The following is a 115,343-nucleotide window of genomic DNA, read 5'->3' on the forward strand; positions in this document are numbered from 1 at the left end:
TGACGATTATCACCATTTCAATATCATCGAGAAGAAGAACAACATTCGCTTAGATCGAGAACAAGTGGAAGGCTTTGAAGTCGATGAAGCTGCGATTGAAGCGTTAGCGGCGGTGGAAAAACCGATGGCTAAGCCTGAAGGTACAGGCAAGAAGAAACGCAAAAAACAATCGTTTATTCCAGAAGATGTTTGGTTGAGAAAATAGTCGAATAAAGCCAGGTAAGCGACAAGTAGCGACCTGAGAAAAACAAAGCCATCCGAGCCACTCGGGTGGCTTTTTTGTTTGGAGTGCTCTGCTTATTGATTTAGTCAGTTGTTGGCTCGAGGAAAGAAGGAATCGCCAGTATTTCATCGTTGATCCAGCGAAGAAGCATGTGTCCAAACTGCGTTGAGATATCCTCATCTGGGAAGTTCTCCATCAATTTCGCACCAATGTCATTTAACGTCTCACCAGCGCGCACATAACCAATGGCCTCAGACTCGATGGGTGAGAGGCTTCTAAAGTGCGGTGAATGGCCTTTTCGCCAAATCAAAACATCAACAGACTGTTGCAACGGTTCAACCGTCGGCGGTGTCCCGTCTTGATCGATGGCATGCCAGATATCGAGCGTATTGAAGTGGAGTGTAATGATGCTGAGCGTCGGCACCGCGCGAAGACTGCCATTTTCAGGATTGTCACTGGCAATATGCTGCAAGTGTTCCAATGTCATTATTGCACTGTCTGTGCCATCAAAGGCGCGACGTAATGTCCAATCTAAGTTGGCGAGCTCTGCTACCTCCAAATCAGCAGCGAGTTGCTCTGCCAAATATTGCGGAAACTCTTCGCCGTACAATCCAATGTTGTTGTAGACAGAGGTATGGCTTTGCACATAACTGGCAGCGAATTGATTAAACCAATCATCACCCAGATAAGTGACGGTATGCCCGAAGGTGTCTCTCAGTACGTCGATCAGCCTTACGCGGTAGGCATTGTGATAAATCGCCAAGCGTTCTTTAGAGGGTAAACGCTGTGCCGCTTGGTTTACCCAGCTTGCATCTGCGCAGTCATCATCCAATACGATGCGCTGAAAACTGTTTTGAATGGTTAACAGACTCATGCCACACCTTTTTCATTCAGTACGTTGTTGGCAATGGAACGGGCGGTATCTAACTCTTCAAGCAACTCTGCCAGCGGCGGAATATTATCATCACGTTCGACCATGGTTGGCGTATCACCAAAGCGTTTTAGGGCTTGTTCGTAAAGTGCCCATACGCCATGACAAACAGGGTGGTCGTGGGTATCAATTAAGTGATCGCCATTATCCAGATGACCCGCCAAATGGAACTGCTGAACACTGCCTACAGGAATGCCATTAAGGAAATCAGTTGAAGAGAAGCCGTGATTGAACGCACTGACATAGATATTATTAATGTCGAGTAACAGTTTGCAGCCGGTGGTTTGGCTTATCGCTGAAAGGAATTCCCATTCTGTCATTTCAGACGCGGTAAATTCGACGTAGCTGGACACATTTTCCAAAACGAGCGGGCGTTGCAAAACGTCCTGAGCTTGATGAATGTTACGAACGACGACATCTAATGCTTCTTGCGTGAAGGGCAGTGGCATCAAATCATGCAGCTTTCGACCATGAACGCCACTCCAGCATAGGTGATCAGACACCCACATAGGTTCAATGCGTTGTTCAAGGGTTTTAAGTTTGTTGAGGTATTCTTTATCCAGACCATTCACTGAACCAATGGACATGGACACGCCGTGCATGACCATGGGGTAATTGGCACGAATGCGGTCGAGCATGGCCAACGGCTTACCACCGTTGACCATGTAGTTGTCAGAAATGACTTCAAGCCAATCGACCGGTTGAGGCGCAGTCAGAAAATCGTTGTAATGCTGAGTGCGCAGTCCCAGACCGAAGCTTGATGTCATATCACTTCTCCAACCGATTACTTAATATCAGAGATTGTGCCGCCAGCATCTAGGCATTCTTTTGCTTTCATGCCTTTGAAGCCGTGTCCACCACACTGGTTTTGTCCCTTACACGCGTGCTCTGCCGTCTTACAATCAGAGTTACCTTTGCAAGAATGAATGCCATAGCAGTGAACTTTGTCGCCCGCGCCAATTGCAGCGCCCATGCTACCCACTGGTGCTTCCGCGGCAAATGCTGCGCTGGTGCTCATTGCTAGTGCCAAAGCTACAGAAGCAAAAGTGGCGCTTTTTTCAATCTTATCCATGTATATTTCTCCAATATATTTGTATGGATCGGTAGGCAATAGTGTGTTTTAAATGAATTAAATAGGAGTACTGCCACCTATGTTTTACCGTATGTTGAATCTCTATAAATAGAATGATTAAGGCTATTTCGAGTTCCTGAAAAAAGACCCATGGTGCTTGGTTTTTATTTCAATTAATTAAAGGTAAAATGACATTTAATTCTCAATGTATTGTTTTAAAATAAGAATTTTCTCGTATTAATTTCAAATATTGCATTCTCAATGATGCTTAATTCAATCAAGACCTTTGGGTTTTTAAAGTGAGAATAGAGTATTGAATACAAGGATAGGATACTTATTGAATATTTATAAATATCCTAACTGCCGATTGGCGTTATTTAGTGAAAGATGAATGCGTGAATGTATTTTCTTAGTAATAAGTGTGACATCAACAACTCACTGATTTACGCGCTATTTCTTGAAGCGCATTAAACGTCTCAAAACGTTGGTAATGAAGTGTTTGGGTCGCACCTTTTTGAGGGGTGAAGTGCGCGGTGAAGTTCGACATGTTTGCCATGGCAGCATGTATATCAGCGTGAATGCCAGCGGCGACGCTTCCTAGAATGGCAGAACCGAGCAAAACAGGTTCTTCCGTCGCTGGCGCGGTCACTTCACGGCCTGTGGTATCGGCTAACAGTTGACGCACAAAATCGCTTCTTCCTGCTCCTCCGCTTATCACAATACGTTCAATCTTCGCACCTGCTTGATCTTGTGCTTCGATGATTTGGCGAAGTCCATAACCAATGCCACAAAGACCGGCGACATAAAGTGCAATCAAGCTATTCAGTCCATTTTCTAACCCTAAGCCAGAGATCACTGCGCGCGTGTGCGGGTCGGCATGGGGCGCGCGATTGCCGAGAAATTCAGGAACGACATGTAGCCCCTTTGCGAGTGCGCCTGAATTTGATTCACCACCTAATCGCAGCTCGGCTTGTTCAATGAGCCATTCGACAAGAGATAGCCCAGATTGCGCGGCGTGTATCTCTGCCGTGGTTCTGTACGGGTGGAACGCCAACAATGCCTCTATGGCGGCGCCTGCGGCAGATTGACCGCCCTCGTTGAGCCAAAGCTGAGGCACCATGGCGGAATAGTAGGGGCCCCAAACGCCCGGAACAAATACAGGTTGTTGTGTCGAGGTCATGGTGCAAGATGATGTGCCAAACACATAAGCGAGGTTTGCGGTCGCGCCGCCGCCATTTTCAACGCCAATCGAGCCGATACCGCCTGCATGAGCGTCGATCAAACCCGCAGCGACGGGGGTTCCTTCACACAACCCAAGCGCTTGAGCCGCTTCTTTGCTGAGTCCGTTTCCTAAAGGCGTTCCTGCTGACACCACCTGAGTGCCAATACGTGTAAACCCCTCATCAGATAAGGCACTAAGCCCGATGGCGTCGAAATAGCTTTTGTCCCATGAATCCTCATGAGCCATGTAAGTCCATTTGCAAGTTAACGTGCAGACGGAGCGTGCCAAATCGCCCGTTGCACGCCACGTTAAGAAATCGGTTAAATCCATAAATTGCCATGCTTTTTCAAACACGTCAGGGCGATGTTCTTTCAGCCAAAGCAGCTTAGGGGTTTCCATTTCCGGTGAAATTCGACCGCCGACATAATCAAGCACGCGATGACCAATGCCATTGATGCGATCTGCTTGTTCCAGGGCGCGGTGATCCATCCACACCATGATATTGCGTTCAGGCAGGGAAGGGTCGCCAACAGGCAAAGGTTCACCGCCTTTGCCGAGCACCACTAACGAACACGTCGCGTCAAAGCCAATGCCGACAAGGTGTTCAGCAGCAATGCCCGAGGTAGATATTGCGCCGCGCACGGCGGTGACAACGGCTTGCCAAATGTCGTTGCTGGATTGCTCGACGATGTTGCCTTCATCTTTGAAAATCTGAATATCGCACTTATCTGTGCCGATCAAGTCGCCATCGGTAGAAAAAATGCCAGCACGTGCGCTGCCTGTGCCCACATCAATACCTAAAACGTATTGCGGAGTATGAGTTGATTCGGTCATGGTGTTAGCCTCCGCTCGCGCTACAAATCAACGCTGTTAGGCAAGATGACCATGTCTCGAACCACCACGCCGGGTGGTCGCGTCAACATGAATAAAACCGCCTCTGCGACTTCTCGTGGTTGCATGAGTGAGCCATTGGCTAAGGCTTCTTCCATCTTCTCTTTCGGCCAATCATCCAGTAATGCGGTGACCACTGGCCCTGGCAGCACCGCGCCCATGCGAATGCCGTGTTCAGACACCTGACGGCGCGTGGAATGCACGAACGCCTGAACCGCAAATTTCGAGGCGGTGTAAATCGGTTCCCACACAACAGGTACAACGCCAGCCACAGAACTGGTGAAAAGTATGTCACCAGATCTACGCGCTATCATCGCAGGCAAAACAGCACGAACGCTGCGAAATGCCGCATTGATATTGAGGTTAAGCACGCGATCCCATTCATCTGGGTCGCCTTCGGCAGCAGCACCGCCGACATAAGCGCCGGCGTTAGCATGGAAAATATCGAGATCGCCAACCAGTGCGTGAATGCTATCGCCCAGTGCAGAGACTTGGGCGTTATCAAATAAATCCACCACAAGCGGTATTGCGTTCTCGCCCAACTCTTCACAAAGGGCGTTGAGCCTGTCTTCTGCGCGATCAATCAGAACAACGCGCGCGCCTTGCTCAATTAAAATTGTTGCGCAAGCCAGACCAATTCCGGAGGCTGCGCCAGTAATAGCAGCGGTTTTTTTTACTAAAAGATTATTCATTTTCAATCCTTTTCTGACTCTGTTTCGGCGTTTAAGCGCGACCGTGGCTCGCACGGGATTTACGGGCGAGTGAGTCGACGATAACTGCAATGGCGAGTACCGCACCTGTGATCATGTAACGTAGGGATGAACTCAGATTGAGCAGGGTTAACCCGTTTGAAATCGCCATGATGACAAGCACGCCCAGCAAGGCTGACCATGCAGAACCACGACCACCAAACAACGATGTACCGCCGATGACCGCCGCCGCAATGGCATTCAGGTTGACATCGCCAGTGCCGGCTTGTTGGCTGGCAGATGCCAAGCGAGAAGCCGCGAACACGCCACCCAGTGCCGCAAAGGTTGAGCAGACGATAAACGCCGACATGCGAATTTGTTGCACCTTGATGCCTGAGCGCCTTGCCGCCTCTGCGTTTCCGCCCACCGCAAACATAGAGCGTCCCCACTTGGTGCGTGTGAGCGCGTAATCGAGGATCACCACAAACAACACGAACACACCAAACATCCATGGCACGCCTCGGCCAAGTTCGAGGTAAAACACGGCAAAGACCAAGCATACCGTCAGCACTGCCGCTTTGAGCAGCGGAACACTCATACCCGCCGATGACAGATTGGCGGCGACGCGGCTTTTGTTGTTGCGCAGCGCGCTAACAATGATCACCACACCCGGTGTTAATGCGACCAAATAGGAAAACCAACCCGGCATGATCATGATTTGACCAAAACGCACCAATGCAGAGGTGAAGGGCAGGTTGATCGAGCCTGTTGGCCCAAGAATATAAAGCTGGAAACCGAGCAGCGCGAGCAGGCCTGACAAAGTGGCAACAAAGCTCGGCATATCGAAACGATTTCGCAGAAAACTATAGATTGCGCCAACGGCTGCGCCCGTTAACAGCGAGGCGAAGATGGCAATCGGCAACGCAAAACCCGCGTTTACCCATAGTACGCCAATGAGCGCTGAGGATAATCCGCTCATCGAACCAATCGAGAGGTCGATTTCGCCCAGCAAGAGCACACAGACAACACCCAACGAAATCAATCCCACTGCGGCGGCATCAAACAGCAAATTGACCAAGTTGTTCGGGGCAATAAAGACCGGATTCAGCGAGGTGAACACAGCCGAAATCAACACAAGGCCGATAACAACAGGCAGCATGCCTAAGTCACCAGAGCGTACACGATCGATAAACCCGCGAAACGCACCCGCGATGCCACTGTCATAGCGGACACGAGAATCTGCACGGTCAAACTTGGGTAGCGGTGCATTGGACTGTTCATTGTTACTCATGAGATGTCCTCCCCAGCAGCGGCTATTTTGGCCTCACGACGGGAGACAGAGTTTTCACTTGCCCCTGTGATTGCCGCCACAAGTTCTTGATGAGATGTTTCTGCGGTGAAAACCCCATTGTTCTGACCAAGCCTTAACACGACGATGCGATCGGCGACGGCGCGAACATCATCCATGTTATGGGAAATCAAGATAACGCCGTGTCCACGCTCGCGAACACGTTCTATCAAGTTCAGCACTTCTGCCGTTTGTGCAACGCCCAATGCGGCGGTAGGTTCATCCAACATGATGATCTGAGGGTCTAGCAACAATGAACGGGCAATGGCGACGGTTTGTCGTTGGCCGCCAGACAACGAGGCGACAGGTTCGCGAACAGATGGAATACGCGCCGCTAACTCTTGCAACAGCGTCCATGCACGCACTTCCATTTGCACTTCGTCCATGCACCACGGAGACACTTCGTGCCCGAGAAAAAGGTTGGAAACCACATCGAGGTTTTCACACAGCGCCAAGTCCTGAAAAACCGTGGCAATGCCAAGCTCCAAGGCTTCACCAGGGGTGTCTAATGACACTTCTTTACCCAGATATTTGATGGTGCCTGAAGTGGGCTGGTGTACGCCCGCCAAGACTTTCACCAGTGTAGATTTGCCCGCGCCATTATCGCCAACCAAGGCGACGACTTCGCCAGCATGGACATCAAGGTCGATGTTTTCCAGCGCAGTAACCGCGCCAAATTGCTTGCATACGCCACTAAGGTTAAGGATTAACTCTCCGCGACTCGCGATTGAATGTGACTGCTCCATGCTCTTCTCCACCTAAGTAATGAGAGCGCGCCGCCAACGTTCTGGCGGCGGCATGTGTGATGATGAAAACGATGGTGTGATAAACGCTATGGCGTGATGCCAAGCTTCGCGCATGCGGTTGCATATTCTGCTGTGCAGACGGCACTTGGCGATTGAATGCCCGCATCAAAGATCTCTTGTTTGATGTTCGCTTGTGTCACAACAGCAGGGACAAACAATTGAGATGGTGTGTTGTAAAGCGACATTTCAGCCTTTGGCGTGTCGCCATTCAACAAGGTAACGGCGACTTCAGCAGCAGCGGCGGCAACAATTTCAGAGGGTTTTGAAATGGTGTTGTATTGGTCACCCGCGATAATCAATTGAAGTGCTGCGATGGTGGCATCGTTACCCGTTACAGGAGGAAGGGGGTTCACACCTGCGGCTTTCAGTGCGGCAATCGCGCCACCCCCTGTGCCGTCGTTAGCCGCGACAATACCCGTGATTTTGTCACCAAATCGCGTGATTTGACCCGCAGTCCATTCTTGCGCTTTTGGTGGTGCCCAATCTGGCGTATCAAATTCTGACAGGGTAACGTATGGCGATGCGTCTAGCGCACGGTCGATGCCATCACGGATTAAACCCGCAGCAGCATCAGTTGGTGAACCGTTGATTTGTAAAACACCAGCACCTTCAGGAACGCCGGATTGCTTAAGTTGCTCAACCAAAGATTGTGCAATAGCATAACCGATGCCTTCGTTGTCAAATGACACGTAGAAATCAGCCGGGTAATCGGGGATAGGGCGGTCGTATGCGATAACTTTGACGCCCTGAGATTTGGCGATTTGCACTAACGCCGCAGCAGCAGAAGAATCGACAGGATCGAGCACGATCACTTCAGCACCTTGCGCAATCACTGAGTTGAACTGTTGTTGTTGCAGCGCCACATCGGCGTTGCCGTTTTGATAAATGAGTTTGCAGTCGGGACAAAGTGCGTTCATCGCAGTTTTAAAGCCCGGCCAATCGTGTTCTTCATACCGGGTGGATGCTTGGTCTGGCATTAGGAAAGCCACAGTTTGAGCGATGGCAGCAGAAGCAAACAGGGTTGCTGCGACACTAGAAAGTGCGGCTATCTTAGTTAACTTGGTCATTTTATCCTCCGTAATGCTGAGTATGCGCAGGAGCTTTTTGAGGATGATTGCACAAACAATCACCGACTACTCTGAACTTCCTATTCGATTAATTAGCCCAGCGATTCCTTAACTAAGCGCTCAACTAAACGAGAAAGAAGATGTTTTCGAAGTACAAAACCTTCTGCACTGTCGATATTGAACGGCATCTCAACGGACATTGATAAGCTGCTCAATCGATTGTGCATCTTTGCACCATCGTTTAAACTGCGTCAACATCTTGTTAACAACTCAGTGTGAAATTTAACCATCATGGTTTGTTTTTCTCAGAGTTGAGCCGTTTTCTCACCTTACTGTGGCGAATAAGAACAGAATGAAAAAAGAGACGAAACGAACAACCATCTATGATTTAGCGACCCGCATAGGCGCTTCACCAAGTTCGGTAAGCTCAGTGTTGAATGGGACGTGGAAGAAGAGACGGATCAGTGCAAAGCTCGCCGAACGTGTGTTGCAGTTAGCAAAAGAAGAAGGCTATGCGGTGAACGCTCAAGCCAGCTTGCTGCGGCGTGAGCGATCAAACATTGTGGGTATGATTGTTCCGAAATACGACAATCGCTATTTCGGTGACATTGCCGAAAAATTTGAATCCATGGCGCGTTTGCGTGGGCTTATTCCTGTTGTTACCTGTACCCAACGAAGCCCTGACCTAGAGTTTGATGCTGCGCGCGAACTGGTTTCCTATCAAGCTGAATGCCTGATTTCAACGGGCGCGACTGACCCAGACCGTATCTCCGATTTTTGTCATGCGGCAGGCGTTCAATCCATCAATATGGATTTGCCCGGTAGCAAAACAGCGTCCGTGATTTCAGATAACTATGCGGGGGCGTTTGAGCTGACGCAGTTGATTTTGGATCGCTGTGAGCGAGAACTTGGTTGGGTTGGCCCACTGCGTTTTGTTGGTGGGCGACTTACCGATCACAACACGGCAGCGCGTCTTCAAGGTTTTCTCGCCGCGCAGCGCGAACGCGGTATTGCTGTGCCAGACGACTACGTGATGGCAGAGGGCTATTCCGCCAAGAAAGCAGAACAGCTGTTGGCAAACTTTCAACCCACAGGCGCGACGGGCTTGTTCGTCAATTCAACCATTTCTCTTGAAGGTGTGGTCAGTTGGCAAAGTGGCTTGCCGGACGGTGGCGCAATGATTCGCTACGGCTGTTTTGACTGGGACCCGTTCGGTTCATTTCTTCCTGGCAACGTAGGCATGGTAGAACAAGATGTCGAAACCATGCTCGCCAATGTGTTTAACCTGGTAGGTAAAACAGAATCAACGACAGAGCTGATTAAAGTGCCTTGTAAGCTGAGGGTGTTTGGTCCGTGAAACCATGCAAAGTCCTTTAGTCACTATCTTGTTTGACACTCACATATTCAACGGTGATATCTCAGTAAATAAACTGATTGAGGTCGGTTGCAATGGCTTTTGACCAAAGGGCTCTTAAATACTGTTCTGGGCTGTCTTTATACAATTTCCAGTTGTGATAAGAAAAATCGATGGCAACCCGCTCAGCCTCATCTTCCGGATCAGAAAATATGACCTTCATGTATTCAATCTGTTCGTTTGGGTTGTCGGCGATGGCGATGGAATATACCGCGGTTACAGATGTTAATAAAACACTCTTGGCATAATCAAAGCGGTCAATTTCAGCATACTGTTCATCAGACAACTCAGGATTGTTGGCGTCGTCGTAGGTTTCATAAGGCCGATGATGCTCGTCCCATGGGTAATCTTTATCTTCTGTTAAATGTAACATTGCAAGTTCTGCTATGCGTAGTTGCTTGTTAAGTTCTGAGAAATATTGAGTTGAATCAGTGGTCTGAGGCGTAGGTTCAGCACATGCAAATAATGGGAAGAAGAGTATTAAAAGGTATTTTTTCACGTCTGATGTCCTTATCTAGTCGCACTTATACATTTGCCTACCAAAAAATGGCCGTCAAACAAAGTGGTCATATAAGCACCGACTCAGAGAATGTTCAATAGCCATGGTTGGGACTAGCCATGGTTGGGACTAGCCATGGTTAGGACAGCCCTCCTGGAGTGATCTACGTTAATGGCGGTTTAGTGCATTTTTTATCGTGATCTTCATAAGAACCGATCAGTTTCCATGACGCAGGTTCTCTGTCGAAAGTGAGAGGTTGATATTTTCCGTTAACGGCTCTGGCTCGAATCGTATCAAGCCTGCAATCACGATCAGAGAACACGCCACAAGCTCTAAGTAGCTAATAGATTGACCAAGAAGCATCACACTGAAAAGTAATGCAAACACGATTTCAAATGTGCTAATCATTGTTGCTTTTTCTCCTCCGATAAGAAGGCTTCCTCTGACAAACAGGTATTGAGGAATGGCGGCAGAAAACACGCCTAACCCTAGCATAAGCCAGCTTTGTTCCGCGTTTACTGGCAGAACGATCGTCGGTTGTATCATCCCTACCAGCGGCACAATCACAATCATATGCCCAGCCATCGCAGCACTCATTCGTTCACCCACCTTCAGTGGACGCACTGGACGAGAGAAATAGTTAATCACCAAGGCATAAGACGCGGGCGCGACGAAGCAAAGTAAGACCTGCCCCACAGAGGCATTCGATGCTCCAAAAGAACCCTGCATCAATGACACCGCGAGACCAATGATCCCCGCAGCAATCATGCGATTTCGGGTAATGGCTTGGCCGAAACATAGCCAGCCGAGCAACATCGCGAATAAGGGGTACGTGTAGTAAATCATAATGACAGAGGTGGGAGATACCCAATGCAAGCTTTCAAGAAACGCCAGCATTCCTACTCCCGAACATGCCCCCACCGCCATACTTCTTAGATATTCGGACCGATTGTGTTTCATCGCCCCCAAATAGGGCAAAACGAATAACATGGGAATACCAAACCGAAACAATGCAACCACTTCAGGTGAAAACCCTTGTTGAAACAATAGCTGGGACAGCAACGGATTTAATCCAAACCCGATTGCCGCGCCAATCATCATCACTGTTCCCATGTCATCATTCCCATTATTCCCTTAGCGGTGAACGTTTATTCACCAAGACTCAATGGATCATAGCGATACTTCCGTCATATAATTAATGAAAATCACGCGTTATACATGAAGAACTCTCATCTATGCGATTGGACATTAAGCACTGGAAGCTATTGGAAGCCGTCGGGAAACATGGAAACTTAGGGCGCGCAGCAGAGGTCATTGGTGTTACGCAATCCGCCCTCAGTCACCGTCTTGCTGAGGCAGAGCGACGTTTAGGTAACCCCATCTTTGAACGAGATGGACGCAGATTACGACCCACACCAGCAGGGCATGCATTAATACAAGCAGCGCAAGTGCTGCTACCTGAATTGGCGCGTGCGGAAAAAGATTTTGAGCTGACAGCGCAAAACGCCAATCACCTCGTGAAAATAGGTATTGCGGCATACAGCGCTTACCATTGGGTTCCCGGTTTTTTAGCGTCTCTCCCCGTGAAACGCGAGAAGCTACAAGTCGACTTTGTTGCAGCAGCAACACGCGAAGCAGAAAACACATTGCTCACTGGCGCAACCGATTTGCTGATTTCCCCAGTGAATATCGACAACTCGGCGTTTTCATCCGTCCCATTGATTCAAGATGAACTCGTCCTCGTTACCCATCCTCAACATCCTTTCGCTGATAAGCCTTGGGTGATAGCACAAGACCTGTCAGACGTGGATTACCTCACCTACAGCCTTGATGCGTTGCCGGGGTTTGAGTACGAACGGTTTATCAAACCGTCCGGTATTCGTTTACGTCATATTCAGTCTGTCGAAATGACGGATGCCATTGTTGAAATGATCGCGGTTGACCTTGGGATCAGCATTCTTTCCAAATGGGCCATTACTCGATCTTTGAAGCAGGAACTGGTTGTTGCGGTGCCGTTAACGGAAAACGGGTTGCCGTTAACTTGGCATGTCTTAACCCGAAAATCAGACGCCAAGCACCCAGCCGTGCAATTAACGCTGAATGCGCTGTGTGAATGGTTTACTGCGAATTAGTTGCCTAGCTAGCTTTGGTTCATTTCTTGCTTGCAATGTCGGTTTGGTGAGCAAAATATGAAACCATGATCATCAATGCGTTAGGTTAGGGGAGGGCCAATCGTGGTCTTTGGTCACCACAGATTATAAAGGCACGCTTCCATTAAGAATTTGGCTTCTTATGCTTGCGAGAGCGTCTAGCACACCCGCTCGTCCGCCATGAGAGGCTTGGATGAGTTGCTCATTGAGCCACCGAACATATCGTCTTGTGTGGATCGTAGAGTGGATTTGGCCTGTGCTGACGTTGGGAACGCCGTACTCGGAAGCTAGCCATACGCCGTTTCTTTCTGAGTTAATACCGATATTGAACCGTTCAAGAATCTCTCTTGCTGGTCCTGCTTCTCGCATGCCTTTGGGGATCATGTGATGCGCGTGATGACCCGGCGGCCTTGTCGCCACTGTTCGTTCAAGGTTCGCTGCAAGCACGTCGGCATCAGAAAGAGATCGGGTTCTAGGGCGTGTGGTTGTGCCTGTTGCTCGCGTGCCTTCAGGGGCAACATCTGGTCTGCGATGAGTCGATTGCGCATCGGCAAATTCTTCCAAAATCTCAAGACGCCTCGCTTCATCAGGGGTTAAATTTTGGGGAGCGTCGGGTTCAGCGCTGCGTCTCGTGCGAGTAGACCCTGAGCCAGAAGATCTGGATGACGATCCTGCTTCTTCAGCCACTTCTCTCGCACCACGTGTACCGCTTCCAAGCTGGGCAGAATGGGCCGTCATCTGCATGCCTTGTTGAGCAAATGGCCCTAGTCGACCAAGATCTAATGCCATGCCACCACCGCCACTCATCGCTGCAGCCCCTCGGCCTGACGCAACCACCGCTTCAGCGGGAATAGGTGCTAACACTCTCGTTGCGCGAGCGGGGGCAGTGGTCGCTCCCGAGCCCATTGTCGCTAAAAAGATCTCAGCTTCGCCAAATAGCCGCCCAATGTAGCGTGCTTGCTCTTCCGGTGACGCGGACATAAAGGTGTTCAGAATTTGGCGTCTATTTCGCCAGAAGGTAGAAATGGTTTGGGGTAGCTCCCCAATACTGCGAATAAAGCCGACGGGGTCTCTTACCATATCGATAAATGATGTTGCCATGGCGACGCCAGCTTGTCCCATGCCATGAAAATACGCGAAAATTTGGTCTCTAATCTGGCCTTCGGACAAATCCGTCCAAAAGCTTTGTCCGAATGTGAGCTCCTCCGGAGGCTCAAAATCTCGATAACTGCGGCTGTGAGTACGAAGTAGTTGGCGAAAGCGACGCCATCTCGGTCCTTCCAGCTCACGAGAAACAGCGGTAACACCACTGCGGAATTTGTATCCACCAAATGCGCCCGCATAGTAATGGCGATTATCTAAAGCGCGTAAGAACAACTCAAAGCGATATTGTGACGAGGTGTAGCGTTCAATAATCACGAGAATTTGCGCTTCTTCTCCGTCGCTAACGTGTGTTTCTTGAACCAAATTCATGATGCGTTGAATATCACGACGCATCGTATCTGGATCTGGTGTTTCCAAGCGTCGTCTTCGTGCTCGACGTTCTGCGGGTGTCGGTTCAGGCTCAGGTTCTGACGTTGTCATTCTTGCCAGCGCTTGTGATGCCATGTCGAGGTTTTCTTGCAATGCTTGGCGATCAATCGATCCCTCTGGAAAGTTTTCGATATAAACGAGCATGGCTTCAAGCAACCTTTCGACGGTCTCCACATCCAGACCTTCAAAATCTGACATCAAAAGTTGCTGCGTTAAGGACTTGTCGAAAATGTCTGCACGAATGGTCGATGGCGCGCCTGATTGCCATTGGAGAACATGAGCCAGTTCATGCGCGAGCGTCATGTTGGGTTGAGTTTCTACTTTTGAACTCAACCAAACATGATCTTCAATGGCAAAGGCTTTTGCGCCTAGCGCGCGCGTCGCCAAATCAGCGGTGCTGTTTTGATGAATTCTCACTTTGCTCAAATCTCGTCCCATACGAGATTCAAAGAAACCCCTTGTCGTGTTGGGTATGGCAACGCCTCCTGATGTGAACGACGACAGATGACCGTTTTGCCGAGACGGATCGGGCGCTTCATCGCGGGGCATGCTGAATGACGGTGACATGCGCATCGTGTTCTCGGCAATGTGGTCAGCCTCTTTTTCATAGTCTGATGTCGATTGACGACCGCTGAACATGTTTGATGTTTCGGGAGTGGAAGGGGAGACCGAAGGCATCGCCCTGTGTTGGGTGATTGGCCGCTGCGTCGTTTTGATAGCGCGAGAATGTATAGATTGAGAAGAAACAGCGCGCGAAGACTGAGGGAGCATTAGGCTCCTTTGTGGCGATCCATGATCGCTGTGCGGTTCTGATTGTGTTTTTTGAGCAAAAATTGGCACCCAAATCGCCTATAAAGGAAATGGCTATTTAAGGATATGCCATGCACTAAAATGGCATGTCTTTTATGTGGGCTTTTGTGGTGTTGTGGTTGGGCGTTGCATCGATACAGAAAACAGAGATGCGGGCTTTGTCATTGCGTTTGATGATGGTTTACGGTTGAGTGCTACGAAAAAAATATCGACCAACCGTTAATGCCGGATGTTTAGGCGACGTCTTTGAGTCAGAAAATGCATAATAATGATCATAATATATTGATTTTATTATATTTTATATCTCAGTTCTTGCTAGCCACTCAAAGGCTCGTAGCGGTTAACAATATGCAGGCCTAACGCATTTTCTTGAACTTCTAACAGCATCAAATCGCCTTGATAATGTGCTGTCCAAATTCGTTTTGGTACCACCATTCTGAGAGTGCCAAACGATTCATGTTCCAAGTATAAAACGTGCGTTTGTCCTCTGCTGAATACGCTCGTACGCTTTTCAACTACGGGTACAATAACTTCAAATGGTTCACTTGTTGGCGTGTAGAAAGAAAGAGTTCCTACGAAAATAAGGGATAGGCATGCGTACAAGTGCGGTCGTTGTCTTCTAATAAAGTGCCTGTCATCATCAAATTTTGTATATATCTTTAATGGGTCTTTTCGTCGATACAAAAAAAAGCCAACGAAAAGCCCTGTACCAAATGTCGTCAATACAACCTCAAACCCATGAAATAGCCTGTTGTCTACAGTTAAGCCTATCCATACAGTAAGGACATACAGCGTTATAAATAAAAGTAATTTTAGATTATCAGACTGAATAGCCACTGACTTGATAGGCACACTTGAGTAGATGAGGATTAACGATTGAGTGTGATGAGAAGCATATGACCACCGCGTCCTTTGCCATGCAACCTATCTAAGCTAAAACAGCTACGACATGATCGCTTTGCTTCTAAAAAGCGTTTTTTTGCACGAAAGGCAAATATGCTTGTAGCGAGTGTCTTCATGTACCGTTAACGGCTGAAAAATAACTTTATCAGAACTACAACTGTAACATTTGGCATTTTCTGGGTCATCCGCTTTGCACTCCGGATGTTTTGACAAGTACTCTGAAAGTGTTGGCAGTTTTTGCCAATCTTCATCTTGCGGCTTAGAGTAAAGTACAAAGTAATAGAAGGCAGCTGCGCCAACTAAAGCAAGTATCGAAACACCAACATCCATTTTCTCTCCAAAATATCCAAAAACATAAGTGTCTATTTTTTAACACCTCTAAGCTTGGGGTTCTCTTTCGTGAATGTGGAAATGCGACGTAATGTAACTTTTCTGCTTAGGCTCGAAGCCCTCTTGCAAAATGAATGCGATGCTAGAGTAAGCGTTCAGAGGCGATGTGATTTTTTAGCGCCAACGCACTTTGTGGAAAAAGTAGTGACTATCGTCTCGCTATATCAATCCATACGCCTTGAGAACGATAATACCCACTGTACATGTGACAGCAGAAAGCACCGTGGTAAATGCAATCATGTTAGCTGCCAGTACGGCATTTCCACCCATTGAGCGCACCATGACATAGCTGGCTGCCGCGACGGGAGAGGCATTCATGAAGAATAAAATGCCCAACTCTATCCCCCTGAAGCCAACCAAATAGGCCCCCAAAGTGATGAGGATCGGCGCAACAATGAGTTTGTAGCTACTGGCAAACCACGAAGGTCCTTTCTCTTTTTTCATCAAGCTAAAATTAAGCGAGGCACCCGTACATAACAGTGCCAAAGGAAGCGTCATTTTCGCCAAGTAGTTTCCTGCATCAACCACCACGTCGGGCACGGGTATGGAAAGCATGTAAAATGCCATGCCAGAAAGAATCGAGATGATAAGCGGGTTTTTGGTCAGGGTGCGAAACATCAATTTCGCGGTTTGTGCCCCAGATGCTGCCCCTTTGGGTGAAAGGCAGATAACCGCTTGTACGTTATAGATAAATGTCGTGACCGCCACATACAAGGCTGCCAATGCGACGCCTTGCGAACCATACGCGTTCGCTACAAAAGCGATGCCGATGATACCGGTGTTGGCACGGTAACTACCTTGAATAATCACGCCTTGGTGGGGTGAGTCTTTGAAGATCAATTTGACCGAGAGATAGGCAAAGATAAAAAACAGGATGCTGGCGATAATGCCGTAGTTTACAAACCCACTTGCGGCAGAGAAATCGTGCTCAGAGACGACAATACTTAAAAACAGCATGGTCGGAAGGGTCACTTGAAAAACGAGCTTTGAACCGACTTCGATGAAGTTGTCGTTAATAAGGCCGATACGTTTGAATATCACCCCGAGTATCAGCATTAAGCAGATAGGGCCGGTGATAGATACCGAGAATTGCAATTGGTGTAGAGCGTCTCCCATGAGCGCATCCATAACGAAAGAAAAGGAAACCTTTTGTCATCATACAATGAAATCACACATTATTGGGAAGCAGTTCAACCTCCCTTAAGCAGGGAGGTTGAATTGATAAGCTAATGTGCAGCGTCAGCAGTCAACATGGCCGGAGGGCTTCGTTAAGTCGCCGAGTGAATTAAAGACCCGCTTTACACAAAGACAAAGTCATCCGCAGTGATATCAGACACATTGGTGTTTTTAAACAAGACATGCACGTAGTCATCAACGTATTCTCTCCCGCCAACCGAGTACGGACGGATCAGTTCTACTAGGGTGTCGCTGCCTTGCTGTGTGACGATGAAATCATCAAAATCAATTTTATCGGCATTGTAATGAGAGAAAAGTACTTTATCGATGCCAACTTCGAAATCGGAAATCGTATCCGTTTCTACGATGCTGAAATCAACCTGATCATCATCAACAACAAAGGTGTCCGCGCCTTGACCGCCTGTCAGCGTGTCGAAGCCAACGCCACCTTCAAGCCAGTCGTTTCCAGCTCCACCTTCTAGTGTGTCATTGCCTTTTCGGCCAATAAGGGTGTCATTGCCATCGCCCCCCACAATGTGATCGGCGCTGTTACGACCAATCAACGTGAAGTGAAATTGGCCACCATTGAGATCGGCGAGATTGATGTTTTCTAGCGTGAATGACGCTTGGCGAGAACCTTCTATCAGCACGTCACTGCCGACTTGTGAAAAGAAGTCGGTCACGCTATAGATCCCATCATCATCGAGGTGATGAAGACTCAAACTATCTAGCGCATGAGTGATTTCCACACTGTCTTTATCTATTTCAAAGTCAGTCACTGTATTGTGATATTGGCTATTTTGACTGCCATTTTTTTCATAGTCTCCGGCTTTAAACGTATCTTCACCTGAACCACCCGTGAGTATATTGTTGCCAATGTCTGCAACGAGCAGATCATCACCCGCGCCGCCGTCTAGTTGGTCGTTGCCGCCCTCGGCATAGAGTTTATCGTTACCCTCGTTACCGAATAGCGTGTCACTACCTCCTCCTCCCCAGAGTTGATCGTTACCGTTGCCACCAGAAACTGCGTCGTTGCCTGCGCCGCCATCGAGTGTGTCGTCACCGCCGTCACCTTCGATGATGTCGTTGCCTTTTTCTCCTGAAATTGTGTTATTTGCATCATCGCCAAGTAACGTTTCGTTTCCATTGTTGCCACGAATGACATAGGAAACTTGCTCGCTTTCAAACGAGGTAGCGTCGAAATTTTTCAGGACAACCTGGAAATATTCATTAAGTTCTAATACAGCTGCGGAGCCTACTTGCTTCGCGGTAATCATCGATAAATCAAAGCCGCTTAGATTGTAAGAGTTAAAGGAGATGGTCAATGTGTCTGTGCCAACGGTGAAATCTTCAATCTGCACAGTTTGAATATCAGTAGAGGTATCGGTGCTAGAAAAACGGATTTCTTGTCGTAGTTCGAAAGTGTCATTACCATCTCCACCCGCCAATATATCGTTACCGCCCCTGGACGTTAGGGTGTCATCACCCGCACCGCCATCGAAGTATTCAGCGTTATTCGTATTGTTACCGATTTTCTTTATGTTGATGGTGTCGTTGTTCGAAGCAGTAGAAAAGCGCCAGTAGCTATCGGCATAACTCTGCCAATCACCCAGTCTGTCTGAGTAGGTGTTTGCGCTCGTAAAAGCAAAATCTGAAGTACTGAGATCGGTCGCTTGGACCTTGTTTAGAATAATGGTCGAGCCATCTGACAGGGTTATACGTGTTGTGATGCCATGCTGCTCGATGATCAGATCGTCAATGCTGTTGGCGAGGCTTGTGTCGATGCTGATGGTATCGACACCTATTTCAAAATCAACAATGCGGTCATGACCAATGGAAGGGGTCTCATTAGGGATGACATCTTCGCTGCGTAAAATCGAATGCCCAAAATGAAATATATCTGCGCCGCTTCCGCCAATCAGAAGCTGGTCTTTGCCATTTCCTGACAAGTAATCGTCACCCGCGCCGCCGAAAAGACGTGTGCTGTCTGCAGTCGAGCCTTCGATAAGTAAAACGTCATCGCCTGTGCCACCTTGCAACGTGTCGTTTTTACCAAAGCTCACCAGCACATCATTACCGCTTCCGCCACTAACCAGGTCACCGCCAAAGCCTTCAACCCAATCATTGCCTGCGCCGCCAATGGCAACATCGGCAGTGTGTGCATTGGCGAAAATAATATCCTTGCCACCGGCACCGATGGCCAGTTCGCTGTCAATGATCGTATCGTCACCGGAAGCGCCATAAGCGCGATCATAGCCAGAGCCACCATCTAGCGAATTATTGCCATTCCCACCGAAGAGTGTGTCATCGCCTTGGTCGCCGAAGAGCGTGTCATTACCGTTTTGACCATTGAGCGTGTCGTCGCCTTCGTTACCATAAAGCTTATCGTTACCTTCGCCACCATATAGGGTATCATTTCCTACATTGGCAAGGAGGGTATCATCGCCATCACCGCCATTTAGGATGTCATTGCCAGCGCCGCCAGTGAGCTCGTCATCACCTGAATCCCCCTCAAGCTGGTCGTCTCCAGCATCGCCAGAGATCTCATCGTTGCCTTCACCGCCGGAAAGAAAATCGTCGCCAGCGCCACCATAAAGCTTGTCAATGCCATCTTCACCATGGAGCGTGTCATTGCCTCCGTCGCCATATAAGCGATCTGCACCGTCTCCGCCATGCAAGGTATCGTGGCCTTGTTCACCATACAAACTGTCATTGCCTTGGTCGCCGTAAAGCACATCGTTGTGCAGGCCACCGTAGAGATGATCAATTCCTAAACTGCCATAGAGCTCATCGTTTCCGCTCTCGCCATAGAGACGATTAAATCCATAGTAAGGGCCAGTAGGGGCGGTATCGGTCATGCCGTAGAGTTTGTCGTTACCATCACCACCGTACAGCGTATCAGAGCGCGAACCACCATGAAGCTCGTCATCGCCACCATGGCCATAGAGTGTGTCGTTGTAATCTAGCCCATAGATACGGTTATCGTTTTCATCGCCATGAAGGGTGTCGTTTCCATTGGTGCCAATAATGTCTGAAGCAGCACGGGTTGTTGAGGCCGCGTTAATGACGCCGTTCTGCTGCTCTTTGGGCGTCAGTGAGAGTGAATTTGGCTCAGATAGATCTTGATCGTTGATGTTCATACCTTTCTCCAAGTAATGTTTTCCGCGTGGTTTTGAATGCGTTTTTGCAACCGACGCGGACGTTGATCCTGAAAAAGTGGCTGATAATTGTTGTTTGCCACTGCATCAATTAGAAGCAAGGATGGGGATGAAATCTGTACTAACTATTAGACAGCCGCGGGTTAGCGCCACTTTGGTTCACAAAATAAAGTAAAAATGAGGCACATGGTGAGTAGGGTGCTTCAACGACATTGAGTGAGAGAGGTGTGGGCTTTGTTTTTTAGTTTGATGATGGTTAATGGTTAATGGTTAATGGTTAATGGTTGAGTGAGATGAGAGGCATATCGACCAATCGTTAATGCTGGATGTTTACGCGACGTCTGTGCGCTAGATAATGCAAAGTAGTGATGGTTGTGAGGTTTTGGTTTTCTTGGGGTGTATGTCCCGACTTCAACTGTGTGATCAGCCGTTCTCAATCCAGCCTCTGCAGTGTTCATAGGATTTCTGGGCTTGTTCATCGTATCTACACAGAAATGAGCAATGAACACAACGTGAAACGCAGTTGTAGCAAGGGGTTGCGTCGATACTGATGAGAGATGAACGGGGTTTAGTCATTAGTCATCAAAATGGTTGGCAATCAAACAATATGAAAAGGATATCGTTCAAAAGGCAACCATTCATATTTAATCAGTGTCTTTGAGCTTGAGGGCACTGAATGCATGCAATTGACAAAATTGTGTTTTTCTAAAGGTGCCTGTCCCCGCTATTCCCCGCTATTCCCTCTGCTATTATGTCCTTTGTTCGTTATGCGACTCGTTTATGTTACCCTGATAAGTATTCAAAAACGGCTGAGGTGGCTTCGTTTTTTATATACCTAGACCTTACTTTACCTACATAATAAGCTTGCTGAATTTGACTTTCAGTGGCGTCGAGAACGTGCTTTATCTGAGTGAATTCTAGGCTTTTTAAGGCGTCAATTAACCAGTTTGGAATGTCAAGGAAATCAACTGACTTTGATAACTGTTCATTTAATGCATTATTTATCACTGAGTCGTCAAAATCTGTAACTTTGGATTTAAGACTGTCGTAAGCAGGGTGGTTCTCTCCATACTCAGACATTCTTTTTATAGTCGTATTCTTAACAATAGGTAGGCCAGTGGCTGCAGGTACGTTTTCCAATGAAAGCACACAACCGACATTTACACTGTATCTGGTGCCTACTCTACTTCGTGTTGCCTTTACGGCATCTGTATGTAACGAAATAATTCCAGTATAACAAAGAAGATTTAAAGCTTTTTTAACGGTTTCAGGAGCATCTCTATGAATCCAAAAGAAGCGAGTTGTTTTCTTGTCTCCAGATATATAACTATCATTCTTTTCTTTAATGTCTGGCAACACATGCTCTTCAACAAAATCTCTACCCCAATCGATGAATTCAGTGAAACCAGAATACTTATTTGATAAAAGCGTATGCTCTTCCCAAATATCACTTTTATAGAATGATTTTATAATAGTATTCACATCTCTAGATGATATGGATGGTGCTTGCGTTAGAGTCTTTAATAGAGCTCTAGGGTTTCCATTTGCTGCATACGTCAATATGGAAAAGTTGCTCATATTTTTTGCTATCTTTCCAAGCAGGTTGCTATCGGCTTGCTTCTCAACGATACTCCTCATGTACTCTACATATCCAGCACTTGATACGTCTTTCTCTAAATATAAGAATGTTGCATCATGAATGGGCTGAAAATTATTTCCAAACGATGTGACTCCCGGATAGATTGCGGCATTGCAATTAATGTAAGGGCTGTTTATGTCCCTGTATAGATTAAAAAACTGCCTCTGCTGTGCAGGTCGCAAAATATGCGCAGCTTCATCAATGAAAAAATTTACTGACTCGATTTCTGCTTCTTCACATATATCTTCTACTGCGTTTTTAAAATCATCTATTGATGGTAAGCCTTGGGAGTCAATTGATTTTGATTTATCCTTCCATGTTTGTTCAAATTCATCAATTAATTTAGTTAGATATGCTTCTTCTTCATTTTCAGTTTTACCCCCCAGCAATGATACTGGTGTTGAGATACCAAGCTTCTTTATACTCCTTAAGAAAGCTGAACACATTTTTGCGAGCATCCATTGATAGAAGTCGTGTTCATCAGTTAGTTGTAGAACAGATCCTTCCGTAAAAGAAATATACACGGGTACAATGTTACTATTACTTATATCTCTTTTTAACTCAGCCTCAGCAACCCTTAGAAGGAAGGACTTTCCAACACCACGACTGCCTACTAATACAATCGGGGCATCTGATTTTAACCTCTCTATTATTTCTCTGTCCTCTTTTGTTTCAACAAAATAGTCCAAAATTTTAGTTGGTTTAATCGTTTCTGTTCGTATTTTAAAATCTGACATAGTTCTTCCTAACCATTATATAGAAGATTAAATTCTTCTATTCCACCAAGCTCATCTTTGATGTTGTCTTCAACTTGATCTAACTCTATACTATTAAATCCTTTAGAAAATCTAACCGTGAGTAAGAATACAGTTATAAATTTATTTGTTTCTACAAAATCTAACCACTTATTGAGCAATTGGTTATCAAAGCCTAATTTATCAGGCATATCTACTACCTTGTCAAAATTGCCATGAATATATTCAGAGGTTTCCCTGTATAATTTTGAAGAAAGAGTAATCATATGAGTCCCTTCTTCTTCTACCTCATTATAGAATGCTCGTATGAAAGTTCTTGAGAAAATTCCATTTTCTTTGTCTACAATGGAGCCCCAAGAAATATCTTTAAGGCCTAACTTCCAATGCCTAAGATAAAGCTCATTAGTCGACAGATAAACATATCTACAAACTTGTTCCAAAAAATACCGTTGAGCAGTGAATGCATACCTGTATTGTCCGTTTAACGCAGCTTGAAAGCTGAACTCGTACTCTTTGATGGCACTTATTAGAATTGTTGTATCTTCTTTATCTTTTAAAATCTCATGCCACACGTTCAAATCATCTACAAAATGAAATAATTCAGATATCTTAGGCGAGTTTTTAGATGAAAACGAAGCTTCGACAACTTTTGAAAACTCATTATTTAGTTGTATGAAGTGATTTTTACTGCCTTGAGCCATAATACTTCCACTATTTTATAATTTGTAAAGTAAGCAGCTTATTAGGGGCAACTTGTCATTTAGTCCAAATCTGGACGCCTACTAGTAAGCGTTCATCTGTACAAGTTTTCCGCCTAACTCTAAAGTATCATATGATTAGAGTTATAGGTTACGCTCAGAAATTTAGTGATCGGGCGGCCTGACCTAATAATGTGCTGTACTCAACTATAGGTATTACGCTGTTCATTCGAACAGCTACCATAACTGTGCATTTGCAGTATGGATAGTACAATAAATTACGCAACTTGATGCCTAAAAAATTCAGCTCCCCAACACACTTTCGATCGAAGCGACGGTTATTTAACCACCTACAAAAACGCCACGTAATCACGTGGCGTTTTGCTCTCTACTTTTCAGCTTTAGCGCTTAAACCGCTTCCACCTTCACCCTAAAGAAAATCGCATAGAACAGCGGGATAACCACCAAGGTCAGGATGGTCGCGAACAGCAGACCAAACATGATGGTGACAGCCATACTCTTGAAGAACGGGTCTACCAAGAGAGGGGCGACACCCAAAATGGTGGTCAATGCGCCCAGCAATACCGGCCTTGCGCGGCTGAGTGCGGCGTCGATAATTGCGTGGTAGGCGGTTTTCCCATCTTTGATTTCCACGTCGGCTTGGTCGACCAATACTATGGCGTTTTTCACCATCATCCCAATCAGGCTCAAGAAGCCGAGTATCGCCATAAACTCAAACGGCGTCTGGAAGATGATCAAACCGACCGTCACACCAATGATGGCGAGTGGTGCAGTTAACCAAATAACCAATGGCTGACGAATGGCATTGAACATGAAGATGACGGACAAAATCATCGCGGCAAAACCGTATGGCGCTGAAATCACCAAACCTTCGTTCGCGTCTTTTGATGCCTTGTATTCGCCGTACCATTTCAGGGTATAACCTGCGGGCAATTCGAGGGCTTCAATTTCCGTGCGAACCTTGTTGAACGCATCCGCCGTTAGCACGCCTGGGGCAGGGTCAGCTTGCACCAGAATGGTTGGGGTGCGGTCAATACGACGAAGCATGTCATCTTGGTACACCACATCGACCGATTCCACGACTTGACTAACAGGAATGAAACCGCCGACGGTGTGGCTAAATACTTCGGTGTTTTCAATCGCACGCTGATGGTTGCGTTCCGCATCCGGCGAGCGCACCACAATTGGGATCAAATCATTACCTTCGCGGTACACGCCAACATTGCGGCCTGATAAGGTCTGAGCAATCGCTTGGTTGATCTCTTGTGTCGTCAAGCCATAGCGCTGTGCTTCTTCTGCTGAATAAACAGGGCGGAGCACTGGCACTTGCTGACGCCAATCATCTTGCACGGCAATCAGGTTCGGATCGTTAAGCATGATGGCTTTGGCTTTTTCAGCCAGCTCACGCAACACGGCGCTGTCTGGGCCTTTGAAGCCGACTTCAATTTTCTTGCCGCCCCCGCGACCGAGCATGAACTTCCATACCTTGATAGACGCATCTGGGTATTTCACGGAAAGCGCGTGTTGCAGTTCACCTAACAATGGTGCGATTTTTTTGTAATCGTCGATGTCGATCAGCAATTGACCGTAGCTTGGGTTACGCGCTTCGGGTGCGTAGGTCAGCATGAAACGCAAACCACCGCCGCCAATGAAGCTAGAGATATTGGTGATGCCTTCTTTGGCTTGCACATCTTTTTCAATGTTCGCGACCAATGCTTCAGTGCGTTTGATGTCAGAGCCTTGTGGCAAGTAAACATCCACGACAAACTGCGCGCGTTGTGATTCTGGCATGAAGCCCGGTGGCACGAATTGCACACTCCACATGGCAGTGGCGAGTGTGCCGAACAGCATGAGTGAACTCAGTGCGCGGTGCGCCAATACCCACTGCAACAAACCTTTGTACGCGGTCACGACACGGCCCGGTTTTTGGTCGGGGTTTACAGCTTTTACTTTGAGGAAATCCAAGCAAAGCATCGGCGTGATAGTGACGGCAAACACCCAGCTTAGGAACATGGAATACAAGATCACCCAGAACAGGGAGCCCGCGTATTCGCCCATGTCCGACGGGGACAAACCAATCGCACTGAAGGCACAGATACCGACGACCGTACCGCCGAGCAGTGGCCATTTGGTGGCATTCACCACCTCTGACACGATGGTTTCACGGTCTTCATCTGGGTTTTGCTGGAAGCGAACCAGAATACCGTCGGTCACCACGATGGCGTTGTCCACCAACATGCCTAACGCGATGATCAGCGCACCGAGTGAAATACGCTGCATGGCGATGTCTTCAATCAGCATCACACACAGTGTACCCGCCACGGTGAGTAGCAAGACGAAGCCGATGATCACACCAGAACGCACGCCCATGAACAGCAGCAATACCACAAAGACGATGGCAACCGCGGCAATCAGGTTATCAATAAAGTTGGTGACAGAATCACGCACCGAGTCGGATTGCATGGAAATAACGTGCAGTTCCATGCCCAATGGACGTTGGTCATCCAACTCTGCAATGCGCGCTTTTACAGCATCGCCCATGTCGACAACGTTACCGCCGGTGACATTCGAGATACCAAAGCCAATCGCACGTTCACCGTTGTAGCGCATCAGCATGGATGCCGGTTCTTTGTAGCCGCGTGTGACGTCGGCAATGTCGCCCAAACGCAGCACGGTATTGTTGTTACCGACGGCGATTTGCAGGTTTTTCAAATCAGCGAACGAATCAATGCTTGAGCTTGGGATCACCGGAATACGCATGGCGTCGGTTTCGATGCTGCCTGCTACCGTTACCATGTTCTGCTTTTGCAGTACTTGGTAGACTTTCTCTGCAGATACCCCGAATTTCGCTAAACGTTCGCTGGAGATCTCAACAAAGATGGTTTCTTGTTGCTCGGCTAACGTGGCGGTTTTGGCGACGCCTGGTACCAGCACTAAGTCACGACGTAAGGTATCGACGTAATCTTGCAGCTGTTTGTCGGTAAACCCTTCGCCAGTGACAGCAAAGAAGAGGGCATATACGTCGGCGAAATCATCGTTGACGATAGAAGGGCCAGCACCGGGAGGGAGCTGTCGCTGCGCGTCTGAAATCTTACGGCGAAGTTTGTCCCACACCTGTTGTAAATCCGCCGCGCTGTTGGCGAATTCGAGTTTGATTTCGACCGTGACTTCGGACATGCCTTGCTTCGAGACGGATTTCACCTCTTTGAGTTCTTGAAGCGATTGCACCGCGCCTTCAATCACGTCCGTGACTTCGTCTGACACTTCTTGTGCGGTTGCACCCGAGTAAGCGGTGTTGATCACGGCCTGACGGATAACGAACTCGGGATCTTCAAAGCGCCCGAGCTTTAAGTAACTGATGTAGCCACCCAGCAGTACGAGGGCAATCAATACCCAAACACTGGTGCGTTTGGCGATGGTGATGCGTGCTAAGTCCATCGATTACGCTCCGCCATTGTTTTTGGTAGACGTGTTGTCGGTATAAGGACGCACTTCCAACCCTTCGCGAATGCTCGATACACCCGCGATCACCACACGCTCACCTTGCGCTAGGTGACTTTTCACCACGATGCGGTTTTTGCTTAATGCACCCACTTCGATAAAGCGTTTTTCGGCTTGGTTGTCGGCGTTGATCACCCACACGAATTGTTTGCCTTGGTTATCAGGAACAACCGCAGTCAGCGGCACCGTCAAAATCTGCGCTTGCTCGTGACCATCGCTCGCGTCAGCAGGGACAACTTTTACTGCCATACCCGGCAAAGCGCGGAAGCCTTTCAAATCATCAAAGCCCAAGACGACAGGGTAGGTTTGGGAAACAGGGTCGGCTTCGGTGGCGTAAGTACGCAAAACCAGCGGGAATTGTTGACCCGGAATGGCGGAAAGCTCGGCCATGGCTTTGGTTTGATTCAAGCCAGATAACATCACTTTATGAGGAATGTTGATCACGACTTCCAAATCACTCAAATCATGCAAAGCAACAATGGTTTCGTTGGCTTGAATTTGAACGTGGTTATCGACGAATTTACGACCAATGATGCCATCGAATGGAGCTTTCAACTCGGTGTATTCAAGTTGACGCGTGGCGTCATCGACGCGGTTTTTCGCTAAGTCGTAGCGCGTAGTAATGGCGTCCAAATCGCTTTTCGAAATGGCTTGGCTTTTGTCGAAAATCGCCTTCGCACGGCGGTATTCAACTTCGGTGTTTTTCAGTTCTAGCTTGGCAGATGCCAACGCGGTTTTTGCATCACGTGCATCGAGCATAGCCAGCACTTGGCCTTCTTTTACTTGGTCGCCTTCTTTCACGAACACATCGGTGAGACGGCCGCCAACACGAAACGCCAAATCGGCACGCTCTGCCGCACGGATCACGCCATTGAAACTCAGATCATCACTGGCACGCGCTGACACCAATTCGGTAAGGGCTGGTTTAATCACGGGTGCAGCAACTTGCTGAACCTCTTTCTCGCCACATCCACTCAATAGAAGTACAGACACCGCGATGCTCGCAGCGAGGGTATTGGCTTTGAATGTTGCCAATGCAGACTTTTTAGAAACCATGTTCACCTTTTTCTCCTTAGAAAGAAGGGTCAGGCGCGACCACTGTATGAAGGTTTTTGTGTTTGTTGGTGACTTCTGGTGCGTTCAAATGCCCGGAAGTAAACTCTGGAGTTTATTTTATGCATGTTTTCCGAAAAGGTAAACTCAAAAGTGTACTTTAATGATCGGCCTTGCTAAAGTTGTCGCATCGGTAAACGGAGAAATGTAATGACACGCTCTGAACAAAAACGTCTCGCCATCATCAGCGCGGCGAGAGAAGAATTTATTCAATATGGTTTTATCGCGGCAAACATGGACAGAGTCTGCACCTCGGCAGAAGTGTCGAAGCGCACGCTGTATCGCCATTTTGAGAGCAAAGAGGTGTTGTTTGAATCGGTGTTGACCATCATTCAAGAGTCTGTACAGGAAACAGCTAGCTATCCGTTTGACCCTGAAATCAGCGCGTATGAGCAACTAAAAGCCATTAGCCGAAAAGAAGTCGACATTCTCTATCACTCTTATGGCATTCCGCTGACACGCGTCATCTTGATCGAGTTTCTTCGCCAGCCTGACATGGCCCAAGCCATTATCACCAAGCTCTATAACGCCAAAGCACTAGCCGGGTGGTTTGCAGAAGGGTTGGAAGCGGGCAAGCTTAAAAACATGACCCCAGAGCTTTTCACTAACACCTATTCGAGCCTGTTCAACGGCATGTTCCTGTGGCCACAAGTTTTCGACATGCGTGCCATCCCAGAAGGGAAGGACATCGACGACAACATTGAGCACGTGGTGAAAGTGGTGCTGGGGGCGTGTGGGGTGGAGTAGAGGCAGAACTCTTTGAAAAGCAAGTCAGGCCAACCAAGTGTTTACACTCGAGTGATTTAGCGGGCTAAACAAAAACGCGTTAGTTTAAATCGACAGTGATGAAAATCTGATGGCTTTCGGCCTTCAGGTTTTTTTTTAGATAAAGATAGTTGTTCGTACAGTGTGTTAATTATATTTTCACCTTCTTTTCCATCACTGTTCTAATGGTATTTCATCATGTTTTATTTCATTTTGACATGTTATGTAACACTTTAAAGTTGGCCTGTTGTATTTATCGTAAATGTTAAATATATTCGCTAAAGATGTGTTTTTTTTGGCCGATTTCATTTAGGTGCAGTGCAATCTTTGAAGTCAGCGCAGAAATCTATAAGCGAGTTTTAAATCAATATGTTGTGGTGTAAATATAGCGCGCATTGAGGAACGCCTGTTAGCGCGGGGCTATATCTTACACGAGCTAAAGCTGGGTAGCTTACAGAATCAGGGTACAAAGCAGATACAGTTTGAACTTCGCCAGTGTTAGCGTCACTAAATAACGTTTTCACGCATTTTAAAATACTTGGCCAGCAATTTAACTTACCTTTTATTACGCTGGTTAAAGTTGATTATTTACTTCGTTATGGAATATATGGATGTATCCACATAATTATTTAAAGACTCTTTTATTACCGATTATTTTCACCCTGACAGCATGTGGTGAATCTGTCACTTTTTCCCCAGAAATAGGTGATGAAAAACGCTACTGGGCATATGCACATACCACTCGCGATGTGGCGACTAACCCCGAAACAGTGATGCTCAGTGAGAGTTTACTTCACTATAAAGTGGAACAAACGGGAGATGCTCTGAGCTTGCATGTTACTCCTGAGCACTTGCAATTTTCGACAGGGCATTCGGGTTTTTCAAGTGTCGATTCGTCCAAACGTAACCCGCAGATACAGAAAATATTTAGCGCTGGCTTTGATGTTTCGCTGAATTCGGAAAGCGGAGAACTGACCGACTTTACCGCAAGAAATAAAGACCAGTGGGAGTCGTTTGTTAAGCGGGGTGGTCAGATCTTGATGAACAGCTTGCAATCAACCATTAACGCGCCGGGGTTCATCCAATCCATTCCGGTGAAAGCTGGCAGCGAAGTGCAATTGACGGACTTTAAAGGCGTTCCTGTCACATTGACGGTTCAGAGTGTTTCTGAAAAAACGGTGTTTGCAACAATGTCTTCTAAAGGCACAGAGGCGTCTTCGGTAGAAAACAGCGTCTTGGGAAAACAGCTGTTTGGTCAAATCGAAATCAATCGATCTACCGGTTGGTTAGAAAAGATGCTTCTTGTGATGAATATTCCCGTAGAGGTTTATGGCAAAGCCAAAATGACGCAATTCGCTTTTGCTATGCATCCTGAAGATGAATCGGTAGGGACTTTCGCTGAGATTTTTTACAACACCTATTACGATGAAGAGCAGCATTGGTTTGATATTGTTCCATTGCCTGATGGTCAACCTTCAAACGAGATGCTGACTGCGGAGGACGTCCTACCTTATCCTCGCGGTATGCTGCTTGAAGAAGAGGCGGGTTTTCGCCTTGCGTACCCGACGGACGTAGCTAAACAGCAACAGATCGGGCGAATCGCATTTCGCGATGTTAGAGGTTATATCGACGGTCAACCTACCGACGTGAAATTTGCTGCACCGCTAGATCAACAATTCATTGATGAAGGGATGAATGTCTCAGCGCATATTCAGCCCTTGGGTTGGCAGATCGAGCGAGAGCTAAATGACCTGGAAACAGTTGCTGCCTTCGTTGATTACTACAACGTTTCGGAGACACGTTACAACGTACCGTGGACAGGCGGGAAAACACAAACATTCCAGTTGGGAGAGATAACGCTCACTGCCACTTTGGTTGCTGGGACACAAAATGAGTACCGACTTGAATATACCAATACTGTTAATAGCCGATTAGCGTTAACTGTCGGCGGACTTCAAGGTCAAATCAGCTTCCCATCAGATCCTAACCTCCCGTCGTGGTTGGCCCCGAGTTCAAAACAAATGCTTAGTTTCTTAGGAAATTCAGTTCTCCAACAGAATGTTATTGCAGTGAAGCTCTTTTCAGCACCCACTGAAGTGACCTTCATTGTGCATAGTCAAAGCGACGTACCGAGTTTTACACGTGAAGTGGTTTTTTGGGATCAAGCGTGGTTCTTGTCCAGTGCTGAAATGCCGCCTATGGGTATAGTGCCTTCAGATAGTTATTTGTTTGACGCGGAAGACCTGGCAACGTCAAGCGAGCAAGAATCAACGTTTGATTTTAATAATGACCTGCACATCGATACCGAATCTCCTCACAACGCGGTTGTTGCACTGCCTTATGTCTGGGAGAACGTGTGCCAATTTAGTATTGATAATACGCCGCACGTTAGCGGCCATCCTTTGGTATGGAAACCGCAACCGAAAACCAGTGATGACGTAGCGGGTGGGCCGACAAAGATTGAAGATAACACGACGGCGTATCAATTTACGACGCCAGATGGCATACGACGCTATTTCTATGACATGGAAGTTACAACGCGTTTATCGTGTGAAGGAACGCCGTCATGGGAAGAGATGGCGCTTGCCCCGAGTCCATTTCCTTGGCTGATTGATGTGAGTAAGGTAGTCGATTTTGACCCTCAGCAATCAGTGAAACAGTTCATCAGCGGATACCGAATTTACAATAAACATGGTGAACCTTTGTCACCCATCGATCGATATGGCAAAGCGCTGACTGCCGGCGATAGCCCGCTTTCAGAGGCTCTTTTTGATGGAACCTACATCAAAATGTCAGGCAAAATTTCTCGCATTGAGCACTTCAGTGTGGAGGGTGAGCCGTTAGAGAGAGTCTTCGTGACAATGTTCCCACCGCTGGCGAAAGGATAAGACGATGAAGTACTTATTAATCCGCATATTTGCCCTCGTTTCGTTATTAAGTGCGACAGTTACTTGGGCTGCCCCAGTTTGGCTTGATGTCGATTGGAATATTGTCAGTTCTGAGCCTGAAGCTAGCTATTATCTTGCTGAACCTTTGGCTGAACGAGATGGTGTGTGGCCTGTTAACGTCTACTTTCAGGGTGGGGAAATACTCAATTTTGAAGGGTCGTTTAACAGCGCTGATATCTCAACAGGGAAATCCGTCGGCGATTACAAAATTTTTCATGACAACGGCAACTTGCTGTCTACCGGCAGCCGGAACGAGAAAGGCCAGTATGAAGGGTTAACCCGTTTATATAACGAAGATGGCGTGTTAATTGAAGAAGCTGAGTTTGTTGCCGGCAAAAGGCACGGAATCAATCGAAGCTTCTTTCTAGATGGTAGCGTTGAAGAAGAATACACCAACCGAAACGGTAACAAAGAGGGTGAGAACATCCATTACTTTGAAGATGGAACGGTGTCACACCGTTTTCACTTCGTTGATGGAAAGTCAGATGGCCTTCAATTGTATTACTACCCAAATGGTGCGAAGAGTTACAGCGTCAACTACAAGATGGACAAAGTGCATGGTGAATACGCCAGTTTCTATAAAAACGGGCAAGTTTCGCATCGCGTCAATTATGTTGATGATAAGACAGAGGGGCTGGGCTACTCCTACAACGAGAATGGCTTCTTGTACCTAGAAACCCCATACAAGAGAGGGAAGAAACACGGTGTTGTCCGTGGGTGGCATATAGAAGGAAAGTTGCGCTTTGAGGAGCACTACCGCGATGGAAAACAACATGGCGCAGTGACTCACTATTATGAATCCGGCAACGTAAAACGCACCAACAACCTCGTTAAAGGATTACAAAGAGGCACACAGCGAACGTATTTCGACCAAGTTGATGCGGTGCAAGAAGAGTCCATTATCAACAATAACGGCAAAGTTAGGTCTAAAACGCGATTCAGTAAGGATGGCGAATTGACCTACGAGTATGTTGCCTCTTACCCCAACCAAAGAAAAATCAGTGATGAGAAGAAATATCGCGACGGTGTGCTGATTTCGCGTATTCAAACAAATGCTAAGAAGAAGTGGGAATTGGAAGAGCGCTTCGACAATGATGGGCAGCTAACACGCCGTTCAGAAGAAGTTAACGGGAAGCGAAACAAGGCTTTTATCCAATTGGATGTCTATACAGACAACATGGAAACGACCCATTACCAACATGGGGTCCGCCATGGCAAGCGCCTTGTTGTTTCGTCAACGGGTGAACCAGTCGAAAGTGGCACTTACCATCAAGGTAAGAAAAGCGGTACTTGGGTCATGCACTTCGATGGCACCGTCCGCACTGAGAACTACAACCGCAAAGGCCAATTGCATGGCGAATTGACTCAGGTGAACGCGGGTGGTCAGCGAACCACGTCGGAGCAGTACCTCAATGGTAAACGTCATGGCTTGACCGAAAACTATAACCACCACGGCATGTTGCTCGCAAAGGGTAACTATGTTGATGGCGAAAGAGACGGGCAATGGCAACATCAAGAAGACTATGAGTACGATGTTGTGCTTTGGTCCGGCAACTATCAACAAGGCAAGAAAACCGGGAAGTGGTACGCGCAATCAGCGGCAGGTTATGAGCTAGGCCGCGAGCAATACGACCTTCAAGGCCGCAAGCAAGGCACCTTCTATTACTTTGGCGAAAGCGGCGATATAAAACGCGTTGAACGTTATGTTGATGGTGAGTTGGATGGCGATGTCGATACCTATGGAACCGATGGCAGTATTTATCAGACACAAAGTTATGACATGGGTAAATATGTAAAGAGCAGTGATGAGGACGACGCGTCGTCATTCCTGTTTGGTGATGACAAATAGCCAAAGCTATAACCAAAGCTATAACCAAAGCTATGACCAAAGCTATGACCAAAGCAATATCTAGGCACCCAGAAGGGTGCCGATTCTTATTGAGACCTAATTTTATCAAAAAGCATTTAGCGAGGGATTGATGCGCTTTTTTACGCTATTCACACTCATGATTTGTTCATTATTGATGACGTCATCGGCTTTTGCGGAACGAATATTACTTGATGCTAGTTTAAAGCTGGTTACGGGTGATAAGAAAGCCAAGTACTACATGACGGATCCACTTACGGAGCAAGACGAAAAGTGGCCTGCGGTTGTCTATTTTGTTGAATACGACACTGTCTACTTTAAAGGTGGGTTTAACGCCAAAGAGCCCGCGAAAGCGAATGTCGTTGGGGACTATGAGTACTATACATGGCAGGGAGTTATTAAATTTAAGGGACACAAAAATAGCGAAGGCAAAGAACACGGATTGAAGCAGACATACTCTTCTGGCGATTTAAAAAAAGAACAACACTATGTGAACGGTGTTTTGAATGGGCCACAAAAAGTCTTCTATTCAAATGGGCATGTGTCTGAAGAATTTGAAATGTTGGATGGAAAACAGACGGGTGAAAGCATCAGCTATCAGCATGATGGTTCTGTCAGGTCTTTGACCACTTGGCTTGATGGAGAGACGCATGGGCCGATGTTTAACTACTACCCAAATGGCAATATCAATTACGAGATGAACTTTCAACATGGTCAGCGCCATGGAAAATACCGAGCGTACTATTTTGACGGTCAGCTAAAGAGTGAAGGTCAATCCGCGTTTAGTCAGTATGAGGGTGTGTTTAATCGGTATGACAAAGCCGGGAACAAAATTCAACAGCAAAACTACAAGGACAATGTAGAGCATGGCGTGACGCTGAATTGGTATGCCAACGGCCAATTGTCTTCTAAGCAACACTTTGTCGCTGGTGAACTACACGGCGCTTCCACTGAATATGACGAAGCCGGAAATACCGCTAAGATCTTCAATTATGCTAATGGCAAAGAAGTGGGTGAGCAGCGTGTGTTTCACAAGCAAAGCGATATGGTCGAGGTCATTTATGAATATAACGATGACAGCCGTTTAATCGCGAAAAAGGAATTTAACAAGCAAGGTGAGAAACTCTTCGACCTTTCTGTGAGCTTCAATGAAAACCACGAACGCATCAGTGATGAATTTCGATATCGACATGGTGTTGTCATTTCAAGGCGTCAAGAAGATGAAAGCAAGGCTTGGAAGCAAACTGAATTTTTTGACGAAGGTGAGTTAACCCATCGCACAGAAACCATTGATGGCGAATACCACAACCTCTACTTCACTCAGTTAGTGGATCATAAAGCGAGGAAGCAACACTATAAACACGGTGTTCCTCATGGCAAGTTTTCGGTGACGCAGTTTGGCGAAATCATCGAACAGGGTGAATATTTTGAGGGCGCGAAATACGGTTATTGGGAGCATGATTGGGATGGTAAGCGCGTCTTTAATTATAACAAGAAGGGCGAATACCATGGTGAAGTTAAAAAATACTACCGATTGGGTGGGGTAGATCGATTGGACACCTATGCCAACGGTATTCAACATGGCCCCTCAGAGTCATACATGGAAGACGGAACGCTTTGGTCGAAAGGCAACTTTGTGGACGGCAAGGAAGAGGGTAAATGGCAAACCATTATTCCTCGAAAGAGTAAGACAGCAATGTGGACGGGTTTTTATCGCTCAGGTGAGAAAGTGGGTATGTGGACAGGACAATATCCTGATGGGACTGATGCTGGCGAAGTGATGTTTGATAAATGACATCTGGTTTTCTTTGAAGCCTTAATAGGGCTTAACAAATTCTTGTGTGTTTGAAGCCCTCCAGTCTCGTGACCACCCAACTTAAACTCACCCGTACTGGTGGTTAGGTCAAAGGATGTATTGGCTTCAAGCCCAAACGACTCAAGTATGCGAATACCAGATAGTCCTCAATCAACCCATTTTTCACATCTAAGGACGTAGAGAAAACAGCTGAGTATTCACTGCCATCTAATCTCACATGGTCCACGGCACCAAAACAACTGATACGAGTAGGATCCGTATGATCAGAACCTTGAAACATAATGTCATCGAGCGTGTGTTTCATGGATTCTATGCTGGAAAAAAACTGACTATTTCCCGCCAAAAATCTTCGCTATGTTAGTCACTTCTGGGTAGTGACTCAGAACGCCACTATTTACCAGCACAAGTAAGGGTGCTCCTAGATTTCATCATCGCAAAATTGGGTAACGGGCCTGCACATTAGGATAACTTTCAGTCCAATAGCGTCAAACGAAACAGCGGTAAGATAACAGGATAGAAAGCGACCTAAAACGACACAGCATAAAATGAAAGACAACTACTTGGCTTCGCTTTCAACGCGTTCAATCTCTTTCCAAAGCTCTTCTGCTTCTGCGGTTATAAAAGCATAAGCATGCATATCGCCGTTACGCTGTGCTTGCATGGCGCGTTCTAAGGTTGCGTTGTAGCGCGTGCGTAGTTTCTTTGTTGGGTCTTTCTTGAATAGTGAAAACATAGGTACACCTTTCAATTACGTCATAACAGTGGCTACGTTTGCCAACGGTTACAAGATCACCATAAGATCAGTGTAGTCATGATATGCATCGCAATACGACGGTTTGATGAACGCAGCTGCTCAATATGGTAACGATGGTAAATGACATTTATCTTCGATAAATCGTGTTTTTCATCGTGACTTGGGTGTTTTAAACGACTAAATGCGCTTCATTGTTGTTGGTTCTTTACTTCTTTCGTCTGTCCCACTATTGTGCCTCAATCACTGTCGCCCCAAGTGAAAAGCATGTTTACGGGGTTATTCACGTACGAAGGTGGAATGAAGATACCGACAAGATTATTGCCATTGGTTGAGGATGGCATGGTTGATGAAGTGATTTCTCAGCTAATGAGTGGCAAAGAAGCTGACGTTTTTGTTGTTTCAAGCAACGGAAACATTTGCTGCGCCAAGGTGTATAAAGAGATCGATCAGCGTAGCTTCAAGAAAGCCGCCGCGTATCGTGAAGGACGCAAAGTCCGTGATAGTCGCCGTGAGAGGGCGATGTCTAAAGGCTCTAAATTTGGCCGAGAAGAAGCAGAAAAAGTGTGGCAAAACGCAGAAGTGGATGCGCTGTATGCACTGTCCGCAGCAGGTGTTCGTGTTCCTACGCCGTACGGTTGCATTGACGGCGTGCTATTGATGGAACTGGTCACTGATGACCAAGGCAGCGTTGCACCACGACTGAATGATGTCACCTTATCGAAAGAGCAAGCGTTGAGGGATCACGGTACCGTGATCCAAGATGTTGTTCGTATGCTTTGTGAAGGCATTATTCATGGTGATTTATCGGAATTTAATGTGCTGGTTGATCATCTTGGGCCTGTCATTATTGACTTGCCACAAGCGGTCGACGCATCAGCAAACAACAATGCTAAATGGATGCTAGAACGTGATGTGAATAACATGACGAACTATTATGGCCAATATGCGCCTGAGCTTATCGGTACGCAATATGCGAAAGAGATGTGGGCTTTGTATGAAGCTGGCGATCTCACGCCAAATACTGAGTTAACGGGTGTATATGAAGACGATGGCGAGGATGCTGACGTTGATGGTTTGATGGCCGAAATTAATGCTGTGATGGAAGAAGCGAGATTACGAAAAGAGCGTCGGCTGGAAGCGGAATCTGACCAAGAGTAATCTTCTTCTTCTCTGTTCTGAATATATAAAAGACCAGCTTTCGTGCTGGTCTTTTTTTGTGCTATTCAAAGCATGCCCTCGAAAACAATTTCTTTGCCTCCCGCCAATTTATCCTTGTTTGTTCCTTGTCTAGCCGTTGGTTACATTGATTGCGTCAGTTTGGTTATTTAAATAAATAAAAAGGATCACTATGAGTCAGGACAGCCGCGGTCTTAACTATTCAGGTTGCGACCAACAAGGAGTCGCATTATTCGAAGAAGCGTTCGCATGGATTTTAGATTATCAGCCGAATGCCATGCCTAAGATAGACGCGATATTGGAGCGCTACCCAGATTTTGTCATGGCGTGGGTTTTCAAAGGATATAGCATTGCGAGTGAAGGCCGGCATAGCGCGTTTAGCGGCATTCTCCCGATATTGGGCGAATTAAAACGGCTTTCGCGTGTTGCGAACGAGAGGGAGTTATTACATATCACCGCACTTTCACATTACCAAAAAGGACAAGTGAAAGAGGCCGTTGATGTGTGGTCTGACATTCTCAATCAGTGGCCGCTGGATTTAGTGGCGTTTAGACAGTCGACAGGCAACTTATTTTGGTTTGGAGAAGGACAGCGCTTGGTGGATACAGCGGCTAAGATCTCTCCGGCTTGGACAGAACAGACGTCAGGCTATGGCTATTTTGCAGGGGCATTTGGTTTCGCACTTGAAGAAGTGGGCCAGTATGACTTAGCTGAAAAATACGCACGAAAAGCGGTTGATCTTAATCCTTCCGATCTATGGGCCATACACGCAATGGCACATGTGTTTGAAATGAATGCTCGAACCGATGAAGGCATTGAGTGGATCACATCACGAGCGGAACAACTTCACCAACATAATGCGTTTGTAGGCCATGTTTGGTGGCACTTGGCCTTGTTTGAGCTTGAACTGGGACGGGTCGAAAACGTGCTGTCACTGTTCGATGAAAACATCTATCCCGAAGCATCAAATTTCTATCTCAGTGTGCAAAATGGCGCGTCACTTCTCAAGCGGTTGGAGTTTATTGGCGTCGATGTTGGTGATCGCTGGGAGCGCTTATACGAAGGTGTGAAAGAAGATATAGGCGATTACGTTTATCTGTTTACCGAACTGCACTCAGCGATGATCTTGGCTCGCAATGAAAAGCATGATGCCATTAAACAGTTGAATGATTCACTGAAAAGTGAGCGTCCTCTTCGATATAGCTATGAAGGTAACCTGGCCATTCAGTTGATTGCTGGCATTGAATCTTATGAAAAAGGAGAGTTTAAGCCGGCTGTTACTTCCATCAAACCGATACGTTATCGTTTGTCTGCGCTTGGGGGGAGCCATGCCCAGCAGGATATTATTGGGCAGTACCTGATTCATTCTGAACACTTACTAAAGCACCATTCTGCTGTAGCAGGACTGATGAAAGAGCGAGTATCCAAAAGAACACGTTGGGATTTGTCGACGGCTCGCTTTTTGGACAAAAACCAAGAAATAGATCGAATGTTAACGTCAGATAACAAGGAAGAAGCGTTTAAGGCATTACTTAGGAAAGTGATTTAAGGCGGACTAAGATCAAGCGCACAATCACTCAAGCACGTTAGACGAAAACAATGGATTAAGGTCAAAACATGGCAGTAACGGTTAATTTTCATAGCGACTTACTTTGCTTCTGGGGCTGGGTGGGGCAAGACTACAACGATAAGATCATGCACCTTTGGAGTCCTTCACAAGTTAACTGGGAGCACCATTGTTTGTCTTTATACGCCAACGTGCCTCAAAGAATGAGTACCATCGCGCCTGGTGATAGCGGTTATCTGAAATATGCTGAGATAACGGAAAGGGTTACCAGCCGTTTTGAAGGACTAGACGTTAATCCTGATTTGTGGCGCAAAGTTCGACCTTCCAGTTCTTTGATGCCTCATCAGGCCATCAAGGCCGTGAAGTTTGCGGCAGGAAATGATGAAGCGATTGAATTGGAGCGAGCGTTGCGCAAAGCCCTATTCCGTGATGCTAGGGATATTAGCCATTTTGGAGTATTGAAAGACATTCTGGAAGAGAACCACGTGGCAACGTCGGATGTGATGGAGTGCTTGTATAGTGGTCGAGCACTTGCCGATGTCTACGGCGATATCAAGACCGGAGAAGCAGAAAAAGTGCCGGGAAGCCCTGCCTGGGTCTTTGATCAGGGGAGATACCGATTTTTTGGCCAAGTTGATGTGGATTCACTGGCTTTTGCAATTAACTGTCTAGTGCAACGAGAGATGCGGTAGTTTGGCAGATAATTGTATTGGGCATGGCACTAACATCCCTTACCAAGCCCAATTTTCTTATTGTTAATCAGCACGCGCGTTTAGCGTGCTGTAACCCGCCCAAACTCTGGTCGCTGTTGTTACCCAACAGAGTGCACCAAACGTCCAAGCAATTTCCGCAAAATAGCTCGGGAACAGACAAAATAGAACTAAACACGCAATGGTTTCTGTGCCTTCAGTGAGCCCACCAATGTAATAAAGTGATTTGCTTTTATAAACGGGGTTTTCGATGTTTCGCTTGCTCGCCATGATGGCAAACGCCAGAAAGCTCGAACCTGTCCCCATAAACGAAAACACAAGAAAGGTGGCGGCGACGGCGTTTTGTTCAGGGTTTGCCAAGGCGAATGCAAACGGGATCATGGAATAAAACAGAAAATCGAGCGTGATATCAAGAAACCCGCCTGCATCGGTAATGCCTTGCCGACGAGCAAGTGCACCATCGAGCCCATCAAATATCCGGTTTAGTACAATAAACAAAAGCCCTAACCAATAATGCTCCATCGCAATAGCGGGGAGTGCAAGCATGCCGATCAGAAAGCCGGATACGGTCACCTGATTGGCGGTTAGGCCAATCTTGTCAGGCAGCTTGGCGGCTTGTTTGAGAGGCCAGCGAATAAGGGTAATGGCATAACGATCAAGCATGTTTTTGCTCCGGTCTAAGGACGCCAACGCGAGGGGATGATGTAGACGGTGCGTTTTCAGGCGCAACGGGCCAATTCAACAATGTGCTTTCCACGGGGACATCATCTTCATCGTGCGTCACCATCACGGCCGCGATGTTTCTGTTCTTGATTTGTTTAAACACGAAGGCGCGAAATGATTTTCGAAGCGGTTTGTCGAGTTTGCTGAAAGGCTCATCCAACAGGATCACTTTTGGGTGTGATAGTAGAGTACGCATTAGGCTGATTCTCGCGCGTTGACCGCCGGAAATCTGATCGGGCGCTTTGTAGGCAATATCTCCCAGTTCGATTTCTTCTAGCGTTGCGAGGGCGCGTTCTTTTTTCTCTGTGGCGCTCATGGTATCGGGTAAACCGAACGCCAAGTTCTGCCACACGCTAAGGTGCGGGAAAAGCAGATCATCTTGAAACAGAATACCGACGGCACGCTTTTCTGCGGGCAATGCCAAAATGCTTTTATCGTTAACACGAATATCGCCCTGACAACTGAATTCAGGCGAAAGATGACCTGCAACGGCGCTGAGTAACGTTGATTTACCGCAACCACTTGGGCCCATGATCGAGAGAATGTCGCCGTTCTCGACGTCAAACGACATGGCTTGAAGCAATGTGGATTGCTTAGATTTTATAGTCAGGTTTTGTACGGACAAACTCATGCATTGTGTCTCTTGTTTGTTCTTGCTTTGCAAGGCGACGACGAGGGTCGGCGAATCGGCTGGCAGCGAGTGCAAGGCCAAAAAATACCAGAGGTAGAAAGGCTTGGATTAAGCCATATACCGCGCTGATGCGGCGGTCTTGTCCACTGGCGAGGCTAACGGCCTCTGTGGTTAATGTGGTGATACGTCCTGCACCTAACAGTTGCGTCGGCAAATATTGGGAGAAACTGACGCTAAGACCGACGGCCCATGCTAGTAAAATGGCAGGCAGTACAATGGGTAGCTTCACTGCCCACCACGCTTTTGTGGCACTGTGACCTAAGCTTCTCGCCGTTTGTGTCAGACGTTGATCGAAAGAACGCCATGGGCCATCTAACGCTAAGTACACATACGGAAATGCAAAGAGAATATGTGCCCAAATAGTCGCGGGGACATGCCATTGCCCTGGCAACATATAAATCGCTATCTGAATACCGAACAGTATTGACAGTTGCGGGATCAGCATGGGAATGGCGATCACCAACTGCGGCACTGATTGATGGTATTTGTCTCGATACTCCAAACACCCTACTGCAAAAATCAGCGCGACGGTGGCAGAGACTAAGCCAAGGATCAGGCTGTTTGCCGCGAGTTCTAATAAGTTCGACGATTCTTGTTCCCAAAAGCGCGTGCTAAGACGTGTCGGCCAACTATCCGGAAAGCGCCAGCGCAATGCAAAAGACCACACCAACAAAATAGGGATCATCAAAAAGGGCAGTACCGCGACCAGCTTGAACAAATGTTTACCGGGAAGATGAAACATTTTGCTGCCGCTAAATTGCCAGTTTTGCCAGCCGCAAATCAATATGAACTCTAGCAGTCGATATATCGACAGTGTACCAAAGCACAATATAAACAGCGTAATCGCCCCTGCGGCTGCGCGGGGGAGTTCTAGTAGGTCAGGGTCATTGAACCACTGCCACACCAACACAGCGAACGTAGACGGTGAAGAAGGGCCAAGGATCATGGCAACATCAACCACCGACAAGCCGTAAGCCAGCACAGCGTAGATCGGGAAGCGCATTTTGGGTAGCCATTGAGGCAATACCACTTTTAGCCACGCTGCGCTTCGGTTGTAGCCTAAACTTTGCGACGCTGCGAGTAAGCGATCAACCTGCATTTGGCGTAGTACCGACAAGCTCATTAACAGCAAGAAGGGCGTCTCTTTTATCGCAAGGGCTATCACTAGCCCAATACCGTTGCTGTCTTGCACCAAGGACCATGTGTAGGGCGTTGTTTCTTGCGTAAACAGTGCGAAGAAACGAAATAACCAACCAGAAGGGGCGAAGGTGAGGGCAAAGCCAATGGCAAAAGCGACGTGGGGCATGGCAAGCAGAGGCGAGAGCCATTTTTCTATTCGGCTCCATCCTGATGTTCCCCAGCAACGCTGCAATATCAGAAAGGTAATCAGTACCGCTAACAAGGTAGCGGTTACGCCTGTAAAAAGCGTGAGTTGCAGGGCTTTTCCGCTACCCGGCCAAGCCATCATGGCATACCAGCCATCAAGATTGGGTTCGGTTAACCCTAAAACGGGAAGGTAGCTGGTGGCAGAAAGCAACACGCCACCCAGCCCCGGAATTAAGGGTAAACAACACACTGTCAGCGTCATCAGATACAGCAGACGTAACATGTCTACCCCTTACCAATTGATAATGTTTGGTACATTATCGTTACTGGCCGTAACGCTCAAGCCATGCTTTTTCTAGCGCGACTTGCCAGCTTGGGTGCGGTTCAGGCTGAGACTTGAACAGTGGCTTGCTGCCAACGCTGGTTAGCGAAACAACCGCTGGATCGCCCCAGATGTCACTGTTCGCTTTGCGAGACTGTGCTTCTTCACTCATCAAGAAGTTAATCGCAACCAGTGCGCCTTCTTTGGCATTGGCATTCCATGGAATACCCATAAAGTGAATGTTCGACAGTGCGCCGCTATCAAAGGCAAAGGTTTTTGCTGATGGCGCGAGGGTACCGTTTTTAACCGCCGTCTCTGCCGCGTTCGGGTTGAAGGTAATGGCTAACAGTAATTCACCATCATCAAGCAATTGCATGGTTTCTGTGCTGCCAGCAGGGAATTGTTTGCCATTTCTCCACGCAACCGCATGTAACTCATCCAAATACGCCCAAAGTGGCGCTGTGACGGTCCTAAACTGGGCTTCATCAACCGGTTGATAAAGCGGTGTAGTGTCAGTGGCTAACTCAAGCAGCGCGGCTTTTAAAAAGCTTGTACCGTGGAATTGCGGTGGCTTCGGGTAGGAGACTTTGCCAGGGTTAGCTTTCGCCAAACTGAGCATTTCCACAAATGATGTTGGTGGGTTCGCCAGTGTTTTCTCATCATGAATAAACACTAATTGACCCACACCCCATGGTGCTTCAAGGCCTTCTGTGGGTTCTGTGAAGTCTTCTTTTACAGGAAGCGATTTATCGACAATTCGCCAATTAGGAAGCTGCTCTGTAAACGGTCCAAACAACAGACCGTTTGCTTTCATAGATTTGAAGTTCTCACCGTTGAGCCAAACCATATCGACACTGCCGCCTTCGGTTTTACCTGCGGCTTTTTCTGCGACTAAGCGATTGACGGTTTCTGCTATGTCGGACACTTTAACATGTTGAATAGTGACACCGTAACGGCTTTCAAGCTCTTCATTTGCCCAGCGCAGGTAGGCATTGATTTCTTGGCTGCCACCCCAAGCATTAAAGTAAACCGTTTGCCCCATGGCATCTTTCTCAATCTGTTCCCAGTTAGACGGGTCAGCAGCCATGCTGACCGAACTAAAAGCGAGCGCACATGCAGTGACGATTGATGTAAAGTTCATTGTGCTTAATCTTCCTTTTTGATTGGTTGTGAGCCATTGTTTTTTGACTCATTACGCATCCAAGCGTGAAATTTCTCTACCCAAACAAGCAAACCCTGCGGCGCATTGTTTTGCTTCCAAACACCTGCCGTGTATTTCGTCGCTTCACTCATGGTTGGATAGGGGTGAACCGTACCAAGAATTTTATTCAAACCGAGGCCATGTCGCATCGCAAGGGTAAATTCTGCGAGCAAGTCCCCAGCATGTGAGCCGACAATGGTCGCGCCGAGAATCTTGTCTTTGCCTTTGGGGGTGATGACCTTAATAAAACCATGGTCTTCACCATCAGCAATGGCGCGATCCAAATCGTCAATGCCGTAGTGGGCAATCTCGTAGTCAATCCCTTGGGCAATGGCTTCTTTTTCATTAATACCAACACGTGCCACTTCGGGGGCGGTGTAGGTGGCGGCTGGCATGACAGAGTAATCGGCCTTAAATTTCTTAAAGTCACCGAACAGAGCATTCACTGCGGCATACCATGCTTGGTGACCCGCAGCGTGAGTCAGCTGGAATGGGCCTGCAACATCACCCACCGCAAAAATGTTGGGGTAATTGGTTTGCAGATAATCATTCACCTTGACGGTACCGCGCTCGGTAAGTTCAACACCGATGTCTTCAAGGCCAAAGCCTTTGGTATTTGCAACGCGACCAAGAGCGAGCATAACATGATCAAATTCAACGACGACTTCTTCTCCGTTCTTATCAAGATAAGCACGTTGCGTGTCGCCATCTTTCTCAAAGCGGGTCGCTTTGTGCCCAAGAAGAATATTTACACCATCTTCCGTTAGACCTTTAACGACTAACGCTGCGGCGTCCGCGTCTTCACGAATAAGCAGTTGGTCAGCCATTTCTACCAAGGTGACGTTCGAACCGAAGCGAGAGAAGCTTTGTGCCAGCTCCGCACCGATAGGTCCACCGCCGAGTACCAAGAGTTTCTTAGGCAGTTCTTGTAGCTCCCACACGTTATCAGAGGTCAAATAGTTCACCTCTTGTAAGCCTGGGATGCCCGGAACGAGAGGGCGAGCCCCCGTTGCGATAACAATGTTTCTTGTGGTCAAGCGTTCTCCGTTTACCTCTACTTCCCACGGAGAGAGGATTTTCGCTTCACCTTGAATACACTCCACACCAAGCTTTGAATAACGCTCTACGGAGTCATGAGGCTCGATATCAGCGATCACTTGATGTACTCGACCCATCACTTGTTTGAAATCGACCGTCGGCTCACCCGCATTCACCCCAAACTCTTTGGCGCGGTTGATTTCGTGCACAGAGTGTCCCGCGCGGATCAGGGCTTTGGATGGGACACAACCCGTGTTTAAACAGTCGCCGCCCATTTTGTGTTTTTCAATCAAGGTGACTTTGGCTTTCACTGCCGCGCCGATATAGGTCGTGACCAAACCGCCAGCACCCGCGCCAATGGCAATCAGGTTGCGGTCAAAGGTGACGGGCTTTTGCCATTTCGCGTACACACGGCGTTTTTGGATAAAGTTCATAATGACCTTTGCAATAATTGGGAATAAACCGAGCAGCACTAACGACAGCAACACACCGGGAGACACAATGCCGCTCAATGAATCAATTTGTGCCAATTGCGTACCGGCGTTGATGTAAACCGCTGTACCCGGCAACATGCCGATTTGGCTCACAACGTAAAACGTTAGCGTGCGGATTGGCGTTAAGCCCATCAGCAGGTTGATAATGAAAAACGGAAAGACAGGAATTAAACGAAGTGTCAGCAAGTAGAAAGGACCATCATTTTTGATGCCTTCGTTAATGGTCGAAAGCTTGTTGCCAAACTTGTTTTGAATAGAGTCTTTCAATAAGAAACGGCTTACCAAAAACGCGAGTGTTGCGCCAATCGAGCTGGCGAAAGAAACCAGCAGTAATGCCCACCAAAACCCAAACAAAGCCGCACCGAGTAGTGTTGCGATTGCGGCACCGGGAAGAGAAAGGGCAGTCATGGTGATATACACCAGGAAGTAAACCAAACTGGCTGTGAGGAAATTCTGTGAAATGGAGTCTTTCAATGCTTCATGCTGAGCTTTGGCATTGTCGAGTGTAAAAAGTGCACCCAGATCAAAAGCAAACCAAGTTACAAATATGGCGGCAATGACAAAGATAATGCTCAACTTCTGTTTGTTCATTTGAAATCCTTTCGTAATAACGTTGTTCAACACCGTCAGGAATGTTCGTACTCTGTGAAATTAGTCACTGTGTTAACTATGGCAAAAGTTTAAAACTGGATTAAGAAAAAACGTATTATCTCAATGAATTAATACAATTATTTACCGACTCTGTGACCCGACAAGCTTCTTGCGAAAATCGACAACACGTGACACACAAGTGTCCGGCCGTTCCGTAATTTTGCTTGGTGATAAAGACCTGAGGGCAGAGAAATTAATTACATGCTTCATCAAATTTTTCGATGCTAAGGGCATTTTTAGGTTGCTCGGCCAGAAGGGAGTGTACGGTAATTTGATGAATATTAATGATTTAACTTTAGGAATGGGTATGACGATAACGAATGCATGTTGGTGGAATTTTCGAGTTGTAGCGGTGATTTATTGTTGATTTAAAGAATGGCCGTCACGACAGTCTGAAAGGCGCAGTCGTAGGCGTGGAGAAACCACAAACTAGAGGCAGTACTTAGAATACTGAACAATAAGCAAAGACAAAGGAACAATGGCTAGGGTAGTTGCACCACCGATATGGTAGTTCCTGTGCCAATATCGCTGCGCGAAACTGTTCATTTTTAAACCCCATATAACAACGGTCGCGTTAATGCCAAAGAAGACAATGACCAAGATCGTTAAAAATGAAGGGGCAAACATACCCTGTTCAAGGGCTGCATAAAACGAGATCGGCAATAAGAAGCAAAAAAATACTGCCCACTTGAATCGTCTAGGCCATTTGCGAAAATGGTCTCGAAATATTCTGTCTATTTGATCGGGAAACGGCTTGCTGTAATGCATCTCATTGTTGCCATTCATCTATCTTGTCTTTTTGGCTTAGTTCAAATTTCGAACAATTGATAATCAACTGAGTGCATTTGTTGTCATCACTGTGACATATGTCACATTAATGGTGTTTTTGAGGTTTTTTGGCGGTTTAATACAGATCTGAAGAAATTTGAGTATTTTTGACTGAAAACATAGCTTGTCCCGCAGCCAATAAGCAATGGAACATGATGTTATTTTCGGTTTAGTGAACCTTATTGTCGTAAAAATGCAGTAGGAAGTGTCATGTTTTGACTGTGAATACAGTATGGAGTGCGATTAGGTTGGCGTTGATAGGGTACTGGTGACAATTAAAACTGAGAAAATGGATATCTAGACCAGTCAGAACAATCTCAAAAAAGAGTGTTGTACTGACTGGATGAAAGCTGGGTTTGAGGCGTTACTGGTGCAAGGTTTGCAAAAGTTCGTCACGGCGTTGAGGCGTAATCACTGACCAGTGTTTACCTTCTATCGCGCCTTCCAGTGCCCAAAGTAGTTCAAGGCTAAGCGTATCTTGGTGTGATTTCTGCAAAGCTCGATAAGCTTTCACGGCGCCCTGTGTTTGCAACTGTTCGACAGAATCGATACCTGCTTTTTTTAGCATTCGCTCTGTGGCGAGTCGCAAGTTTGGCAGATCTTTGATACGCGTTGGCGCCGCCGTCTTTTTTTCTTGCTGATCGTCTCTGGCAATGGTGAGTGCTGTCGTGGCATAGGCCATTAACTCGTCAGATTTTACCCACCAATTTTCAGGCACAGCATAGTATTTAGTCACAACAGGGAAGCCGCGTTTTTTGTAGACGTAAGGGCTCATCGCCAGATGTTTGAATTCAGCTTCATTCGTTTGACCAGCACGAAGGTGAAGCTGATCATTAACAACCAGTGCGAACATTGTCTCATCGCAAAATACACCAAACCCACCAAACATAGAGCGGGATTTGATTTTGCCAAGACATTCGAAGAACTTCAGTGTGTTTTTTAGCGTTGGTTTATCCATGTGACTAATTCTCAATCAATACGTTCCTGGATGAATGGTCAAGGAGCAACGTAGCAAAGCTAATTCAGAGAATTGTCAACGAACCAGAAATATCCGGTATGTGAATGCTAACGTCATCGGTAGCTCCGCTACCACCAACACATAAAATCAGTGTTGTGAGGCCGGAAGCTTTGCGTCCCACGCTTTCGCGATGGTTTGCCTTTTTCTTGACGGGTTTTAGCTTAACTGAATCGCATCATTTTGTCGTTATTGCTGGTCTCATAAAGTGTGATCTTGGTTCAGATAGAATCTTATTGATGTGATTGATAATATCCGGTTGTCTTTGTAATTGAAGTATTTTTGACCAAGATGACTACTTTATATCTGGGTTTAAGGGTAGCACTAGAAAACTAGGCAATTTACCCTTTAAGAGGTGAGTCGCAATAATGAGGTTGAGTCAGTCGGAAAACTTGCCAGTTAATAAAAAAGCCCAACCAAAAAAAAGTGGTCGGGCTTTTAGAGAAGTACCGCGAGAGCGTGTATTTTACTCGGCGTTAAGATTTTTCACCGAACTGCGAATGATGAGCTCTGGTTGCATAACAAAAATCTGCTGTTCGTTCTCTTTATTGGCGAGACGTTCCAATAATAGTTTGATTGCAGTTTTACCCAGTCGATTTTTCGGCTGATGAATTGTCGTCAACGGTGGTGAGAAAAATGCGGCTAGATCAATGTTATCGTAGCCAATAACAGAAATGTCGTTAGGAATGTCTAACCCGGCCTGACGGAAGGTACTGATTGCAGCCAGTGCCATGATGTCATTAAAGCAAAAAACAGCCGTTGGGCGGTCTTCTTGGGCCAATAATGCTTTTGCCGCTTCAACTGCGGAGTCACACTCAAAATCGGCTTCTACAATCCAGTTCGGATTTTCTTCAATGCCAGCTTCTGCCAACGCAGTTCTAAAGCCTGCCAAGCGCGTCTGACAGGTGAGTTTATCTAACTGACCTGAAATACAGCCGATTTTGGTATGGCCGTTGTCTACAAAGTACTTGGTCGCGATATAGCCACCGAGTTCGGCATTATCTTGAATGCAGTCGGTGTTGACATGTTGCGTGCCCCAATCCATCACAACCATCGGCAGATCTTTCTTTTTCTCTAATAGAATAAGAAGTTCTTCATTCAAGTCAGAGCACATCACCAACAGGCCATCTACGCGTTTTTCTGCCAACATGCGCAGGTAGTCGCGTTGCTTCGCTAAGTTACCTTCGGTGTTACACAAGATAAGCGTGTAGCCTTCTTTGTAGCAGTATTCTTCTACCCCATGTACAACTTCCGCAAAGAACGGATTGGTAGATTTGGTGACCAGCATGCCAATCGTGCGCGTTGAGTTACATTTCAAGCTGCGCGCAACTGCACTCGGTGCATAGTTTAAGTCGTCGACTGCGGCCCATACTTTCTTGGTTGTGTTTTCTGCGACAAAGCGTGTTTTATTGATCACGTGTGAAACGGTTGTCGTAGATACACCAGCCATGCGTGCGACATCTTTAATTGTTGCCATTGGGTAATCTTCTTATCGTTTTCATTAGCAGCTTGAGAAATAGAGGCTGCTCAACATGTTTACGCCGCTATGCTAAGCGGCGTAATGGATTCGTTCTTTCTATAGGCGGAGAGACGGACTCTCATCCCCTTGTCGTCGAGGTTTCATCGACACTGCCAGCAACTTGCTTTCCATCAAGTGTGGGAGAAGGGGGGAACGCTGCGGCGGCACTATGACGAGGCGTTTGTAATGTTACAGAAATTTCTCAATGCCAATCGCTTGCGTTCACAGTTTACTGGCTCATGACCGCGCCCGCAATTATTCAATTGAAGCGACTCGCGTAAGCTTGATGCGTATCAAGCTTGCGAAATAGCGGGTTTTTTCTGTTTTCCAAGCTCAAAAAAAGAAAAAACCGGGCTTGCCCGGCTTCATTTATCATAACCAAACACTTCAAGATGCTTGTTTAGCGAGAATTTGTTTGGGTATAGATAGGCACCTTTTTATTCGCCTTTAAGGAACAAAAGATCCAGTGTGATAAATGCAGTGAGCAATGCACCCGCGGCTTTATAAAAACCGAATTGATCAAACTGGTTTAGCGATTTTTGGAAACTACCTAGCCACGGCATGACCATGGTTTCCAAAAATACTTGCTGTTCTTGCATCATGGATTCTTGTTGGTCTTCTTCGGTTTCTTTGTTGGCAAGAATGACCAAGTTCCCTATGAAATCAAGCACAACCGCAAGATGGTCAAACGGTTCATTGAAATCTTTACGTTGAGCAATGCCGTACTTTTCCATCCATTGACCCATCTCTTGCGCGGGCTTATCGTTCAACAGACCGGTTTCACCAATATAAATAGACGCATAAGGCAATGCGCCTGTTTTTGGTGTACTGAGGAATAAACCACAGAAATCAGCGGCTAGCTCGAGTTGTGCATCTTCGCGGAGCTTTAGCGCGGCAAGCGCGTTGCGAAATTCAACGATCGGTGCTTTCAATTCCTCGGTCATGGCTAACGCGGAAAAATAGTTATCCATGTTGCTGCCGTGGTAATTATTCAAATCATCTTGCGTTAATTCACTGGCGAAAAGGGAAGACATCCACCAGTAAAATTCTGCACGTTGTTCGTTAATGGCAATAAATTCTTGCATTGTCATTCCGTTAGTTGAAAAAAAGCACTTTAAGTCTATCTAACATAGAGCAAAAAAGGGCAGCTAAGCTGCCCTTTTCTTCATACTGTCTCTTATGCGATATCCATCGCCGGGAACAGTGGGTTAACGCCGTCAACGTTGATTGGGCCGCTGAAGCCAGTAACAGCAGGTATGTTACCTGTGTGCTTCTCAATCTCAACCAGTGCTGTATGCGCAGAGGTTGCTTGCGCTAACTTAGAGGTGCCGATGTCTACAGTCAGTACGTTTGGATCGCCGTAAGTACAAAGTGTACCCGGCTTGCCGCCTTCAAGTGGCGCATACCAAGCACCTTCTTCAATACGACATACGCCAGCTTTATAGTCGTCAGTCACGACTGCGCCCGCAAGGACCTGACCACGTTCGTTGAATACACGAACCACATCACCAGAAACAATGCCACGTGCTTTTGCGTCAGCAGAGTTGATGTAGCAAGGCTCACGACCCGCGACTGCGTAAGTGTCACGGAACGCGTCTGACGAACACAATTGCGAGTGCAGACGGTAGTTAGGGTGACAGCTTTGCATGTGCAGCGGGTAGCTCTTTGACTTAGGACCGCCATGGCTACGCTCAACTTTTTCGAACCACATAGGGTGACCCTGACAGTCGTCGTAACCCATGTCTGCGATTGTCTTACAGTAGATTTCGATCAGACCTGATGCTGTGCCCAGTGGCTCAAGATCAGGTTCATTACGGAATGCTTGGTGACGAACCCACTCGGTACCTTGAGGGAAGGCAATAAATTGTTCTTCTTCCCAGAATTTAACGAAGTTAGGCATGCGAACGCCAATACCACGGCCTTGCAGACGTGCACCGTTATAGATCTCTTCGATCCATTCCATTTTGGTTTTGCCGCCAGTGAACGCTTCTTCGCGATCAAAACGGGTGCACAGCTCGCGGAAGATATCGAAATCGTCTTTCGCTTCAAACATTGGCTCTACGATTTGTTTCATCGCAATAATGCCTTTGTTCGAGTGGTTACCGAATGACTCGATGTCGTTACGTTCGTAAGTTGTCGTTGCAGGCAGAACGATATCAGCAAAACGGCAGCTCGCAGTCCACTGATGGTCAATAGACACGTAGGTTTCCAAGTTACGCCATGCCTTGATCATTCGGTTACGATCTTGGTGCTGGTGGAACAGGTTACTACCACAAGAAATGGCCATCTTGATGTGCGGGAATTTGACTTTTTGACCATTGAAATCAATGGTATCGCCTGGGTTTTCAAGGCAGTCAACAATGCGCGCAATCGGGATGAAACTTGAGTAACCGTTGTAGCTACCGTTGTGGATAGGTTCAACGCCTGTTACTGAGTTGAAGCCAGACATTAGCGGGCCAGCTGAAGTCACGGTACCTGCATCGTTATAGTGCCAGCCGAAACCGAAACCACCACCAGGTAGACCAATTTGTCCCAGCATTGCCGACACAACGACGATCATCCATGCATATTGCTCACCGTGCTGCATGCGCTGCAAACACCAACCCGCCATGATCTGTGTACGACCACTTGCCATGATGCGCGCGAGTTCGCGGATTTCATCAGCTTGAATGCCACAGATTTTCTCTGCCCATTCTGGGGTTTTCGCCACGCCGTCTTTCTCACCCAATAGGTAAGGCAGGAACTTGTCGAAACCTGTGGTGTAGTCAGCCAAGAACTGCTCATCGTGCAGCTTCTCGGTATACAGGGTGTGCGCTATTGCTAACATCAGAGGCACGTCAGTTTGTGGGTTAACCGCAATCTGCTTGCCACCGAAGTATTTGTATGAAGAGGTTTTCACAGGGTCAACGTGGATAACGTTGATTTCGCCTGCTTTCACTTTTTCAGCCAGTTGCTGGTAGTAACCGTAAACGCTGTGGTCTGGGATCTGCCAGCCAACTTGCAGGTTCTTAACCGGGTCATTGCCCCAGATCACGATAGTTTTCGCGTTTTCCAGAACGACAGGCCACGATGTTTGCTGCTCGTAAACTTCCATTGCGCCAGCAACGTAAGGTAGAACAACTTGCGCCGAACCCGTTGAGTAGTCACCCATTTTCGCTAAGAAGGTGCCATGCAGGCCAATACCACGGTGCATCATGGTGCCCGCAACGTTCAGTTTACCGACTGATTGCCAGCCAGTATTACCCGCGTACAGTGCGCTAGGGCCATAGGTGTTCTGAACACGCTCAAGCTCATGATGGAAGAAATCAAGAGCCTGAGACCATGGCACACGGACGAAACGGTTGTCACCGCGTTGTGTCGTGTCTGATTTCCAGCCGTGCTTCAGCCAATCGATGCGTACCATTGGGTACTTCACGCGAGAAGGGTTGTAGACCACTTCGCGAACCGCGTTAAGCATTGCGGTTGGGTGTGGGTCGTGCTCAAACGGTACGGTGTCAATCCAGATGCCGTTTTCTACTTTGGCGCGGAATGCACCCCAGTGAGAACCGTGTATCACGTCGCCAGTGAACGTGGTTTTTACGTCAGTTGCGGCCATTGCTGAACGCGGTGCTAATAGGCTACCGCCGATAACAGCACCCGCACTGGCGGTTAACATGCCAGAGAGAAAACGACGGCGGGTAATGCCTTGTAGTTTTTCAGTCGCCATGTAGGAATCCTTATTCTTTAAAAGTTGGTTGGACAGGTGTCAAAACACCTGTCCATTATTTGTTCTTGATTACGGACTTGTTCGCGGACAGTCCTTACCGATTAGTGCGCGCCAGCACCGCCGGTGTCGCTACCGTGGTTCTGCAGATATTTCAGCAGAGTACGCTCTTCGGTTTTGCTCAAGCGGTAATACGCGCTCATCGCTTTCAGGCTCGAAATCCAGCCATTCGCTGTGAAGTGGCCTGGTGCTGGTGCTGCGTGGCAAGAGTTACAAGAAGAGGAGTACATTTCAGATGCATAGTCCCAAACAGGATCAATGCTCTCTAACATGCCGTCTTTGGTGATGTAGGCATTCACCGCAACTTGCTTCCAAGCAATATTGGTTGCTGCATCAACTTCTTCTGAAATCACGGTTTCAGTCGTTTTCACGTCACCACGAATGGTCGCTTTGAATACACGTTTACCCATGTACTCGGTCATGACGCGGCCTTTACCGTTGGTTTCGATCCAACCTTGAATGCGCACTTTCAGCATGTCGCCTTCTTCGCCAACGACATCAACTTCAGAAGCAGGCAGCAGTTGACCTTCCACTTTGCCATTGGCATCGGCGGTGGCGAACAGGCTCTTCTCTTCCAGCGAGTAAAGCTTCGTCGCACCAGCAGGGGCAATAGCAGAGGCTGCAAGTGTTTCGAATGTCTTACGGAAACCGCCTGCCATGTTTGGCAGTTCATGGGCAATACCCTTGTGACACTCAACACACGCCATGTTTTCTTTTGCAGCAGGGATCATCTCTTGCATCGCTTTAACCGATTGCTTGCTGTGATCCATTGCGTCGTAAGAGTGACAAGTCGTACAGGTTTTGTAGTTCTCGTCTGCCATGCGATCCCAGACTTTCTGGGCAAGTTCGAGGCGATGCTCTTCAAACTGTTCAGGGGTATCGATTTTGCCAGTGATAAAGTGGTGATATAGGTCTGTCACTGCGCCCATTTTACGCATGACTTTGCCGGCGAAATCTTTTGGCTGGTGGCAGTCAACACACTCAGCGCGAATACCTTTCGCATTGCTGAAATGGACAGATTGTTTATATTCTTCGTAGTTCTGCTGCATGGTGTGACATGACGTACAAAATTCCGTGGTAGAGAACACCTCAAAGGTTTTGTTCATCGTGACCACACCTGCGACCGCAATGACGGCACCGACCAGAACCAGCGCAATGATTGGATACTTGCGACTCGGCTTCATCAGCTTTTGCAATAGCTTTTTCATAAAAATGGATACACCCATAATGTTCTTGTAGTTAGTGATGGGCCATTCCCTGAAACGTGTTCGGAAACCCAGCCTGCGCACTTTATCTACGTGTTTTGATGCGTTATTTCGAGTGGCGCATAGTAACGATTGGATGTGAATATGGTTACGCACCAAAATGAACGGGTTTATTCGTATTATGAAAGGATGTGAACAGGCGGCTGAAAAGTGTAGTGATGCGAGTGTTATGTGCTTCTAAATCCGCTAAATATGCAGAATATGGTGGGTAACTCGCAAAAAATTAATCACCGACTGTTAATCCTGTGCTGATTGCGATCTAAAAAATATGCAACAACCATGAGATAAATCAATTTTAGGGTTACCTTTGCTGGTACAGTGCCGGCCTTCATGACGATTTGTGAACAGGGCTGCATTGAGTTATCACATACTGGTCGTAGATGACGAAGTGGTTACCCGCACTATGGTGGGCGGATACTTCGAAAAACAAGGATATAGTGTCAGTCAGGCCGCTGACGGCAAGGAAATGCATAAGATTATGAATGAACGGCACGTTGACCTTGTCCTTTTGGACATCAACTTGCCGGGTGAAGACGGATTGATGTTAACGCGAGATCTTCGTAGTAAATCCGATGTGGGCATTATTTTGATCACTGCGCGCACCGATAGCATCGATCGTATCGTCGGCCTAGAAATGGGCGCGGATGACTACTGCACCAAACCGTTAGAGCTCAGAGAGCTATTGGTACGGGTGAGGAATTTGCTTTGGCGTATATCTCGCAGCAATACTGCAATGCTTGTCGAGAGTTTGCCGCCAGAAAATGATAAAATCGTTAACTTCAGCGGTTGGACCTTCGACATTGAACGCCGTGCTCTCAGCAGAGAAGACGATACGGTCAAGTTAACCAAGGCCGAATATGAAATGCTGGTGGCGTTTACTGCTAACCCAAATCGGGTATTGAGCCGCGAGCGTATTTTGAACCTTATTAGCCATCGCGTTGATGCGCCGAACGACAGAACCGTTGATGTGCTGGTTCGGCGTCTAAGAAACAAAATAGAAGCAGAACCCAAGAAACCACAGTTGTTTATTACTGTGCATGGTGAAGGTTACATGTTCGCAGGGCGATAAACGTCTCTGCGATCCGAGAGAGCTATGAATTACATTCCCTTTGAAGAATACAAACGTAAGTGGATTTTCACTCATCAGTCGATGCCTGTTGCGGAAGAAGACTACGCGGAAATTAAACCGATGACGGAAGCGCGTGGCGCGCAACTGTGGCGAGATTTCGTGAGCACCGAGAGCCCAACCCCCGATCATTTTGGCAAAGGCGATTGGGCGGCGACACAAAGTGTGTGGGAAAGCAGCGTGAACTGGCAGGCACCATGGGAAGATGAAGCGGAACTCCCTGAAGAGTTTCTTGCGCATTTCCCTTGGGAAGACAATGTGGTGGTTTATTTTTGCTATGAAAAAAATAACGTCATCGAAACGCGCTGGAGTGTGTTTAAGAAATATTGGAAGAACTTCCTGTTCTACGATGACAAACCCTTGTTGATTGGACGTAAGAATAAACAAGTGGCGATGTTTGAACAAAATGGCATTGTGAAACTTGGTAACAGACCTTAGTTGCTAGTCAGCTTTTCCCATTTACACATTGTCTATGTCGACTGTTGTTACTGTGACAGAAAACACAGGTGAATGTAGATGAATAGCGGTGCTTAGAAGTGCATAGCGCTAAACAGAAAAAAGCAGAAGCAACGAGGCTTCTGCTTTTTTTGTGCTTAGCATCTTGGTGAGCGACAAATAGAGTGGTCAGGGAAGCGGTTTAAAGCGTAATAATTTCATTCCCAGATAGTTCGCCGCGCTCGAAATACGCCAAGTTCGACAACGTGGTTTCTGCAATATTACCCAAGGCCTCTTCCGTTAAAAAAGCTTGATGTCCCGTAAAAAGCACATTGTGGCAGGCAGAGAGACGCCGAAAGATATCATCCTGAATCACGTCATTCGACTTGTCTTCAAAAAACAGATCCTGTTCATTTTCGTACACATCTATGCCTAGAAAACCAATTCTTCGGCTTTTCAATGCGTCAATGGCGTCTTTAGAGTTCAATAACCCCCCGCGGCTTGTGTTAATGATCATCACACCATCGCGCATTCTTTCAAACGCGGCCTGGTCAAGCATGTGATAGTTTTCATCGGTTAACGGGCAGTGCAAGGTAATCACATCTGCTGCGTTATAGAGTTCATCCAATGACACGTATTCTGCACCCAGAGCGATAGCTTTTGGGTTTTCAAAGGGATCATGAACCAAGAGTTTCATGCCCAGTCCTCTGAGAATGCGCAATGTCGCTATGCCGATTTTTCCTGTGCCTATTACGCCAACGGTACGGTTGTGAAAGTTGAAGCCAGTGAGCCCTTCAAGGTTAAAGTTAGCATCACGTGTGCGTTGATAGGCGCGATGAATATGCCGATTAAGGCTTAACATCAGCCCCACCGTATGCTCGGCGATAGATTCTGGGGAATACGCGGGTACACGGACAACTTGTAAGCCGAGCGCTTTAGCTGCTGTAAGGTCGACTTTATCAAAACCTGCACACCGCATCGCAATCACTTTCACGCCATGTTTAACCAGTTCCTCCAATATCTCCGCGTTTAAGTCGTCGTTGACGAATGCGCAAATGGCCTCAAACCCCGCGAGAAGTTGTGCTGTTTGAGTGGTCAACCTGAAATCAAAATAACTGATCTCGTGATGGAAGTTTTCGTTCCATGTGTCGAAAGACTGCTTGTCGTAAGATTTGGTGCTAAAAACGGCCACCCTCATGGTTGGACTCTCTCTTTGCTATTGTGATGTGCTATTTAAAAACCATGGCTGACTCGCGACATTCGTTCAATGCCCGATAATGGGATTTCACTCAATTAGTGCCCAGTTTGTCTTTCACATTTAAATTGCCTTTTGGCGTGAAACTTGCAATTGTTTTTGACATTGCCACAGGCTAAAAACGAATAAGAAAAGGGACTTAGCATGAAGAGGGTACTTGGGGTCGTAACGATATTGTTGGTGTTGAGTGGTTGCTCTTACGTGCCAACATATGGCGTGCACGGAAAGTTGTTATCGACAGAGCAACAAATTGTTGACTGCCAATACGAAACGGCACTCGATACGTTGCAGCGATTTACCGTGGTGGGCAGTTCGAAAGAAAAAGCGCGGGCATTTGAGTTCATGGGTGTGGTGTATCAAGAAAAAATGGATTTAGAAGCTTTCAACCATACTGTCGACCGTTATTTGTTTAACTCGGTAGGGCGTGGCGAGGATCGTGCTGTTGTTATTCAAAACTGGAATGAAACGCGACGATATATTCGTGAAAAGCGCGTTTATGTACTTGGGCAAGCCGAATGCGCGACCAATTTTGTGACATCGGGCTGATACCAAGATCTCATTTATCTGTGATCTTGTTTCCACCCTTTAATGTGGATCGCATTTTTAATGCATCTCACTAATAGATAAAGGAACTTTATTAATTACCTCACAGTTTTCTTATTCATCAAGTACTAAATTAGTCCTGCGTTCAAAATCAGTCAGTAATGCTGGCCGCCACTTATAGACTGATTTTCAACCACAACGACTTTCATTTCTTTCTGGTTTGGTTGTATAAACTGAAGGAAATAAATGAGAGGGCGGAACTCTAAATCCGCCAGTAAAAACACGAGGAAAACCAGTGTCGGTATTGGCCTATTGACGCTGGTTTTTTTCATTTCTGCCGTTTGTGATTTTCCGAAGCTGAAGCCAAAGAAAAAGCGGCAATGATCAGCCGCTTTTTTGCTCAGATTATCCGATTACGAATTGCGATAGGGCTTACCTGCTTTTTCCATCACACCCGCATACTCTTTGAAGATCTCGACCACGCGTTTGTTACGTGGGCTGGTTTCTGCAACTTCGTCCCAGAACTTGTAAGCTTCAACTTCCACTTGGCGCCACTCTTCATCTGGAATGGTGGTTAGCTGCATTTTAGTGCCTTGGGTTCTAAGCTTGGCTTCGCCGCCCCAGTACCAATGCTGACGATAGTAGTGGGATGTATCCATCATCATATTGAATAATACTTTCAGGTGTTCTGGCAGGGCGTCCCAACGCTCCGAGTTGGCAAAGAACGAGCCGCACCATGCCCCGGAAATATTGTTGGTTAAGAAGTAGTTAGTCACATCTGCCCAGCCGACGGTGTAATCTTCTGTAATGCCTGACCATGCAATGCCGTCCAGTTCGCCTGTTTGTACGGCAACTTCTACGTCTTCCCATGGCAGAGTGACGGGAATAACACCGAAGCGTGACAGGAATCGGCCTGCGGTTGGGAAGGTGAAAATACGTTTACCTTTCAAATCCGCCAGACTGTTAATGGGTTCAACAGTGGCAAAGTGGCAGGGGTCCCAAGAGCCGGCACTTAGCCACGTGACACCTTTCACTTCGTCATAAGCTTCTTTCCAGATCTCCTTTAAACCGTACTCTTCAAAAAGCACAGGCACATCGAGGCTGTATCTTGTTGCGAAGGGGAAATACCCACCAAACACGGCAATGTCCACGGGTGCAGCGATTGAGTCATCGTCACTTTGTACAGCGTCGATGGTTCCTCTTTGCATTGCGCGGAACAACTCACCCGTTGGGACAAGCTGGTCGGCGAAATACAACTCGATCACCATCTCGCCATTGGCTGCAAGGTTAAAGGCATCAACAGCGGGTTTGATTACGTGTTCTGCTAGTGCTGGCCCAGCATAGGTTTGCAAACGCCAACGAATAGGTTCTTTGGCGGAAACTACGGCAGGTGCGCCCAATATTGCCGTTGCACTGCCCGCACTAACTATCCCTGCTTTCTTCAAAAAATCGCGTCTATTGCTCATAGCGGTGTCCTTTTCACGTCTAAGTTAGATGTTGCGTTTTTAGGTCTTACATTCTTGCTTGTCTCACTTTTGAGTTTAGAACTGGTTTCAATTATCGGCTGTAATGCCATTCAGGAAGCCACAATGCGACCTGAGGGAAAATCATCACAATGGCTAACGCGCACATCATGATGATGACAAAGGGAATGATGGAGCGATAAATATCAGTGAGCGACACCTCTGGAGGCGCCATTGCTCGCATCAGGAAGAGGTTGTAGCCAAATGGCGGCGTCATGTAGGCAATCTGACAAGTGATGGTGTAAAGCACGCCATACCAAATCAAATCGAAGCCGAGTAGTTTCACCAGAGGCACGTATAGCGGCGCGACAATCACCAGCATGGCGGTGTCATCAAGGAATGTACCCATGATGAGATAAGAAAGTTGCATCAAGATAAGAATTTCCCAAGGCGTTAAACCCAGTCTCTCAACGAACAAACCTTCTATTGCTTTGACTGCACCAAGGCCATCAAACACGGCACCAAAACACAGCGCGGCGAGAATAATCCACATGAACATGCAGCTAATGGCGAGGGTTTTGCGCAGGGTATTTTCTATCACTTCTTTCGTCATGCGACGCTTGATAATGGCCGCGACCGTCGCCGATAACGCACCAACCGCAGAGCTTTCCACCAAGCTGGTGACGCCCATGAGAAAGAGGCCAGTCATGGAGAAGAAAATAGCCAGCGGCAACACACCTGCGCGCAGTAATTTAAGTTTCTCTGCCATGGGTACATTGCGTTCTTCTTCTGAAAGCGCAGGACCAAGTTGGGGTTGAAGCTTGCAGCGGATAACGATGTACAACACGAACATGGCGGCCATGAGTAAACCTGGGAACACGCCTGCCAGCCAAAGCTGCCCAACAGGTTGTCGCGCGATCATGCCATATAGCACGAGTACCACGCTTGGGGGAACGAGTATCCCAAGAGAGCTACCAGCTTGAATAACCCCTGTGACCATGATCTTGTCATAGCCTCGCCGAAGCAGCTCGGGAAGGGCGATACTGGCACCGATGGCCATGCCCGCCACACTTAGGCCATTCATGGCGGAAATGGCGACCATCAACAAAATGGTGCCGATAGCTAGCCCACCATGGATGGGGCCCATCCAAACATGGAACATTTTGTACAAATCTTCTGCGATACCAGACTCGGACAGCATGTAGCCCATATAGATAAATAGCGGCAATGTGAGCAGCGGATACCACTTCATCAGTTTCATTGCGGCGCCAAAAGCGATTTCAGACCCGCCATCTCCCCACAGAAATAATGCGGCGATTACCGCGACAGAGCCGATGGCGGCAAACACGCGTTGACCTGTTAGCAGCATCAGCATCATGGAAGAAAACATCAGCAGTGCGATTAATTCATAGCTCATTGCGCGTCTCCTTCTGCGGATCTACGGGCGGATCGAGAGGGGCGCGCAGTTTGGCGATGTCTTTGAGCATGACGGCGGTGGCCTGCAAGATCATAAGGAAGATACTCACGCACATAGTGATTTTGATGGGGGACATATAAGGACGCCATGCAGAGTAGCTGCGTTCGCTATATTCCAACGCATACGAGGTGCTGGAAATGCCCCCGTAGAGTAATACGCCAAGATAGAAGAGAAGGAAAAACACGGTGACACAATCCACCAAGGTTTTAGTGCGAGGCGACCAGCTTCCATAGAGTAAATCCATACGAACATGGCTATTGAGCTGCATGGAGTAAGGGCCACCCAGCATGTAGTAAGCCACCATGACAAACTGTGCCATTTCGAGTGTCCACAGAGATGGGAAAAAGAAGGTTTTGGTGACAGACGAATACACGAGAATGCCGAGCATCAGAAAAATGAGATACATGGCGAATCGACCGACATAGTAGTTAATCGATTCTACAAATCTCACATAAGCCGCCAATGGTGAGGGAAGGTACGCCAGTGTGTCATCGGCTTCTTCGCGGGTAGAGTCCATGAATCATGTCCTTATGATTATCACTCGCTACTGGGTTAGTTTTTTGCTGCTTGATGCAAAAAATTCAATAGCCATCGGGTGACGTTTTCGCTGTCCGACGTTTGGGTCAGTGATGCTTGACCGTTATCGATGACAGCTTCGGGAATGCGATCGCGCCTTGCTTCCATTAAATCGAAGGAGTAGGCACGGCTGAATTCAGGGTGTCCTTGAATGGCAAGAAAGTGGTTGTCCACGGTGAACATACCGATGGGACAAAATTCACTTCCTGCTAGGTTTTTACCTTTGTCTGGCAGAGTGACGACCTGGTCTTGATGGCTGACCACCAAGGAAAAATCGTTGCCGTCTGAATCAATCCAATCTTGTTTTGTATTGAGTTGACTGGTGGCAATACCGACGCCCCAACCCCGTTCAGAACGTGCGACTTCGCCGCCCAATGCTCTGGCCATCATTTGATGACCAAAACAAATTCCCACCGTTGGCTTTCCTTGCGTAAAAAGGGTGCGAACAAAGGCCTCAAAGGTTTTGATCCACGGTAAGTCGTCATAAACGCTATAGCGACTGCCGGAAATAATGTAGCCATCGCAGTCATCAATGTTTTTCGGATAATTTCCATCGATGACGCGATAAAATTGCAGCGATAAACTCGGGTCCGCACGCAGCAAAATGGCGGCAAACATATCGGGATAATTGTTATGTACTGGCTGAAGTTCAGCCTTTACATCGTCACAGAGTAAAATGCCAACCTGCATAAATCCTCGCTATACGCCATTTCCGTTCACAGCATCTGAGAACAACTGGCTGTATTGCGTGGCGGTAAATGAAATGGGGTTGCCGCCCGCTGAAGGATCATGCAATGCCATGCTTCCGACCAACTCGGCGTCTTCATCTGAGAGGCCAATCTCTGCCAATGTGTGAGGAATACCCACAGATTTTCTCAATGCCAGTACCCAATTCAGCACAGTGTCTGTGCCGGATTCTTGTATATCGAGATCAAGGTAGCGAGCCAGTCGTGTCATTTTTTCTTCGATTTGTTCGCGATTGGCATTGAGCACATAGGGCATCAAAATGGCGTTCAGCAAACCATGGTGACTGTTATATAGCGCGCCAAGACTGTGGGCGATGGCGTGCATCGCACCCAGACCTTTTTGAAAGGCCGTCGCTCCCATGCTTGATGCCACTAACATTTGGGTCCGGGCTTCTATATCTGCGCCATTTTCGACGGCTATCGGCAAAAAGTTTTTGACCAAGCGAATGCCTTCAATCGCAATCCCTTCTGCCATTGGGTGATAGAACGGCGAGCACAAGCCTTCAAGATTGTGAGAGAGGGCGTCCATTCCAGTAGCTGCAGTAATATGTGCAGGCAGACCAACCGTCAGTGTTGGATCCAGAATCACCTGTTGTGGGACCATGGCGGGATGGAAAATGATAATTTTTCTCTTCTCCTGCTCATTGGTGATGACGGACGCGCGGCCGACTTCTGAGCCAGTGCCTGCAGTGGTAGGAATTGCGACCACTGGCGCAATTCTTTCTTCGTTAGCGAGCATCCAGTTATCGCCCACGTCTTCAAAATCCCACAATGAGCGTGATTGCTGCGCAGACAGCGCAATCGCTTTAGCGCAATCGAGTGCGGAACCACCACCAAAGGCGATCACGCCGTCATGATTTCCTGCAATGAATGCGCGATTTCCATCTTCAACATTTTGGCCGGTTGGGTTGCCTTGAATGTCGCTAAACAATGTGGCCTCAAAGCCTGATTGCTGACAAAGCGTCATCACTTGTTTTGTCATGGGCAGGGCGGCAATGCCGGGATCGGTGACCAGCAGTGGTCTGCGCATTCCCGCCTTCTGACAGGCGTCCGGCAGATTTTCTAACGCGCCTTCACCAACCACCATGGCGGTTGGGTAATTCCAAGATGAAATGCTCATGGTTTGCTCCTAAACGCGCTTGAAGTGAAAAGATTTTGGCCGAGTCAGTTGCTCGAAGCCTATTTGCGAGAGTGTGCAGCCACGTCCGCTGTTTTTTACGCCAACCCAAGCCAATGCGGGGTCAAGGTAATCACAGCGATTTAAAAATACGGTGCCAGCATCAACGCGATCTGCCCATTGCTCGCCTTGCGCTTCGTCTTGGGTAAAAATTGCCGCCGTTAAGCCAAATTCACTGTCATTCATTAAGCGAATTGCTTCGTCGTCGGTTTTAACTTTCTGTATACCAAGCACGGGGCCGAAGGTTTCTTCAGTCATGACACGCATGGAATGATCAACGTTGATTAACAACTGAGGCGCAAGATAGGGCGTACCCAATTGGTCAGCAGGGAAGTCGGCTGCATCAATCAGTCCTTTCGCGCCTTGGGCAATGGCTTCGGCTGTTTGTCCGCGCACAAAATCTGCGGATGCTGTTCTGACGAGTGGACCTAAGTTGGTTTTCGGGTCATCGGGACGACCAAGTTGGTATTGTTTGACCAGATCAATGGATTGGCTGACGACATCGTCATAAACACTTTCATGAACGTACAAGCGCTCCATGCCACAGCATGATTGGCCTGAATTAAAGAAAGCGCCATCAATCACGGTGTCTACCGCATTTTTGATATCGGCGTCGTGACGAATATATGCAGGGTCTTTGCCACCCAACTCTAGGCCAGTACTGATAAATCGACCGGCAACCGCACGCTCAACCACCTTGCCGCCCGGCACTGAGCCAGTAAATGCAATGTGTCGAATGCTTTCTTGTTGCATAACGGTTTCGGTATCTGCGTGGGAGAGATGCAAATATTGGAAGACACCTTCGGGAATGCCTGCTTCTATAAACGCGGCGACCATACGTTCTGCGCACAGTGGTGTTTGTGCAGAATGCTTGAGAACAACGGTATTGCCCGCTAGCAACGCAGGTACAATTGCATTCACCGCGGTGAGATAGGGATAATTCCAAGGCGCAATCACGAAGACGGTGCCAAGTGGAACGCGCTTGATGTAGCGACGAAACCCTTGTTTTTCTGGGAGCATGATCGGTGCAAGCGCTTCTGGCGCAATCTTGATCATGTGTGTGGCGCGTTCTTCAAAGCCGGCCACTTCGCCCTTGGTGTAGGCAATGGGACGTCCCATCATCCAGCTCACTTCTTCTGCAATCGCATCTTGGTTAGCCACAAAGCACGCCACGGCTTTTTGACAAATGGCTTGTCTTGCTTCTAGTGGTAATGATTGCCAGTGCGTTTGCGCCGTTTGCGCTTTGTCTAAAGTATCGTTGATCTGCGCCGAATTCGCGTAAGGGCGTTCGACATATACACTGCCATCAACCGGTGTGATTGTTTGAAAACGTTCCATGTTTAGCACCTAGATAATTTCGAAATAACGGTCTAATTCCCAATCTGTCACGTGTTTGCGGAACTCTCTTTCTTCCCATTCTCGTGAGGCAGCAAAGTGTTCAACAAAGGCTTCTCCTAGCATGGATTTGGCGGCATCTGAGTGTTTGAATGACTGCGCTGCTTCCCAAAGCGTACGAGGGAGCTGAAGTTCCTGTGGATGCGTCATTTCATACGCATTACCGATGATGCGGTCATAAGGTTCGAGTTTGTGTTCAATGCCATACAGACCGGAGGCCAGCGCTGCAGCGAGTGCGAGGTAAGGGTTCGCGTCTGCTGCGCCTAGACGATATTCAATGCGCTGAGATTTTTCAGAACCAGGAATAACACGTAGTGACGTGGTGCGGTTTTCAACGCCCCAGGTTGCATCGGTCGGTGCCCAAAAGCCGGGGATCATGCGTGAATAGCTGTTAATCGAAGGTGCAATCATGCACAAAAACTGTGGCATGAGGCGCTGCTGTCCTGCCAAAAAGTGGCGCTGGATATCACTCATGTTCAGTTCAGCATCGGGCGCATAGAACGCGTTTTTCCCACTGGTTTTGTCTCGCAGCGAAATGTGAATGTGACCGCTTTGACCGGGGTAATCGTTACTCCACTTCGCCATAAAGGTCGCCATCATGTCGTTTTTCTGCGCGAGCACCTTCATGTAGGTTTTGAACAACGCCGCTTTGTCGGCTGCATTGAGTGCGGAGTCATAGGCGAGCGCCGCTTCGATCACGCCAGGGCCTGTTTCTGAGTGAATGCCTTCAATGGGGAAATCCATGGATTCACTCATGGCGAGAATGGCTTTATACAAACCGGAATAGGTTGAATTACGAATCATTGAATAGCCGAACCAATCGGGCGTGATGGTTTTGAGGTTTCGGAAACCTTTCTCACGCACTGACTGAGGCGTTTCATCGAAGATAAAGAATTCGTATTCGAGCGCAGCGTAGGCGTCAAAGCCCATTGCTTCGGCTTTATCGAGTACGCGTCTGAGGGTTGCTCGTGGGCACACGGCTTCAGCCGCGCCTGAAAATTCTGCGATAAACAACACCATGCCGTCTTCATCGAGCACTTCACGGCAGGTTTCAGGCAAGATCCGTGCAGGGGCATCAGGATAGCCTGTGTGCCAGCCTGTGAATTTCACGTTGTCATAAAGCTGGTCTTTAACATCCCAGCCTAAAACCACATCACAAAAAGCAAAGCCGCCGTCTAAAGATGAGAAGAATTTCTCTTTCGACATGTACTTACCGCGCATGACGCCATCGTTATCGAAAAGTCCCACTTTGACATGAGTGAGTTTTCTCTCTTCGACGATGTGCTTTGCGTCAGCGATTGTTTTTACTTCGCGCGCTTCCATTCCCGCTCCTATTTTTGCCAATATCATGCTGCCGAACGGCTCGATAAACGCTGTTTCGTTACTGAATCCAACTTATGGCTTACTGATCAACGATAGTAGACGCGGCCAGAACCACGGGCTTTACCTTCAGAGTCTGGCGTTCGGTAACGGACTAATGAAATTAAGGTAGGAGAGGATGCAAAGAAACTGCCACAACAATCACGTTAAGTAAGGCAGCACTATAAGCAACACTAATAGTAGGTCGTGGCGTTAGACGGTTGAGTATCGACCAATGCGGATTTTCCCATCCAGCCATGGGTGATCTTGTCGAATTTTGGCTAAGTAGTGCTGGCGAAGTATTTTGCAGCTGTCATTCGCCAATGTTTCTGGAAGATTACCCAATTCGTTTCTACGAGCAATTAAAGTCAGGTATCTGAAAAATGTGTCTTTTTCAGGTAATGGTAAGCACGTGATTTGCTGTCGGAATAGCTCGCCTTGCATCAAACACAATGGGGTAGTGAGCGCCCAACCAAGACCTTGCGCTACGGCGGATAAAACCGCATAAGTATTGTCTAGTTGCATACGGTCGGGAGCGTCTAACCCCTGTTGATGTAGGTAGGTTTCAATCGATTGACCAATAAGGCTTTGTTCGCTATAGCGAACCATGTCTAAATGTTTGCTCATGGCGGGTAATGAAGTACATAAATCGGGGAATCTTTCGTGAAACTGTCGAGGTATGACTAAAACGAAGGGTTCTTTGAGAATTTGGCAACGTCTGAGGTTATCTTGTTTTTCGAGCACATCATCAGAAATGATAATATCAATACTGCGACTCAGTAGCCCTTGCTGGTGGAGATGGGAGTAACCCGTCATCATGGTCCAGTTTTCAGTGTGCTTTTTAATGACCTCAATCAGCGGTTGTCCGACGGTCGCCGCGAGTGAATCAACCATGGCGATTCTGACCAAATGTAAGCTGTCGAAACTGCCTTTGGTGACTTCATGCTGCGTTTTGTAAGCTTGCTCTAAAAGATGCACGGACTGATCATAAAAGTAACGACCCGCGACAGTAAGCTCTATAGGGCGCACACTGCGATCAAGTAATTTTACCCCAAGGTTGGTTTCTAGGTTGGCCAATATCTGTGATACCGCCGATTGTGACATGTTGAGTTGAGACGCCGTTGCCGTCATGTTGCCGCTTTTTGCCGTAGTGACAAACACATCCAGTGCTTTTAGTTCAAATCCCAGTGGCTGCATCTTCACTTCTCCTGCGTGACTCATTCCTTGTCGTGCTGCTGGATATAAGCGTAGCAATCAAGGCGAAAGCTAGGTGTTTTTTCAGTGAGTTAGCTATCGCAAAAATGAAAAAGCCGCGCAAGGCGGCAATGTCGATTGGTCATTTATCAGTGTTTGAAAACGACGACAATATTAGCCAAGAATACGTCGCGTCATCGCCATCAGTTCTGGGTAGGCAAGCGTGCTTTGTTTGGCGATATCGCGCTGCTCATCGAGTACATCTTGTAAGATCGCTTTTGTTGTGAGCGGGTTAGCCAGTACCACGCGAAATACATGCGTAGAACGTCTATCAAGGTAGTTTGGTGTCAAGGTGGTGCGCGACACAAAATTCTGTCCCGCTTCGCGTTGTCGTTTTTGAATGAAAACCGTCAGATCGTTAAGTCGTTTATGAATGGCATCTTTTTGATCGGGTGTCGCAATAGCGAAAGCGCGGCGAACATCTTCTGGTACATAGCGATAAGTCAGCAAACACAGTTCGGGTTCACTGATCAGCTCAAAGTCAGGCTGCTCCGCAATCAGGTTGGCAAAGTAGTTCGCTTTCTCAACACTTTGGTCGATCAACAATTCATAACCTTGTCGGCCAATAATATTGAGGCTGGCAAATAGCAGCATGGCCATTCCGCCACGCGACCCTTCTAGCGTATGGCTGCCTAAATCTTTTGAGCCTTTGCGCAAGATGTAATCAGCATGGTGTTCAATGGCTGACACCAGTGAAGGGTCTTTGAATATCACCATGCCCGCGCCCATTGGCACGTACATTTGTTTGTGTGCATCAATGGTGACGGAGTCTGCGCGTTCAATGCCGTTTAACTTAGGGCGTTGATTGTTGGACAGCAAGCTCGCACCACCCCAAGCCGCATCAACATGAAAGTGCATACCTTCACGCTCGGCAATATCTGCCATGGCATTTAATGGGTCGATGTTGCCTGTTTCGGTTGTGCCTGCCACGCCAACCAGCGCGAAAGGTTTAATATTCTTCGCTTTCAGCGTTTCAACGGTTTCTTCCAATTTGTCGATACGAATGCGGTTGTGCTCGTCTGTTGGCACTGCGATCAGTGATTCGCGACCGATACCCAACACATCTGCAGATTTTTTCAGGGAGTAATGGCCGCGTTCTGACACGATAATGGCCAGATCGTCATAACCATAGTGCTTCATTGCACGGAAAAGACCTTCTTCCGCGACACCTTTGAAATCAGCGTTTGCTTTTAGGGCTTCGTTTCGGGCTACCCAAAGTGCTGTGATGTTGGCGATTGTACCGCCTGAACAAAATGCGCCTAACGAATGTTCGGCGCTGTGCATCCAATTGTCATAGAAAGGCTTGTCACGCTGATAAATAAGGTTATGCAGCATGCCTAGAACTTGGCGCTCTAACGGGGTAAATGCCTTTGACGTTTCAATTTTCACCGTGTTCTGATTGAGCGCAATCATGATCTTGGAGAGCGGCATCAGGAAGTAAGGGAGTGCTGATGTCATATGTCCAATAAAGCGAGGAGAAGACGTATGGACTGATTGCGCAACCAGTTTTTCCAGCAAAAACTCGGTGTGGTCTGACACGAATGAAGGTTGTTCAGGCACATTGGCATCACTGAAGTCTTTTTCTATTTCAGTCAGTGAGTAATCGGTAGCAATAATATGATCTTGCAAGAAACGGTTAAGATTTTGCGAGATTGCTTGCTCGATAGTGCCCAAGGTTGAATGGGGGGCTTCCGGCACAGTGAAAATGCGGTGAAGGCTCTTGAGTGACGCTTCTGCCTTCTTTTTCTCATTTACCATTTTGGGATGCTTACTTAAAAATTGATCTACTTGGGTTGCGCGATACTACATGACTGCGAAAACACGGCGAAACATATTATGAGTATGGCGTTGTATATTCTGGTGTCATTACACAGAAAAGGGAGTTCACATTGAACTGCCTTTTCTGTGGTACGTGATTAAGACTGCTTATCACATTGGGTTTCCGCCAGATTCTTCATCTCATTGTTGTAGCGTTCAAGCGGTACTTTGATTTCTTTCGGTTGGCTGAGCAAGTCCGCCAATGCAGAACGAAGGTCATAGTTACCTTGGTGAGCTTGTCCTTGACGGAATTCGAACACTTTTTTTGCAGCGTCTGCCAGCACACCGGATGAATTGCTCAATGTTTTGATGTCTTCTTGGGTCAAGTTCAACCAAGATTCCACAGGTGCATCAAAGTTAAGCTTGCTTGGATCATTCTCTACATAATAATCAAAGGCTTCATCATTTAACATGAAGTGGTTTCGGCGGCCTTCGAGGAACCAGTTTGCAACATCGTCTAGCTTGGGATCTTTCTTGATCGTCAGATCAACCAGACTCTCGTACCATGAAATCGAAGCGTTTACATAGTTATGATATTTCTGAGTAGCGCATAGAGGATCAATCTGATTGATGTCCTTGGCGACAGCAATTCCTGGAAGAAGAGTAGCTAAAAGAAGCAGGGCTGAACGACTCATATCGCAAATCCTTTTTAGTCGAAGGTAATAGCCGTGAAGAACGGCTTATTTTTATAATTGTCATGGTAATGGTATACCCAAACTTCCTCAAGGTGCATGTTTCATCGAGAAAATTTCAGGGCACACTCATTGAGCGACTTGGGTGACATTTTAAATAATATTATCCCCGTACACTGTCGCCATGCGTTTTCTTACCCGCTGAGTGGGTAGTAGTGGGAGTAGCAATGGCACTGTGTTCGCGTTTGTAACACCAGGTAGGATGCTTAAAGTTTGTCTGCTAACACTGCCGCGCGAATATGACGCATAGTTTCGTCGATATTAACTTCATCGTCATTGTAATAGCGTGAAATAACATCAAAAAGGGCGACTTGAGAGGCTCGGCCTATTGCCATGTTGTGTGACAAACTGGCGACCAAATTATCGGTCGCTGCTGCACGCAAAAATGCTTGCATGGCATCTTGTGCACAGGGGTCGAAACGGGTCATGTTGATATCAACACGCACAGGGATTGAACCTTTACTTAGGTTAAATTCCTCTTGAAAGTCGGGTTCTAGGATAAGCTTTGCCAACTCTTTCTGAGACGCTGTTTGTTGTGGGTCACTGCTTTTGAAAAACACAAAGCTGTCGATGTTAAAAGAAAACTGATTGGCAGTTCCGGGCGCGGGTATACACACAAAGTCTTTACCTGAGACTTTGTTGGCGGCGAGGAACTCTCCTTTGGCCCAGTCGCCCATCATCTGCATGGCAGCTTTCCCTTCGATGACCAGTGACGTGGTATCACTCCAATTTCTTCCGGGGCTATCAGCGTCGGTATATTGCTTCATTCGACGCAGCGTCAGCAATGTCTCGCGCATTTTTTCACCCGTGAGCAAGTCCGAATTGTGTTCACTAAATGCTTTGCGGAAATCATCAGTACCCATTATGGCCAAGGCAATGGATTCAAATAAGGTGGTTTCTTGCCAGGCTTCGCTTCCTAGCGCGAGTGGAATGAAGCCTGCTGCTTTGATTTTTTCAGCGGCAATAAAAAATTCATCCATTGATTGTGGTAATTCAGCGCCTGCTTGTGCAAACACGTCAGGATTCGCCCAAAGCCAATTGACGCGATGAATATTGAAAGGGGCAGCAACATAATGACCATCGACTTTCAGGTAGTCAGAGACGCGAGCGGGCACCAGTTCATTCCAACGCTGTTCTTCGGCCACATCATCAATGTTAACGAGAAAGCCTAGCTCTCCCCATTCTTGAATTTCGGGGCCTTTAATTTGTGCCACATCCGGTGGGTTGCCTGATAACGCCCGAGTGCGAAGTGTATTGATGGCGCTTTCTCCCGCACGACCTGCGACGGCGAAATCTTTCCACTTATGGCCTTTTTCTTTCATCATATCTTTTAGCGCGTTGACCGCCAGCGCTTCGCCACCACTTGTCCACCAGTGCAGCACTTCCACTTCGTTATTCGTCTTGGAGGGTAGACCGCTTATATCTGGGGTTTTATTGATATCTTCATGAGTGTCTGAGGCGACAGGGAAAGCGAGGCTCAGTGCGAGTATTAAAGGCAAGAATCTCATTGGTCTACCTTCGGGAACGCGATATCAATTTGAAGGCCGCCAGTGGCGCGGTTGGATAAGATAAGCTCTCCGCCATGCGCACGAATGATATTTTTAGCAATGCCCAAGCCAAGGCCTGTTCCATGAAGGTCTGTATGCAGCCGGAAATACGGGTCAAACACCTTTTTGAGAAACTCCTCGGGAATACCGGGGCCATTGTCGAGCAAGGTGATATCAAGTGACTTGTCATTGTCATGCACGTAGACGATGACTTCGTCGCCATATTTCACCCCGTTGTCGATAAGGTTAGTTAAACAGCGCTTAAATGCGAGCGGTTTGCAACTGAAAGGCAGCTTCTGTTCGCCACGAATAATGACGCGTTGGCGTTGTTGATTATGGATTTCAGCGATACTGGTGATGATTTTCAATACATCGATTTGGGAGACGTTTTCATGGATGTCGGTGTCTTTTACCGTTTGCAACGCACCTTTCACCATGATTTCGAGTTCATCCAAATCTTTATTGATTTTGGCGGCTTGCACTTCGTCATCTATCAGTTCAGCGCGCAGGCGAAGTCGGGTAATTGGCGTTTTTAAATCGTGTGAAATCGCGCCAAATAATTTCTCCCTGTCATGCATGTAGCGTTGCATGCGCTTTTGCATCAGGTTAAAGGCGCGAGTCACTGTGGTGATCTCACTGGCGCCTTCTTCTACCAGCTCAGGTTGTTCTATGTCTGTGCTTAAGCGGTTGGCGGCTTGCGCCAAACGTTTAAGAGGACGGGTCTGGTTGCGGATTAAAGTAAAAGTAAACACCAATAGTAGGGTGGTAATTGCAAACAAGAATACAATTTGGTCGGCGTTGACTAAGTCATTTCCTAACGTGATATATGGCGCTGGCAACACTGCGGCAATGTAGACCCACTGGTCTTTGGTTAGCTCGATTTGTACCACCAAAATTGGCGGATTCAGTGGCTCCAAGCTTAGGGTATGGTGGGCCCATGATTTAGGAAGATCGGAAAGCAGTAAGCTGTTATTTAGTACGCGGAGCGTTTCAGGACGAGAGAATTCAACATGAATGGCATCGACCTTTGGTAGCTCTTTTCGCAGCACCTCTTCAATTGTTTTCACCGCTTCGCGTTTAGCAAAACTTTCTTCGACAGGCACGATGTGGATTTCTTCCGTGTTAAATGAGACGAAGAAACGCGCCCCCCCCATATTTCGCAGCTGGTCGAGAGCAATATGGCGGTATTCAACCGGCAGAGATTGAAAGAATGTTGTCGTGGAGGCAAACATCTGCGCCATGCTTTCTGACGCGGATTTTAAGCCGTCGACTTCGCGTTGCTTCGATTGGGTATACCAGTAAAAACTGGCAATACTCTGCGCGAGGATGACGGACAGCACGGTTAAGATCAGCGTTCGTGAGAGCAGCGAACGCGGCCAGAAATATTGTTTAAGATTCATACGTGATATCTGCAACGAAAATGTATCCGTTGCCGCGCACCGTTTTTATGATCGTGGATTGACGGCCGTTGTCTTTCAGACGCTGGCGAAGACGACTGACTTGCACATCAATTCCTCGCTCTTGTGGTTGCGCTTCTCGGCCTCGCGTTGCGTTAGAAATCGCATTGCGATCCAACATAGTGTGCGGGTTTTCGATAAACAGCATCAGCAGTGCAAAATCGGCAGATGTCATTTCAACATCTTGGCCTGTGACCTGATGGTTGAGACGTTGAGTAACAGGGTCAAGTCGCCATTGCGCAAAGCGAATTGCTTTTGGCTTCGACATTGTTGTTTCTTGTAGCTGCTGTGTGCGGCGAAGCAAGGCGCGAATTCGCGCGATAAGTTGTCTAGGACTAAACGGCTTGGCAATGTAATCGTCCGCCCCGAGTTCTAGCCCAATGATCTGATCCATTTCATCGGATACCGCGGTGAGCATAATGATCGGGACACTGGAATCTTGACGAACGTATTTACACAGCGTAAAGCCGTCATCACCCGGTAGCATGACATCGAGAAGAATAAGGTCGGGGTACTGCACAGCAAGCTTGGCTTTCATTTCTTGTCCGTTTTGCGCCGTTGTGACGCTATAGCCGGATTTTGACAAGTATTCCTGAAGCAGTTCGCGGATTTCTAAATCGTCATCCACCACTAGGATCCGCTTCTGATTAACCATTGAAGGTGTACCTCTTATTCTTCTTCGTAAGCCACGTATTATCTTAGAGAATAAGGGGGAGTGCTAGCGCGAAACACGCAAATTAAGGAGTTAGTGACGAAACAAATTAGGCTTGATGAAGGACTGAACGGTGATGGGCTGTGAAAAAACCGCAGACTTTACGGGCAGATTTAATGGCTTGATGTCTAGCAAAAATCAGCTTTTGCCCATTTTTTAACCGACGTGAAAATATTTTTAACATTTTTTATTTCTGGTCATATTCGGCCTATTCGCAATATGCATCAGATCGCTCAAAATTACTGGTGATATTTCAATCAATTAAAACGCTTATTTTCAGTTGCCTCTTTTTGTTATCGCATTCCATAAATGAGACTCATATTGCATGGTTGGAACATCTGTCTATCAGGTCTAAATTCTGAATTAAGGTAAAAAAGATTGATGACTTTAGGTGATTTGAATGGCAGATGAGATTATTTACGGAACACAAGCTGACGACGTGATCGCAGGCTCTGCGCTCAACGATAAGATCTATGGTGGCTTGGGGGATGACGTGATCACTGCTGGTGGTGGTGACGACGTAGTGATGGGTAACGGCAGTGACACTGCGCCTTCCCCATCTGACATTCAGCTGTCTCACGCAGATGACAGCAGCCTATTCAGCATTCAAGGCGATGGACCCATCAAGCTTGAGTTAAGCAGTATGACTAGCTCGGCGGGGTTCAAAAGTAGCTTAGGGTACTACGTGCTCGACGAAAATGGGCTCGTACTTGAAGCACAAATTTTGGCAGATAATGTCAAAGAAGTATCAGGCGCTTCGGTGACAATCACACCTGCTTTAAACGCTGATGCTGTCGGTATGTTTCTCGTCCCTAATGGCTACAACGTTGGTTTTGACAACGGATCGGTCGAACTCGATCTTGTTTCTAGCCCCCCTCAAGTTATTCAAGATGGCGTTAGCGCCAATGTCTTTGTATCCAATTCAGAACTTAATGGCGATGGTGGAGACCACGAGCGATTTGATGGTGAAACATCGGGCTGGGAAGACTTATGGGGCTTAGGCGACCGCGATTATGATGATGTTCTGTTTGATGTTTCCGCTATCCAAGCGGTTGTTAGCACGGACAACGACACCATAAAAGCTGGCGAGGGTGATGACGTTGTTTATGGCGAAGAAGGCGATGATACGCTGCTTGGACAACGTGGTGATGATCTCCTGAACGGCGGTTCAGGTGATGACGTTCTCAAGGGCGGACGGGGAAGTGACGAATTACAAGGCGGCACGGGTGACGATCAACTCTTCGGTGGACGTGGCGCGGATAGCCTTTTTGGTGGTGACGGTAATGACACCTTAAATGGCGGTCGAGGTAACGATTTACTTCAAGGCGGCAATGGTGATGACACCTTGTCAGGTGGTAAAGGGCAAGATGAGATTTATGGCGCTCAAGGCGACGATATTCTGAATGGTGGCAATGGCGCAGATCGCCTGTTTGGCGGTGACGACAATGACACCGTAAGAGGCGGAAACGGCAATGACTACATCAAAGGTGATGCTGGCGATGATGCGTTGTTCGGTGGTAATGGCACAGATGAAATGAAAGGTGGCGACGGCAACGACACGCTGAACGGTGGCAGAGGCAGTGACGTTCTTTATGGCGACAATGCTGACAATGCTACCCGAGGCGATAACTTGCTCTTCAACGGTGACTTTGAAGCGTGGGGTGACGATGCCGGTGCGAAATGGGGCTTGTTCAATGATGAAGACGTTGCAGGTTGGAGTACGCCAGATAACGTTAAAATGGAACTGCAACAAGGCGGTTTCGGCGGTGGGCCATCTAATGACAACACCAACACGGTGATGGAGTTAGATACCAATAAGAACGCGACGGTGCAGCAGACGATCAATGTTGAATCCTTTGCTCAAAATGATGAAATCCCTCTTGAGCTGAGTTTCGATTACGCTAATCGCTACAAAGGCAGTGATACCGAAACGAGTCCTTTTTCTGTGACGATCACCGATCAAGGTGGCAATGTCATCTATAACCAATATTTTGATAATACGCAGTCAAATGCGAGCTTTGTGTCTTACGACGCCTTATTTGTCGTGCCAGTTGGCACAGAGAACATTACCGTTACGCTGCAAGGTGAAGGAAAATCGGACGGCTATGGCGCTCTTATCGACGGTATTTCGATTACTGAAATATACGAAACCGTCCAGGTCGATGGCATTGTTTATGAATTCACTGGCAATGCGGATGTTATCAATGGTGGTAATGGCAATGACCGTATTTTCGGCGAAACGGGTAATGACACTTTAAACGGCGGTCGCGGCTCGGATTACCTGAATGGTGGCATTGGGGATGATGTGCTTGCGGGTGGTCGTGGTAACGACGAATTGCAAGGCGGCGTCGGCAATGACGTACTCAAGGGTGGCCTAGGTGCTGATGCACTTTATGGCGGCGATGGTGAAGACACCTTGAATGGTGGCAAAGGTAAAGATGTGCTCCAAGGCGGTAATGGCGATGACATTGCCCGTGGAGGACAGGGCAACGACGAGGTTTACGGCGGTAGCGGCAATGACCAGCTATACGGTGGCCTCGGCGCTGACCGGCTCTTTGGTGGGGCTGACGATGATGCTATTTATGGCGGTAAAGGCAGCGATTACCTAAAAGGCGATGCGGGTGACGATACCTTAAACGGCGGCCGCGGCAACGATGAACTTAAAGGCGGCACGGGTAACGATGCGCTTTACGGCGGTGCTGGTAAAGATGTGCTTCGCGGTGAAGACGGTAACGACACGCTAAATGGTGGTCTTGGCAATGATGAATTGCAGGGCGGGATCGGTAGTGATGTGCTGAACGGCGGCTTAGGCGCTGATGCCCTTTATGGCGGCGATGGTGAAGACACCTTGAATGGTGGCAAAGGTAAAGATGTGCTCCAAAGCGGTAATGGCGATGACATTGCCCGTGGAGGACAGGGCAACGATGAGGTTTACGGCGGTAGCGGCAATGACCAGCTATACGGTGGCCTCGGCGCTGACCGGATCTTTGGTGGGGCTGACGATGATGCCATTAATGGCGGTAAAGGCAGTGATTACCTGAAAGGCGATGCTGGCGATGATGTGTTAAACGGTGGTCGTGGCAACGATGAATTGAAAGGTGGTACAGGCGACGATGCACTCTATGGCGGTTTAGGTAATGATCTACTGATTGGCGAATCCGGCGACGATATGCTTGTTGGCGGCAAAGGCGCAGATGAATTGGACGGCGGCGAAGGCAATGACACGTTAAACGGCGGTCGAGGCAATGACGTTATTCACGGTGATGAAGGCAACGATGTCTTGTTGGGTGGTCGTGGTAACGATGAACTCCAAGGCGGTGAAGGAAACGATACACTGAAAGGCGGCCTTGGTGCTGACAAGCTCTACGGCGCTGAAGGAAACGACAATATCTCCGGTGGAGAGGGTAACGACATTGCTTACGGTGGTGTTGGCAACGACATCGTCAAAGGTGGCAAAGGCGATGATACCTTGTCAGGCAGTGAAGGTGACGATGTTGTCTTTGGTGGTGATGGCAACGATAAATTGTCTGGCGCTAATGACAATGACACACTGGTCGGTGGTCGCGGTAATGACGATATTAATGGCGGTAGCGGTGACGACTTGATGCTAGGTGGTGACGGCAATGACGTTCTGTCTGGCAGCAGCGGCAGTGATATTGCTTATGGTGGTGAAGGAAACAACGCCATTCAGTTAGGCAGCGGCAATAACGTCGTCGCCTATGACGGCAAGGGTAATGATACGGTTGTCGATTTCAGTGCGAGAGATGACAAAATCGTTATACCTCGTTCAATTGGCATGCTGTCACTTGCAGCGCTTGGCTTGGCTCAAGATGGGGCGGATACCGTGCTTACCATTGGTGATTATTCGCTTCGACTGGAAAACGTCGATGTGGAAGACATCACTGAAAGTAATATCGAGTTTGTCAGCGATGAAGACTTTGCTGAGATGCTCAGTGTCGACAGTGTGCTTGCAGTTGAAGAGCAAGCTGTTGTCGCTCAGCTTGACGGCAGTTTCCTTGCAACAGGTAGTCTGCTGAGTGAAGACAATACGATTGGCCACTGGCATATTAAATCCATACAACTTGATAGCACCGTTTATGAAGTGTCAGATTCAACGGTCGTGATTCAAACTGAGCATGGTGAGTTGACTGTGTTTGGTAAAGACGACCCTCGTCACATTGAAGGTGAATACGCCTACCATCTCAATTCTAGTGCCGTAGCAGAAGAAGCGCTGGAGCACTTCGATCTGAAACTGGAAAACGATATTGGTGATATGACAGACGCGACCTTCGATATCGTGGCGGGAGAAGACGCAGACGATGTCCTCAATGACCTCGCATTTGACGCTGTCATCGACGGTACGGCTGGCAACAACTTACTGGTGGGTAACAGCGATGACAATGAGATTAATGGTTTTGCAGGTAACGATATAATTGATGGTGGCCTGGGCAACGACCTGATTTCGGGCGGAGCGGGATCTGACAGCATGTATGGTGGTGAAGGATCAGATACCTTCGTCTTCCTCAAACAAGATGGAGGTGAGGGGACTGTTGATGTCATCCAGGATTATTCGCCGTCTCTCGACCTGCTCGATTTCAGTGACTTACTCGATACCATCGAAAGCGAAGACCTCAGCAGTTACCTTGTTGCTTTGGAAAACAACGAGGAAAACGAAGCAACATTGTCTCTCGCATCGAACGGTGAAGATGTTGACCAACAAATCACCTTCAGCAATTTGTCGGTAGCTGATTTGGCTGATGCGTTCGACATGCCAGTGAATTCAACAGGACAAGATGTGATCAGTAATATGCTGGAAGAGAATAAGATCCTCATTAACAGCTTCTAGATGTGTCTGCTGAACAATAAAGTGTTCAGCGAGATAGTGACACAAATAAAAACCCCGGCGATGTCGCCGGGGTTTGTTTTTCTAAGTGGGGATTATTTGTCCGCTTTCATGGCGATACGAATGCACCATGCAGCGCCACCCCAAGTGATGCCAAAACCTATTAGCATCATAATGATTGCACCTGTTGTCATGCGTTAGCCTCCTGTGCTTCTGCTGAATTTTTAGCAGGCGAAGAAACGATATTGATGATGACACCAACAGCAATCAGTGCCGCCGTTAATCCCCAACCCAACATCAGTAGGTCGCTTTGTGCGTAACCGCCGTAACCTTCGTTGAACGTGTTCACAAGGTTTGTACCAACGATCCAAGCCAGCATCAGTGGGCTAACAAAGCGAACACACACTTCTAGCCATGCGCCAACAGAGAACTCAGATACCTTATTAACGTAAGCGCGGATGTCGGAGACTTTCACCAACCAGCCGATAATCACCAGCTCAATCAAGCAGCTCGCCAACAACGCCACGTTATTCATGAAGTAATCGACCAGATCCAGCAGCAATAGACCGCCGTTGGTTGCAAACGCCATGGAAATAACCGCACCGATACCACATACCGAAGAGGCTGCGACTTTACGACTAACATTTAGCTTATCGATGATGGCAGAGGTCACCGCCTCAATGATAGAGATGTGCGAGCTAAGACCCGCTACAACCAGCGCCAGGAAGAACACAGGGCCAAGGATGTAAGGAGCCGGTAACAGGTTAATCGCTTGTGGCAATGTCACGAACGCCAAACCAACACCACCGCTGACGACTTCGGTTACTGCTTTCCCTTGTTCCAAGGCCATGTAGCCAAGAATAGAGAAGATAAGTACACCCGCAAGGATGGAGAAACCACAGTTGATCAGAACAGTCATGAACGCATTGTTTGTGACGTCAGACTTCTTCGGCAGGTAGCTTGAGTACGCCAACATGATGGCGAAACCAACAGACAGTGTGAAGAAGATCTGGCCGTATGCTGCTGACCATACCTTAGTGTCAGTCAGTTTGCTGAAATCAGGCGTAAACAAGTAATTTAAGCCATCAACAGCACCCGGTAGGAAAGCAACGCGCAGTACAAGCAGCAGAACCATAACAAACAGTAAAGGCATCATGATCTTGCTAGCACGTTCGATACCGCCTTTCACGCCTGTGAATACAGCCGCAAAGGTGATCGCCCAAGCCAGTGCCATTGGCAAGGCAATGTGCAACTGCCAGTTACCTAAGTTACTTGGTGAGTTATCACCTAGCTTCAGATACTCACTGAAGAAGAAGGCATTGGTATCAGTGCCCCAGCTCTGATCGAATGCAAAGCCAACGTAAGACATTGCCCAACCGATAACCGCTACATAATACACCGCGATGGTGGCGGCAATACCGACTTGGAACCAACCTAACCATTCAAACTTGGTGTTTAGCTTTGAAAATACGACAGGTGCAGAACCGCGAAGTTTATGGCCAAGACCAAACTCCATGATCATAAAGGGAATACCAGCAGTCAGCATCGCAAAAAGGTAAGGAACAAAGAATGCGCCACCGCCGTTTTCATAAGCCATATACGGGAAACGCCAAATATTTCCCAATCCAATTGCAGAGCCCACTGCCGCAAGAATAAAGCCTGCGCGTGAACCCCATTGTTCTCTTTTCATAACGTCTCCTTGTTGTTGAGAACACCAGTCCTTTTTCCCCATGCAGTTGTTTGTTAACGCAAGTGGGAGGTGTTTTGCTTCATGATGCCATTGTGGTTTTTGGTGATTATTTTCCAGAGGCACCAAAAGCAGGTGTGTATCAACGATCTTGTGTTTGTCATCTATTCCCATCACTCAAGACAAAATAATCATCTATTGGTGAGGTTATTAGCAGACTAAGCATTGGTAATAGGTAAATCAATAGCGCATATCTTTTATGTTTGTGCTGTTATCGTCCTAATAATTCCGATTTGTCGGGGTAGGGTAGGTTGATTGCCGATGTAAATAAACCATTAGTAGTTTATTACACTGAAGTTGTGATGGGTGTTAGTGGAAAGTTGTTATTTGGTAAAGCGATTTGATTGGTCTTATTTTAACCAAAATTTGAGGTTTGGGTCGAAATTGTTGCTTAGCGCTTAAATAGTAAGCTTATCATCGTTATTTCTCTGGTTTTATCCAGAGGATAAAAATTTATGGTTAAAATTTAATCATCATAAACGTCTAAATAATAGCGTGAAAAATTGTAATTATTCAAAATTATTAACACTATGCGTGGTTAATGAAATGTTGCATCTATGGGGGTGTTTATACTCATTCCATATGTGCTTACAGTGCGTTTTTTTGTTGAATTTAGTCATAAATACAACGTAACTATGCATCCCGGCGAGTATTTCAAAACGTTTCATTAAGATGGCTGGCATAAAGCGAATTATACTGATTAGGCTAGGATATTAAGGGGTTTGCTTTGCGTCACAAATTGAAACAAATGATGCAAGAGAAGGACGATCTGAGATGGGGTTGTGAATATTCTGGCTTGCGCTGTTAAACTGCTTACATTATGAATGTGTAAATTGTGTGTTATCAGTTATTTTTGGCAAGGAGAAGCAGAATGGATATTAACTTGAAAATCGCACTCGCCACCGTCTTCGTTGCACTTGGCGGTATTCTCACTTTTGCTTCGGTAGCAATCGTGTTTTCATAGCGTTTCGTGCCATAAATTGATGGCTCTGTGCGAGTAGCCCTAGGTACAATGTGAGTACCTGATTAAACCTTCTTGTTAGAGGTGATTGTGCAGAGCTCCAAAGACAGTGATCCACAAACGTCTTTCCCGTCTTCATTGGACTACATTCGTACGCCCTCAACGCCGACAGATGGCCGAAAAAAACGTATAGCCCTTGTTGCTCAAGGCGGGGGTCAGCGTGGCATCTATACGGCGGGTGTTCTCGACAGCTTTCTCGATGCTGGCTTTGACCCTTTTGAAATCTATATCGGTACGTCCGCCGGTGCTTTGAACATCTCTTCTTATCTCACTCGACAGCGTGGCTTTGGCCATCGTTTCATCACCGAGTACACCACGCAAGATCGTTTCTTCAATCTACTTAAATATGTGCGAAGACAACAGTTCATGGATTTAGATTGGGCGCTCGAAATCATGGGGCCAACACACCCCAGTGGTTTAGCGTTCGAGAAAGCGAAGGCCGTGTTAGCAAATCGCTATGCCTATGCTTGTGTCACGAACACCAAAACGTTGGAGCCTGATTACTTTCATCTTTTTGAAGATGATTGGATAAGCGTATTAAAAGCCACTTGTGCTATTCCGATGCTTTACCCGTCTAGTGTTCAAATCAGTGATCAATATTATGTTGATGGCGGGGTCAGCGGGGCCATTCCGGCGAGAGAAGCGTTTAACCGTGGTGCAGATGTCATCGTGGTGATCAGAACGGAACCCGTTGCTCAAGATAGAACCCACATCAGCTCTACTTTCATTGAAAATATTCGGAGCCGAGTGGAGACTCGATTGCCTGAGTATCTGACTCGTCTCAGCATGGATGATCGGTTTGAGCGGTTATCTGAATTTCATCAGCAACTGTCTTTGCGTTTGGAAGAGGTCAAGCTGCGCTACAAAGAACATTCACATGAGCCACTTTGGGCGAAACTAAAAGAAATGATGCCGAAGAGTGCGCACAAAAACGGAGGAAGGTGGCTTTACGGCGGTGATGCCATCTATCGGTTACACGCCATGTCTGGGCAGAAAGTGAATAGCGATATGTTGGAAATGATGACCAAGCACTTTCATAGCTATCAAGATGCCATTCATTTTATGTCTAATCCTCCACATCGTGCCGAATTGATTCAGATCTGTCCGAGCACACCGCTTGCGAGTAGTGCCTTGTTAAGCAAGCCTTTTCAACTAGAGCATGACTATCAAGATGGGTTAGTTGCGGGGCGTCGTTTTATTGATGAATATGCGTTAACCCTCAATGATGTTTCCACGGTCACACGCTAAAGTAGAAAGATAAACAAAAAATTGTTGTGCGGATATCAAGGAAGATACGTTGACCGAATTTGAAAAAATGCAGCAGGGCAAACCTTATAGCCCTGCTGATACAGAGCTCACCCAATTTCGATATGCCTCACGCAGGCTTTGCCAGCAACTGAATAACATTGATCCCGCCGATGCCGATGCGCAAGACATGGTCGTCACTAAATTGTTTGCCATGCGCGGTAAAGGACTTGCTGTTGAAGCGCCTTTTACATGTACCTACGGCATGAATATCCACATCGGAAACAACGTCGCCATTGGGCCAAACTGTACCCTGATTGATAGTGGCCATATTGAAATAGGCAATAACGTATTGATTGGTCCCGGAGTCGGGATTTACTCCATTACACAAAGTTTACTCCCGCTTGATGTTCAAAATGGAGAGCATGAAATTTCATTGCCTATAATTATTGGTAACAACGTAGTGATTGGTGGTAACAGTGTTATCAAAGCGGGTGTCTCGATCGGTGAAGGGGTCGTGGTTGAGGCGGGTTCCGTGGTTGATGGCGATATTGAGCCTTTTGCCGTAGTCGCTGGCAATCCAGCCGCCGTTATTCGGCGCTTACGCTGAGATGTTGGCAGTGCTTGACACTTCTGTTACGATTGCTCGCCACACCATTTGAAGTGTTACATTATAACAATTCTAGGATGATGGTGTTGCAGTATAGGGCAGTACATATTCGGCTAACACCGAAAAAAACAGAGAATTACAGTCGATGGCAAAAATTAGAGCACGAGTCCCGTTGAATGTTGGTATTGGGAGCAATATTCCAGCAGAAATCCTGTCATTTGACGGTCTGAACTCGGATCAAGAGCACGTCGCGATAATCTTCAGTAGTGCTGATCAGCAGCAGATCGCACCTCTGGTCAGAATGCATTCCGAGTGTCTCACCGGCGATGTCTTTCATTCTTCACGCTGCGATTGTGGCGAACAACTTGAAGAAACCATCCAGAAAATGGGCGAGCAGGGCGGTATTTTGCTGTATCTCCGCCAAGAAGGTCGTGGCATTGGGCTTTACAATAAACTGGATGCGTATGAGCTACAAAGCCAAGGAATGAATACTTACGAAGCCAATAATCATCTTGGTTTTCCGGATGATCTTAGAAGCTTTGAAGATGCCGCTGACATGCTTAAAGCATTAGATACCACCACAGTGCGTCTGATCACTAACAACCCGAAAAAGATAAAAGAGATACAAGAATACGGTATCAATCTCGAAGCGGTTGTTGGCACGCAAGCCCATATAAAAGATGGCAATAAAAAATACCTCAAAGCGAAAATTTCACACGGTCACCACAAGTTGTCCATTGATTAAGCAACTCAATGACAATGACCGAATAGTGTATTGATAGAGCGGGTATATGAATTCGTTTGAATGAGCAGCGCATGGCGCTGCTTTTTTTATGTACAGAGTTTGATTGGATTCTACCCAACGCTATATTGCCCATCGCTGATAAAACAAACGCATTAGAAAAACTAATCCTTTCTATGATTTCTTATCGTGTATGAAACACGTTTTTTATGTTGTTTGATTCCGCTCTCACCACTACTATCTGCCAAAAATAAGCGTCGGCAACTGTATTTTCTGAATCCAAAAGTCACTTGGGTATCGCAATATCACTTCTCGAATCGCCGAATCGCCGAATCGCATTAAAGAAACTTGTTAATTTTTGCTTGTCACGGGGAGCGCTGGTGATGTCTGCGACAACGCCTATATCTAGAATTCTACTCATGATCATCATTTTGGCTGCGGTCGGACAGATGACACAAACCATGTACATTCCATCAATGGCCTTGATGGCAGACGACTTTCAAGTTTCGCCTGCCATGCTTCAAGCGGTAATGGCGTGTTACTTGATTCCCTATGGCCTATCTCAGTTTGTTTATGGGCCGTTGTCTGATCGTTTTGGTCGAAAACCTATTATCTTGACAGGTCTTGTCATTTATCTGGTTGGTACCGTTATTACATTGGCAGCGTCGTCGTTTGACATGTTCCTTTTGGGCAGTGTGATCCAAGGAGCGGGTATTGGCAGCGGCGGAGCCATGGCGCGCACGTTAACCCGAGATTGCTTCGAAGGCAGCCGTTTACATCGCGCAAATAGCTTGGTCAGTGTCGGGTTGATTTTCTCCCCACTGATTGCTCCTGTGTTGGGTGGCTTCTTGAGTGTCCACTTCCAGTGGCAAGCAAGTTATGTGTTCCTGTTTGTCTTGGCGGCAGTGGTGTATCTGATCATGTCCGTTTACTTTCAAGAGACTTTGCCGCCTGAAGCTCGTCGTCGTGATTCAGTGATCAAAAGCTATCACCATGTCATGAGTAATCGTCAGTTTCAGGGGTATCTAATTTGTCTGATCGCAGTGTTTTCGGGTATCTCGGTATTTGAAGCGGCAGCCGGTGTGATACTTGGCAGTACGCTAGCGCTGAGTGCAACCACAGTGAGTCTGTTGTTTGTCCTTCCTTTGCCTGGCTTTATGTTGGGTTCTTGGTTTTCGACCGTGATTGAAAGCCGCTGGTCGGCATCGAAATCTCTTTTACTGGGTTCAGTCATACTGCTACTTGGTGCGTTGATTGTATTTGTACCCGGTGTTAACGGTGTTATTACGATTGAAACCTTGATCGGTGGTGCGTTTGTGTACTTCATGGGCGCAGGTATCTTGTTTCCCGCAGCGACCACGGGTGCTGTGTCGCCGTTCCCTAGACATGCCGGCACAGCTGGAGCGGTGTTAGGTGGCGTGCAAAATATGGCGGCAGGCTTCTTCACACTGTTGGCGGCAAAAATGAACGTCAACGACCAGTTTTCACTGGGCGCAATTTTGCTGACCATGGCAGTGCTATCTGGCCTTGGGCTGCTACTGTGCCGCCGTCAAAAAATGGTGCCAGATTTGCCTGTCACTGCTTAACGGCCTGCTGCCTCGTCAAATTTACGTGCAATTCAGTTCGTGCTCGTGAGTACAAACGGCTCAGGCTAAAACACTAAAAAGCAGGGTATCCCTATGGGATTCCAGCTTTTTTTGTTTTTCGCGAGCGTTGCGTAAAAGTAACCACACAAACGAAGATGATTTTTTTGCATGAAATAATTGCGACGGAAATCAAATTCGGGCAGTCTGTACGCCCTGTAGCGGAGTCTGAGAGGAAAAGGAGGTCCATATTCACTCCCGCTGAGTTAATCAGATAGGCGGTAAACACGCAATGAATTCAAACAGACAGTCAGATTGGCTGGGTCACCCTCGCGGCTTGTTCCTTCTGTGCGGCACAGAATTGTGGGAACGTTTCTCTTTCTACGCCATGCGCGCCATTTTGGTGCTTTACCTCACTGATAAAACAATCAACGGCGGTCTCGGATGGACGACACAAGACGCGCTGAATCTCTATGGTATCTATACCGGTTTAGTTTACCTGACCCCTGTGTTGGGTGGATGGCTGGCGGATAACTTCCTCGGTCAGCGCCGCTCGATCATCATTGGTGGTGCACTGATGGCCATCGGGCAGTTCACACTGGCCTTGCCAAATAGCGTTATTGACCCATTTGAACTGCAAGCCTTTTATGTGGGTTTGGGCTTCTTGATTGTCGGGAACGGTTTATTTAAACCCAATATTTCAACCATGGTTGGTCAACTGTATGGGGAAGGAGATAACCGTCGAGACGGCGCGTTCACTATCTTCTACATGGGTATCAACTTGGGTTCGTTGCTGGCCGGGATCATTGCGGGAACAGCATCAATCCATTACGGATGGAAAGCAGGTTTTCTATGCGCAGGCGTAGGTATGCTGCTCTCTCTAGTTGTTCAATTGCTGTTTGCCAATCGTTTATTGGGCAAGATTGGCGTTGAACCTGCGGCAGTGGAACAGCGCCGCCAGTCTGGTTCAACACAAAAGCAACCGCTGACAAAAGTGGAACGTGATCGCCTTAAAGTCATCCTAGTAATGAGCTTGTTTGTGATCATTTTCTGGGCGGGATTTGAACAAGCGGGTGGTTTGATGAATATTTATTCTCAAGACTACACCAACCGAATGCTGGGTAGTTTTGAAGTGCCTGCGGCTTGGTTCCAATCTCTGAACCCTATGTTCATCATTGTTTTTGCACCACTTCTGGCGTTATTTTGGCGTCGACTGGGTGCGAGTGAACCGAGTTCACCGATTAAATTCGCCATGGCGATGGGCTTCTTGTCGTTGGGATTTGTGTGCATGATCGGTGCTGCCCTTCAACAAGGTGCTGACATGTCCATTAAAGCGTCAATGTGGTGGTTAGTCGGAGCCTACTTCTTCCATACACTTGGCGAGCTGTGTTTGTCGCCGATAGGGCTGTCTTTGATCACTAAGCTGGCACCATTGAGACTGATGTCAGTTATGATGGGCACATGGTTCTGCGCGAATGCTGTGGCGAACTATGTGGCGGGGTTTGTTGGAAGCCATGTTGGAGATGCGGGTCCTTTGGCCATTTTCAGTGGTATTGCGATCACGTCAGCCGTGGCCGGTGTTTTACTGATTCTGTGCTCGAACAAGCTTGTTAGTTGGATGCACGGTGCGGAAGGTGCGTCAGCACTAATTGACGAAACCATGACAGAAGCAGACAAAACGTTAACAGAAAAACCTGCGGTTGTAGCGTAACCTTATTATTAATTATATAGGCCATCGCCAGATGGCCTATATGTCGACCTCCCCATACATTAAATGGGCAAGGTCACAAATGGCGAGTTATCCATACAGAAATCAGTCATCAGTACTGATTGGACTGCCATGCGTTTCTCATACTGCCTCAGCCTTTCCTGCTTGCAGGTTAATTTTTCGCCACATCTAGGCCTTATATTCCCATTAAATGCGGCCTCCAGCCTTGCTCCGATCTAATCGATCAACCAATCTGTCATGGAAGTATCTGAGGCGCAATCGAGAAAGTGCATTAAGAATTTGTGTTAGAGATGTTGTAGGCGCCCACCTAAATACTCACATACGTGAAACTATCAATAGGACAACTATTCGGAGAAAAAGGCCAAACCTGTTGTGAAGCAGGGACGGAAAGTTGCGGATCTCTTTGATGTTGATGATAAAGAGATGGCTGTGCTGCCTCTTGCTTTGGTTAGCAAATAAGAGGAACAAATAATGGCGAATATCATAGGTACAGGCGGTGTTGATCAACTTAATGGCACCCTCGATGATGATTATATTGAAGGCCGTGCAGGGGATGATGTCATTTATGGTGATGTAGGATCTTCTTCAGGAAACGGTTCAACGGGCGCAGTGTTCATCTTGGGTGACGATTTTAGTGCTGCAAGTGGTGATTTCTACTATTTCTCAAACTTCCCCCCAACGCTTAATTTCACCGGTTCGACGACCACTGCTACGTTCAACGATGACGATGCCCAGCTGAATGGCGATGATGCGTGCAATGAGTACTCAGATGACAAATCTCAGACTGTTGAAATTGGCGGTCAAGAGTATGGCGTCAACGTTGATTTCGGCCTGAAATACTGCGATGCATCTGGCAACATTTACACCTTTGCAGTGGTTGATGTTGATACCAATGGTTCTGGCAACCATTGGGGAGAAACTGGTGAAAGCGGTAAGATGCTGATCCAAGTCGATGGCCCAGAAATTACGGGCAGCACGCAGTTATCTCTTGTTCCAAACTCTTACCACAACATTAGCAGCTTAGATTACTCGTCAATCACTGAACCTGAGCCAGTTGACCCAACAGTTGGTGGTGATGATGTGATCACTGCTGGTGATGGAGATGACACTGTCTATGGCCAGGGCGGAGATGACTACATTGAAGGCGACAACGGTCAAGATTCGCTGTATGGCGGGGAAGGCGACGATGTTATCTACGGCAATACTGCGTCTCCAAACTTTAACGCTGACCCGTGTGTAAATGTATTCCAGATGGGTAATGACTTTACCAAGCCTTCAGGTGGTGAGTTCCATACCTTCTGTTTCCCAGACAAACTCGCGTTTGATGGTAATTCAACCAAAGTGACTTTCCAAGATGATGATGGAAAGCTAAATGGCGACAACTACTGTAACGAATATTCCGACGACAAGACGCAAACAGTGACCATCGACGGCAATACGTATTCCGTTAACCTCGATTACACGCTGAAATACTGCGATACCGAAGGTAATGTCTACAAGTTTGCAATCATCGACGTTGATCTAGATGGCAATGGTCATCACTACAGCAACCTTAATGAAAACGGTAACCTTCTTCTTCAACTTGAAGGCCCTGAAATCACAGCGTCGACCCAGTTGTCTTTGGTACCCAACTCATACTGCAATATCAATGAGATTGATTATTCATCCATTTCTGAAGAAACGACCCAAATATCTAACGATGAAGATTTCATAGATGGCGGTGCAGGCAATGACACCATCTATGGTCAGTGGGGCGATGATGAGATCCATGGAGGCACCGGCGATGATGTCATCTATGGCGGTCAAATTGGTCGTCAAACACTTGATCTCGACCGTGGCGCTGATGGCTATTGGGATGTAAGTAATGGCGATGCTGTTACGTTAGATCTGTCTAATATCACTTCAAGCGCGTCTTACAGTAACAGTGTTGGTTACTACGTATTGGACGAAAATGGCAATGTGCTGGCGGCATACGTCATGGCTGACAACGCCAAGTTGGATAGTGCGGCGCAAGCAGTTATCGATGTTGAAGGCGCGGCGAAAATCGGCCTATTCATCATTCCAGATGGCGACACAAAAGGCTTCAACGAGGGTGAAATTACGCTGAGCTTTGCCAGCGGTAGCCCTGTGTTTGGTCAAGGTGGCCTGACCGCAGGTGGTTATGTGTCTGAAACCGGTAAAAACGGTGACCGCCTAGATCATGAAATCAATTCTGGTGAAAACTCTTGCTGGGAAGATCTGTGGTGCCTTGGCGACAAAGACTTTAACGACGTTGTGATGAAAGTGAACGCAACGCAGGTCGTTGAAGAAAGTGATGCTGATACGATTTATGGTGAAGAAGGCAACGACACCATTTATGGTGGCGATGACAATGACCACATCATGGGGGGTGTGGGTGACGATGTTCTGTTTGGCCAAAAAGGCGACGATATCATCGAAGGTGGTGAAGGTAACGACCGAATCTTTGGTGGTGTTGGTAAAGATGAACTTTATGGCGGTGCAGGCGACGATTACTTGGATGGCGGCCCTGGCAGCGATGTGAAAATTGATGGTGGTACAGGTGTTGATGAATACCGTGGTAGTGCGGGTGACGATGTCTTTATCTTCGGTGAAGATGACTTTGTTGGCCTGAGTGTCACGAATTCTGCAGGCAGAGTCGTTAACAAATCCATGTACAACGCGGACAATGGTTTTGACCAAATGCTGGTTAATGGCGATGCAAATGTCGATTTTACCGGTGTTTCCTACCAGTCTGACTCGTCGATCACGGGTAACGTGATGGCACAAATTGAAGCAGTCATTGGTGACGAAGGTGATCAAGTTATCACTATCAACCCAAATGAAATCTGGTCTCAATCTGACGCACCATTTGGTGAAGACTTGGGTACACCAGACGATTGGGATGGTTTCATCGCGCACCTTGGTGCCGGTGATGACAGCTTTAACCTCAATGGTACGCCTTGGAGCTATGATGCTAGTGGTACAGTGAATGCGCCAATCTCAGCCGAGATGATCAGCATTCTAGGGTTGAGTAATGCACAGGTTGGAGAGTTGAATGCGTATGTCTTCACACACGACAATCTTGATCGCACCATCACAGTTTGGACTGACGCAGAAGATGTGACGCTAAATGGTGTTGATATTTTCTAGCTGTTTAACTGAGAAGACTGCTTGTCAACAAGCGACATAATAAAAAGGGAGGAACAAAGTGTTCCTCCCTTTTTTTGATCGCGCAACACGGTGCTGTGTATCAACGCTGTTTATATCTGAGCAGCGACTCAATCCATTGTCTCGTTTTCCAAATACAGCACGGTGGCGGCAACACGAGAATCAACGTTGAGTTTTTTTAGTAGGTTTTTGAGGTGAACTTTTACTGTTGCCTCTGAAATGTATAGGCTCTCAGCGATCTGTTTGTTACGAAGCCCTTTGGCGACTTGTTGCAGTATTTGTAACTCTCGCTCAGTCAGATGGGTGAGCGGGGAAGCGTTTTTTTCGTTATTAGCGAGGTTGGCTTCTACCTCCTTGCTGAACGCTTTTTTCCCCGTCATGGCAACTTTCAGTTTTTCAATCAATTCTTCCGGTTCGCTGTCTTTCAGCAAATATCCATCAGCCCCAGCTTGGATAATGGCATGAATATCATTAGGGCTATCAGATACTGTCAGTATTACGATGGTTGCTGTGCAGCCTTCATACCGGAGGGCTTTCAGAGTATCCAATCCAGACAGGCCTTTCATGTTGAGGTCGAGAACAATTAAGTCGGGCTTTGATCGAGAGACTTCTGCGATGGCATCTGTTCCATTGCTTGCTTCAGACACTGTATTGAACTCAGGCTCAAACTTTAACAGTTGTGATATACCCTTTCGCATCAGTGGGTGGTCATCAACAAGCAGTACATTCCATGTATTCATAAGAACAATCTCCTAGGCGAAGTCAAATGTCAGTACAACACGGCAACCTTGTGAAGTCGCCGAAAGGATTTGGATGTTACCCCCTAGCATTTTAGAGCGCTCTTGCATGATGTTGAGACCATAGTGATTGGGTTTTTCATCAGTAGGGCAAAAGCCTATACCATCATCCTTGATTTCGACATAAGCATGGTTGTCGTGTTGATGACAGCGAATCGAGATCGTACTGGCGTCGGCATGTTTAATTGCGTTAATACAAGCCTCGCGAATAATCTGCAGAAGGTGCATTTGGTGCTGCACGTCCATGGAAAGTGTGTCCAATGTCGATGACATTGTGATTTCCGCGCTTGTTTGACCTTTCAACGCCACCACCATTTCGTTTAGCGCTAAGCCAAAATCACTGTGTGACAACGATAATCGAAACGCATTGAGTAGTTCTCGTAATTGATCATAAGCAATGCGCAGTTGCTCGCCGATCTCTTCGGCAATGGATTCGCATTCTTTTGCATCGGATCGTTGTAAATGCCGCTTGAGTAAACTGGTCTGAATTTTAAGGTAAGAAAGCGATTGAGCAATGGAATCGTGAAGTTCGCGCGCCAATGTCGCACGCTCTTCCATCACCGCCAAATGCATTGCTTGCTTTTGCGCATGATTGTAATGCACACCGCGCGCGAGAATGGATGCAATATTCTCGAGAAGCACCGAATCAACAACGTCATCTTTACCTTGCCACATTAATGTTCCAAGCGCTTCGTCGTCCAAACGCAAAGGCAGGGAGTGCCAATGTTGGTCGTCTGCCTTTCCTGCACGTATTTGCCATTCTGATTGATTGGGGCTTGTCACGGTAAGTGTCAATGCCGAGATGCCATCGGCTTGCATTGAGATATCGAGAATATTTTCGAAGCTTTGTCGTGTCAAAAGACTCGATGAAAGCTGGGTTGAGCAATCATAAAGTACGTTCAGTGAACGATTGGCTTTGGTTAATTTGTGAGTTTTTGACTCAATTCTGAATTCAAGATTGGCATAGAGTTCTTTGAGTTCACTCGCCATGATGGCAAAACTTTTTGATAGCACACCAAGTTCATTGTTTCTTGTTGGTGGTAGTGCGACGTCAAAAATTCCATTCTGAATTCGCTGGCTCGCCGTTACTAGCATGTTCAATGGCTGGACGATGCGTCGTTGTGTGTACTGAATTAAAAACAGCACCAAGGCTAAGATCACGCCCAACCCAATACTGCCAACCAGAGCCAACACTTGAAGCTTATTTTCAGAGTGCTGCTGAAGCGTAAAGACGAACTGATCAATGTCGTTGACGAATAATCCTACTTGCTCAAGGTAAAACGCTCGGTCTGGGCCTTGAAGCTCAGGTCGAAGAAGTAGCCAGCGCGAAATTAATGCGTTGTAACGATCTCGTATTTCCTGAGGAACCGCAATATTATCAATGAGTTGAAGCTCAGGGGAGAGTATTGATTGTTCAAAGGATTCAATGTGTTCAGGTAAGCGAGGGGAATCACGGACAATGTCATACGCAATGCGATAACTTTGCATTCGCAGTGAGCCAGAAGTGTTGATGGCCGCGGCGTCATTGAGGCTCGAAGCAAGAGAGATAATGGAGAAACCCGTGATCATCACCGCCAGCAAAAGCATGGCGATCAGAGATCGTGCCACGATGGTAGTAACCGATTGTTTAACTGTTATTTCCGTTATTTCGTTAGCCATAAAATTTCAGAGTCTGACCGTGATGGTTTAATAATGTGACGCGTGCCATGAGCGAAAATTGATCTAGCGCAATAGACCCCTCTATATACCCCTTTAGGGGTATATAACCTATTCCTAATTATCTCTAACGTGACATCAGAAAGACGTGAAATATTGAAATTACACGTGTTATAGGTTGAAGGTTAAAATGGTAGACCAACGTCGTCGCTTCTTTTTACGAAGCGCTCAGAGTTCCCAGCAACAGCCATTACCTTGGATAAGTGACAGCGAGCTGTTTACCGAGCATTGTACGCGATGTGGAGAATGCCAGCGCGCATGCGAAGAAAATATCATTGTCGCCGGTGATGGTGGCTTCCCTTCGATAGACTTCAATAAAGGAGAATGCACGTTTTGTTATGAATGTGCACAGCATTGCCCCGAACCGTTATTTCTTCCTGAAACACACCTCCCTTGGAAGCAAGTCGTCTCGATTAAAGACAGCTGCTTAGCCAAACAGAATATTGAATGTCGCAGTTGCAGCGATGCATGTGATACCCGAGCAATTCGTTTTCAACATCGATTGGGAAGTGTTGCACAACCCGAGATTCAAATTAGCGACTGTAGCGGGTGTGGTGCATGTATTGCGCCATGTCCAGTCAATGCCATCTCCATGGAGCAACACCCATGAATGAATATCACGTTACTAGCCTTGTTGTGCACGCAGCAGCAGATCAAACAGAACAAGTAAAAGTACGCATTGAGGCACTGCCGGGCACTGAAGTGCCTGCCATGAATGAGATTGGGAAATTGGTCGTGGTGGTGGAAGGGGAAAGTCGCGGCGCACTGTTAGACATTTTCGAACAAATTAAAGCGTTGCCGGGGGTCCTTGCAGCAACGTTAGTTTTTCATCAGGTTGAGAATGAATCGACTGAAAACAAAATTGAAGGAGTCGGGCAATGACACTGACACGCAGGAAATTTCTTAAAGCGAACGCAGCCGCAGCTGCTGCTACCGCCGCGGGCATCACGATTCCCGTTTCTGTTGCGCATGCGGCGGGAAATGATGAGCAAGTTAAATGGGATAAAGCACCGTGCCGCTTTTGTGGTACAGGCTGTGGCATTCTTTTGGGGACCCAAAACGGGCGCATCGTCGCCTCACAAGGTGATCCAGAAGCGCCGGTAAACCGCGGTCTAAGCTGCGTGAAAGGGTACTTCTTGCCGAAAATAATGTACGGCAAAGATCGCCTCACTCAACCTTTATTACGCAAAAAGAACGGCGTGTATGACAAAGAAGGTGAGTTCACCCCAGTCAGTTGGGATGAAGCACTGGATTTAATGGCTGAGAAATTCACTACAGCGATTCAGACAAATGGCCCAACAACTGTCGGTATGTTTGGTTCTGGCCAGTGGACCGTGTGGGAAGGCTATGCAGCGTCAAAACTGATGAAAGCAGGTTTCTTGACAAACAACATTGACCCGAATGCCCGTCACTGTATGGCATCGGCGGTTGTTGGCTTCATGCGTACCTTCGGTATGGATGAACCAATGGGTTGTTATGACGACATAGAACAAGCCGATGCGTTTGTGCTGTGGGGCTCTAACATGGCAGAGATGCACCCAATCCTTTGGTCTCGCTTAGCTGATCGTCGTTTATCCGCGAATCATGTCAAAGTTGCAGTGCTCTCCACCTATGAGCACCGCAGCTTTGAGCTCGCTGACAATGGCATGATTTTCACACCACAAACTGACTTGGCCATTCTTAACTACATTGCCAACTACATCATTCAAAACGACAAAGTCGATAAAGACTTTGTCGCGAAACACGTTAACTTCCGCCAAGGTGCAACAGATATTGGTTATGGCCTTCGCCCGACCAATCCGCTTGAACAGAACGCAAAAAATGCTGGCAGTGGCGCGTCAGATCCGATCGACTTCGATGCGTTTGCCAAATTTGTCGCTGATTACGACGTTGAATCTGTGTCCAAGCTGTCAGGTGTGCCCGAAGACCAACTGATTGCACTCGCAGAGCTTTATGCCGACCCGAAAGTAAACGTAGTGTCTTATTGGACGATGGGCTTTAACCAGCATACACGTGGCGTGTGGGCGAACAACCTTTGCTACAACATTCATCTTCTGACGGGTAAGATTTCTAAGCCAGGTTGTGGCCCATTCTCGCTGACAGGCCAGCCTTCTGCGTGTGGAACAGCGCGTGAAGTGGGTACGTTCTCTCACCGTCTGCCTGCTGACATGGTAGTGAATAATCCCAAGCACCGTGCATTTGCAGAAGCAAAATGGAAACTGCCGGAAGGCACGATCCCACCAAAACCCGGATATCACGCCGTGCTGCAAGATCGCATGTTGAAAGACGGCAAGCTCAACGTGTACTGGGTGATGTGTAACAACAACATGCAGGCAGGCCCAAATATCAATGAAGAGCGTTTGCCGGGTTATCGCGACCCACGCAATTTCATCATTACGTCTGACCCTTATCCAACCGTCACCGCCATGGCGTCTGATTTGATTCTGCCAACAGCGATGTGGGTAGAGAAAGAGGGCGCTTACGGTAACGCCGAACGCCGTACTCAGTTTTGGTATCAACAAGTGAAAGCGCCAGGCGAAGCAAAGTCTGATTTGTGGCAATTGGTTGAGCTTTCTAAGCGCATCAAGGTTGCTGATGTTTGGCCTGCAGATTTGATTGCCAAACAACCTGATTTTCAAGACAAAACCTTGTACGACATTTTGTTTGCGAATGGGCAAGTCAACCAATATGGGTTGGATGAAATTCCAGCAGACCGCCTGAATGATGACGCTCGCGATGCGGGATTCTATATCCAGAAAGGCTTGTTTGAAGAATATGCGGCATTTGGTCGCGGCAAAGCCCATGACCTCGCACCCTTTGAGGTTTACCACAAAGAGCGCGGTTTGCGCTGGCCTGTGGTTGATGGCAAAGAAACGTTGTGGCGCTACGCAGAAGGGCACGACCCGTATGTGAAAGCGGGTGAAGGTTTTGCGTTCTACGGTAAGCCTGATAAAAAAGCCGTTATTTTTGCGTTGCCATATGAACCAGCGGCAGAAGAACCTGATGCAGATTATGACCTGTGGTTGTCGACTGGCCGCGTATTGGAACATTGGCATACCGGTACGATGACACGACGCGTGCCAGAGCTTTACAAGGCGTTCCCTGATGCGGTTGTCTTCATGCACCCACTGGATGCCAAGAAACGAGGGCTACGTAGAGGCGATGCGGTGAAAGTGATCTCACGTCGTGGTGAAGTTGCCACACACGTTGAAACGCGTGGACGTAACCGTGTGCCAGAAGGATTGGTGTTTATGCCATTTTTCGATGCAGGACAACTGGTTAATAAGCTAACACTGGATGCGACGGATCCGCTTTCGAAAGAAACGGATTATAAAAAATGTGCGGTCAAGATCGTCAAGGTTTGATCCCGCAGCCAGTGTGAAACACCCAATAACTGTGCATGTTGCTGATAGGAATACAGCAACATGCATTAGCAGAATGATTTGATTCCGAAAGGATCCGAGCATGAAAAAGAAAATCACGTTTACGCTGTTACTTGCCGCGCTGATCAGCACAATGGCAGTCGCGCAGGTCACCTCTTTAAGAGGCGATCAAGAGATTGGTGCTAATAACGAGGTGCCAAACATTAAAACCGTTCCAAAAAATCAGGATCGCTTTGCGCTTAACTATGTGAACCAGCCACCTATGGTGCCCCATGCTGTTGATGGCTATCAGGTTAATCAGTCTAATAACGCGTGTCTGCAATGCCACGATGTCGATGTTTATCGTAAAACTGGCGCTCCACGTATTAGTCCTACGCACTTTATGGACCGAGATAATAAAGTGCTGACAGAAGTGTCTGCTCGTCGTTATTTCTGTCTACAGTGCCATGTTCCTCAGGTACAAACTGACGTGTTGGTAGAGAACGAGTTTGTTCCTGCTGGCAAATTTGGACAGTAGGGGAGTCGGGATGAAATTACCGGGATTTATCACTAAAGCGTGGAAATGGTTTCGAACACCCAGCCATTTTGCTATTGGCACTGTTCTCATTTTGGGCTTTGTTGCAGGCATAGTGTTCTGGGGTGGTTTTAACACGGGTATGGAGATGACCAACCGAGAAGAGTTCTGTATTGGTTGTCATGAAATGCAAGAGAACGTGTATCAAGAATACGTGGGAACCATTCACTACAGCAACCGCAGTGGCGTGAGGGCAACATGCCCAGATTGTCATGTGCCAAAAGAATGGGGGCCGAAAATGATTCGCAAAATTCAGGCAAGTAAAGAGCTCTATGCCAAAGCGTTTGGCATTGTGTCGACGCCACAGAAATTTGAAGACCACCGTTTGGAAATGGCGACACGTGAGTGGAATCGCATGGAGGCTAATAACTCACAAGAATGCCGAAACTGCCATAACTTTGAATTTATGGATTTTAGCGCGCAAAAATCAGTAGCAGCCAAAGTGCATGATAGAGCTGAAGAAGCAGGACAGACGTGTATTGATTGCCACAAAGGGATTGCGCATAAGTTACCGCGTAATCATGATGCAGGTAAAGAATTCAAATTCTCAGCCTCAGGTAACTAAATCAGTTTTGTGCCCATGTGTTGCGGTGATACGTGACGTTTAGGCATAAAGAAAATGCGTATAAAGACAAGAAAGCCAGCGTTATGCTGGCCTTCTTCTTTTGGTCTTAGTTAGGCTGCGCGCTTCCAGAGTAAGTGACAGAATTTCTGCTCTGTGTCGCGACTCACCAACATGCGAACCAGCACATCATTCAATTCGTCTTCATTGGCTAAACCAATGCGAACTTCGACAAAAGTATCGCGATCAACGTCAAACCCGACGTGTTCTTCCCAATCTGCGCTGGCTTCGACCACAATGGCTGCGCCATCTTCGTCGAAACGTGCTTGATAGGCGAGAAGATCGTCATAATCTAGGTTGTCTTCAGCCATTTCATAAAAAATCTCAAAGGCAGTTTCTAGCGTTTCGTCGATAGAAAGTAGGGAAGCGTCCATGGTGATTCCTGGTTGGTATAAACAGGCGGCATTATATACCCAAGCTACCTTAAATTGAACGTGATGAGCGACGCTGAATCCTGCATTTTGAGGTCGAATGGCGATATCTCAGTGAGGTCCAAATATAGTTTCTAGTCGGGACATGATAAATATCGTCTATTTCGTGAGCTAACATCTCGTTTTTGCGGGAAATTAGTGCTGAAACTGGCTATGTTTCAAGGTGCGAAGCGTGCAAACTCGCTTTAAAATACCCACTTTAAATTGTCGTTTACGTGTCTGGTAAATGTTCAGATGAATAAGGAAAGGTACTGGTTTGTATAAGGCGAAACCCCGCAGCGGATTGTTGGCTGAAATAGATCGGAATGCTCCCCTGCAAACTGAGTATGTAGAGCCCATTGCTGCATCAGTGCGTCAAATCCGTGGAGTGCTGGGTGATACGCTTCATAGTCTTTATTTGACGGGCGATGTCGCGCAGCGTTGTGCTGGTGAGAGAGCGGATCTTTCACTGACACTCGTGACGACACGCGCCTTGAACGTGCAAGAGTTCACGTCGCTTAATACCGTCCGCTGGCGTTTGGAGCAATCAAGTGACGCGGTAAAGCGTGTCGAATTTGATGTCGTGCCGTTCAAAGAAGTGACAACGCTCGCCAATATCTTCCGTTGGGGTTTCTTCATCAAACATTGCGCACTTTGTATCAGCGGTGACAATCTTGCAGATAGCTTTGGTCACTTTGAAGTGAGTTGGGAAGTGTCGAAAGCGATGAATGAAGATCTTGGCGTTAAGCTAAAAGAGCTTCGCAAGAAGATTGCGGTAGCGACCAAGTGGGGAGCGCAGCTTGATGCTTCAGAGGATGCCGCCAAACGACTAATAAGAGCGGCTTTCGGACTGGTTGCTTATAAGGAAAACCGCTGGGAGCAAGATCTTAATATCTGCGCTGAGTATTTTAATAAGCACTACCCAGATAAATCGGTAGAAATGGAGCGGCTTTTCTACTTGATTGAACGAAAACCCGTTAAGAAACGTGCTGTTGTTGCCTTGATGGACAGTTTTGGCCAATGGGTGCAGTCTGAATACGCCAGTATCGACCGAAAAATTGGATAATTATTCATTGGCGTGATTTCAAATAATCCGGCGTTGTGTTCATTTTAACCGATATAACTCCTTGATATTACTCTCCAGAAGGATAGTCAATGTTACAGTTTTTTAACAATTAATGAGTTAAAAATAAACAACATCGGCCTTCGTCTTGGTCATTTGCATTGCCTTGTGCGAATTATTCAAAATAAGTGACTATTTATGGTTTACATGCGCAAAGAGTTAAATTAATCTTGCGCTCAATTAGTCACATATTGTGAATATATATTTCGTTCAACGCATCGCTCAGGAAGTATTGCCATGCAGAAAACTCAAGATTTACCGACAACATCATCGTCGACACGGAACGTGTTGATGTTCCTTATTCCCTCGCTGCTTGGCGTGCTTTTGTTTATGACGCCAGTGATGATTAATGGTGGCTTCACCATTCCTATCGCAGTATTGGCTAAAACACTGCTTGGCTTACTGGGTCAAAGTGCGCCAATCGTGGTGACGTCTATTATCGTCGTGAGCGCATTAGGTTCCGTGTTGGCAGTGGCGACCAAGCCACGCTTTATCACTGAGTCAAAATTCTTATCTGGCCTATTTTTGTCTACTCCTGTTTGGCTGGTTGTGCGTTTGCTGGGCGCGACGTTTGTCTTGATGGCTTACTTTGGTGTTGGCCCTGAACACGTTACGGGTGGCGCAACAGGTGGATTTGTGTTGGGCGATCTGCTGCCAACACTGTTATCTGTGTTTGTATTCGCAGGCCTGTTCCTGCCGTTGCTGACTAACTTTGGCTTACTGGAACTGATTGGTACTTTCATGACACGTATTATGCGTCCATTGTTTGGTCTGCCTGGACGTTCAGCGGTTGATTGTGCAAGCTCTTGGCTGGGTGACGGTAGTGTCGCGATTTTGATGTCGAGTAAACAATATGAGCAAGGCTACTACACCGAGCGTGAAGCGGCGGTTGTGGGTACCACCTTCTCTGTTGTTTCAATCAGCTTTAGTTTGGTGGTTATTGCGCAGGTTGGCTTGGAGCACATGTTTGTGCCTTTCTATGCCACAGTGTGTCTTGCAGGTTTCGTTGCCGCTATTGTTGTGCCGCGCCTTCCGCCGCTGTGCTGGAAAAAGAACACGCTGATCAACGGTGAAGAAAAAGGGCTTGAGCATGAAGCGCTGCCAGAAGGCGAGACCTTATTTTCTTACGGCGTTAAATCTGCAGTTAACCGCGCATCGCATATTCGCTCATTGACTGATGTTCTGAAAGAAGGCCTAGAAAACGCAGCTGACATGGTATTCGGTGTTTTACCTGTTGTGATGGCGATTGGTACTTCGGCGCTGATTATCGCGGAATACACGCCAGTGTTTACCATTTTAGGTATGCCATTTGTGCCTTTGCTTGAGCTTCTGCAAATTCCAGAAGCGGTTGCCGCCTCAGAAACGATGCTGGTGGGCATTGCGGACATGTTTATCCCTGCAGTACTTGCAGCAAACATTGATAATGAAATGACGCGCTTTGTGGTTGCTACGCTGTCTGTCACTCAATTGATTTACATGTCGGAAGTGGGCGCATTGCTTCTGGGTAGCAAGATCCCCGTTAAAGTGTGGGAACTGGTGATGATATTCATCCTGCGTACGCTAGTAACACTGCCTGTTATTGCCGGTGTGGCGCATTTGGTTTTCTAAACGCTCAGATGCCTAAATTCAGATGTTTGCATTGAAAAATAGCGACCAGATGGTCGCTATTTTTTTGTGTCATTTACTCGTTCCTCGTTCTTTCCTGACGTAACTGGGCGAAAAGCTAGTTGGTCGTTTTCTCTTTTATATCAGCGTCTAGTGTGCTTTTATCGGCCACTAATGCTTTTTTTGCCGCATCTGTTTGTGCTTCTGAGTCCTTAACCGCTTCACTTTCATCGACTGACGCTTGTTTTTTCGCCGACTTTTCCATGCCATCCATCTTCTGTTCAGCGTCTTGCATCAATACTGCTGATTCAGCCTCTGCTTCTTTTCCAAGGTTTTCGAGTTCTTGAACTCGCGCTTGTTCCACGATTTCTGCTTTTTGTCCTGCGGTCTCATCAGCAGTCGCGTAAAAAGGGAGGGCAAAAGCAATAGAGGAAACCAGCAGTAGGTTATGCGTTTTCATTCATCGTTCTCCTTAGAGAGGTTAACGTAACGTGCGAAAATAAATGTCACTCTAAAAATACTTATCGGATCACTGATGAACGCGTCTCATCTTCGCAACTCAGAGATGGTTTATGATGTGACTATTAGACTCGACAGGCAGAGGTGTGATTAAACATTATGAAAATCATTCTATTACATGGGCTGTATATGCATGGTGTCACCATGCTTGTTTTGGCAAAGCGATTAACTGAGTCGGGGCATCAAGTCTTCAACTTGAGTTATAAAACCATCAAGCCTGATCTGGCGCAGATGTTCACTGCGATGGATGAGTTCATTGATGGTGAAGACACCGCTATTGTTGCTCATTCTATGGGCGGGGTCATGGCCAAAACCTACTTAGACGTCGACAGCCCAATGAGCCACCATGTGAAAACAGTCATCACTTTGGGAACGCCGCACAATGGGTCCCAAGTGGCGGCATTTTTTGAAAAACATGGGGTGGGGGATGTGATGTTCCAACGCGCGGCTCAATACTTGATGCCAGATGAAACGCCTCGTTGGTCTTCGGCGGCCGCGCTTTACAGCATCGCAGGTGATTTGGCGATTGGACCCGCATCGGTTTTGCTGCGTGGTCAGAAGTCAGACGGTACTGTGTTGTTAGAAGAAACGATGATTGATGGAATGACGAGTCATGAAGTGTATCCGCTCACCCATACCTCGTTGATTTTTGCCAAACGTGTGAGTGATAGGGTGATTGAAATTTTGAAGTGACCCGCTTAGGTTGTGTTAAGCGGGTCTTTTGTTGTTGTGTCGCGTTCGATTAGTTGATCGGACTCTTCTTATTCAAGTCATCGGCATCATATATAAAGAATAGATCGCACGGCCTAAAATTTGAGTAGGCTCTCGGATGGCGAAGCTTGCGCCCATTTCGCCACAAATGAGCCGTCAGGATCGTATTCCTTTGCTTGCTTCTCCAGATCAAAATGACGTTGACCGCGTGGATCTGCGCCCACACCTGCTAAGTATTGCCAGTTCCCATAGTTGGCAGCTACATCGAAATCAATAAGCTGCTGCTCGAAGTAGGCTGCGCCAAATCGCCAATCAACGCCCAACTCATTTACTAAACAACTCGCTACAATTTGTCGGCCTCGGTTTGACATATAACCGGTTTGGTTGAGCTGCCTCATACAGGCGTTCACGATAGGATATTCGGTGGTGCCTTGCTCCCATGCTTTGAATTTCTCGCAATAAAACGAAGTGAGCGGGCGTTTTTTCTTAATACCATCAAAGGCGAACATACGCGCGCCATGATAGTGCATCATCCATTGGAAATACTCTCGCCAAAGCAGTTCCGCAAACATGGACTGCGATGATTCATCTTTGCCATGACGATATTCATAATTGTCGAGTTCTGCGACGACCATGCGAGCAGAAATAGACCCATTCGCAAGCCAAGCCGACAACCGAGAAGAAAATTGCCAGCCATCAAAGCCATTTCGTGTTTTCTTATAATTTTTTAGCCCCTGTGACTTCCAAAAAAACTGATTGAGTTGCACAAGCGCGGAATCCTCGCCGCCGTGGTAAGGCGTCAGGTCATAAACAAATTCTTGCCCTCCCCATATGTCGCGACGCTCTTGAATGGCCGCAGGTAAAGAATCCGGTGTGCTTATAGGTATGCAGGGTAGTGTGTTCTGCTGCTCAATATGCTTGCGGAACTGGGTGAAGCTCTGAGGGAATGTTGATTGCTCAAACGGTAATTGGTTACGAAGAAAAAGGGTGAAGCTCTCGCTTACGCTCACTTCACACGGCAAGACACGTTCGAGATAGGCGACTTGTTGTCTTTCATAGACACCGGGGTGGTCAGTCATGGCAACATAGTTAATTTGGTGTTGTTTACACAAGGCGGGAATGATTTCCAAAGGGTTGCCCACTTTAACCACGAGGCGTTGTTTTCGTTTTTTGAGTTCTCTTTCTAACGCTCGCAGTGATTGGTACAAAAACTCTTCTCTGAATCGACCAAGATGTCGAGATTGATGACGCGTGGGTTTTAACCATGCGGGGTCTATGACATAAACCATGAGGGCATGAGTACAGCGCCGGGAGAGTGCAACTAATGCGGGATTGTCTGCCAGTCTTAAATCATGTCTAAACCAAATGAGCCCTTTCATGTCGTCTCTCCTTAAAAACGATGATGTTTCGCGAACAAGTTTGGCGTGATTTTCGGTTTGCTGATACACCTCCTATATAGAGTGGTACGCACCATGTGTAGGTGAAAGGTCAAATTGACTTAGACAGTCCATGGTTGTGAGAAAACCGTCTCATCCATAAAGCGTAGCGCAGCATGAGTAAAATCAAGCGTGGCAGGAAATGAAATGTGTACGAGATCAACTTGATGACAGATAGCCCGCCAAAAAAGCGTTCACAAGACTGACGAATTGAATGAAAATTTATGTAAATGAACCTGCTTAATACTTCCTATTACTACCTTTGCCCTGCCAAGGTGAATAAATATGAGTTCATGCATAAGTCTTGTGTAGGCGGAGTGTCAGCCTTTTTTACGGTTTTTGACTCAATGTACTCGTCAAGGGCTTATCTGTGACGTTGGTTTCTCTACTATTGGTTGAGAAATGAGCGTCATAGAGAGAAGACCGTGAGCGACAAACAAATATCAGACTCAGTAAGAAAAGCACTGTTGGGGATTTCGGGTATCCGTGAAGAAATTGACAACCAACGCGTCTATTTCTACCAACATGGCAGGCTATTTAGCATTGTTGATAGCAATGGTTTGCAGTTCGTTGTGGGCGAAGAGTGTCTAAAAGAAGCACTAAGGTTGCCAGGGGCAGAATTGGAACAGCCTGGAGGTAAACGCTGCAAGGGAGTGATTCGAGTATCAGCGGAAAGGTGTACGGAAACTGATATTGATTTTTGGCTCTTGCTGGCATTGCCCACTAACCAAGGAACCATTGATCCCATTACTTTCCATTAGTGGGGTTGATGAAGAGCACAGCATCTCTCTGGTTGGCGCTTCTCAACACAATTTGATGCAAGAAAAAAGGGCTTTTCAGCCCATTTTTCATGTTGATGTTTCGTTGTTTTTTATTCAAGAAGACGTATAAATCGTCCACTTTTTAATGACGCTTTTTTGCTTGTTAACCACACTCGCAGTGACGCGTCGACTCAGTATCTCTGTCTGCTTTTGAGATGTCGTCACAACAGGTTCCGATTCGCCAAAACCTATGATCTGAACCCTGTTTGGTGCAATCCCCTTACGCAATAGCGCTTTTTCGACCACTTGCGCTCGCAACTTCGACAGCGCGAGGTTTAACTCCGTACTGCCAACGGGACTGGCATAGCCTTTAAGTTGCACTTTAGTATGCGGAAAGGTTTTCATAAACCGCGCGAGATCATTCACTTCACTTCCGAAACTGGGCGGAATTTTGACGGAGTTATTGGCGAAGAGAATATGAAGATCGTCTCTTGCGACTGTTTCCAGTACTTCAGAGCACCCACTGTTATTGATCACCGCGTTGTAGGGCGTGTCTGCACACTCATCACGCGCATTGATCACGCCATCACCGTCAGCGTCTAACAGATCGTCGCCTTGCTCTGCCACAGGGGGTTGAGCAACTGACATCGAGCAGCCTGATACCAGACTGCTTGATGCGAAAAGAACAAGTAAAACCAACTTAATACTGAACTTGGCCTTGTGGGACCATACTACGTTCATCATTGTGCTTCTCCTTCCTTACCGTAAACGGAGGTTTGCCATTCTTCTGGGGTCTCAACGCGTAGTTCAGAAAGCAACAACCCCGTTGCATTCAATACGCGATACTTGGCGAAGATGCCCGCATAGGTGGCATCAATATAAGATTTCCTTGCATCGAAAAGCTCATTTTCAGTGTTCAGCAGATCAAGTAACGTGCGACGACCAATAAGGTATTGCTTCTCATAGGCTTGAAGCGTTTTGGCTGACGCATCTACATGCTGCTCCAAAAATTGTGTTTGGCTTTCAGCAAGGTGTTTGGCTGTCCATGCAAGGCGCGTGCTTTCATTCAATAAACGGTGAGCGTTATTTCGAATGTTTTTGGCCTTGTTCACTTGATAGGCAGCACTGCGTGATTCAGCCGCATCGCTTCCGCCGTTAAACAGGTTATAACGCATACGCAGCATGGCTTGGAACTCGTCAGTATCACCAGGCGTACCATCCAACTCTTCGCCCCATTCCTGTGATGCTTCAATGGAAAAAGTGGGATAGAAGTCGCCTTTGGCCTGTTCATACTGGAATCTCGCCGCGTCGACATCATTGAGCGCGACTTGAATCACTGGGTTATTGTCTTTTGCGATGGTCAGCGCTTCGACCAGCGAAGGTGGAATGTACAAGGCATCCACTTCTGGCGTCACCAAGGCTTTCGGCGTTTCGCCCACAATGCGTTCAAACTCAATGATCTTGTCTTCATGATTGCTCTGCGCATTCAGTAAATTGGTGTGCGCTTGCGCAAGACGACCTTGAGCTTGAGATAAATCTGCCGTAGAGCTGATACCCGAATCCGTTCGACGTTTGATATCGGCATGAATTTTTTCGTGAGTTTTTAAGTTTCGCTGTGAAAGGTCCAGAATTGCTTCCGTTCTTATCACTTCTAAATACGCTTCAGTGACACTCAGGGCTGTGTCTTGAGCGTCTGCCAGCATTTGGAAGCGCTGGGCCTCCGCTTCAGATTTTGTTCTTTTGATATCGTTGTACGTAATAGCGCCGTCCCAGATGAGTTGGCGCAAACTCAAACGAACATCACGAGGATGGAAGGTCCCTTTGGTGCTGTCGTTGTTGTAATCGGAATAACCAATACCAGCGTCTACATCCACGGAAGGAAGGTAACCGCCTTGCGAGGCATCTATGTCCGCTTCGCGGCTCTTAAACTCGTTATAGGCTTCTCGAATCAACGGGTTTTGGGAAAGTGTCGCTGCCACGGCCTGCTCTAAAGACTGTGCTTGTGCTAGTTGTGGAAAGTTAAGCACCGCTGCGGCTATCAAGATAGCGTGAAGTTTATTTTTTTTTGCTTCTCCCAGTGGAAAAGGTGTGTTGAAAATTCGCAGTCTATTGCGGGTGATACGTTGCTTCATGAATACTCCCTCAAAGCGATGTAGACCGTTTGTAACTCATAATGAAAGGGCCAAAATAAACGGCGATGGGCAAATGTCGCGGCGAATGCATTTACCAAGAAGACAGGTATCCAATTCCTACATTGAATGAGCACCACGGTTGCTCGAATCGATTGGTTGTCTTCAGCATCACAAACAACGAGAAACCCTTGGTTTACCCGCAAAGTCAAAAGTAGGGCAAGTTGAGAAAGATTTGACCCCCAAGCAGACGCTTTATCGCGTTTCTATTGCAAATGAGACAGGTAGAGGTAAGTAATTAGCGACCAAACTGACGTAAGAAAAGAAATTTCGTGAAATCAGCCAAAATCAACGGGCAATGCGTCCTAGGGTTGATCGCTGGCTTCTTGTTGTCGTTTCAGTGATGTCTTTGCGTATTACCTATTTTTCATGAGGCTAAATTGCGCATTTTGAGAAGCTGAGATGCAAGGGTTTCAATGCGTGAGTGATAAGGCATGGCTGAAAAAGTAGAAGACAATACGGTTCTTGGCTCAAACGCGTCAAATGCCCAACTTTCTGTAACCGGTGGTCAGGTTTATGTCATTAGAGAAGACGTTGCCACTCCGGTTCCATTCGCTCAATCAGTAAAGCCAGACGACATCATTATTGCAGGAGCGGGTGCCTCGTATGTCGTGATGGTAAATGGTGAACCCGTGCTGGTTCATGAACCTTGCGCAACCTGTGTTCAGATCCGAGATGAAGGCATTGAAGTCGTAGGTTTAATCGGAAATGTAGACGTTCAACAAAACGCACAAGCCATTACATTGCTAGGAGATGAAATTGCCGCGCTACAACAGGCTATTGTTGCAGGGACTGACCCAACTGAAGATTTTGAGGAGCCCGCCACTGGCTTAGCGGGGTTAAGTTCGTCAATATCTGGATTTGCTGTCATTCAATACGACTATGCAAGTGTCTTGCCCGAAGCGGGCTTTACGACCAGTTACACCAGTTCAACGCCAATACTTGAGCAGGAGGACGATTTTTCCATTATTCCTGCTCTGGGCGGAGAAACCCTCGATCTTACGCTGGTGGAAGGTGATTTGGCACCGAAAACGGGTGATCAAGCTTATCCGGTAACAACCATTTCTTCGGTGCTTATTACTGCTAGCTCACTGGCGTTAGATGCAGATAGTTTTGTGATTGAACCAACGTTGCTTACGGCACTGCTAGCAGAACTCACCGCGGACACTAAAAGCGGTGGGCAAGCGCTGATTTATAACGTGTCAGACGATGGCAAAGTCATCACAGGTAAGCTCGGAAATGAAACCATTCTTACGATTTCTGTGGATGGCGAAGCCGCTGGCCGCGGCGTTGAGTTGACGGTCACGGTCACACTTAATGGGCCATTAGATCATCGTTCAGGTGACACCAGTGGGTTGGTCACGGTCAGCCGTGAAGCGATTGACATTGCGCTTGCCGTGCAAGGGCAAGATACCAGTGGTAACCCACTAGATAGACCTATTGATATCAATATCGCCATTCTCGACGGCGCCGCCCCGACCATTAACCCGCAGAATATTACGCATAACGAAAATATTCTTGATTACGTGTCAGAGCCTATCCCGCTGAATGTCGGCGTGAACAGCGATTTACTAGAATCGGTGCGTTTTGTCTCCACGCCTGCGTTGGTGACTCAACTTGAGAGTATCACTAGTAATGGGGCGGCAACTGTGTATTCCATCAGCGGTGATGAAATATTAGTGTCACTCGCGTCTGACCCGACAGTCATCGTGTTTGCCATCAATTTGGTGGAAGTACCTTCTTCAGGCGGTTCAGCGAATGAAGCAGAGGAAGGCGTTGTGGGATCGTATGGCTATGTGCTGACTCAAAATGCGTCTATTGATCAAAAATCGTCGACAGACACTGAAGTTGTTCCAGTGACCGTCGTAGCCGTTGACCAAGATGGTGATTCGGTGAATGGCCAGTTCAGCGTGAATTTGGTTGATGGCGACAACGCCAGCGGTGACGCTGCTGAAATTACGGGTGACTATAAGGTCATTGAAGCAGTGTCTGGAGGTGCTGACCAAGTCGCCAACGGGGAAATCACGTTAAATGCCGCTTCTGACAAGCTGTTATCGGACACTTTATTTATTTCAAACTTGGATGATAACAATGGCATTCCGGGCTTGATCGCCGAATTGAATCAGCTCACGTCAAATGGCGAATCGATCAGCTTTTCGATTCAAAGTGGCACGGGTTCAAATGTGGTGGAGCTGCTGGGCACCAAGGCCGATGGCACAGAGGTCATTCGCCTGACGTTGACAGCAACAAAAGCGTCAGGGGCGGGCGCAACGGGCGTAAATATCGCCTCAAGCTTTGAATTATACGAGCCGTTGGATGAAAAAAATCAGGCGCTGTTCAGCCGCAACCGCTGGGTGAGGCTCGTCAGCAATCGAGATGATGACAAAGAGGTAGAATCATTCCAAATCCAAGTCGAGTTACAGATACGTGATTCTGATAATGACTTACTTGATGCGCCAATTTCGGTGACGTATGCGGTGCAAGATGGCGACGGGCCTGTTATTCGGGTAAATAATGTGACCATCGACGATCCCGGCTTTGGCGCACCTGCGAATGAAGCCATTGGCAGCTTGGGCTTGGAAACAGGTAGTGACAATATTACATCTGTGGTTTGGGATCTAACGGACGCATTTTTTGCCAGTATTGAGGCGCTGAAAAGTGATGGGAATGCCCTCAAACTTCTATCCAATGTAGGTGAAATTAACGGTACGTCGAATCCGATCGCAGTGGGGTATGTCGACGCAAGCGGCAATACCATTACGGTGCTTTCGATTGCACTGACACCCGCCTCAAGTGAATATGTAGTGACACTGTCACATGCCATTGACCAACCAGACAGTGAGGCCATCACGCTCGCGCTGGGCGCAAAGGTAACGGACTCTGATGACGACAGCACCTCTAGTGCTTTCAATGTCACCATCAAAGATGGAGCAGCCCCAAGTGTTGATCCGGTTGATGCTAGCTTGACGGATCCCGTCATTGGCCAACTGAGTGAGCAGACAAACCTCAGCTTGGGGTTAACTCAAGGCTCTGATGCAGTGAAATCCATCGTGTTAACGACATCACCCGCACTCGACACTGCTCTCGCCAATATCACCAGCAGCGGATACAAAACAAGTTACCAGCCCGATCCGCTGTCATCCGTGACTGACACGATTAACATCGTGTTGGACGACCCTGCATTGTCTGACACATCTAAACCAGCCAATGGCGCACAAGTATTGACGATTAAGCTCGACGTGGATACAGAGGGTCATCCAACTGGCAGCTACACAGTGACGCAGTATGCTGCGGTTGATGAAAGTTCCGCGCCATTGGTCTTGCCAATTGGGGTGAAAGTGGTGGATACCGATGGGGATGAAGCTACCGGTCAATTTACTATCACGCTTAACGACGATGATGACACGCCTTTGATTGTCGGTGTTGGTGAAACGATATCTCTGACAGAGCCGGATCTAACGCCGACGGGAAGCCAAACAGGCTATCCCGAATCGTCATCAGGTACAGCGTTTATACGAGCGATAACCGACAGGCTGCTACCATCAGAGGTACGTATTGATAGCACGTTAGTGACGGCACTCTTGGCTGAACTCAATGCAGTACTGACCAGCGGCGGTGAGCCTGTTGTGTTCACCTATGACGACACAACGGGAACATTGACGGGTAAGGTGAGTAACGAATTGGTTATGACACTGTCACTGTCTGCCGTGCAAAATGCGGATGGATTTGGTCTAGATATCACACCGTCACTGACGTTGCACCAACCGCTTGATCACCTGACCAGTGCGTCAAATAATACTTTTGTGACGTTTGATGGTGATGCGATTGCCATCAATGTTCAGCTCCAAGCACAAGACTCTGACGGCGACGTTCTTCCGTCTGTTGCTACGTTTGACCTTCTCATTAAAGACGGTCAACCGCCTGCGATCACTCAAGCACCGTCATTGAGCGTGGAAGAAAGCGACATTAACGCCAGCGGCAGTGGACAAACCAGCAACCGACCCGGCACAACACCTGGAGGAGTCGGTGATGACCAAGATACCGCAACAGGTAAACTGGTGATCGATTCCGGTAGTGACGCCATCAAAGATGTTTCGCTCGACCTTTCAGCGTTTGCTTCGGTGAACAGCAACAACAGTCAAAATGCATCCGGCAATAGCATTCCCTTAAGCTCTCATGGCGAAGCTGTCACACTCAAACTCACCAGCAACACTGAGGGCACTAAGGTCTATACCGGCTTGGCGGGAGAAAGTCGCCCCGTTTTCACGCTCACCGTTCTTGCCAATGGTACGTATACATTCGCCTTACTTGGTGCGCTTGATCACCCGCGAGGGGATGATAAAAACAGCTTGGGCATTAACTTTCCCATTGTCGTTACTGATAGTGATGGTGACACCGCAACAAGCAATATTACTGTGAATGTGCTCGACGATGTGCCGTTCTCGCTCGAAACAGACGGTGTTGGTGTTGGCGGGGGAAGCGTCACTGCGGTGGAAGGAGAGTCGTCTTCTCGAGTGACAATTATGCCGTCACGTAATCGGGGCGCCGATGATGCGGCGATCAAATCGGTCACCATCAATGGCGAACAGCATGAGCTGACACAGGGGCTCAATAATCACTTTACCGTCACCCAAGGTCCTGGAGGCCAGGTGCTTGGTATGTTGTTAATACAAAGCAGTGGCAACATTCAATTTACTGCCGCTGAAAACGTCGACCATAGCGGTTCGACGAACAATAGAATCACTGAAACTTTTAGCTATGAAATCTTAGATGGTGATGGCGATATCGTTGTGGGTTCAACTGAAATTGTGATCGTTGATAGCTCACCGGTACTGATCGTCAACAACGCGGCGGGCATTGAAGATCAGGGTCGCGAGGGCGACCCAAATGATGATGTTGTCTCGAACCCTGCCGATGGTATTCCTATCGCCATGACCATCAATTCGGGAGATAGCGATCAAGGTGAATCCGTTTTTCGTGTTGTTGTTACCCTACCTGCCAATGCACACGGCACGTTCTACGCTAACGGTGCCGTGCTAGCAATTACCGACAATCAAGTGGTGTTACCCGCCAATTTGTTTTCTCCAAATGCACAGAATCAACTTTGGACGTTGCAAGGCGTCACTTTCGTACCTGACCAAGATTACTCAGCATCTTCAGGTGTGCCGACGTTTTCTGCGACAGGTTATGTCACTAACACTGATGGCTCAGAACGGCAGTTGGGCACGCAAACATTCACTATCACCGTGGAAGGTATTGCCGATGTGCCGCAGTGGGATGACAGAACCGTGCTTTACTACAACATTGACGAGGATAGCGATGGCGCAGCGTTAGATCTTGCCGCGGAACTGCAAGATAACGATGGATCGGAAACGTTAAGTTATATTCTTACCCTTCAAAGCGGCAGCGGCACCTTAGTGTTAAATGGCGAAACCTTAACGTCAACTAACGGCCAGTACGTGGTAGCGTCATCTGACATTAATGATGTGGTTGTTAAACCGGATGCGAATTTCTCCGGTGATCTGACGTTAACCGTCACGGCACAAAGCAAAGAAACTGGCAATTTCGTCTCGGGTGAGCAAACCGCAGATTCCGTTACCCGCACGATTACTGTTGCGGTCAATCCTGTTGCTGATACCACCACCTTGAAAGTCACGCGAGTCAGCGGTAAAGAAGACGAATTGATCAATTTGTCATCTCATATCAGCTTGACCGACACCGCAGACCTGGACGGCTCTGAAGCCTTGTTTGTGCGGATCAGTAATGTGCCTATTGGGGCTAAGCTGCTCCTTGCTGACAACAGCGAAGTGCCTGCAGTGGGAGGCGTCTATGAAGTGGCTTACAGCGACATTGGCGGTTTACGCTTGCAGCCGCCACCGCAGAGTAACGTTGATTTCTCGCTGACAGTGACTGGCGTGGTTAAAGACTCTGCCGTTGTCTCTAATGCGCAAGGGGTCAGCAGTACCGTTACCCAAGAATTCGAAACCAATCCCAAAACATTGCCAATCGCATTGAAAGGGGTGGCTGATGTACCTGTTATCAGTGCAGACCTAGGCGGTATTTGGCAGCCGATTATCGATAACGGCGTTGATACGGGTATCGAAACCACCATTGATGAAGACAGCTCCGTGGCTTTGTCTTTTCAATTGAAATCAGGTGAAGAAGGCAAGGCATTGCCTGATGACAATTCTGAGACGTTAACGACGTTGGTAACCAATATCCCGAAAGGTGTGACGCTGCTTGATACCAACGACAATGCGATTAATCTTGTCTATGCAGGTATTGGCGCAAACGGTGAGGCGCAATATCAAGCCAAAGTGGATGGCTTGTCGGACATCAAACTTGTGCCTCCATTAGGTAGCACAGACGACATTACGTTAACTGTGACTGTGATTGTCACCGAAGATGACGGCGATTCGCTGACCGTCAACAAAGACGTGGTGGTTCACATTGAACCCAAAATTGATGCGGTCGATTACACCTTGGACAGCCGTGGCACTGAAGATCAGAGCGTGGTGGTTAATTGGCGCCCCGGCACGGATCAAGGTTACACGGACAACAATGAGACGATCACCGCCATCACATTTAACATGGCGACAGATGCAATTTCAGCAGGATATACCCTGACCATTTCAGGGGAATCGTCACCGCTGACGTTCTCGAATGGCAGTGTCGTATTGACGGCGCCTCAAGTGACCGCGTTGCTCAATGGTGCCAATCTTTTGCTTCGTGCGCCAGAGAACGTTGATCGGGACGAAAACATCAATCTCTCTGTGAGGCTTACCGTCGTACAAACTGATACGGATTCGAGCGCCACAGACACGGCAGTCATCACAGGTACCCTCGATGTTCGTATTATCGCGGCGGTGGAGGGGGACGGAAAAGTCGAGCTACTGAATAGTTCGAATCAGCCCGTTAGCACTGTGGATGGCGATGGTAGCGGCAGTATCTCCTTAGCGTCGGCGGATCATCGTTTGGCGTTTGTGACCCCAGAGGGAATAAATACCGACGGCAGCAGTGCTGAAATCATTACGCAGGTGGTGATTAGCTTTGTAGCGGATGCTAATGGCACGCCGCTGACGGGAGCCGATCAATCCTATTTTGATCAGTTCTACATCGAGGGAGGGATCAACAATGGTGATGGTAGCTGGACAGTTCCTCAAAGTGCATTAGATTCATTGACAATATCCACGACTAAGCCCATCACCGAGCCTGTATTCATTAAAATATCTGCCTTAGTGCAAGATCAAGGTGATGCGGGTGAAGGGGATGCCAGTGGTCAGGTGGAACAAGCGCCACTGATCCTCGAATTAGATTTCGCAGGAAGTGTTAGTAGCACTCAAGAAGCAGGGGCTGTCACCGTCGAAACCCAAGATATCAACGGCGTAGAAGATACCGCACTGAATTTAGGCACCCAGTTGGACGGTTTAATCAAAGTCGACCCTGCGAACGCCAGTTCGGATGAATTGACCGTAGTAATCAGCAGCGCATCGTTGTCAGCAATTGGCGCTAGCGTATCGGGTATGGAGTTCAATTACGAGACCAGTGAATACGTCGCTAAAGTCAATGTGTCTGCAGACGGCTCGGTCGATCTATCCGGTATCACCTTAACGATGCCCAAACACTTTGCGGGTGATTTCTTGTTACCTGTGAAACTGGTAACAACCGATCAAGTGAGTGGCGACACCAAGGAAACAGATACCACACTGTCTGTTTTGATAGCCCCCGTGGTGGATGGTATTTCTACCACCGTCACGGTAGTTGAAACCAATGGTTTAAACAGCGATGAACAACCTGTTGATGATGAGGCAGAGTGGGTGCCAGTCGCCAATAAAGCGTTGGAAGACGGTATCATTGAGCTGAATCTTAGCGCGAAATTGGAAGATACCGACAATGCGGCAACTTCCGGTGTCGAAAGCATTACCTCAGTAACACTCATCGTTGATAGCGCCGTGGGCTTTTTTGTGGATGCCAATGGAGAAAACCCGCAAAGCAGCATCACAATAAGTGCCGCCGAACTTGGCAGTATTCACTTCAAACCCGTGGAAAATTACAGCGGCCCCGTCACGCTAGACGTGAAAACTACGGTGGTTGATACTGCCGTCAACGATGATACAGGCAAGCCCAATTCAACGACCACCAATACACTATCAACTGACGTGTCATTTGATGTATTACCTGTCAATGATCCCATCATGTTTAGTGGCAATACACAGCCTATTACAGGTACGGAAGACGAACATATTGCCTTGACGGGAGTGACGGCGACCTTAAAAGACATTGATGGCTCGGAAGAAATCGTCTCCGCAAAAATCTCCGGTGTGCCGGATGATTTCCAACTGGTTTCGACGGGTAGCCAACTCGTGCAAAGCAGTGGTAACGGAAATTGGAGCATCAGTGTTCCAGCAGGCAGTGAATCGCTTAATCTTGATGATATCTCTTTTATACCACCTGAAAATTTCAGCGGTACCATGACGGTCGAACTGGTGGTTTACGCCAAAGAAAAAGCACTGACAACGCCAGTGCAATACACAACAAGTGTCACTGTGGTGGTGGATCCCATCGGCGACGGTGTGGACACTGACATTGTCACCTCAGTATCCGGCACTGAGGATGAAAACATCTCGTTACCCCTCGACATCCGTGTGATAGACAACAAACTCACTGACGACGGGTCAGGTTTGTCGGTGACGGAAAATGCCCCTGAGAATATCAAGGTGGTGTTAACCAATGTGCCTGATAGCTCAACCATTAGTTTCCCTACTGGTGTGACGTCTGACAGTTCTGTCGAGAAACAGTCTGACGGTAGTTGGATTGTGATTGCAGAGCAAACCACGCTTTCATCGCTAATTTTCACGCCCGGTGATGCCAATGAGCTCAATTGGGACGGCAAGCTCAATGTGTCTGTTCGTGCAGTGGATAATGGCGTTGAAGCAGAAAGTTCGTTGTGGGTAAATCAAATCATTGATGTGACCGTGTCGCCTGTCAACGATGCCCCAGATCTGACGGTGCCTGCCACAGCACTGAATACAGAAGAAGAAGCCGTGCTTCTGATTGAATCCATTCAAGTAAAAGATGTCGACGCGAAAGACGCCAGTGGTGGTGTTATCACTGTGCGTTTGAGTGCAGTAGATGGCACGATCAATATCTCCAGTGCATCTCCATTGCCTTCTGGCATTACTGTCTCTGGTACTGGGACAAACACCATGATGCTTGAAGGTGATTTAGACAAGATCAATACGCTGTTGGCATCGGGCGTGACCTATACGGGGATCACCAATTTTTCTGGACAAGACACCATCACTGTGACGGTAAATGACAATGGCAAC

Annotated in this window: 83 protein-coding genes, 1 pseudogene and 2 riboswitches (1 of these 86 running past the window's edge); of the genes and pseudogenes, 31 read left to right on the forward strand and 53 right to left on the reverse strand. The window is 47.3% G+C overall.

The window, feature by feature from the left end:
* Positions 1-205: pseudogene (locus ACED36_RS11850) on the forward strand (ATP-dependent helicase); the annotation flags it as partial.
* Positions 206-305: 100 nt separating this feature from the next.
* Here the strand turns inward: ACED36_RS11850 and ACED36_RS11855 are convergent.
* The 9 genes from ACED36_RS11855 to ACED36_RS11895 form a co-directional block, all read right to left on the reverse strand.
* Positions 306-1,097 (reverse strand): putative DNA-binding domain-containing protein, encoded by a 792-nt coding sequence (locus ACED36_RS11855; RefSeq protein ID WP_371733297.1) that lies wholly within the window; start codon positions 1,095-1,097, stop codon positions 306-308.
* Positions 1,094-1,921, reverse strand: a complete 828-nt coding sequence (locus ACED36_RS11860) for a DUF692 domain-containing protein (protein WP_371733298.1) — start codon at positions 1,919-1,921, stop codon at positions 1,094-1,096. The genes ACED36_RS11855 and ACED36_RS11860 overlap by 4 nt, the downstream gene beginning before the upstream one ends.
* 17 nt (positions 1,922-1,938) lie before the next feature.
* The gene (locus ACED36_RS11865) at positions 1,939-2,226 is read right to left on the reverse strand and encodes a hypothetical protein (RefSeq protein ID WP_016959580.1); all 288 of its coding nucleotides are present in this window, start codon (positions 2,224-2,226) and stop codon (positions 1,939-1,941) included.
* A gap of 427 nt (positions 2,227-2,653) precedes the next feature.
* Entirely contained in the window at positions 2,654-4,282 is a 1,629-nt protein-coding gene (locus ACED36_RS11870) for an FGGY-family carbohydrate kinase (RefSeq protein WP_371733299.1), read from the reverse strand.
* A gap of 20 nt (positions 4,283-4,302) precedes the next feature.
* Entirely contained in the window at positions 4,303-5,031 is a 729-nt protein-coding gene (locus ACED36_RS11875; RefSeq protein ID WP_371733300.1) for an SDR family oxidoreductase, read from the reverse strand.
* Between the two features lie 31 nt (positions 5,032-5,062).
* Positions 5,063-6,319, reverse strand: a complete 1,257-nt coding sequence (locus ACED36_RS11880) for a sugar ABC transporter permease (RefSeq protein WP_371733301.1) — start codon at positions 6,317-6,319, stop codon at positions 5,063-5,065.
* Positions 6,316-7,122 carry an ATP-binding cassette domain-containing protein gene (locus ACED36_RS11885; protein WP_016959576.1) on the reverse strand — a complete coding sequence of 269 codons (807 nt, stop codon included), beginning with the start codon at positions 7,120-7,122 and terminating at the stop codon, positions 6,316-6,318. The genes ACED36_RS11880 and ACED36_RS11885 overlap by 4 nt, the downstream gene beginning before the upstream one ends.
* A gap of 86 nt (positions 7,123-7,208) precedes the next feature.
* Positions 7,209-8,249 (reverse strand): sugar ABC transporter substrate-binding protein, encoded by a 1,041-nt coding sequence (locus ACED36_RS11890; RefSeq protein WP_371733302.1) that lies wholly within the window; start codon positions 8,247-8,249, stop codon positions 7,209-7,211.
* A 92-nt stretch (positions 8,250-8,341) separates the two neighbouring features.
* Positions 8,342-8,476: a hypothetical protein gene (locus ACED36_RS11895; protein ID WP_371733303.1), complete on the reverse strand. Its 135-nt coding sequence runs from the start codon at positions 8,474-8,476 to the stop codon at positions 8,342-8,344.
* A 125-nt stretch (positions 8,477-8,601) separates the two neighbouring features.
* Between ACED36_RS11895 and ACED36_RS11900 the strand changes: the two genes are divergently transcribed.
* Entirely contained in the window at positions 8,602-9,606 is a 1,005-nt protein-coding gene (locus ACED36_RS11900) for a LacI family DNA-binding transcriptional regulator (protein ID WP_016959574.1), read from the forward strand.
* 61 nt (positions 9,607-9,667) lie between these two features.
* Here ACED36_RS11900 and ACED36_RS11905 read toward each other — a convergent pair whose 3' ends face one another.
* The gene (locus tag ACED36_RS11905) at positions 9,668-10,162 is read right to left on the reverse strand and encodes a hypothetical protein (protein WP_371733304.1); all 495 of its coding nucleotides are present in this window, start codon (positions 10,160-10,162) and stop codon (positions 9,668-9,670) included.
* A 216-nt stretch (positions 10,163-10,378) separates the two neighbouring features.
* Positions 10,379-11,275 carry a DMT family transporter gene (locus ACED36_RS11910; RefSeq protein ID WP_371733305.1) on the reverse strand — a complete coding sequence of 299 codons (897 nt, stop codon included), beginning with the start codon at positions 11,273-11,275 and terminating at the stop codon, positions 10,379-10,381.
* Between the two features lie 122 nt (positions 11,276-11,397).
* Between ACED36_RS11910 and ACED36_RS11915 the strand changes: the two genes are divergently transcribed.
* A complete protein-coding gene (locus tag ACED36_RS11915; RefSeq protein WP_016959571.1) occupies positions 11,398-12,294 on the forward strand; it encodes a LysR family transcriptional regulator in 897 nt (298 codons plus the stop codon).
* 123 nt (positions 12,295-12,417) lie between these two features.
* Here ACED36_RS11915 and ACED36_RS11920 read toward each other — a convergent pair whose 3' ends face one another.
* From ACED36_RS11920 to ACED36_RS11955, 8 genes are all read right to left on the reverse strand, one after another.
* Positions 12,418-14,616: a DUF4157 domain-containing protein gene (locus ACED36_RS11920; protein ID WP_371733306.1), complete on the reverse strand. Its 2,199-nt coding sequence runs from the start codon at positions 14,614-14,616 to the stop codon at positions 12,418-12,420.
* A gap of 981 nt (positions 14,617-15,597) precedes the next feature.
* A complete protein-coding gene (locus tag ACED36_RS11925) occupies positions 15,598-15,888 on the reverse strand; it encodes a hypothetical protein (RefSeq protein WP_017004028.1) in 291 nt (96 codons plus the stop codon).
* Positions 15,889-16,107: 219 nt separating this feature from the next.
* Positions 16,108-17,064 (reverse strand): AEC family transporter, encoded by a 957-nt coding sequence (locus ACED36_RS11930; protein ID WP_017004027.1) that lies wholly within the window; start codon positions 17,062-17,064, stop codon positions 16,108-16,110.
* 182 nt (positions 17,065-17,246) lie between these two features.
* The gene (locus ACED36_RS11935) at positions 17,247-20,264 is read right to left on the reverse strand and encodes a hypothetical protein (protein WP_371733307.1); all 3,018 of its coding nucleotides are present in this window, start codon (positions 20,262-20,264) and stop codon (positions 17,247-17,249) included.
* 801 nt (positions 20,265-21,065) lie between these two features.
* Positions 21,066-22,658, reverse strand: a complete 1,593-nt coding sequence (locus tag ACED36_RS11940) for a hypothetical protein (RefSeq protein WP_371733308.1) — start codon at positions 22,656-22,658, stop codon at positions 21,066-21,068.
* A gap of 8 nt (positions 22,659-22,666) precedes the next feature.
* Entirely contained in the window at positions 22,667-23,377 is a 711-nt protein-coding gene (locus ACED36_RS11945) for a hypothetical protein (protein ID WP_371733309.1), read from the reverse strand.
* 405 nt (positions 23,378-23,782) lie between these two features.
* A complete protein-coding gene (locus ACED36_RS11950; RefSeq protein WP_371733310.1) occupies positions 23,783-26,833 on the reverse strand; it encodes an efflux RND transporter permease subunit in 3,051 nt (1,016 codons plus the stop codon).
* 3 nt (positions 26,834-26,836) lie between these two features.
* A complete protein-coding gene (locus ACED36_RS11955) occupies positions 26,837-27,958 on the reverse strand; it encodes an efflux RND transporter periplasmic adaptor subunit (protein ID WP_371733311.1) in 1,122 nt (373 codons plus the stop codon).
* Positions 27,959-28,159: 201 nt separating this feature from the next.
* Here ACED36_RS11955 and ACED36_RS11960 point away from each other — a divergent pair, with 201 nt between their 5' ends.
* From ACED36_RS11960 to ACED36_RS11975, 4 genes are all read left to right on the forward strand, one after another.
* Positions 28,160-28,756, forward strand: coding sequence for a TetR/AcrR family transcriptional regulator (locus tag ACED36_RS11960; RefSeq protein ID WP_371733312.1), 597 nt, complete (start codon positions 28,160-28,162; stop codon positions 28,754-28,756).
* Positions 28,757-29,385: 629 nt separating this feature from the next.
* Entirely contained in the window at positions 29,386-31,662 is a 2,277-nt protein-coding gene (locus tag ACED36_RS11965; RefSeq protein ID WP_371733313.1) for a hypothetical protein, read from the forward strand.
* Positions 31,663-31,666: 4 nt separating this feature from the next.
* A complete protein-coding gene (locus tag ACED36_RS11970) occupies positions 31,667-33,571 on the forward strand; it encodes a hypothetical protein (RefSeq protein ID WP_371733314.1) in 1,905 nt (634 codons plus the stop codon).
* A gap of 130 nt (positions 33,572-33,701) precedes the next feature.
* Complete coding sequence (locus ACED36_RS11975) at positions 33,702-35,384, forward strand: toxin-antitoxin system YwqK family antitoxin (protein ID WP_371733315.1); 1,683 nt, start codon at positions 33,702-33,704, stop codon at positions 35,382-35,384.
* A 577-nt stretch (positions 35,385-35,961) separates the two neighbouring features.
* Here the strand turns inward: ACED36_RS11975 and ACED36_RS11980 are convergent.
* Positions 35,962-36,138, reverse strand: coding sequence for a DUF6435 family protein (locus ACED36_RS11980; RefSeq protein ID WP_017004013.1), 177 nt, complete (start codon positions 36,136-36,138; stop codon positions 35,962-35,964).
* A 318-nt stretch (positions 36,139-36,456) separates the two neighbouring features.
* Between ACED36_RS11980 and ACED36_RS11985 the strand changes: the two genes are divergently transcribed.
* From ACED36_RS11985 to ACED36_RS11995, 3 genes are all read left to right on the forward strand, one after another.
* Positions 36,457-37,317 carry a PA4780 family RIO1-like protein kinase gene (locus ACED36_RS11985; protein ID WP_029486720.1) on the forward strand — a complete coding sequence of 287 codons (861 nt, stop codon included), beginning with the start codon at positions 36,457-36,459 and terminating at the stop codon, positions 37,315-37,317.
* Positions 37,318-37,507: 190 nt separating this feature from the next.
* Positions 37,508-38,884, forward strand: a complete 1,377-nt coding sequence (locus ACED36_RS11990; protein WP_016962050.1) for a tetratricopeptide repeat protein — start codon at positions 37,508-37,510, stop codon at positions 38,882-38,884.
* A gap of 68 nt (positions 38,885-38,952) precedes the next feature.
* On the forward strand, positions 38,953-39,594 hold the full coding sequence (locus ACED36_RS11995; protein WP_017004010.1) for a DsbA family protein: 642 nt from the start codon (positions 38,953-38,955) through the stop codon (positions 39,592-39,594).
* Positions 39,595-39,657: 63 nt separating this feature from the next.
* On the opposite strand, the gene ACED36_RS12000 is transcribed toward ACED36_RS11995, so the two are convergent.
* The 10 genes from ACED36_RS12000 to torC all read right to left on the reverse strand — a co-directional run bounded on the left by ACED36_RS12000 (position 39,658) and on the right by torC (position 54,409).
* Complete coding sequence (locus ACED36_RS12000; RefSeq protein ID WP_016962052.1) at positions 39,658-40,275, reverse strand: CDP-alcohol phosphatidyltransferase family protein; 618 nt, start codon at positions 40,273-40,275, stop codon at positions 39,658-39,660.
* The gene (locus ACED36_RS12005; protein ID WP_017004009.1) at positions 40,268-40,966 is read right to left on the reverse strand and encodes an ATP-binding cassette domain-containing protein; all 699 of its coding nucleotides are present in this window, start codon (positions 40,964-40,966) and stop codon (positions 40,268-40,270) included. The genes ACED36_RS12000 and ACED36_RS12005 overlap by 8 nt, the downstream gene beginning before the upstream one ends.
* A complete protein-coding gene (locus tag ACED36_RS12010; protein WP_371733316.1) occupies positions 40,929-42,635 on the reverse strand; it encodes an ABC transporter permease in 1,707 nt (568 codons plus the stop codon). The genes ACED36_RS12005 and ACED36_RS12010 overlap by 38 nt, the downstream gene beginning before the upstream one ends.
* Before the next feature lie 40 nt (positions 42,636-42,675).
* Positions 42,676-43,815 (reverse strand): ABC transporter substrate-binding protein, encoded by a 1,140-nt coding sequence (locus tag ACED36_RS12015; RefSeq protein ID WP_371733317.1) that lies wholly within the window; start codon positions 43,813-43,815, stop codon positions 42,676-42,678.
* Positions 43,816-43,820: 5 nt separating this feature from the next.
* A complete protein-coding gene (lpdA, locus tag ACED36_RS12020; protein ID WP_371733318.1) occupies positions 43,821-45,998 on the reverse strand; it encodes a dihydrolipoyl dehydrogenase in 2,178 nt (725 codons plus the stop codon).
* Positions 45,999-47,250: 1,252 nt separating this feature from the next.
* Positions 47,251-47,844 (reverse strand): TfoX/Sxy family DNA transformation protein, encoded by a 594-nt coding sequence (locus tag ACED36_RS12025; RefSeq protein WP_016962058.1) that lies wholly within the window; start codon positions 47,842-47,844, stop codon positions 47,251-47,253.
* Between the two features lie 115 nt (positions 47,845-47,959).
* Positions 47,960-48,054: riboswitch (cyclic di-GMP riboswitch) on the reverse strand.
* 313 nt (positions 48,055-48,367) lie between these two features.
* Positions 48,368-49,378, reverse strand: coding sequence for an HTH-type transcriptional repressor PurR (gene purR / locus ACED36_RS12030; RefSeq protein WP_016962059.1), 1,011 nt, complete (start codon positions 49,376-49,378; stop codon positions 48,368-48,370).
* Positions 49,379-49,857: 479 nt separating this feature from the next.
* Positions 49,858-50,505, reverse strand: a complete 648-nt coding sequence (gene torD / locus ACED36_RS12035) for a molecular chaperone TorD (RefSeq protein ID WP_371733319.1) — start codon at positions 50,503-50,505, stop codon at positions 49,858-49,860.
* 92 nt (positions 50,506-50,597) lie between these two features.
* The gene (gene torA / locus ACED36_RS12040; RefSeq protein WP_371733320.1) at positions 50,598-53,126 is read right to left on the reverse strand and encodes a trimethylamine-N-oxide reductase TorA; all 2,529 of its coding nucleotides are present in this window, start codon (positions 53,124-53,126) and stop codon (positions 50,598-50,600) included.
* A 101-nt stretch (positions 53,127-53,227) separates the two neighbouring features.
* Positions 53,228-54,409: a pentaheme c-type cytochrome TorC gene (torC, locus tag ACED36_RS12045; RefSeq protein ID WP_017004001.1), complete on the reverse strand. Its 1,182-nt coding sequence runs from the start codon at positions 54,407-54,409 to the stop codon at positions 53,228-53,230.
* Between the two features lie 394 nt (positions 54,410-54,803).
* On the opposite strand from torC, the gene torR reads away from it, so the two are divergent.
* On the forward strand, positions 54,804-55,517 hold the full coding sequence (gene torR / locus ACED36_RS12050) for a two-component system response regulator TorR (protein WP_026023943.1): 714 nt from the start codon (positions 54,804-54,806) through the stop codon (positions 55,515-55,517).
* Positions 55,518-55,541: 24 nt separating this feature from the next.
* Complete coding sequence (locus tag ACED36_RS12055) at positions 55,542-56,012, forward strand: DUF2947 domain-containing protein (RefSeq protein ID WP_016958267.1); 471 nt, start codon at positions 55,542-55,544, stop codon at positions 56,010-56,012.
* Between the two features lie 199 nt (positions 56,013-56,211).
* Here ACED36_RS12055 and ACED36_RS12060 read toward each other — a convergent pair whose 3' ends face one another.
* Positions 56,212-57,207, reverse strand: a complete 996-nt coding sequence (locus tag ACED36_RS12060; RefSeq protein ID WP_016958266.1) for a 2-hydroxyacid dehydrogenase — start codon at positions 57,205-57,207, stop codon at positions 56,212-56,214.
* Between the two features lie 201 nt (positions 57,208-57,408).
* Here ACED36_RS12060 and ACED36_RS12065 point away from each other — a divergent pair, with 201 nt between their 5' ends.
* The gene (locus tag ACED36_RS12065) at positions 57,409-57,810 is read left to right on the forward strand and encodes a hypothetical protein (RefSeq protein ID WP_016958265.1); all 402 of its coding nucleotides are present in this window, start codon (positions 57,409-57,411) and stop codon (positions 57,808-57,810) included.
* A 410-nt stretch (positions 57,811-58,220) separates the two neighbouring features.
* Here ACED36_RS12065 and ACED36_RS12070 read toward each other — a convergent pair whose 3' ends face one another.
* From ACED36_RS12070 to ACED36_RS12130, 13 genes are all read right to left on the reverse strand, one after another.
* Positions 58,221-59,273 carry a TRAP transporter substrate-binding protein gene (locus ACED36_RS12070; protein WP_016958263.1) on the reverse strand — a complete coding sequence of 351 codons (1,053 nt, stop codon included), beginning with the start codon at positions 59,271-59,273 and terminating at the stop codon, positions 58,221-58,223.
* Between the two features lie 91 nt (positions 59,274-59,364).
* Positions 59,365-60,687, reverse strand: coding sequence for a TRAP transporter large permease subunit (locus tag ACED36_RS12075; protein ID WP_016958262.1), 1,323 nt, complete (start codon positions 60,685-60,687; stop codon positions 59,365-59,367).
* A complete protein-coding gene (locus ACED36_RS12080) occupies positions 60,677-61,264 on the reverse strand; it encodes a TRAP transporter small permease subunit (RefSeq protein ID WP_017003998.1) in 588 nt (195 codons plus the stop codon). Before ACED36_RS12080 ends, ACED36_RS12075 begins: the two co-directional genes overlap by 11 nt.
* A gap of 35 nt (positions 61,265-61,299) precedes the next feature.
* Entirely contained in the window at positions 61,300-62,013 is a 714-nt protein-coding gene (locus tag ACED36_RS12085; protein WP_017003997.1) for a GMP synthase, read from the reverse strand.
* Positions 62,014-62,022: 9 nt separating this feature from the next.
* Positions 62,023-63,189: an iron-containing alcohol dehydrogenase gene (locus ACED36_RS12090; protein WP_017003996.1), complete on the reverse strand. Its 1,167-nt coding sequence runs from the start codon at positions 63,187-63,189 to the stop codon at positions 62,023-62,025.
* Positions 63,190-63,198: 9 nt separating this feature from the next.
* Positions 63,199-64,584 carry an aldehyde dehydrogenase family protein gene (locus tag ACED36_RS12095; protein WP_017003995.1) on the reverse strand — a complete coding sequence of 462 codons (1,386 nt, stop codon included), beginning with the start codon at positions 64,582-64,584 and terminating at the stop codon, positions 63,199-63,201.
* A gap of 9 nt (positions 64,585-64,593) precedes the next feature.
* Positions 64,594-65,964: a glutamine synthetase family protein gene (locus ACED36_RS12100; RefSeq protein WP_016958257.1), complete on the reverse strand. Its 1,371-nt coding sequence runs from the start codon at positions 65,962-65,964 to the stop codon at positions 64,594-64,596.
* A gap of 249 nt (positions 65,965-66,213) precedes the next feature.
* Positions 66,214-67,221, reverse strand: a complete 1,008-nt coding sequence (locus tag ACED36_RS12105; RefSeq protein ID WP_241823386.1) for a LysR family transcriptional regulator — start codon at positions 67,219-67,221, stop codon at positions 66,214-66,216.
* Between the two features lie 147 nt (positions 67,222-67,368).
* Positions 67,369-69,012, reverse strand: a complete 1,644-nt coding sequence (gene panP / locus ACED36_RS12110; protein WP_017006747.1) for a pyridoxal-dependent aspartate 1-decarboxylase PanP — start codon at positions 69,010-69,012, stop codon at positions 67,369-67,371.
* 158 nt (positions 69,013-69,170) lie between these two features.
* Positions 69,171-69,707: a hypothetical protein gene (locus ACED36_RS12115; protein ID WP_016958254.1), complete on the reverse strand. Its 537-nt coding sequence runs from the start codon at positions 69,705-69,707 to the stop codon at positions 69,171-69,173.
* Positions 69,708-69,970: 263 nt separating this feature from the next.
* Positions 69,971-71,272, reverse strand: coding sequence for an ABC transporter substrate-binding protein (locus tag ACED36_RS12120; RefSeq protein WP_017003992.1), 1,302 nt, complete (start codon positions 71,270-71,272; stop codon positions 69,971-69,973).
* On the reverse strand, positions 71,269-72,711 hold the full coding sequence (locus ACED36_RS12125; RefSeq protein ID WP_016958252.1) for an ATP-binding protein: 1,443 nt from the start codon (positions 72,709-72,711) through the stop codon (positions 71,269-71,271). Before ACED36_RS12125 ends, ACED36_RS12120 begins: the two co-directional genes overlap by 4 nt.
* Positions 72,701-73,423, reverse strand: a complete 723-nt coding sequence (locus tag ACED36_RS12130; RefSeq protein WP_016958251.1) for a response regulator — start codon at positions 73,421-73,423, stop codon at positions 72,701-72,703. The genes ACED36_RS12125 and ACED36_RS12130 overlap by 11 nt, the downstream gene beginning before the upstream one ends.
* A gap of 457 nt (positions 73,424-73,880) precedes the next feature.
* Here ACED36_RS12130 and ACED36_RS12135 point away from each other — a divergent pair, with 457 nt between their 5' ends.
* Positions 73,881-78,326, forward strand: a complete 4,446-nt coding sequence (locus tag ACED36_RS12135; RefSeq protein ID WP_371733321.1) for a calcium-binding protein — start codon at positions 73,881-73,883, stop codon at positions 78,324-78,326.
* 92 nt (positions 78,327-78,418) lie between these two features.
* Here ACED36_RS12135 and ACED36_RS12140 read toward each other — a convergent pair whose 3' ends face one another.
* Both ACED36_RS12140 and ACED36_RS12145 read right to left on the reverse strand, forming a co-directional pair.
* On the reverse strand, positions 78,419-78,517 hold the full coding sequence (locus ACED36_RS12140) for a MetS family NSS transporter small subunit (protein ID WP_016958249.1): 99 nt from the start codon (positions 78,515-78,517) through the stop codon (positions 78,419-78,421).
* Positions 78,514-80,013, reverse strand: a complete 1,500-nt coding sequence (locus ACED36_RS12145) for a sodium-dependent transporter (protein ID WP_016958248.1) — start codon at positions 80,011-80,013, stop codon at positions 78,514-78,516. The genes ACED36_RS12140 and ACED36_RS12145 overlap by 4 nt, the downstream gene beginning before the upstream one ends.
* A 928-nt stretch (positions 80,014-80,941) precedes the next feature.
* Here ACED36_RS12145 and ACED36_RS12150 point away from each other — a divergent pair.
* From ACED36_RS12150 to ACED36_RS12180, 7 genes are all read left to right on the forward strand, one after another.
* Entirely contained in the window at positions 80,942-81,034 is a 93-nt protein-coding gene (locus tag ACED36_RS12150) for a YnhF family membrane protein (RefSeq protein WP_016958247.1), read from the forward strand.
* 87 nt (positions 81,035-81,121) lie between these two features.
* Positions 81,122-82,339: a patatin family protein gene (locus ACED36_RS12155; RefSeq protein ID WP_371733322.1), complete on the forward strand. Its 1,218-nt coding sequence runs from the start codon at positions 81,122-81,124 to the stop codon at positions 82,337-82,339.
* A 49-nt stretch (positions 82,340-82,388) separates the two neighbouring features.
* A complete protein-coding gene (locus ACED36_RS12160; RefSeq protein WP_016958245.1) occupies positions 82,389-82,946 on the forward strand; it encodes a sugar O-acetyltransferase in 558 nt (185 codons plus the stop codon).
* Between the two features lie 145 nt (positions 82,947-83,091).
* Entirely contained in the window at positions 83,092-83,691 is a 600-nt protein-coding gene (gene ribA, locus ACED36_RS12165) for a GTP cyclohydrolase II (RefSeq protein WP_016958244.1), read from the forward strand.
* A gap of 380 nt (positions 83,692-84,071) precedes the next feature.
* Positions 84,072-85,274 (forward strand): multidrug efflux MFS transporter EmrD, encoded by a 1,203-nt coding sequence (gene emrD / locus ACED36_RS12170; RefSeq protein WP_029486144.1) that lies wholly within the window; start codon positions 84,072-84,074, stop codon positions 85,272-85,274.
* A 289-nt stretch (positions 85,275-85,563) separates the two neighbouring features.
* Positions 85,564-86,982 carry a peptide MFS transporter gene (locus tag ACED36_RS12175; protein ID WP_016958241.1) on the forward strand — a complete coding sequence of 473 codons (1,419 nt, stop codon included), beginning with the start codon at positions 85,564-85,566 and terminating at the stop codon, positions 86,980-86,982.
* A 368-nt stretch (positions 86,983-87,350) separates the two neighbouring features.
* Positions 87,351-87,440, forward strand: a riboswitch (cyclic di-GMP riboswitch).
* Between the two features lie 31 nt (positions 87,441-87,471).
* Positions 87,472-90,150, forward strand: a complete 2,679-nt coding sequence (locus ACED36_RS12180; RefSeq protein ID WP_371733323.1) for a DUF4114 domain-containing protein — start codon at positions 87,472-87,474, stop codon at positions 90,148-90,150.
* A 128-nt stretch (positions 90,151-90,278) separates the two neighbouring features.
* On the opposite strand, the gene ACED36_RS12185 is transcribed toward ACED36_RS12180, so the two are convergent.
* Positions 90,279-90,908: a response regulator gene (locus ACED36_RS12185; RefSeq protein ID WP_016958239.1), complete on the reverse strand. Its 630-nt coding sequence runs from the start codon at positions 90,906-90,908 to the stop codon at positions 90,279-90,281.
* Positions 90,909-90,920: 12 nt separating this feature from the next.
* On the reverse strand, positions 90,921-92,624 hold the full coding sequence (gene narQ, locus ACED36_RS12190) for a nitrate/nitrite two-component system sensor histidine kinase NarQ (protein WP_016958238.1): 1,704 nt from the start codon (positions 92,622-92,624) through the stop codon (positions 90,921-90,923).
* Between the two features lie 187 nt (positions 92,625-92,811).
* Here narQ and napF point away from each other — a divergent pair, with 187 nt between their 5' ends.
* The 5 genes from napF (at position 92,812) to napC (ending at position 97,203) form a co-directional block, all read left to right on the forward strand.
* Positions 92,812-93,291, forward strand: a complete 480-nt coding sequence (gene napF, locus ACED36_RS12195) for a ferredoxin-type protein NapF (protein WP_016958237.1) — start codon at positions 92,812-92,814, stop codon at positions 93,289-93,291.
* Positions 93,288-93,563, forward strand: a complete 276-nt coding sequence (locus ACED36_RS12200) for a chaperone NapD (protein WP_016958236.1) — start codon at positions 93,288-93,290, stop codon at positions 93,561-93,563. Before napF ends, ACED36_RS12200 begins: the two co-directional genes overlap by 4 nt.
* Entirely contained in the window at positions 93,560-96,046 is a 2,487-nt protein-coding gene (gene napA / locus ACED36_RS12205; RefSeq protein ID WP_017003987.1) for a nitrate reductase catalytic subunit NapA, read from the forward strand. Before ACED36_RS12200 ends, napA begins: the two co-directional genes overlap by 4 nt.
* 100 nt (positions 96,047-96,146) lie before the next feature.
* Positions 96,147-96,581: a nitrate reductase cytochrome c-type subunit gene (locus tag ACED36_RS12210; RefSeq protein WP_016958234.1), complete on the forward strand. Its 435-nt coding sequence runs from the start codon at positions 96,147-96,149 to the stop codon at positions 96,579-96,581.
* A gap of 10 nt (positions 96,582-96,591) precedes the next feature.
* Positions 96,592-97,203 carry a cytochrome c-type protein NapC gene (gene napC, locus ACED36_RS12215; protein ID WP_016958233.1) on the forward strand — a complete coding sequence of 204 codons (612 nt, stop codon included), beginning with the start codon at positions 96,592-96,594 and terminating at the stop codon, positions 97,201-97,203.
* Positions 97,204-97,313: 110 nt separating this feature from the next.
* Here the strand turns inward: napC and ACED36_RS12220 are convergent, their stop codons facing one another.
* The gene (locus ACED36_RS12220; RefSeq protein ID WP_016958232.1) at positions 97,314-97,634 is read right to left on the reverse strand and encodes an HI1450 family dsDNA-mimic protein; all 321 of its coding nucleotides are present in this window, start codon (positions 97,632-97,634) and stop codon (positions 97,314-97,316) included.
* A 313-nt stretch (positions 97,635-97,947) separates the two neighbouring features.
* Between ACED36_RS12220 and ACED36_RS12225 the strand changes: the two genes are divergently transcribed.
* Entirely contained in the window at positions 97,948-98,736 is a 789-nt protein-coding gene (locus ACED36_RS12225) for a hypothetical protein (RefSeq protein ID WP_017003984.1), read from the forward strand.
* Between the two features lie 348 nt (positions 98,737-99,084).
* On the forward strand, positions 99,085-100,401 hold the full coding sequence (locus ACED36_RS12230) for a YjiH family protein (protein ID WP_371733345.1): 1,317 nt from the start codon (positions 99,085-99,087) through the stop codon (positions 100,399-100,401).
* Between the two features lie 115 nt (positions 100,402-100,516).
* On the opposite strand, the gene ACED36_RS12235 is transcribed toward ACED36_RS12230, so the two are convergent.
* The gene (locus ACED36_RS12235; protein WP_016958229.1) at positions 100,517-100,858 is read right to left on the reverse strand and encodes a hypothetical protein; all 342 of its coding nucleotides are present in this window, start codon (positions 100,856-100,858) and stop codon (positions 100,517-100,519) included.
* Between the two features lie 158 nt (positions 100,859-101,016).
* Here ACED36_RS12235 and ACED36_RS12240 point away from each other — a divergent pair, with 158 nt between their 5' ends.
* On the forward strand, positions 101,017-101,610 hold the full coding sequence (locus tag ACED36_RS12240) for a cob(I)alamin adenolsyltransferase (RefSeq protein ID WP_371733324.1): 594 nt from the start codon (positions 101,017-101,019) through the stop codon (positions 101,608-101,610).
* A 113-nt stretch (positions 101,611-101,723) separates the two neighbouring features.
* Here ACED36_RS12240 and ACED36_RS12245 read toward each other — a convergent pair whose 3' ends face one another.
* The gene (locus ACED36_RS12245; protein WP_371733325.1) at positions 101,724-103,007 is read right to left on the reverse strand and encodes a DASH family cryptochrome; all 1,284 of its coding nucleotides are present in this window, start codon (positions 103,005-103,007) and stop codon (positions 101,724-101,726) included.
* 482 nt (positions 103,008-103,489) lie between these two features.
* Between ACED36_RS12245 and ACED36_RS12250 the strand changes: the two genes are divergently transcribed.
* On the forward strand, positions 103,490-103,825 hold the full coding sequence (locus ACED36_RS12250; protein ID WP_017003983.1) for a hypothetical protein: 336 nt from the start codon (positions 103,490-103,492) through the stop codon (positions 103,823-103,825).
* 114 nt (positions 103,826-103,939) lie between these two features.
* Here the strand turns inward: ACED36_RS12250 and ACED36_RS12255 are convergent, their stop codons facing one another.
* Positions 103,940-104,569 (reverse strand): OmpA family protein, encoded by a 630-nt coding sequence (locus ACED36_RS12255; protein WP_016958224.1) that lies wholly within the window; start codon positions 104,567-104,569, stop codon positions 103,940-103,942.
* Complete coding sequence (locus ACED36_RS12260; RefSeq protein WP_016958223.1) at positions 104,566-105,957, reverse strand: TolC family outer membrane protein; 1,392 nt, start codon at positions 105,955-105,957, stop codon at positions 104,566-104,568. The genes ACED36_RS12255 and ACED36_RS12260 overlap by 4 nt, the downstream gene beginning before the upstream one ends.
* 491 nt (positions 105,958-106,448) lie before the next feature.
* Here ACED36_RS12260 and ACED36_RS12265 point away from each other — a divergent pair, with 491 nt between their 5' ends.
* Positions 106,449-115,343, forward strand: partial view of a retention module-containing protein gene (locus ACED36_RS12265; RefSeq protein ID WP_371733326.1) — the 5' portion only. It continues 1,413 nt past the right edge of the window; the window shows 8,895 of its 10,308 coding nt (coding positions 1-8,895); it begins with the start codon at positions 106,449-106,451; its stop codon lies beyond the right edge, outside the window.

It is taken from the genome of Enterovibrio sp. FF113 (genome assembly GCF_041439165.1).
GTDB classification, from domain to species: domain Bacteria; phylum Pseudomonadota; class Gammaproteobacteria; order Enterobacterales; family Vibrionaceae; genus Enterovibrio; species Enterovibrio norvegicus_A.

Coding starts and splice junctions, on each gene's coding strand:
- ACED36_RS11855 (WP_371733297.1), bottom strand. CDS start 1,097: ATGAGTCTGTTAACCATTCAAAACAGTTTTCAGCGCATCGTATTGGAT.
- ACED36_RS11860 (WP_371733298.1), bottom strand. CDS start 1,921: ATGACATCAAGCTTCGGTCTGGGACTGCGCACTCAGCATTACAACGAT.
- ACED36_RS11865 (WP_016959580.1), bottom strand. CDS start 2,226: ATGGATAAGATTGAAAAAAGCGCCACTTTTGCTTCTGTAGCTTTGGCA.
- ACED36_RS11870 (WP_371733299.1), bottom strand. CDS start 4,282: ATGACCGAATCAACTCATACTCCGCAATACGTTTTAGGTATTGATGTG.
- ACED36_RS11875 (WP_371733300.1), bottom strand. CDS start 5,031: ATGAATAATCTTTTAGTAAAAAAAACCGCTGCTATTACTGGCGCAGCC.
- ACED36_RS11880 (WP_371733301.1), bottom strand. CDS start 6,319: ATGAGTAACAATGAACAGTCCAATGCACCGCTACCCAAGTTTGACCGT.
- ACED36_RS11885 (WP_016959576.1), bottom strand. CDS start 7,122: ATGGAGCAGTCACATTCAATCGCGAGTCGCGGAGAGTTAATCCTTAAC.
- ACED36_RS11890 (WP_371733302.1), bottom strand. CDS start 8,249: ATGACCAAGTTAACTAAGATAGCCGCACTTTCTAGTGTCGCAGCAACC.
- ACED36_RS11895 (WP_371733303.1), bottom strand. CDS start 8,476: ATGCACAATCGATTGAGCAGCTTATCAATGTCCGTTGAGATGCCGTTC.
- ACED36_RS11900 (WP_016959574.1), top strand. CDS start 8,602: ATGAAAAAAGAGACGAAACGAACAACCATCTATGATTTAGCGACCCGC.
- ACED36_RS11910 (WP_371733305.1), bottom strand. CDS start 11,275: ATGGGAACAGTGATGATGATTGGCGCGGCAATCGGGTTTGGATTAAAT.
- ACED36_RS11915 (WP_016959571.1), top strand. CDS start 11,398: ATGCGATTGGACATTAAGCACTGGAAGCTATTGGAAGCCGTCGGGAAA.
- ACED36_RS11920 (WP_371733306.1), bottom strand. CDS start 14,616: ATGCTCCCTCAGTCTTCGCGCGCTGTTTCTTCTCAATCTATACATTCT.
- ACED36_RS11925 (WP_017004028.1), bottom strand. CDS start 15,888: ATGGATGTTGGTGTTTCGATACTTGCTTTAGTTGGCGCAGCTGCCTTC.
- ACED36_RS11930 (WP_017004027.1), bottom strand. CDS start 17,064: ATGGGAGACGCTCTACACCAATTGCAATTCTCGGTATCTATCACCGGC.
- ACED36_RS11935 (WP_371733307.1), bottom strand. CDS start 20,264: ATGAACATCAACGATCAAGATCTATCTGAGCCAAATTCACTCTCACTG.
- ACED36_RS11940 (WP_371733308.1), bottom strand. CDS start 22,658: ATGTCAGATTTTAAAATACGAACAGAAACGATTAAACCAACTAAAATT.
- ACED36_RS11945 (WP_371733309.1), bottom strand. CDS start 23,377: ATGGCTCAAGGCAGTAAAAATCACTTCATACAACTAAATAATGAGTTT.
- ACED36_RS11950 (WP_371733310.1), bottom strand. CDS start 26,833: ATGGACTTAGCACGCATCACCATCGCCAAACGCACCAGTGTTTGGGTA.
- ACED36_RS11960 (WP_371733312.1), top strand. CDS start 28,160: ATGACACGCTCTGAACAAAAACGTCTCGCCATCATCAGCGCGGCGAGA.
- ACED36_RS11965 (WP_371733313.1), top strand. CDS start 29,386: ATGTATCCACATAATTATTTAAAGACTCTTTTATTACCGATTATTTTC.
- ACED36_RS11970 (WP_371733314.1), top strand. CDS start 31,667: ATGAAGTACTTATTAATCCGCATATTTGCCCTCGTTTCGTTATTAAGT.
- ACED36_RS11975 (WP_371733315.1), top strand. CDS start 33,702: ATGCGCTTTTTTACGCTATTCACACTCATGATTTGTTCATTATTGATG.
- ACED36_RS11980 (WP_017004013.1), bottom strand. CDS start 36,138: ATGTTTTCACTATTCAAGAAAGACCCAACAAAGAAACTACGCACGCGC.
- ACED36_RS11985 (WP_029486720.1), top strand. CDS start 36,457: ATGAAGATACCGACAAGATTATTGCCATTGGTTGAGGATGGCATGGTT.
- ACED36_RS11990 (WP_016962050.1), top strand. CDS start 37,508: ATGAGTCAGGACAGCCGCGGTCTTAACTATTCAGGTTGCGACCAACAA.
- ACED36_RS11995 (WP_017004010.1), top strand. CDS start 38,953: ATGGCAGTAACGGTTAATTTTCATAGCGACTTACTTTGCTTCTGGGGC.
- ACED36_RS12000 (WP_016962052.1), bottom strand. CDS start 40,275: ATGCTTGATCGTTATGCCATTACCCTTATTCGCTGGCCTCTCAAACAA.
- ACED36_RS12005 (WP_017004009.1), bottom strand. CDS start 40,966: ATGAGTTTGTCCGTACAAAACCTGACTATAAAATCTAAGCAATCCACA.
- ACED36_RS12010 (WP_371733316.1), bottom strand. CDS start 42,635: ATGTTACGTCTGCTGTATCTGATGACGCTGACAGTGTGTTGTTTACCC.
- ACED36_RS12015 (WP_371733317.1), bottom strand. CDS start 43,815: ATGAACTTTACATCAATCGTCACTGCATGTGCGCTCGCTTTTAGTTCG.
- lpdA (WP_371733318.1), bottom strand. CDS start 45,998: ATGAACAAACAGAAGTTGAGCATTATCTTTGTCATTGCCGCCATATTT.
- ACED36_RS12025 (WP_016962058.1), bottom strand. CDS start 47,844: ATGGATAAACCAACGCTAAAAAACACACTGAAGTTCTTCGAATGTCTT.
- purR (WP_016962059.1), bottom strand. CDS start 49,378: ATGGCAACAATTAAAGATGTCGCACGCATGGCTGGTGTATCTACGACA.
- torD (WP_371733319.1), bottom strand. CDS start 50,505: ATGCAAGAATTTATTGCCATTAACGAACAACGTGCAGAATTTTACTGG.
- torA (WP_371733320.1), bottom strand. CDS start 53,126: ATGGCGACTGAAAAACTACAAGGCATTACCCGCCGTCGTTTTCTCTCT.
- torC (WP_017004001.1), bottom strand. CDS start 54,409: ATGGGTGTATCCATTTTTATGAAAAAGCTATTGCAAAAGCTGATGAAG.
- ACED36_RS12055 (WP_016958267.1), top strand. CDS start 55,542: ATGAATTACATTCCCTTTGAAGAATACAAACGTAAGTGGATTTTCACT.
- ACED36_RS12060 (WP_016958266.1), bottom strand. CDS start 57,207: ATGAGGGTGGCCGTTTTTAGCACCAAATCTTACGACAAGCAGTCTTTC.
- ACED36_RS12065 (WP_016958265.1), top strand. CDS start 57,409: ATGAAGAGGGTACTTGGGGTCGTAACGATATTGTTGGTGTTGAGTGGT.
- ACED36_RS12070 (WP_016958263.1), bottom strand. CDS start 59,273: ATGAGCAATAGACGCGATTTTTTGAAGAAAGCAGGGATAGTTAGTGCG.
- ACED36_RS12075 (WP_016958262.1), bottom strand. CDS start 60,687: ATGAGCTATGAATTAATCGCACTGCTGATGTTTTCTTCCATGATGCTG.
- ACED36_RS12080 (WP_017003998.1), bottom strand. CDS start 61,264: ATGGACTCTACCCGCGAAGAAGCCGATGACACACTGGCGTACCTTCCC.
- ACED36_RS12085 (WP_017003997.1), bottom strand. CDS start 62,013: ATGCAGGTTGGCATTTTACTCTGTGACGATGTAAAGGCTGAACTTCAG.
- ACED36_RS12090 (WP_017003996.1), bottom strand. CDS start 63,189: ATGAGCATTTCATCTTGGAATTACCCAACCGCCATGGTGGTTGGTGAA.
- ACED36_RS12095 (WP_017003995.1), bottom strand. CDS start 64,584: ATGGAACGTTTTCAAACAATCACACCGGTTGATGGCAGTGTATATGTC.
- ACED36_RS12100 (WP_016958257.1), bottom strand. CDS start 65,964: ATGGAAGCGCGCGAAGTAAAAACAATCGCTGACGCAAAGCACATCGTC.
- ACED36_RS12105 (WP_241823386.1), bottom strand. CDS start 67,221: ATGAGTCACGCAGGAGAAGTGAAGATGCAGCCACTGGGATTTGAACTA.
- panP (WP_017006747.1), bottom strand. CDS start 69,012: ATGGTAAATGAGAAAAAGAAGGCAGAAGCGTCACTCAAGAGCCTTCAC.
- ACED36_RS12115 (WP_016958254.1), bottom strand. CDS start 69,707: ATGAGTCGTTCAGCCCTGCTTCTTTTAGCTACTCTTCTTCCAGGAATT.
- ACED36_RS12120 (WP_017003992.1), bottom strand. CDS start 71,272: ATGAGATTCTTGCCTTTAATACTCGCACTGAGCCTCGCTTTCCCTGTC.
- ACED36_RS12125 (WP_016958252.1), bottom strand. CDS start 72,711: ATGAATCTTAAACAATATTTCTGGCCGCGTTCGCTGCTCTCACGAACG.
- ACED36_RS12130 (WP_016958251.1), bottom strand. CDS start 73,423: ATGGTTAATCAGAAGCGGATCCTAGTGGTGGATGACGATTTAGAAATC.
- ACED36_RS12135 (WP_371733321.1), top strand. CDS start 73,881: ATGGCAGATGAGATTATTTACGGAACACAAGCTGACGACGTGATCGCA.
- ACED36_RS12140 (WP_016958249.1), bottom strand. CDS start 78,517: ATGACAACAGGTGCAATCATTATGATGCTAATAGGTTTTGGCATCACT.
- ACED36_RS12145 (WP_016958248.1), bottom strand. CDS start 80,013: ATGAAAAGAGAACAATGGGGTTCACGCGCAGGCTTTATTCTTGCGGCA.
- ACED36_RS12150 (WP_016958247.1), top strand. CDS start 80,942: ATGGATATTAACTTGAAAATCGCACTCGCCACCGTCTTCGTTGCACTT.
- ribA (WP_016958244.1), top strand. CDS start 83,092: ATGGCAAAAATTAGAGCACGAGTCCCGTTGAATGTTGGTATTGGGAGC.
- emrD (WP_029486144.1), top strand. CDS start 84,072: ATGTCTGCGACAACGCCTATATCTAGAATTCTACTCATGATCATCATT.
- ACED36_RS12175 (WP_016958241.1), top strand. CDS start 85,564: ATGAATTCAAACAGACAGTCAGATTGGCTGGGTCACCCTCGCGGCTTG.
- ACED36_RS12180 (WP_371733323.1), top strand. CDS start 87,472: ATGGCGAATATCATAGGTACAGGCGGTGTTGATCAACTTAATGGCACC.
- ACED36_RS12185 (WP_016958239.1), bottom strand. CDS start 90,908: ATGAATACATGGAATGTACTGCTTGTTGATGACCACCCACTGATGCGA.
- narQ (WP_016958238.1), bottom strand. CDS start 92,624: ATGGCTAACGAAATAACGGAAATAACAGTTAAACAATCGGTTACTACC.
- napF (WP_016958237.1), top strand. CDS start 92,812: ATGGTAGACCAACGTCGTCGCTTCTTTTTACGAAGCGCTCAGAGTTCC.
- ACED36_RS12200 (WP_016958236.1), top strand. CDS start 93,288: ATGAATGAATATCACGTTACTAGCCTTGTTGTGCACGCAGCAGCAGAT.
- napA (WP_017003987.1), top strand. CDS start 93,560: ATGACACTGACACGCAGGAAATTTCTTAAAGCGAACGCAGCCGCAGCT.
- ACED36_RS12210 (WP_016958234.1), top strand. CDS start 96,147: ATGAAAAAGAAAATCACGTTTACGCTGTTACTTGCCGCGCTGATCAGC.
- napC (WP_016958233.1), top strand. CDS start 96,592: ATGAAATTACCGGGATTTATCACTAAAGCGTGGAAATGGTTTCGAACA.
- ACED36_RS12220 (WP_016958232.1), bottom strand. CDS start 97,634: ATGGACGCTTCCCTACTTTCTATCGACGAAACGCTAGAAACTGCCTTT.
- ACED36_RS12230 (WP_371733345.1), top strand. CDS start 99,085: ATGTTCCTTATTCCCTCGCTGCTTGGCGTGCTTTTGTTTATGACGCCA.
- ACED36_RS12235 (WP_016958229.1), bottom strand. CDS start 100,858: ATGAAAACGCATAACCTACTGCTGGTTTCCTCTATTGCTTTTGCCCTC.
- ACED36_RS12240 (WP_371733324.1), top strand. CDS start 101,017: ATGAAAATCATTCTATTACATGGGCTGTATATGCATGGTGTCACCATG.
- ACED36_RS12245 (WP_371733325.1), bottom strand. CDS start 103,007: ATGAAAGGGCTCATTTGGTTTAGACATGATTTAAGACTGGCAGACAAT.
- ACED36_RS12255 (WP_016958224.1), bottom strand. CDS start 104,569: ATGATGAACGTAGTATGGTCCCACAAGGCCAAGTTCAGTATTAAGTTG.
- ACED36_RS12260 (WP_016958223.1), bottom strand. CDS start 105,957: ATGAAGCAACGTATCACCCGCAATAGACTGCGAATTTTCAACACACCT.